The sequence below is a fragment of the Nonomuraea sp. NPDC049269 genome, from assembly GCF_043197155.1.
In the GTDB taxonomy this organism is placed as follows: Bacteria; Actinomycetota; Actinomycetes; order Streptosporangiales; family Streptosporangiaceae; genus Nonomuraea.
This window is the reverse complement of the sequence record NZ_JBICSO010000013.1, coordinates 111,276-222,480: the sequence shown is the minus strand read 5'-3', so window position 1 is coordinate 222,480 and position 111,205 is coordinate 111,276. Positions and strand designations below refer to the sequence as shown.

Genomic DNA, 111,205 nt, shown 5'->3' with positions numbered 1-111,205 from the left:
AGCGAGCCGGTGATCCCGTGCACCGCGATGATCAGGCGCGATCCCGTGCCGAACGTGGCGACCCGCATGCCGTCGACCTCGTCGAGTCTCATAGCCGGATCTTATGGACAAACCTTCTGGTACGGCACTCCTGGCACGAAGCTTCGCCACTCCCCGGGGCTCAGCGACCGGCCGGCGCGGGCGCAGATCGCGGCCACCACCTTGCCCGGCTCGACCGGCTGCTCGCGCACGGTCCCCTCGTCGTCCAGGATGTTCACCCCCGAGCCGTCGGCGGTGAACGCCGGGCCGTACAGGTCGCCGTGGTCGGCGCCGTCGCCGAGCGTGCCCAGGTCCGCGCCGGCGGCCAGGTCGACGAGCCGTACCCGATGGTCGTGCGTGACCAGCGCGACCACGTCCTCGCGGGGTGACCTGGCCGCGACGTCCCCGCCCGCGAGCGGGCCGAGCGCGGCCTGGCGTACCCGCTGCCTGGTGGCGGTGTCGTAGATGCTCATCCGACCGCGGGAGTCCACGACCGCCAGCGACCTGCCGTCGTGGGTGAAGACCACGTCGGTGACGGTCGTGCCCTGGCCGGTGCCCCCGAACGGCTTGCCCAGCCGCCGGCCCGACGCCGCGTCGAACAGGTGCTGCTCGCCGGACCCCACCGCCAGCACCTTGCCGTCGGGAGAGAAGTCGGCGTCGTGCACCTCGCCCACCGTGGCCGACCACAGCTGGCGCTTCGACTTCCAGTCCCAGACGCTCACCGCGTAGCGGGTGGACACGCCCCCGTCGACGTAGCGCAGCCCGGTGGCCACTTTCGTGCCGTCGGGGCTGAAGGCCAGGAAGGAGGTCTCGTATTCCGCCAGGTCACCGCGGGGCGCCGCCTTCGCGAGCGTGCGCCGCGTGCCGGTGTCGAGGACCGTGAACCCGCTGATGCCGCCCACCGCGGCCAGCCGCCCGTCGGGGCTGATCGCCGCGGCCTCCGCCGGGTCGGAATCGGGCCTCTTCAGCACCGGGGCGCCGAGTGGCCCGCGCGGATCGGCGAGGGAGACCTGGTAGCCGTCCGCGGAGCTCAGGACCTGCCGCCCGCCGGGACCGAACTTCGCCCACGACCACGAGGGCGCCTGTTTCGGCGCGCGCGCCGCGAGGTCGCTCAGGTCCACGGTGAAGACGCGGTCCTCGCTGAGATAGCGCAGCGTGTGGCCGTCGAAGCCGACCTGAGGCAGTGGCACGGAATCGTCCTCCGTGCCACCGGGCAGCGTCAGCGTGGTGAGCAGCCGGTCGTACGCCCGCCAGACCTGGATGTTCTGCCCGCTCGCCGAGGCGAGCAGCCGCCCGTCGGCGCTGAAGGTCACCTCGCCGCCGTTCCAGCTGTCCGTCTCGTTCCCGAGGGTCGCCGCCGGTCCGCCCGCGCGGTCCGTGATCCGCAGTTTTCCGCCCACCCGCCGCACCGTCGACCTGCCGTCGGGTGAGACGACCGGGTGCGCGGTGAGTGGGTCCTTCGTCCGGGTGCCGGTCCGCAGGTCCCAGGTGTATTCGTGCTGGTCGAGGCGGATCAGCGCGTAGCGGTCGGTCGTCCCGTACCGGACGCCGACCGGTGTGCCCGTGTCGTCGCCCACGTCATGGCCGAACGTCCACATCCCGATGGTCTTGCCGGTACGCAGGTCCCAGACCCGCACCCGCTTGCCGGTGGCGACCAGCAGGTTCTGGCCGGTGGGGGAGAGGGCGGCGGCCAGGGGCCGCTCGCCCGCCATGCCCAGCCGGGCGATGCCGCCGGTCCGTCCGCCGGTGCGTACGTCCCACAGCCGCACCGCGCCGTCGCTCACGCTGGCCAGCGTCCTGCCGCCGCCGCTCAGCAGCCGCAGCGCGTCACCGGAGGCGACGGGATCCTTGAACACGGCGACCTCGCGCTGCGCCAGTGAAGCGGTCAGCGCGGCCCTGGTCTGCGGGGTCCGGTCCAGCCGCCAGGCGGCCACGCTCAGCAGCATCGCCGCCCTCGGGTCGCTCTTGCGCAGCGTGCCCGCGAACTGCGCCAGCCGCGCCGCCTCCGCCTGGTCGCGCTGCGCGGCGATCCGGTCGGCCCGCTCATCGGCGACCGCGCTCTGCTGGACGGCCACGCCGGTCGCCACCAGCGAGATCAGCAGCAGGGCCGCCAGGCTGACGGAGACGAGCCTGGTCCGCCTGCTCCTGCGCCTGGACAGATCGGCGCCCGCGTCGAGGAAGTCGCGTTCGGCGGTGGACAGGGTGATGTTCCGGCGGGCCGTGGCCGCCCACCGCAGCGCGTTCTCCAGGCTGCTGCCCTGGAACAGGTCGCCGTCCCGGCGCCCGGCCCGGTTCCACCGCTGCGCGGCGCTCAGGATCTCCCTGTGGACGGCCAGGCCGTCCCGGTTGGCGTCGACCCAGCGGCGAAAGCGCGGCCAGGCGAGTGGCAGGGCGGGGCGGGCCAGCCAGACCTCCTCGCCTTCCTTGGACAGCAGGTAGCCGAACACCTCCAGGATCCGGGTGACCGACGAGACCTCGGGCAGCGGCCGGCCCTCGACGAGCTCGGCCAGCTGGGCCCGCCGTACCACGAGGCCACCCTGTTCGCTCAGCGTGACCAGCCGGAGGAAGACCTCGGGCGCGAGTTCGCGCTCGTCCGGGGCGAGCAGCGCGAACGCCTCCTCGGCCAGGGTGCCCAGCGCGGGATCGTGGGCGGGGACGCCCGCCCGCGCGGCCTCCTTGCCGCCTGCGGCGAGCAACAGGCCGGTGTCGAGGCCGCCTTCCGCGCTCACCAGGGCCAGCAGCAGCTCGCGAGCGGACGGGCGCTCCAGCGGGTCCTTGCTGAGCGCCGCGGCCACCAGCGGCCGCAGCGTCGCGGGCAGCGCGCTCAGGTCGGGACGGGCCGACAGCACCCGGTGCATGACCGCGCCCAGGTTCTCGGCCTCGAACGGGTCGGCGCCGGTGGCCGCGTACACCATGATCGCGCCCCAGGCGAACACGTCGGCGGGCGTCCCGGCCCGCTGCCCGCCGAACACCTCGGGCGCCATGTACGTGGGCGTGCCCGTCACCATGCCCGTCGCGGTGAGCGACATCTCCGCGGTCCGCGCGATGCCGAAGTCGATCACTCGCGGGCCGTCCGGGCCGAGCAGCACGTTGTCGGGTTTCAGATCGCGGTGGATCACGCCGGCGTCGTGGATGGCGGTCAGCGCGGTGGCCACGGCCGTGGCGAGCCGGTGCAGGTCGCCGCCGCCGAAGCGGCGTCCCTCCATGACGGCCTTGCGCAGGCTGGGGCCCTGGACGTACTCGCTGACGATGTACGGCCTGGGCCCCTCCAGCTCGGCCTCCAGGACGCTGGCGGTGCAGAACCCGGCCACCCGCCGTGCCGCGGCCGCCTCCCTGGCCAGTTGCGCCGGCTGGTCGCCGTACAGCACCTTGATCGCCACGCGGCGGCCGTCCTCGGCGTAGCCCTCGTAGACCACGCCCTGGCCGCCCGTGCCGAGACGTCCGGCCAGCCAGTAACCGCCCAGCCGCTGAGGGTCTCCGTCGATCAGTTCGCTCACGGGCTGTTTGATGCGAATGGTGTGGTGAAAGTTTTGGGCGGATAAATTACTCCTTATGCGCATCACGGTTATCGAGCATGAGGCGGACGCGCCGCTCGGCTACTTGGGCGGCTGGCTGGGGCCGGTCTGCGACGTCGTCCGTCCGTACTTGGGCGAGGAGGTTCCCGAGCGGGCCGCCGGCGGGCTGATCGTGCTCGGCGGGGAGTCGGCCGCGTGGGAGGACGAGCGCTGCCCGTGGCTGCCCGCCACCCGTGACCTGCTGGCCCGCTCCGTCGAGGAGGGGACGCCCACGCTGGCCATCTGCCTCGGCGCGCAGCTGATGACCCTGGCCTGCGGCGGCACGGTGGAGCGGGGCGGCGCCGGGCTGGAGGTGGGCCTCTGCGAGGTGGCCGCGCTGCCCGCCGCGGCCGCCGATCCGCTGCTGTCGGGTGCCGGCACGGCCGTGGCCGTCCAGTACCACCAGGACGTGATGGCCCGGCTGCCTGAGGGGGCGGTGCCGCTGATGACCGGTGAGCGGTACCCGAACCAGGCGTACCGGCTCGGCGAGGCGGCCTGGGCGGTGCAGTTCCACCCGGAGGCCACGCCGGAGATCTTCGCCTCGTGGACCACGGCCTCGGGCCTCGACTCGGCCCGCGAGCTCAACGCGGCGGTCGCCGCGGCCGAGGAGGCGCTGGTCGCCACCTGGCGGCCGATGGCGGAGGCGTTCGGGCGCGTGGTCCTGGATCGTGATCGGGAGCCGATTCAGGGGATGCACTAGGTCCTTCCCTGACGCGATCGGCTCCCGGGCCGTCCTACGCTGCCTCATCGATCGAGGGGGGTAGGACGGTCATGAAACGACGCACGGCAGTGCGCGCGGCCCTGGCGGTGTGCGCGACGATCGGTCTGACCTTGGCGGGGCCGGTGGCGGACGCGGCGGCGCGTTCGGCCCCGCAGGTCGTCAGGGTCTCGGCGCAGACCGGCAAGGACTCCGCGAAAGCGAAATCGGCCCGCGCCCGCTGCCCGCACGGAACGCGGGTGATCAGCGGCGGCGCCTCCATCGAGGGGGGTACGGCGGGGCAGGCGCCGAACGCCACCGCGCAGGTGGTGCTCACCCGGCTGGAGCCGGTGGCCCACGGCTCCGGGCATTACTTCGAGGCCGCCGCGCACGAGGACTTCAACGGCTTCGGCGGACAGTGGCGGCTGAAGGTGTACGCGGTGTGCGGGAAACTTCCCGGGCTCGTCTATCTCAGGCAGCCAGGAACGCCGGGCTCGCCGCCCAGCGACGCGCAGACCGTCAACTGCCCGGCGGGCAAGGTCGCGCTGGGCACCGGTGGCCGGATCGACGGCGGCGACGGGAAGGTCTTCCTGACGGAGATCGGCCTCCAGGACGCCTTCACCTTCGCCAACGCCTACGAGGCCGAGGGCGGGTTCGCGGGAAGGTGGCGGGTGACGGCCTTCGCCGTGTGCGGTGACCAGCCGCCGGGCTACGCGGTGGAGATGCCCGCCCAGCTCCAGGGCAACTCCGCCAGCCCCAAGAGCTCCCTCGTCGCCTGCCCGAACCCCGCCCAGCGCATCGTCGGAACGGGCGTCGGCAACGGCGGCCAGCAGAACCAGGTCATCCCGACGGCCGTCTTCCCGTCGGCCGCGCTGAACGAGGCGACCACGCGGGCGGCCGAGGACGAGACCGGCCTGGCCGGCCCCTGGGACACGGACCAGTTCCTGGTCTGCGTCGACTGACACGCCGGGCGCCGGGCGCGCTTCCGGCGGCCGCGCGGCACGCGGTGCTCGGCGGGTTACCGGCGGCGGGCGCGGGGCGGGGTGAGTGATCGGACGCGCTGTTCGGTGAGCGCGTGGGCGAGTGCGTGGACGCCGCCCAGGACGAGCGGCAGGGCGGCCAGCCCGGCCAGGGCCGACCGGCCGCTCGCCGCCGGCACGCCGGCCGCCCTGAGCCGCCGCCACGCCCACACCGTGAACGGGATCACCACCACCGGCGCCGTCACCACGCCAGGCGTGTAGCCACGCGCGACCGCCGACTGCGCCAGATGGCCCACCCCATGCAGGCCGAACCCGGCCAGCACCGCCTGGAACACCGGGCTACGCCCTCCGGTGCGCGCCCCCGCGGCCGACGCCCCGGCCATGACGCCGCCCATCAGCCCGATCGCCACGGTGACCTGCCGCTGCGACAGCTCCAGCCGCCGCCACGGAACACGCGGGTAGCGCCGCTCCAGCTCCGGCCGGGCCTCGCGGGTCCAGCGGGCCATCGTGGCCAGCTCCTCCGCGTCGTGCACCGCCCAGGCCGCGAGCAGACCCCACGTCACCGCCGCCGGCACGCCGTCCATCCAGGAACCTCCCTGCCCAAAATGCAACGCAACGTTGCGTTTAACTTTAGGCTCTGGAACCAGAGGGCTGTCAAGATGGGGGTGTGCCAAGGATCGAGTCCACCGCCGCCCGCCTGGCAAAGCTCGGCTTCGCCGACGGCGCACGGGCCGCGACCCTGGTACGACAGTCGGGGACCGAGCTGGACGACCTGCTCAAAGGACTGGTAGCCGTGGCCGACCCCGATCTGGCGCTCGCCTCCCTGACCCGGCTCGCCGAGCGCGAGCCCACCGTGCTCGACACCCTGCGCGCGGACGAAGACCTCCAGGCCCGGGTGCTCGCGGTGCTCGGGGTGAGCGCCGCGTTGGGGGAGCATCTCGTACGCCATCCCGAGCAGCTCGGGCTGATGGCCGTGCCCGAGCTCGGAGACGCGCGGACGGAGCTGCTGCGCGCGGTCGGCGCCGAGCCGGAGGAGGACGAGCCGCGCGCGTCGGATCCCGACGCGCTGGTGACGCTGCGGGTCGCCTACCGCGGGCGGCTGCTGCATCTGGCCGCCCGGGACCTCACCGGGCAGATCGGGCTGCCCGACGTCACCGCCGAGCTGTCCGACCTCGCGGGCGCGGCGCTGGAGGCCGCGCTGGCCATCGCGCGGGCCGAGGTCGACGCGAGTGACGTACGGCTGGCGGTGGTCGGCATGGGCAAGCAGGGCGCCAGGGAGCTCAACTACATCAGCGACGTTGACGTGATCTTCGTGGCCGAGCCGCGCGAGGGCGCCGACGAGACGGCGGCCCTGCGCGGCGCCACCCGGCTGGCCCAGGCCATGATGCGGGCCTGCACCACGACCACCCCGGAGGGCTCGCTGTGGGAGGTCGACGCCGGGCTGCGGCCGGAAGGCCGGGCGGGACCGCTGGTACGCACGCTGGGCAGCCATCTGGCCTACTACCGGCGCTGGGCCAAGACCTGGGAGTTCCAGGCGCTGCTCAAGGCGCGGCCGGTGGCGGGCGACCTCGCGCTGGGCGCGGCCTACGTCGAGGCGGTCAACGAGTTCGTCTGGTCGGCGGCGACCCGGGAGCACTTCGTCGAGGACGTGCAGGCCATGCGCCGCCGCGTCGAGTCCCACGTACGGGCCGAGGGCGAGCGCCAGATCAAGCTGGGCCCCGGCGGGCTGCGTGACATCGAGTTCGCGGTGCAGTTGCTGCAGCTCGTGCACGGGCGGCTCGATCCGCTGCTGCGGCGCAAGGCCACGCTGCCCGCCCTGGCCGCGCTCTCCCGCGGCGGCTACGTGGGGCGCGAGGACTCGCGCGGGCTGGCCGAGGCGTACACGTTCCTGCGCCAGGTGGAGCACCTGCTGCAACTGCACCGGCTGCGCCGTACGCACATCCTGCCGTCGGACCCCGACGACCTGCGCAGGCTGGGCCGCGCGCTCGGCATGCACGCCGACCCGGTGGGGGAGTTCACCGCCAGGTGGCGGCGCCACGCGCGGGAGGCGCGGCGGCTGCACGAGAAGCTGTTCTACCGGCCGCTGCTGCAGGCGGTGGCCCGGCTGCCCGAGTCGGAGGCCCGGCTGTCCACCACGGCGGCGGCCGCCCGGCTGGAGGCGCTCGGCTACGTCGACCCCAACGGCGCCCTGCGCCACATCGCCGCCCTGACCACGGGCGTCTCGCGGCGGGCGGCGATCCAGCGGACGCTGCTGCCGGTCATGCTCGGCTGGTTCGCCGACGCGCCCGACCCGGACGCGGGGCTGCTCGGGTTCCGCCAGGTGAGCGACAAGCTCGGTGCCACGCCGTGGTACCTACGGCTGCTGCGCGATGAGACGGCCGTGGCGGCGCGGATGGCGCGGATGCTCGGCACCAGCCGCTACGCGACCGGCCTGCTCCTGAACGCGCCCGACGCCGTCGGGCTGCTGGGCTCCGACGAGGGCCTGTCCCCGCGCCCGCCGGACGCGCTGCTGAAGGAGGCGTCGGCCGCCGTGTCGAGACACGGGACCGACATGGAGTCGGCGGTGGCGGCGGTGCGCGCGCTGCGGCGGCGGGAGCTGTTCCGTACGGCCGTAGCCGACATTTCCGGACTTATGAGCATTGAGCACGTCGGGGTGGCGCTGTCGTCGCTGAACGACGTGACCATTCAGGCCGCGCTGGACGTGGCGATCGGCAAGGTCGAGGTAGAGCGGCGGGCGGAGCTGCCGACCAGGTTCGCGGTGATCGCCATGGGACGGCTCGGCGGCATGGAGTCCTCCTACGCCAGCGACGCCGACGTGATGTTCGTGCACTCGCCCGTGCCCGGCGCCACCGAACGCGACGCCACCGACGCCGCGTACGCGGTCGCCAACGAGCTGCGCCGGCTGCTCGCCCTGCCCGCCCCCGACCCGCCGCTGCTCATCGACCCCGACCTGCGCCCCGAGGGCAGGCAGGGCCCGCTCGTCCGTACGCTGGCCTCCTACCGCGCCTACTACGCGCGCTGGTCGTCTCCGTGGGAGGCGCAGGCGCTGCTGCGGGCCCGCTTCTCCGCCGGTGACGCCGCGCTCGGCGCCGAGTTCATCTCCATGATCGACGAGCTGCGTTATCCGCCTGACGGCCTGCCCGACGACGTCGTACGCGAGATCAGGCGGATCAAGGCCCGCATGGAGGCCGAACGGCTGCCGCGCGGCGCCGACCCCGCCCTGCACACCAAACTGGGCCCCGGCGGCCTGTCGGACGTCGAGTGGGTGGCGCAACTGCTGCAGCTCCGCTTCGCGGCCGGGCACCCCGCGCTGCGGACCACCCGTACCTTGGAGGCGCTGCGGGCGGCCGAGGCGGAGGATCTGCTCGCGCGCGCCGATGAGGCGGTGCTGGCGGAGGCCTGGCGCTTCGCCTCCCGCATCAGGGACGCGGTCATGCTGGTCAAGGGCCGACCCGGCGACAGCGTCCCGGCCGACGTCAGGGAGCGCAGGCTCATCGCTCGCATGCTCGGCTACGCTCCCGACGGCTCGGAGGACTTCCTCGACGACTACCGCCGGGTGACCCGCCGCGCCCGCCAGGTGGTCCACCGGGTCTTCTACGACTCCTGACCCCGGCTGTCACAGCTTGGCTACAAGCCGTGCGGACGGTGCCTCGCGGGTGTATCAAGGCGCGGGGTGATCGATTGTGCTTTCCATCTACGTTGACCTGGCCTTAGGTCTGGTGCTCGCGTTCCTCATGCTTTCGCTGCTGGTGAGCGGGCTGAACGAGGCTTTCGTACGGCTGCTCGGCATCCGCAGCAAGTTCCTGTGGGCCTACCTCCGTGACACCATGGACGGCAGCGACGCGCAGGGAAAGTCCTGGCTGCCCGCCAAGGTGGCGGACGTGTTCGCGTCGTTGCCGTTCGTCCGCGATCCACGGCCGGTCCACAGCGACCAGCCGGCCCCGGTCGAGGCGGCGCAGGCGCCCGAGCACGAGACCAAGGCCGAAGACGCCATGACGAAACTCCTCTACCAGCGGGTCCAGGAGATCGACCACCCGAAGAGGGGCCGCACCAGCATCGCCAACATCCCGCCGGAACGCTTCGCGGTGGCGCTGATGGAGATGGCGGCCGTCGAGAAGGACGGCGTCGAGGGGCTGCTGGCCAAGCTCAAGGCGATGGGCAGCCCGCTGCACGGCCATCTCAAGGGCGTGTGGGACTCCGCGCAGCGCGACATGGACCGCTTCCGGCAGGGCGTGGAGACCTGGTTCGACGGCGAGATGCAGCGGCTGTCGATGCTCTACAAGCGCTACGTCAAGTGGGTCGTCGCCCTGCTCGGCGTCGTGGTGGTGCTGCTGTTCACGATGGACGGGCTCGAATACGGCAAGACCCTGCTGCGCGACAACGCCTTCCGCGCCTCGGTCACGGCCGTGTCCGAGGCGGGGCCCGACGCCTACAGCGAGCTCAAGGCGCAGTGCGCGCAGTCGAACCCGGTGCCCTGCATCACCGACACGCTGAGCCAGCCCGCGCTGGTCAAGGTGTTCGACCACGCGATCGTCAACGTCGTGATCCCGGCCGAGGGCGAGCCGAGCGTCAACTGGAACGGCCGCATGTGGTGGGACCGCCTCACCACGCTCAGCCACTGGCCCGGTTATCTGCTGACGTTCGTGGCGCTGCTGTTCGGCGCGTCGTTCTGGTGGGACCTGCTCCGCCGCCTCACCGGCATCCGCGGCCGGCGTTAGATCTGGGTTAGTGTTCATCGGATGGAGACAGAACGGCTCATCATGCGCAGATGGCGCGACGAAGACCGGGATCCATTCGCGGCGATGAACGCCGACGCCGAGGTGATGGAGCACTTCCCAGCCCTGTTGAGCAGGGAGCAGAGCGACACCTTCGTCGACCGGATCGAGGAGGGCTTCGAGGCTCACGGCTACGGGCTCTGGGCGCTGGAGGTGCGCGAGAGCGGCGCGTTCATCGGGTTCACCGGGCTGGTCCTGCAGACGTTCGAGGCGCCGTTCACGCCGGCCGTCGAGGTCGGCTGGCGGCTGGCGAAGGTGGCCTGGGGGCACGGGTACGCGATCGAGGCGGCCAGGCGGGCCGTACGGTACGGGTTCGAAGAGGCGGGGCTGGACGAGATCGTCTCCATGACGACCGTGCGGAACACCCGCTCACGCAAGGTCATGGAACGCCTGGGCATGACCCGCGACATAGCCGACGACTTCTACTTCCCGGGCATCGCGGAGGACAACCCGCTCCGCCCGCACGTCCTGTACCGGCTCAAGCGAGGTCAGGCGCTCGGCCCTCGTTAGTGTTCAGTGCGCCCTCGATGCTTGCCACCTTCGGTGGCGTAGCCGGCGGCGTTCACGATGTTATTTAGGAATGGTCGTTCTTGACCATTCGTTCCTTAACGCGTATGGTCGGCACATGGGACGGCCGAGAGGGTTCGACGAAACCGAGGTGATCCGGGCGGCGGCGGCGCTGTTCGCGGACCGGGCCTACGACGGGGTCTCCGTCGACGACCTGGTCACCCACCTCGGCGTACACCGCAACAGCCTGTATAAGACCTTCGGCAGCAAGCGGGGGCTGTACCTGGCCGCACTGCGATGGCACGTGGAGCACCAGGTGCGCCCGCTGGTCTCCGCGGTCGGCGCGGCCGGCGACCTCGCCGAGGCGGTGCGCGGCACGCTGGCCGTACACGACGACGGAGGCGCACTGGACCTCCTGCTGATGGCGGCGGCCGAACGAGCACCCGTGGATCAGGAGGTCCGCACCGAGGTCAGCGCCGCCTTGGACGCTCTCGACCAGGCCATCGGCACCGTCCTGACCGGCGCCGCACCCGGCCGCGCCGCCGAGCCGTCGCCGGCGCTGGCCGAGGCGCTCACCGCGGCGCTGATCGGGCTCCGGCTACGCGCCAGAGCCACCACCGCCGCCACCGAATCCGACCGTGCGGCGGCGGCTCTGGTGCGACGCCTCGCCCCGGATGACCTCGACAGTTCACCCACCATCTAAGGAGTACTGACATGGCGTACTTGCACGTCGACGGCGACACGCTGGTCGTGGAGATCGAAGGACTCGACAAGCTCTGGGCGCTGAAGAGCCGCCTGACGATCCCGCTGGCCAACATCCGCGGCGCGACCGCCGACCCCGGCATGATCAAAAGTCCCAAGGGCATCCGCGCACCCGGCGCCCACATCCCCGGAGTGATCACCGCGGGCACCTTCCATCTCGACGGCGAGCGCGTCTTCTGGGACGTCCACGACGCGGCCAAAGCCGTCGTCATCGAACTGGCCGACGAACGCTACACCCGCCTGGTCGTCGAGGTCGACGACCCCCGCGCCACCGTCGACCTCGTGGAGAGGCACATCACCCGCGCATGAGCGGCCCGCCGCCATGACCCCGACCCTGTATCGCGCAGCTCAGCGGCCGGTTCCTCGCCCGCTCATAGGGCTCGGGAGCTGTCCTGCGCGGCTACTGGGCGGTCGTGCCATCGCGCGCCTCGATCACGGCGGCCATGAACTCCTGGAAACGCGCGAAGTGCTGCTGATCCATCTTCAGCGGCACCCCGTTGACGATCCGGCCGTCGTACCTGGTGCCGATCGTGACCTTGAAGCCGTCCCGGTGTGGTTTCGCGTCCACTCCGAGGAACGCCACGTGGTATCGCTTGGCCTCCGCCAGACAGTGGAAGACATCTAAGGTCCTGCCGTCGTGCACCAGGATGTACTCGCCGATCGCGAACTCCGCTGCCATGGCTTCCCGTTCATGCCGCTTGATGTGCCGGGTGTCAGCGTCATCCCGGGGCACACGTCATGAAGGGAGACTCCTCCCCATTACACCGCAGGAACCAGTCGGCGGCGCACGTCCACTTGTTCGCCTCCGCCGTGCTGCACGGTCATGGCCAGCGCCTCTGGCAAAACATTTGCTAGAATCGGTGGATGGATGAAGTCGCTGAGATGCCCGAGGCGGATCCCACGGTCTCGGTTTCGGTCTCGTTCCACTCCAGCGTGATCGAGTCGGTGCGCCAGCGTGTCGGCAAGCGTGGTGTATCTCCGTATGTGGAGGCGGCAGTCCGGCGGCAGATCGAGCGCGACAACCTGGCCGCTCTCATCAGAGCCAGTGAAGAGATCCATGGCCCGCTCACCGGGGCGGAGATCCAGGCAGCTCGGGAGGAGATGCTTGGACTCAGTACCCGCGGTGGGGTGGCGTGAGCGGCACCTGGGTTCTGGACAGCGAAGCCCTCTCGCGGTATTTGCGAGCCGATCGCAAGATGACCGCCCGGCTTGCCGTCGCTCTCGAGGACGACATCCGTGTCGTCATCAGCGCCGTCACGATCGTCGAGGCCGATCATGACAGAGTCCATCCCGCGCGGCTGGCCTGGACGCTGTCCCGGCTCACGGTGGAACCGCTCACCAAGGACCTCGCCCAGAGGGCGTCAGACCTGCTCAAATCCGCAGGGCTGCACGGTCACAAGTACGCCATTGACGCGATGGTCGCCGCGACGGCGATCACCACCGCCGAGAAGCCCGCCCGGATTCTCACCTCCGACCCGGACGACCTGGAAAAGCTCCTCGGGGAGCGTCTGGACCGCTCGAGTCAGCCGTGCGGCGCCGGAAACTTCACGGTCAAGGTCGTTCCAGTCTGACCCGCTGCGCTCCCGGCCGCCACCCAGGACGCCGCCCTGAACGCCAACGCTGACGTCGCCGCGCGGATCGGTGAGCGTCGGGGAGTTGGTGGTCGTGCTCTGTTCCAGCGCCCTGGACCACCCAGGACGCCTCCGTTGATCAGCGGCTCATTGCTCAGCGGGGGCGTCCGGCCTGATGTGACCGCGATCCCGTCCTCTACCGTCCCAAGCGCGGTCAGGCGCTCATCGCGTAGAGCACGTCGCGCAGGGCGGCCTCGCGGCTGCGCAGCCAGACCAGCCGCAGGGCCAGCGTCGGCGCCTCGTAGCCGAGCGGAACCGGTACGCCGGAGTCCGGTCCCACCGGTAGGCCGGAGTCCGGCCCCGTCTCCAGGGGGACGTCGCGCGGGACCGGCGCGCCGTCCTTCTCGGGCGTGAAGTCGGGCGGGACCGGCGCACCATCGGTCTCGGGGGCGAAGTCGAGCGGGATCAGCGCGCCGGAGGCGAGGTCCGCTTCCAGGACGAAGTCGGGGAGCAGCGCTCTCCCGAAGCCCTGCCTGGTCCACTCGCGAGCCGTGGCGATGCTGGTCAGCTCCCTGCGCGGCACCCGGGCGCCGAACAACTGGTCGGCCGCCAGCCGGATCGAGCAACCCGGCGTGCTGACCAGCAGCGGCTCCCGGTCACCGTCCGGAGCCGCGACCAGCAGCAGCCTGACCTCGCCCACGTCCAGGAAGTCCAGGTCGGCCGGAGGGGTGAAGCCCAGGCCGCCGATCCGGGGACCGGAGTCGAGCAGGAGCGCCGCGTCCAGGCCGCCGCCGGCCACCTCGGACAGCAACGCCTGCCTGGTCAGCGAGCGTACATCCACCTCCAGGTCGGGGCGGCGTTCGGACAGGTGGCGGACGATGGCGGGCAGTTTGGCCGCGGCCAGCATCTCCAGCGCCCCGATCCGAACACGGTGACGCTCGCCGGTCACCGCACGCCGTACCTCGTCCGCGTGGTCGAGCAGGCCCTGCGCCCGCGTGAGCAGGGTGGTGCCGGGTTCGGTCAGGCGCATGCCCTGGGGTGTGCGCTCGAAGAGGGTGACGCCGAGGCTGTCCTCCAGCCTGCGTACCTGTTCGGAGACCGAGGCCGGGGCGAGGCCGAGGGTGTTCGCGGCTCCGGTGACGGTGCCCGCCCCTGCCACCGCCACGAACCCCCGCAACTGACGCAAATCCACAGATGTCAGCATACGGTTTTCCCGAATGCCCCCTGCGGTCGCGCCTGTTGAGGGGAAATATCGTCTTTTAGCAGGCTGAGGGGCATGAAGATGTTCGGTTTCTCCCTGGCCTACTTCTTGGTGATCCTCGACACGACCGTGCTCACCATCGCGCTGCCCGATCTGCGTGCCTCCCTGGGTGGCTCGCTGGCCGGGCAGCAGTGGGCGGTGAACGCCTACACCGTCGCGTTCGCCGCGTCGCTGCTCACCGGGGGAGCGATCGCCGACCGGTACGGCGCCGCGCGGATCTTCAAGATCGGCGTGCTGGCTTTCGGGGTGATCTCGCTGCTGAGCGCCGCGGCGCCCCATCTCGGCGCACTGATCGCGTTGCGCGCCCTGCTCGGCGTGGCGGGCGCGCTCTGCACGGGCGGCTCGCTCGGCCTCCTGCCCGAGCTCTTCCCCGACCCGGCCGCCCGCGCCCGCGCCACCGGCCTCTGGGCCGCCATCACCGGCACCGCCCTGGTCACAGGCCCGCTGCTCGGCGGCCTGCTGGTCGACGTGTACGGCTGGCGGGCCGTCTTCCTCCTCAACCCGCCCCTCGCCCTGATCAGCCTGCTGGCCATGCGAAAGGTCCGTTCAGGCCGGGGGCACCGCCTCATCGACTGGGGCGTGCAGGCGCTGGCCTGCGTACTCCTCGGCCTGCTCGCCGAAGCCCTGATCGACTCGTCGTTGATCGCCGGGCTGTCGGCCTTGGCGGCCCTGGGCGCGCTGGTGTTCGTGGAGCGCCGTAGCCACGCCCCTGCCCTGCCCGGCGGCCTGCTCGCGGTGACCTGGCCGGAACTGCTGGCGGGCGCGGTGGCGAACTTCGCCTTCTCCGGCGCCCTGTTCGTCCTGACCCTGCTCCTGCAGGACAGCCGCCACCTGACCCCGCTGGCCACCGGGCTGGCCTTCCTGCCGCTCACCCTCCCGATGACGGTGAACCCGCTGCTCACCGGCCGCCTGGTGGCCCGCTACGGCCCCCGCCCACCGATCCTCGGCGGCCTCGCCCTGCTCGCGATCGGCCTGGCGGGCGTCTCGTTCACCGATGTTCTGGCGCCATGGCTGGTCGTGATGGGCTTCGGGCTGTCGTTCGTGCTGCCCGCGCTGATGGCGGGCGTGGTCACCAGCGCGCCGCCCGGTACGGCGGGTACGGCGGGCGGCGTCCTCAACGCCTCCCGCCAGGTCGGCGCCACCCTCGGTGTGGCCGTACTCGGCGGCCTGTCCCACCCCCTGCCGGTGGCCGCCTCTCTGACCGCACTGACGTGCGCCTGCTACGGCCTCGCGGCCCGCGCCCGACGGACGGTGCCGACCGTGGACGTCGGACTTCCCGCCGGGAAGTAATCGCGGAGTCCTCCGTGATACCCCGGAGCCGCCAAAGGCCACTCCGGGGGCTGGCCGCGTGTCTCGCTAACCGTCCGAGCGATTTCTAGTGCCAGACAGGAAAGCCTCTTCCCACTCGCTCAGCAGGGGGTGAAGAAGATTTTCTGTGTGCCCTCCAGAATCCCCCACTGGCCCGAAGGCTGACTGCACCCGGACCAGCGCTGTCCGACGATCTGGTCTCCGCTGTAGTAGCTGATGACGAGGAGGTTGTCGCCCCCTGGCGGGGGAGGAGGAATAGCAAGTGCCGGGGTCGAGCCGAGAGCGAGCGCGCCGGCAGCCAATACCGCCGCTAAAACCCCTCGCTTGATGTTCATGGACGTTCCTCCAGATCCACCGGGCTTTTCAGGCCAGAGCGAATGCCAAGGCCAATTGCGTGATCTGAGATCACGGTAACCGCCATCGATCAACGCTGCCAGCAGCAGTCGATCATTAATGTCGGCGTGAGGGCATCGCGTCGGTCACGGTAGGTCCGCCCAGGTGATGAGTCCGTGGCGGTGGGCGTAGACGGCGGCCTGAACGCGGGTGCGTAGTCCGAGCTTGGCGAGGATCCGCTCGATGTGGATCTTGACCGTGCCGGGTGAGATGACCAGGGCCTGGGCGATCTCGGCGTTGCTGTTTCCGGCGGCCAGGTGGCGCAGTACGTCGGTCTCGCGTGGCGTCAGCGCGCCCATCTCGTCGGTGGCCGGGCGCGGGGAGGTGGCCGCGAAGCGGTGCAGCAGACGCGGGGTCACCTGAGGATCCACCAGCCCCTGTCCCTCGTGGGCGGCCCGTACCGCATCGATGATCAGGCCAGGGTCGCTCTCCTTCAGTAAGAACCCGACCGCGCCCGCCTGCAGCGCGCCGAAAAGGTAGTCGTCCAGGTCGAACGTGGTCAGCGCGACCACGGCCGGTGCGGAGGCGAGGGCCAGAAGATCACGAATCGCGGTCAGTCCGTCCATGCGCGGCATGCGGATGTCGGTGAGCACCACGTCAGGCCGGTGCCGCCGGGCCATCTCGACCACCTGTAGCCCGTCCGCAGCCATTGCCACGACCTCCAGATCCGGTTCGGAGGACAGGAGCAGGCGCAGGCCCTCCCGGGTTGGCGCCTGGTCATCGGCGACGATCACCCGAATGCTCACCGGCGGGCCCGTCGCGTGCCGTGGCCGTCCGCGGTCTCCGGCTGGAGGCGGCCCGCGACTGCGCGCGTGCCGTCGATCGCGTTCGGCTGGTTTCCCGTCTCGCGGGGCGCGTCCAGGGGCAGACGGGCAGTGACTCGCCAGCCGCGCGGAGCGCGTGGCCCCACCGTCAGCGTGCCGCCGAGCATCGCCGCCCGCTCTCGCATGCCGCGCACTCCGCTCCCCTCCCATGCGGCCGATCGGCCGGGCACCGCCTGCCCATCGTCCTCTACGACGACGGCCACAACCTGGCCGTCTCTGCCGATCCGTACCGCGGCCTGCGAGACTCCGGCGTGCCGCATCACGTTGGTCAGTGACTCCTGCACGATCCGGTAGGCGGCGTGCCGTACTCGCAACGGCACGCCCTCGCGCAGGGAGTCACCGTCCAGCCGCACACGCAGTCCCTGACGCGACAGGCGCGCGGCCAGCGAACCGAGATCGGTGCCCGCGTCTTCGTCGCGAAGCAAACCGAGCAGCCGCCGGGTTTCCCCGAGCGCGGTGCCGGAGATCTCGGCGATCGTCTCCAGGGCCCGCTCGGCGTCCGCGGGAGTGCCCCGCCGTGCTCCCACGGCCTGGAGCCGGATCGCGCTGAGATGATGGCCCACCACGTCGTGCACCTCCCGGGCGATCCGGGCGCGCTCCTGGACCTGCTCGACCAGGGCGAGTTGCCGGGACCGGTCGTGCTGCAGGCGCAGGGCGTGGCCGAGCGCGACTGGGCCGAGCCCGGCGGCCACCGCCATGACCAACTGGGAGGGGTATGTCGGAGTACCGACCAGCATGAGGTCGAGCACGACGAGCCAGCAGGTCGCAGCGATCGTGGGCAGCAGCCGTCCTCCGTCACGGTGGTAGGCGGCCGAGCTGAACGCCGCGACCGTCACCCAGGCGCCGACCTGCGGCTGGCTCAGAATGATCGCGAGCAGGACGGCCGCACCCGAGGTCAGGGCCGCGGTGAGCGGCAGTCGGCGGCGTACGGTCAGCGGCGCGCACACCGCGCAGACCAGCATTCCCCACAGGGGCGTGAAGCCGTTCAGGCTGGACATGGTGGCGTCCAGCAGGGGGACCCCCAACGTCAGCAGCGCCGTCGCGGCCGCCAGCACGGCGTCCTGGGCGAGCGCGGGCAGCGCCCGCCAGGCTCCGATCACGGTCAGTTCACCCCCGAGGGATCCTAGCCACCAGGTCGCCGGGGCAACGCGCCCCGGACGGAGGCAGTGCCCCGGCGGTCAGGTAGTCGTGGACGTACTGGCGCAGGCAGGTGGCGCCCAGCCCAGAGGCACTCTGCATGAGGTACGCGGCGTGCCCGTCACCGTGCCTGACCACGCGTGCCCCGGGGAGCTGCGCGGCCATGTGCTCGGCGGCGAGGTTCGGAGTGTTGTCGTCGGCGTCGCCGATGGAGATCAGCACCGGTGGCACACCTCGCGTCAGCAGCGGATGCGGCGGATAAGAGGAGGCGTTGCCCATGCCGAGACAGCGGGCGAGCTGGTAGCGGCCCTGGATCCAGCCGATCCGCGGCGCGGCCACGCGCAGGCGCGACTCGACCGCCAGGAAACCGCGGTAGCCGGGCACCTTCGGCATGAAGTCGCGGCACAGCAGGGCACCATGGGGGTATCCGGGGCCTTCGACGGCAGGAGGCAGCAAGTTCGCCAGGTCTGTGGCGTCGCCGTCGGAGGCCTTGCGCAGTGCTGCGGCCAGCCTCGGCCAGGCGGGCGGGGTGAGTCCCTCCCGCACCGCGACGAGGAACTCCCGCTCGTTCAACGTCCGTGCTCCCGCGGGCAGAGGGGTATGGCGGGCGCGGGCGAGCAGGCCGTCGAACACCTCGATCGCGTCGTCGTCGCCCAGCGCGCACCCGGCCCGGCACCAGTCGCGGAAGCGGCTGAGCTGTCGCTCCTCGGTGAGCGCGTTGTCCAACAGCCATCTCTCTAGTGACGCCTGGGTGTGGTCGGCGACGCCGTCCAGCACCATCCGGCCGACCTTCTCGGGGAACGACTCCAGGTAGGCCTGCCCGAACACGGTGCCGTAGGAGTTGCCGAGATAACGCAGCTTCGGCTCGCCGAGCGCGGCACGCAGCGCCTCCAGATCATGGGCCACCTGCCAGGAGGTCAGTCCCGCGTAGGCGGCGCCCATGGATTTGCGGCAAGAGGCGTCGTAAGCGGTGTTCGCCCGGGCGTGTGCGCGCCAGCTCTTCTCGTCGGGCCGCAGGATCAGCCCGGTGAGGCCGGGCGGCGGCGTCGCGCACTCCACGATCGAGGTGCTGCCCCGGCTGACCGCGCTCCTCGCATTGATCAGGACGACGTCGAACCAGGCGGTCAGCTCCGACACCACCGCGGGCATGGACCGCACGTCCTGAATGGTCGCCCCGCCACCGCCGGTGTTGACCACCAGTGAGCCGAGGCTTCGTGCGGGGTCACGTGCGGGCATCCTCGCGAGGTCCACCTGGGTCTTCGGGCCGCCGGGCCGCTTCCAGTCGATCGGTACGCCCAGCTTGGCGCATTCCATACCGTCCCCGCACTCAGCCCATCTCAGGACCTGGACCGGAACGGGGGGCTCAGCCCTCAGAGCCTGGGCCGGAGCTTGCGGGGCGGCGGCCATGGTCGTGCCGAAGAGAAGACCGGCCAGCGCTCTACGCAACTTCTTCACCGCTCGAGCATTGCCTTGACCGGCATGCGCGGGCATCTGCCATCCGGCATATCCTCCGGCGGCGAACGCGATGTGCGCGGCTGGCCCACGCGGAGCCAGAACAGAAACGGCCCGGAATCGACGGTGTGGTCGGTTCCGGGCCGTTCTGGTCGGACTAGATGTCGTAGTAGAGCTCGAACTCGTGCGGGTGCGGACGCAGCCGGATCGGGTCGACCTCGTTCTCGCGCTTGTAGGCCACCCACGTCTCGATCAGGTCGGGCGTGAAGACGCCGCCTTCGAGCAGGTAGTCGTGGTCGGCCTCCAGGGCGGCGAGGACCTCGGGGAGGGAGCCGGGCACCTGCGGCACCTGGCGGGCCTCCTCCGGAGGTAGCTCGTAGAGGTCCTTGTCGACGGGCTCCGGGGGCTCGATCTTGTTGCGGATGCCGTCGAGGCCCGCCATGAGCATGGCCGAGAAGGCGAAGTACGGGTTGCACGACGGGTCCGGCACGCGGAACTCGATGCGCTTGGCCTTCGGGTTGGACCCCGTGATCGGGATGCGGACGCAGGCCGAGCGGTTGCGCTGCGAGTAGACCAGGTTGACCGGGGCCTCGTAGCCGGGGACCAGGCGGTGGTAGGAGTTGACCGTCGGGTTCGTGAACGCCAGCAGCGACGGAGCGTGCCTGAGCAGGCCGCCGATGTAGTAGCGGGCCGTGTCGGACAGGCCCGCGTAGCCGACCTCGTCGTAGAAGAGGGGCGAGCCGTCCTTCCACAGCGACTGGTGGCAGTGCATGCCGGAGCCGTTGTCGCCGAAGATCGGCTTGGGCATGAACGTGACCGTGTGGCCGTACTCCAGGGCCGTGCTCTTGATGACGTACTTGTAGAGCATCAGGTTGTCGGCCGTCTTGAGCAGCGTGCCGAACCTGAAGTCGATCTCCGCCTGACCGGCCGTGCCGACCTCGTGGTGCTGCATCTCGACGTCGATGCCGGCCTCGATGAGGTTGCGCACCATTTCCGAGCGCAGGTCCGTGAAGTGGTCCATCGGCGGGACCGGGAAGTATCCGCCCTTGTAACGGGGCTTGTAGCCGAGGTTGCCGCCTTCGGTGGCCTTTCCGGTGTTCCAGGCGCCCTCGATGGAGTCGATGTAGTAATAGCCGGCGTTCTGCCGCGTCTCGAAGCGGACGTCGTCGAAGATGTAGAACTCCGCCTCGGGACCGAAATAGACGGTGTCGGCGATGCCGGTGCCCTTGAGGTATTCCTCCGCCTTGCGGGCGACGTTGCGCGGGTCGCGGCTGTAGGCCTCGCCGGTCAGCGGGTCGTGTACGAAGAAGTTGATGTTGAGCGTCTTGTGCTGGCGGAACGGGTCGATCACGGCGCTGGACGGGTCGGGCAGCAGCAGCATGTCCGACTCGTGAATGGCCTGGAAGCCGCGGATCGACGAGCCGTCGAACATGAGGCCATCGGTGAAGACGCTGGCGCCGAAGTTCTCGACCGGGAAGGTGAAGTGGTGCGTCGTCCCCGGCAGGTCGGTGAACCTGACATCGACGAACTGCACCCCTTCGTCACTGATGTACTTCAGGACGTCGTCGGCGGAGTTGAACACTCTCGAACCTCCCTGGGGACATGGCTATCAGGCCGACGTTAAGTCGTGGCCGTTTCCGAACGGTGTCTCGGTTGTTTCACACATGTTAAGCGGGCTCAGGTCGGGTTCGAAGCGCGACACCCATCCTTACGGTCTTCTTCGCCACCCTTCTCCTTGCCCAGATCGTAGGGGTCCGACGGCGGGCCGGTCGGTTCCACCGCGTCCGGAGCCGAGTCCGGGTAGTCGGGGTGGATGAAGGCGTCGTCCACGTCGCAGCGCGCGGGAGTGCTGCTGTAACCCCAGTTCGCCAGCCACAGGACGAGCTCTCCCGCCTCCCGGAAGACGAACACGCTGCCGGTGGGGTGAGCGACGAGACGGATCGTCGTGGCGGGCGCTCCTGGGCGGTGCACGGCATAGGTGATGATGTAGTTCAGCTTCACCAGGGCGCCGTTGCGTCCGTATTTCCGGGCCTTGGTCAGTGTGGTCCTGCCGTTGACCTTGATGACGTCGGTGGAGAGCTGGGCGGTCTTCGGGGCGAAGCTGATCACCCAGCCGCGGCTGTCGGGGTCGTCCTTGCCCTTCTTCCGCGGATCCAGGTTCTTCCGGAACCAGACGCGCTGCTCGCGGTCGAGCAGCTTGACGAAGGCGGTCGGCTTGCCGCCCATGAGCGTCTTGTGGTCGAGATAGGCCGCGGCCATGAGCTCGCGGGTACGGTCCAGAGCCTTCGCGACGTCCTTCTTCGACACGCCGCCGATCGCCTTCGCCTTCGGCATCACGAAGCCCGCCGCGCCGTCGGCGTACTTCTCGGCGGGGGAGCCCTCGAAGGGATCCGCGGCGGCCTCCCCTCCCGGAGCCGCCGTCCCCGTCGTGCCGGTCGCCTCCGGAATGGCGGTGCCGGTCGTCTCCAGGGTCGCGGTCGCCGCGCCGGCCCCCTCCGGGGCCGCGATCACCGGCTGGGTCTCCTCGGGGACCGGGCCCGCCGGCCGACCTGAAGGAATCAGCAGGTCGGGGCGGAAGGCGACGACCGCGCCCGCGGCGGCGATCACCGTGATCACCGCGGCGGTGGCCAGCAGCCCGCGGCCGGCCCGCCCCAGAGGCCGCATGGCCTTGTCCGAGCGCGGCGGCCGGCTCCCCCGGGTGGCCGCCGCGCGCATCCTGCGCTGCTCGTCCGCGTCGATCTGCGCGACGAGCTCGTTGAAGCGCGCGTCTAAGTCATCCCCGTTCGTCATGGCGAACATGATGGGGGAGAAAAGTGATCTTTGTGCCGCGAATGGGTCACGATCCCGACCGGCCCCCCTGCCGGATACCGTGGAGGGCATGAGCAGGAACGAACCGCGCTGGACCCAGACCTGGCTGGGGGGCGTCAGGGCGGCCGGGGTCGATCTCGGGTACCCGGGCGAACGCCTGGGCCTGCCCGAGCAGGGGAGCGGTGCGATCGCCGGGTGGGGGCGGCGCATCGCCGCGCTGGTCATCGACTGGATGATCTGCACCTGGGTGGTCGTGCAGTTGGTGCTGAGGATGAACCCGGCCGAGTCGCCGTGGGCGGTCGTGGCGGTGTTCGCGCTGCAGTACGCGCTGCTCGTCGGGTTCATGGGGCAGACGTTCGGGCACCGGCTCGCGGGCATCAGGGTCGCCGCGCTGGACGGTGGCAACCCGCGGCTGCTGCCCGTCCTGGTACGCACGTTGCTGCTCTGCCTGACCGTGCCCGCGCTCATCTGGGATCGCGACCACAGGGGAGTCCACGACCGCGCCTCCAACACGATGGTCGTTCGTATGTGAGCCTCATTGACAACGTTGTCTGCGCGGGATCTGCTGTTGACAACGTTGTCAGGAGGCGACATGCGGAGAGCACATCTTGCGGTCGTGGCGGCCGTGGCCTCACTGGGATTCGCCGGGTTATCGGGGGTGGCGGTCGCCGATCCGCCTCCGTCACCCCTGCCGTCGGACGCGCCGTCGGCGGCACCCACGCAGCCGACGCCCATCGAGGAGGTGACGCCGTCCCCGAACGCGAGACGGGGGGCGGTGCGCACCGCCCCGCCGGGGGCGCTCTTCTACTCCTCCCTCGAAACCGGCGACCCGCAGCCGGCCTGGCTCAACACGGTGGACGAGGGCAGGAAGGCCGAGGGGATCACCGGCAGCACCACGGGCGGCATCCCGGGCAACATCACCGACGAGGTCGTCGACATCGCGGCCAGCGGCGAGAACACCCCCTCGGGCGAGGTGAAGGAGAACCTGCTCGACGGCGACGTCAACACCAAGTGGCTGGCGTTCACCAGTACGGGCTGGGTGTCGGTGAAGCTGTCCAAGCCCATCGCGGTCACCCGGTACGCCATGGCCTCCGCCAACGACGCGCCCCAGCGCGACCCGGGCGACTGGGCCCTCGAAGGGTCGGCGGACGGGCAGAGCTGGACGGCCGTGGACACGCGGGCCGGAGAGGTGTTCGACGCCCGGCTCAAGACCCGCGAGTTCGACGTGGCGAACCCGGGCTCCTACCTCTACTACCGCCTCAACGTCACGCGGATCGGCTCGGGCACGATCGTCCAGCTCGCCGAGCTCCAGCTCTCGGACGGCGACTCCGCCCCGAAACCGCCCTCCGACATGCGCAGCCTGATCGGCCCCGGCCCCGGCAGCGGCTACACCGCCAAGCCCCGCGCCGGCTACACCGGCCTCAAGGCGCTGCGCTATTCGGGCAGCACGACCACCAGCGGCGGCGGCCACTCGGCCAACAAGGTGTTCGAGACGGACATCGAGGTCACGGCCGACACCGAACTGTCGTATGTGCTGTTCCCCGAGTTCACCGGCGCCTCGCTGAGCTACCCCAGCACGTACGCGAGCGTGGACCTGGCCTTCGCCGACGGCACCTACCTGAGCGACCTGAACGCCAAGGACCAGCACGGCATCACGCTGACACCACGGGCGCAGGGCGAGTCCAAGACCCTCTACGCCGACCAGTGGAACTTCCAGCGCTCCCGCATCGGCGACGTGGCCAAGGGCAAGCGGATCAAGCGCATCCTGGTCGCCTTCGACGCGCCGGCCGGGCCCCTGCCGTTCAAGGGCTGGGTCGATGACATCACGCTCGTCAACGCCAAGCCGCGGCAGGTCGAGAGCCTGGCCGACCACGTGGTGACGACGCGTGGCACCCAGTCGACCGGCGGCTTCTCGCGGGGCAACAACTTCCCGGCCACGGCCGTGCCGCACGGGTTCAACTTCTGGACGCCGATGACCGGCTCCGGGTCGAACTCGTGGCTGTACGAGTACCACCGCAACGGAAACGCCGACAACGTCCCGACCATCCAGGCGTTCGCCGCCAGCCACGAGCCGAGCCCCTGGATGGGCGACCGGCAGTCCTTCCAGGTCATGCCGTCGCTGCTGGCCACACCGAACCCTGACCGGGTCGCCAGGGCCACCCCGTTCCTGCACTCGGGCGAGACCGCCAAGCCGTACTACTACGGCGTCGACCTGCTCAACGGCATCCGTACGGAGATCGCGCCCGCGGACCACGCGGCGGTGTTCCGCTTCACCTTCCCCGGCGACAGCGGCAGCCTGATCTTCGACAACTACAACAACAACGGCGGGCTGAGCATCGACCAGGGCGTCGTCACCGGCTTCACCGACACGCGGAGCGGCCTGTCAGCGGGCGCCACCCGGATGTACGTCTACGCGGTCTTCGACCAGCAGCCCACCGCCGGCGGCAAGCTGACCGGGGCGGGCCGCGACAACGTGACGGGTTACCTCGCCTTCTCCGCCAAGCAGGTCACGATGCGCATCGCCACCTCCTTCCTCGGCGTGGCGCAGGCCAAGCGCAGCCTGGAGCTGGAGAACGGCACGTTCGACGAGGTCAAGGCACGGGCCCAGCGCGCCTGGGAGGACACGCTGGGCACCGTCGAGGTCGAGGGCGCCACGCCCGACCAGCTCACCACCCTCTACTCGAACCTGTACCGGCTGTTCCTCTATCCGAACTCGGGCTTCGAGAACACCGGCACAGCCGCCACACCCGCCTACAAGTACGCCAGCCCGGTCTCGGCCAGGACCGGACCCGACACCCCCACCCAGACCGGGGCCAAGATCGTGGACGGCAAGATCTACGTCAACAACGGCTTCTGGGACACCTACCGGACGACCTGGCCCGCCTACTCGCTGCTCGCGCCCGAGGCGGGCGAGCTGATCGACGGGTTCGTCCAGCAGTACCGTGACGGGGGCTGGATCGCCCGGTGGTCCTCGCCCGGCTACGCCGACCTCATGGTCGGCACCAGCTCGGACGTGGCCTTCGCCGACGCCTACAGCAAGGGCGTGCGCGGCTTCGACGCGAAGTCGGCGTACGCGGCGGCGGTGAAGAACGCCACCGTCGTGCCGACGAACCCGGCCGTCGGCCGCAAGGGACTGCAGACCTCGATCTTCCGCGGGTACACCGCGCTGAACGAGGTAGGCGAGGGCCTGTCCTGGGCCATGGACGGATATATCAACGACTTCGGCATCTCGACCATGGCCGCGTCCCTGGCGAAGACCGCCACCGGTCCGGAGAAAACCCGCTACCTGGAGGAGTCCGAATATTTCCGTAACAGGGCCCTGAACTACGTCAACATGTTCGACCCGGAGGTCGGCTTCTTCCAGGGCCGCGACTCCACGGGCAAGTGGCGGCACACCAAGGCCGACTACGACCCCCGCGTCTGGGGTTACGACTACACCGAGACCGACGGCTGGAACATGGCCTTCCACGCGCCTCAGGACGGCACCGGACTCGCCGCCCTCTACGGTGGGCGCGCGGGCCTGGCCAAGAAGCTCGACGCGTTCTTCGCCGACCAGGAGACGGCCACCTTCCCCGGCTCGTACAACGGCGTGATCCACGAGATGCGCGAGGCCAGGGACGTCCGCATGGGCCAGTACGGCCACAGCAACCAGCCCTCGCACCACATCATCTACATGTACGACCACGCGGGGCAGCCGTGGAAGGCGCAGGCCAAGGTCAGGGAGGCGCTGTCGCGGCTGTACCTGGGCAGCGAGATCGGCCAGGGCTATCCGGGCGACGAGGACAACGGCGAGATGTCCGCCTGGTACGTCTTCAGCGCCCTCGGCTTCTACCCGCTGCAGGCCGGCAGCCAGGACTACGCGATCGGCTCGCCGCTGTTCACCAAGGCAACCGTGCACCTGCCCGGCGGGAAGGACCTGGTGATCAACGCCCCGGCCAACAGCGCCAAGAACGTCTACGTCCAGGGCCTCAAGGTGAACGGCAGCGCGTGGAAGTCCACCGCGCTGCCGCACGACGTACTGGCTCGCGGGGCCGTTCTGGACTTCGCGATGGGGTCCACGCCGTCCACGTGGGGCGAGCCGCCGGAGTCGATCACGCCTGACGGCGAGACGCCCCGGCCGATGCGCGACATCCCGGTCACCGGTGGCCCGGCGGCGCTGTCGGATGACACCTCGCTGACCCAAGCCACCATTTCCGGAAATATCACCCTCCAGGCGGGAGTGCGGGAGAAGGTGGACTTCTACACCCTCACCTCGGCGGCCCCCGGCCCGCTGTCGTGGCGGCTCGAAGGCTCCTACGACGGCACGACCTGGACGGTCATCGACCAGCGTGACGGCCAGGCGTTCGACCAGGCGAAGCAGACCCGGCCCTTCAAGGTCGCCCGCCCCGGCCGGTACGCCCAGTACCGCCTCACCACCTCCGGCACGCTGGCCGAGCTGGAACTGCTGGCAGTACCGGATCCGGCCTGCACGCAGACCGTCACCGGCACCCACAGCGGACCGCTCACGGCCGGCTCCGGCGTGACCTGTCTGACGGCCGGCGCGAACGTGACCGGCCCCGTCGTCGTACGCAAGGGCGCCTCGCTGATCGCGCGGGGCGCCACCATCGGCGGGCCGGTCACGGCGGTGAACGCCGCCCGGCTGGTCCTGGTGGACACCTCCGTGGGCGGACCGCTCACGGCGACCTCGGTGAAGGAGCTGTCGCTGGAGAAGTCGACGGTTGGCGGGCCGGTCACGCTGATCGGCGACAGCGGGCCACTGATCGCCGCCAGCACGGTCAAGGGGCCGCTGACCTGCACGGGCAACTCCCCGGCCCCGACCGGGAACGGCCTGCCCAACACGGTCTCCGGGCCGTCGGCCGGGCAGTGCAAGGGTCTCTAGCCGGACTGAAAAACCGTACCGGGTTAGATTTCTAACCCGGTACGGTTTATGCTTGCCCTCATGATGGCGGGACTGCGGGAGAAGAAGAAGGAGCAGACGCGGCGGCGGATCGCCGAAGTGGCGCTGCGGATGTTCGCCGAGCGGGGTTACGAGGCCGTGACGGTCAACGAGATCGCCGAGGCGGCCGAGGTCGCGAAGGTGACGCTGTTCACCTACTTCCCGACCAAGGAGTGCCTGGTCCTCGACGTGGTCAAGGACGACACGGCGAAGATCGTCACCGAGCGGAGGCCGGGGCAGACGCCGCTCGGGGCGCTGCGCGAGCACTACCGGGCGTTCGCCGCCGAGGGGATGGGGGAGGTCGACGTCGACGGCCTGCTCACCCGGATCCGGGTGATCTCGGCCAGCCCGGCGCTGATGGCGGGGCTGCACCAGACCCAGGCGGGGCAGCGCTACGAGCTGGCCGCCGCGCTGGCGGGCGCGCGGGGCGTGCCGGACGGGGCGTGCGAGCTGCGGGACCAGCTCATGGCCGCGCAGATCACCGCCGTGATCACGACGCTGCAGGAGGGGTTCTTCCAGCGGCTCGTCGCCGGGACGCCCATCGCGGAGGCGGGCGGTCGGCTGGCGGGCGAGGTCGAGCTCGCCTTCGACCTCATCGAGCACGGCTTTAAGGGAGATATTTCGTGAAAAAAGGTATCAACTATGACACCGGGTTCCTGCCGGGGGAGAGCCTGTCCCGCGCGGTGTTCGACGCCGAGACGGTCGGGCGCGAGATGCGGGTGATAGCCGATGAGCTGCACTGCGCGGTCGTACGCGTCTCCGGCGGCGACCCGGAGCGGCTGAGTGTGGCGGCCGAGCAGGCCGCCGCGGCCGGGCTGGAGGTCTGGTTCGCGCCCTTCCCCGTCGACCTGCCGCCGGAACGGATCCTCCCTCTCTACGCCGACTGCGCCGAACGAGCCGAGGCCGTACGGCGGAGCGGCGCCGAGGTGGTGCTGGTCACCGGCTGCGAGACCAGCGCCTTCTGCGACGGGTTCATGCCCGGCGCCGACTACCACGAGCGGATGCGGGCGATGATGTCGGCCGACATGGAGTGGTGGCAGTCGCTGGGCACGATCATGGGCCGCTTCAACGGCTTCCTCGGACAGGCCGCCGAGACGGTCAGGCCGCTGTTCGGCGGCCGGGTCACCTATGCCTCCGGGCCGTGGGAGTTCGTCGACTGGACGCCGTTCGACCTGGTCGGCGTGGACGCCTACCGTGCCGCGTACAACGCCGGCGGCTTCGTGGAGGAGCTGCGCGGCCACTTCGAGCACGGTAAGCCCGTCGTGGTGACCGAGTTCGGCACCTGCGCCTACAAGGGGGCGGGGGAGCGCGGGGGGATGGCGTGGGTCGTGCCCGACGGCTCGGAGCGCGACGAGGGCGAGCAGGTCCGCTACCTGAACGAGCTGCTCGACGTCTTCGAACGGGAGGGCGTCGACACGGCGCTGTGGTTCACCTTCGCCTCCTACAACCGGCCCGGCGACGCCGACCTCGGCGCGTACGGCGTGGTCAGGATGCTCGACCGGACCCGCTGGGAGCCCAAGGCGGCCTTCCACGCGATGGCGGCCAGGTACGGGCACGGCTGACGTCGGCTGGTCAGGCGCGTGCGCAGCTGAAGATGGCGGTGCCCGGTATGTGCTTGCCGCGTAGCGGGCTCCAGCCGCCCCACACCCGGTCATGGCCCGCCGGCCACTCGGGCTCCAGCAGCCCCGTCACGGTCAGCCCCGAGGCGACGATCAGGCCGATCCAGTCGCCCATCGTCCGATGGTGCTCGACATAGGTCGGCGTACCGTACTCGTCCATCTCGACATAGGGCGAACGGTCGAAGTAGGACCGGTCGGACGTCAGCCCGCGCGGCCCCGGATCGTCGGGGAACGCCCACCGGATCGGATGGCTGACCGAGAACACGAACCGGCCGCCCGGCCTGAGCACCCGGCCCACCTCCCGGAACACGGCCAGCGGATCGGCCACGAACGGCAGCGCCCCGAACGCCGAGCACGCCAGATCGAACGACCCGCCGGCGAACGGGAGCGCCTCGGCGTCGGCCTGCACCACAGGGACGTGCACGCCGGTGTCGAGGTCGATCCGCTGCGAGTGGCGCAATTGCCGGTGCGACAGGTCGAACGCGGCCACCTCGGCCCCCTGCCCGACCAGCCACCGCCCGCACTGTGCCGCGCCGCAGCCCATCTCCAGCACCCGCCGCCCGCGCACCTCGCCCAGCAGGCGCGCCTCGGCCTCGTCGACGCCCTCCGGGCACCAGACGAAGCCGGAGTCACGCAGGAACTCGCCGTGTTCGACCTGGTAGTCGTCGGCGTTGCCGTCCCACCAGCCGCGGTTGGCCCGCGACGAGTCCGACAGCATCGGCGCACTCCTCAACGGCACTAGCGCATCTTGGGGCCGCGCGGCACGCGGGCGCCCCTGGGCATCGGGCCCTTGGGCATCGGCATGTTCTTGGGGAGGGAGCGCAGGCGGTCCTTCACCTCGTTGACCGCGGGCTTCTTCAGGTTGCGCGGCAGCTTCATGATGTGGCGCTGGAGCTTGCCCAGCGGGATCTGCCCCTCGCCGTCGCCGCACTGGATGTCGTAGATCTCGACGCCCAGCACCACCCGCGCGACGCGCTTCTTCTCGGCCGCGAGCATCTTCGCCACCCGGTTGCCGGGCCCCTCGGACACCAGCACGACACCCGGGAACCCGACCACGAGGTGGATCAGGTCCTGGTCACGGTTGACCGCGATGGCCGGGGTGACCTGCCAGTTGCCCCGCATCCCCTGCAGCACCGCGGCGGCGGCGCCGGTCTGGCCGTGCAGAATCGAATACTGGGCTTTCTGAGCCAGTTGCCCGAACACCACGAGGCCGACGGTAGCCGCGGCGAGCACGCCGAGGAACACCGAGTACCACAGATAGTCCGTGACCAGCCCGATCACGACGACCACAGCCAGCGTGCCGACCGCCGAAAGGAAGACGATCGGCAACCCCTTGGGGTTGGCCTGCTTGATGATCTGCGCGATCATGCGGAACTGCTTGATGCGTCCCGGCTTCTCTGGATCCTCGGACTTTGCCATGCTTCGAAGAATACAAACCAACCGACCGGGATACGAAAACGCCCGTGGTCAATCGGGCAATTTTCTTTTACGGCAGAGCACGGTGAGCCCCAGTCGCCGTCCGGGGCCGGGCTCCGTCCAGGGGGACGCTCCTCCGGTGATGCGGGGCCGGGCGCCGTGACGAGACGGTGAGACCCCGGCCTACGTGAGCGTGACCAGGTGCGGGGGCTGAGGAGAAGCAGGTGGCCCGCACCGCGTCGAAGGCCGCGAGCCTGGAGTCAGGGCCCCGTGCCGGTCACCGCCACCGTGACCGAAGTGTCATCGGCCGTTATCGAATCGTAGGACGAGCGGACGCCCCGGTCATGACGTACGGCGCGCGATACGAAGAAGACCGCCTCCTGGCGGAGACGGTCTTGAACGTGGCCCGGAGCGTCAGGCGCTCTGGCGAGCCTCGATGGCCTGCTTGTAGAGCCGGCCGGCGCGGTAGGAGGAGCGGACGAGCGGGCCCGACAGCACCCCGGCGAAGCCGATCGCCTCGGCCTCTGCCTGGAGCTCGACGAACTCCTCCGGCTTGACCCAGCGCTCCACCGGGTGGTGGCGGGGCGTCGGGCGCAGGTATTGGGTGATCGTCAGCAGGTCGGTGCCGGCGGCGTGCAGGTCGCGCATCGCCTCCACGATCTCCTCACGCGTCTCGCCCATGCCCAGGATCAGGTTGGACTTGGTGACCAGCCCGGCCTCGCGGGCCATCGTGATCACACCCAGCGAGCGGTCGTAGCGGAACGCGGGCCGGATCCGCTTGAAGATCCGCGGCACGGTCTCGACATTGTGCGCGAACACCTCGGGCTTGGCCGAGAACACCTCTTCAAGCTGCTCGCGGTTGCCGTTGAAGTCGGGCACCAGCAGCTCGACCCCGCAGCCGGGCAGCAGCGCGTGGATCTGCCGCGCGGTCTCGGCGTAGAGCCAGGCGCCGCCGTCGGGCAGGTCGTCGCGGGCCACGCCGGTCACCGTGGCGTAGCGCAGGCCCATCTGCTCGACCGACTCGGCCACGCGGCGCGGCTCGTCCCGGTCGTACTCCTTGGGCTTGCCGGTGTCGATCTGGCAGAAGTCGCAGCGGCGCGTGCACTGGTCGCCGCCGATGAGGAACGTCGCCTCGCGGTCTTCCCAGCACTCGTAGATATTGGGGCAGCCCGCCTCTTCACAGACCGTGTGCAGGCCCTCCCGGCGCACGAGCGATTTCAGCTCGGTGTATTCGGGGCCCGTCCTCAGCTTGGTCTTGATCCACGGGGGCTTGCGCTCGATAGGGGTTTCGGCGTTGCGCACCTCCAGGCGGAGGAGCTTTCGGCCTTCAGGAGCAACGGTCACCGCCCCAGCTTACGTCGCGCCGCACCCTGCCCTACTCCCAGGGCGGCTTGTGGGCGGATGCCTCAGATGATGAGGCCGAAGCCTCGGATCGCGCGGGTGTAGTGGCGGAGCAGTTCGTCGTCGATCCGGTCCGACTCCGCCGAGCCGAGCAGCTCGGAGCCGGGCGCGGCGATGAGGACGCGGTCGGGGGTCAGCGGCGCGGGAGAGCCGTCGAGGGCCGGCGGCGCGGGGGACAGGGCGGCCTGCCTGATCGACGCCACGCTCTCGCCGCGCAGCGCGGCCGCCTGCATCGGGGCGACGTAGCTGCCGCTGGCCAGCAGTCCGTCGATCTCGGCCAGTTCCCCGGCCGTGATGACACGCAGGGCCCTCGCCTGGCGCTGTTCGCGCCTGTGGGCATCGCCGGAGCGGGCCAGCCGTTTCAGGCAGTACTCGGTGAGCAGCACCGGGCCACCGAGCACCCGCCCGACGATCCGGCCCAGGAAGCCGGCCACCTCGTAGCCGGTGCTCACGGTGTCCAGGGCGCCGAGCGATGAGGCGATCTTCGTCTGGGCCTCCTCGCGCACCCGCAGCGGTGCCGCTCCGAGGAGGGCCTCCCGCCATTCGCCCAGCGTCGATAGCGCGCCGTTCACGATGAGCTCGTCGCCGGTCGGCAGCTCCGCGTACGCGGCGGCCAGCAGCGCGACCCGCCGCCTCGGCGACAGGGCCAGCCACGAGGGCAGCCCGATGACCAGCACCGGCGTCCTGAGCAGGCCGTTGCGCGAATAGCCGGCGCCCAGGACCAGATCCCTGACCGCCACCTTCTTGGGACGCCGGACGCCGATCCGGTCGGCCACCCGGTCGGCCATGCCGTACAGCTGCCTGGCCGAGGCGGGATCGAGAACCTCGGCGTCGGCGGGCAGGCGGCCGAGCCGCGGCCGCAGCATCCATCCGATGGCGATCAGCAGGCCGCCGAGCGCCCACGCCGCGGCGAACTGGGTGTTGACCACGATCGTCCACCCGCCCAGCACGACGAACGCCAGCGTCAGTGTGTGCACGACGAGAGCGAGGACCAGAGCCGCGAGCCGCTTCACAACCTGATCGTAAACAGGCAAATGCCAGATTTCACGGTGATTCCCGCACCGCTTCGGTCACCGGCCGGCTAGCCGCGGCCGGTCATCCGCATGAGGTCTTCTTCGTGGAGGTCGTACGGCTCCAGGCCCAGCGCCTCGGCCAGCCGTTTCTCGGCGATCGGCAGGACCTCCTCGACCACGATCCGCCTGCCCGTCTCGGCGGACAGCGAGGAGACGCCCACGTCCGGGATGCCGCAGGGAACGATCCGGCTGAACCAGCGCGGGTCGTTGGCGCAGTTGAGCGCGAAGCCGTGCATCGTGACGCCGCGCGAGACGCGGATGGCGACCGCGCCGAGCTGACGGTCGGGCAGTCCGAGGCTGGGGTCGCCCGCGGCCCAGACCCCGGCCCACCCCGGCACCCGCCTGGCCGTGACGCCGAAGTCGGCGCAGATCTGGATCATCGTGTCTTCGAGCCGGCAGATGTAGCGGGTCACGTCGCCGACCTCGATGATCGGGTAGGCGACGAGCTGGCCGGGGCCGTGCCAGGTGATGCGGCCCCCGCGGTCGACGTCGATCACGGGGGTGCCATCAGAGGGACGTTCGTGCGGAGCGGTGCGCTTGCCGGCTGTGTAGACGGGCGCGTGCTCCAGAAGCAGGACCGTGTCGGTCAGCTCACGGGCGACTCGCTTGCCGTGCACCCAGCGTTGCAGCTGCCAAGCCTGCTCGTAGGGGACGTCGACACCGAGGCGAACGATGGCCAATGCGTGGGGGTCGACCCCGTGCTTGGGGCGCATGCGTCCATTGTGCCGTTCCCTCACGCATCAAGGGTAATTCAGGAGGTCAGCAGCCGGGGCTCGATCCGGAACTCCTTCGCCCCTTCGGCCCCGTCATGCTCGATCCTGTACGCATATCCAGCCGGATCGGTGGTTACGGCCTGGATGAACTCGGTGCCCACGTAGTGCAGCGCCACGCCCTCGTCGGCCGCGTAGCCCTCGGGCAACTCCCCGCTGGCCACCGACTGGTGCAGCAGCGGCCGGCGTTGCGGCTCGGAGTTGTAGTGGACGCCGCACGAGTAGGGCAGGAAGGCAAGGCCGTCGGCCCACACGTTCAGCTCGGGGCCGAAGGAGTCGGTGTTGCCGCCGACGTGCCAGCACAGCGCGCCCGCGCTCTGCCCGGACAGCACCACACCGGACCGCCACGCTTCCTCGAAGGCCTCGTCGAGCCCGTGCAACCGCCAGAGAACCGCCAGGTTGGCCACGCTGCCACCGCTGACATAGATCATGTCCTGCTCGAGCATCCACGCACGGGGATCCCTGACATTGGGCATCGGGAACACGGTCAGATGGCTCAGCTCAACGTCCCATCCGGCGAAGGCGCCGTACATCTTCAGCAGCCAGTCGGCGCTGTCCCCCGTCGCGGTGGCGACCAGCCCCAGCTTCGGCCGGTCCTGGCCGGTCAGGTCGAGGCCGTAGCGCAGCAGCGGGCTCGCCTCCAGAAAGCCGTGACGATCGGTCGGGCGGAACGATCCACCGCCGATGGCAAGAATGTGTGACTGGCCGGACCTGGTCATGTTGATGTCTCCCATGTGGTAAAGGACGAACGCACTTTAGATTATGGCGTCGAACGCCGCGTCGAGGTGGCTATGGGTGAATCTGTAGCCGGTATCGGACAGTTTCCCGGGCAGAATCCGGTGGCTGGGCAACAGCCCTTCCCGCGCGAACTCGCCGAGGCCGATGCCCAGCGCGAAGGCCGGGACCGGCATCGGCACAGTGCCCTTGTGCAGGGCTTTCCCGAGCGTGGTGGTGAACTCGGCATTGGTGACGGGATTCGGCGCGGTCAAATTAACCGCCCCCACCAAATCCCGATTTTTCAGGATATGCAGTACGGCCTGCACCCAATCATCCTCGGATATCCACGACCAGTACTGCTTCCCACTTCCCAGGGGCGCGCCGAGCCCCATCTTGAAGATGGGCAGCATTCGCCCGAGCGCCCCACCCCGCCCGCTCAATACGAGCCCGGTACGCACCTGCGCGGTCCTGACCCCGAGCTCCCCGGCGGCCCTGGCCTCACCTTCCCAGAGCTCGCACAGGTCGGCCAGAAACCCGGTGCCCTTCCCCTGGGACTCGTCGATGACCCGATCTCCGGTGTCACCGTAGAAGTCCACCCCGGAGGCCGACACCAGCACCTCGGGCGGCCGCGAGAGCTGCCGCAGCGCGTTGACGAGCACACGGGTCCCGTCGACCCGGCTCCGTACGAGCTCGCGCTTGTACGCCTCACTCCAGCGGCGGTCGGCGATGGGCGCTCCGGCCAGATGGACGACCCCCTCGGCCTCTTCGAGCGCCGAAAGATCGATCACATCCTCCCGAGGCTCCCAGTAGGCCTCCTCATCACCCTCCGGAGGCCGCCGGACCATCCGGACAACCCGCTGCCCCTGACCCCGAAGCGCCTCGACCAACAGCCCGCCGAGCAGCCCCGACGCCCCCGTAACGATGATCGTCATACTCCCACACTACGCCGGGGCCTCCCCGCGACCCACCGGCCGGCCGTCTGGAGTGTCGACCCTCTGGCGCCCACCCGCTTCGGCGGCCCGGCGCGGCCCCGCGTGCGGAAGTTGAACGCCGTACCACCGAAAGGACCTGGGGAAATTTCGGCGGCCCGATAATTCACCTTTTGGAGGTCTTGACGGACGATTGCCCCGCTGCTTGACTCCGTGGTGATCAAGAGCCCGCCGCGTTCGGAAAGGAGTGATGGGGCCGCTCGCTTGCCACGCTCTGGCCCGGAACGAGGTGCAGCGCGGGGTAGCGGACCAGCGCATATAGCGCTCTGGATTCATGCCTACATGTCGCCAAAACGCATTTCAGGCATTCCCGGGTCTCATCATAGAAAAATGCGAAATTCACTGCTGTCGCCGCGCCCGGAGTCTCCGCTGGGACCGCGGCATGCCGTGACATCAGCGATGTGTTCGTGATGAGGAGATCGTGATGGTTTTCGCTCTGTGGGCGGCAGTGCTGGTCCTCACTCTGTTGACCGTGCTCAACCTGGTGCTGATGCTCGGCGTCATCCGGAGGCTGCGCGATCACACGCAGCGGCTCGACGGCCTGTACGAGCGGTCCGGCAACCCGGGGCTCGGGCTGGAGGCCGGCGAGGTGGCGGCCGAGTTCGAGACCACGACCAGCGAGGGCGAGACGCTGACGGCCGCCTCTCTGGGTGAGCGGACCCTCATCGGCTTCTTCTCTCCCTCGTGCGCGCCCTGCAAGGAGCTCGCGCCCAAGTTCGCCGAGCTGGCCGCCGGGCGGGACGGGGTGATCGCCGTGGTCGCGGGGTTGCCCGATCAGATGGGCGACCTGCTCGACCTGCTCTCCCCGGTGGCCAAGATCGTCAACGGTGAGGTGGACGGCGGGCCGCTCGCCAAGGCGTTCGGGGTGAAGGCCTTCCCCCGGGTGTTCCTGGTCGACGAGACCCGCACGGTGCTGGCCGCCGGTCACTCGCTCGACGCGCTGGACGGTGTCCTCACCCCCGCCACTGGCTGATCGCTCCTGCCCGCGCGAGCTGGTCGCGGTCGCGGGGCCGACCTGGCGCAGCGCACCGGAGATGGTGGTGATCCACGCGGCCGCGACCATCGTTCAGGCGGTCCTTCCCGTGGCCACCACCTGGCTCACCTATGTTCAGGGGGAAGATCGGTAGCTCGCACAAAGCCGCCCGGCCCAGGGTGCGGTTGGTGTAGATCGCCGTGGTGATAGGAGCGGCATCCTGCGCTGGCCGAGCCTCCAGGCTCAGGCGGATGCGTCAATGCGCCGGGCTAGCGCAAGGTAGCCGTCGATGGCGCCCGGCAGCACATCAAGCCTGCGCAGCCGCACGCCGTCGTCGTCGCGTAACGCCAGCTCACCAAGAAGCGCGATCCGCACGCCGTCAGCGTCTCACGAAGCCCGGATTCCGGGCCGCCCCTGAGTGCCGCGCGTCCACGAGAGGATCCGCGCCGCCAGGTCGGCGACGTCCTCGTCCCCGCTGTGGAACACCGTCGGGATCAGCGCGCGGCCTTCCGCGGCGTCCGCCAGCGCCTCCTCGGTCCACTCCCGCGGTGAGCCGCGATCTCGCAGCCGGTCCTGCCGCACCTCGTCGGGGCAGTCCAGCAGGGCCCAATGAGCCGGTTCGTGCCACCGTCCCGCCGGGGCGACCTCCCCGGGATCGGGGATCGGGGACAGCAGCAGCACCGGATGCCCGGCCCGCCGCACCATGGTCACGATGCGCGTCCACATCCGGTCGTACGCGGGCCACACGGGCGCGGCTTCCGGCACCGCGATGGGCACCCCGAGCAGCGCGCCGTCCTCCAGCAGCTCATCGGAGTCCATCACCACCAACCCGTCCGCCGCCCGCAGCAGATACGGCAGCAAGGTCGTCTTCCCGGCGCCCGGAGCGCCCGCGAGCAGATACAGGGGCGCAGGCGCGCCGCTGAGTTGATCTCCCACCCACGTGATCGTAGAGGGCGGGACGGCCACCGCATCAACCGATCGGTGGATTCCGGCGGCGACGCGCACCGGTGATCCTCGGAGCATGACAACGAGCGAGCGGGCTGAGAGATGATCGCGCTTGAGGGGCTGACCAAGCGTTATGGCGGCAAGACCGCCGTGGACGGGCTGACGTTCACCGTCGAGCCGGGCCGGGTCACCGGCTTTCTCGGGCCCAACGGAGCAGGCAAATCCACGACCATGCGGATGATCCTCGGCCTTGACCGGCCGGACGGGGGCAGCGTGACGGTCAACGGCGGCGACTATGTGAACGCACCGCTGCCGATGCGCGAAGTGGGCGCTCTCCTGGACGCCCGCGCGGTGCACGGCACGCGTACGGCGCGCAACCACCTGCGCTGGCTCGCCCACACCAACGCGATCCCGGAGAAACGGGTGGACGAGGTGCTGCGCCTGGTCGGGTTGGAATCGGTGGCGCGCAAGCGGTCCGGCACGTTCTCCCTGGGCATGGGCCAGCGGCTCGGCATCGCGGCGGCGCTGCTCGGTGATCCGCGGGTGCTGCTGTTCGACGAGCCGGTCAACGGGCTGGATCCCGAAGGCATCAAGTGGATCCGCGAGCTGATGCGCGGGCTGGCCGACGAGGGCCGTACGGTCCTGGTCTCCAGCCATCTGATGAGCGAGATGGCGCTCACCGCGGATCACCTCGTCGTCATCGGCAGGGGCAGGCTGATCGCGGACGTCGGGATGCGGGAGTTCGTCCGGCACAGCTCCGGCGTGCTGGTCCGCGCGGATGACCAGGACCTGCTCACCCGCCGCCTGGTCGGCGCGGGTGCCTCCGTCGAGCCGGGCCCCGAGGCCGCGCTCGTCGTCACCGGGCTGGAGGCCGGAGAGATCGGCAAGGTCGCGATGGAGGCCGGGGTGGCGCTTTCGGAGCTGACACCTCAACGGCTCTCCCTTGAGGAGGCGTACATGAACCTGACCCGTGACAGCATCGAGTACCAGGCGGTCGTGGCATGAGGGCGAGCATCGCGGACACGTTCCACTCGGAGTGGACCAAGTTCCGCACGATCCCGTCGAACCTGTCCACCCTGCTGATCGCCGTGGTGCTCATGGCGGGTCTCGGCAGCCTCACCGCCTACCGCGCGGGCGAGGGATACCGGGCGTCGGGGGCGAGTGGCGTGTTCGACGCGACGAACATCAGCATGTACGGCGGGTTCCTGTTCGCCGAGACGGTGGTGGGTGCGCTGGGTGTGCTGGTGGTGACCTCGGAGTACGTCACCGGGATGATCCGGACGAGCCTGAGCGTGGTGCCGCGGCGAGGACGGTTGCTGGCCGCCAAGGCCGGGTTGTTCGGCGGCATCGCCCTGATCGCGGGAGAGGTCGCGAGCTTCGCCGCGTTCCTTCTCGGGCAGGCGGCCATCGCCGCCTCCGGTGCCCCCAGCGCGACGCTCGGCCAGCCCGGGGTGCTGCGGGCCGTCGCCGGGATGGGGCTGATCTGGGGGCTGGTCGGGTTGGTGGGCGTGGCGCTGGGCTGTCTGCTGCGGGGCACGATGATCGCGGTAACGGTGCTGGTGGCGGTCAACTTCCTCATCCCGATCATCGGTCCCAGGCTCCTGCCCGAGGAGGCCGGAGAGGTGCTGATGACGTACTGGCCCATCTCGGCCGGTCTCCAGGTCGCCACCACCGTGCAGAACCCCGACCGGCTGACTCCCTGGGTGGGGTTGGGGCTGATGGCCGCCTGCACCGCACTGCTGCTGGCCGTGGCGTTCGCCGTGTTTCGCTCACGGGATGCCTGAAGGCAGGCGGCTACCGGTAGGAGCCGCGCAGACGGTGTTCCGCGTCGGCGCTCGCGCCGAGCTTGTCCAGGCCCAGCAGCGCGGCGCCCACGGCCGGGGGCACCTCCACCACCCGGACCGTCGCCTTCGGTGCCGCCCGGTCGCAACCGGCGTGGATGCGGTCGAGCAGGTACCGATCGCCACCTGCGAGCACGCCGCCCCCCAGCACGATGTCCACCGGAACGTGCAGCAGATCCAACCGGCGCAGCGTCGCCGACGCGAGCAGGACCACCTCCTTGGCCAGCCGGTCGACCACCTCCCTGGCCACGGCGTCGCCGGCGCTCGCGGTCGCCAGCAGCAGCGGATTGAGCTCCTGGAGCCGGACGCGGCCGACCTCCCCGAAGTGGAGTCGCTCGACGAGGTCGGCCACCGAGGACACGGCGAAGTGCTCGGCCACCGCCCCCCGCAACGCGGTGTCGGGGCCGCGACCGTCCTCGGCCCGTACCGCCCGCCACAACGTCTCGTCGCCCAGGAACGAACCGCCGCCCCAGTCGCCCGACAGCCGGCCGATCGCGGGGAACCGCAAGGTCCGGCCGTCCGGCGCCACACCGACGCAGTTGATGCCCGCCCCGCAGACCACGGCGACCCCATGCCCGGGGGTGCCGGCGCGCAGCAGCGCGAAGATGTCGTTGTCGACGGTGATCTCCTCGGACCAGCCCAGCACGGCCAGCTCCCGCGTCAGCGCCTCCTGCTCCCGGCGGAAGTCGACTCCGGCGAGGTAGGCCGCGGTGTGCCGGGCGTACGGGGCACGAGCCGCCGGATCGAACCGCCGCGCCGCCTGCCGGACCAGCGCGTCGAGGGTGGCGGCACTGGCGGCGACCCCTACCTGCTGCGCCGACGCCCCGGGACCGCGCACCCGTGACAGCACCGTGCCGTCGGCCGCGACGAGCAGGACGTCCGTCTTCGAGTTGCCGCCGTCGATCGCCAGCACTCCGTCGATCACGCCGCCGCCCAGGGCAGGAAGTCACGGTTGACGGCGACCAGCCGGTCGGCCAGGGTCTCCGCCTGGTCGATCTGGCCGATGAGCGGGTGCGCCAGCAGCGCGTCGAACACCCGGTCACGGCCGCCGTGCAGCGCCGCCTCCAGGGCGAGGCTCTCGTACGCGGTGACGTGCGCGACCAGCCCCGAGATGGCCGGCGGCAGCGGAGCCACCGGCAGGGGGACCGGGCCGGCGCCGGTGATCCGGGCGGGGACCTCGACCACGGCGTCGGTGGGCAGGAACGGCAGGGTGGAGCCGTTGCGGACGTTCACCACCTGCACATCTCCCTTGTCGCCCAGCAGGGACGCCACCAGCCGCACCGCCGCCTCCGAGTAGTAGGCGCCACCCCGTTGCTCCAGCAACGCCGGTTTGGCGACCAGGCTCGGATCGCGGTACAGCTCAAGAAGCTGATGCTCGATCTCGCTCACGGCCTCGGCTCGCGACGGGCCGCGCCGGTCGGCCACGATCGCGTCGTGACGGTAGTAGTACTTCAGGTAGTAAGACGGCACGGCGCCGAGCCGGCGCATCACCTCGGCGGGGAGCCCGACGTGCTCGGCGAGTTCGTCGGCATGCTCGGACAGCAGCCGGGGGAGTACGTCCACGCCGTCGACGCGCACGGCCCGCACCCACGTCAGATGGTTGAGCCCGGCGTGGTCCAGCGCGATCGTCTCCGGCGCGACACCCAGTTTCCCGGCCACCCAGCGCTCGAAGGTGATGGCGACGTTGCAGAGCCCCACCGCACGGTGACCGGCGTCGAGCAGCGCCCGGGTGACGATGCCGACCGGGTTGGTGAAGTCGACGATCCAGGCTTTCTCGCCGGCGATCCGCCGCACCCGTTCGGCGAGGTCGAGGACCACCGGCACCGTGCGCAGCGCCTTGGCCAGGCCCCCCGCACCCGTGGTCTCCTGACCGACGCAGCCGCACTCCAGCGGCACGGTCTCGTCCGTCACGCGGGCGGCCTGGCCGCCGACGCGTAGCTGGAGCAGCACGGCGGCGGCCCCGTCGGCACCGGCCTCGAGATCGGCGGTGAGGCGCACCTTGGCCGGATGACCCGCGTGATCGAGGAGGCGGCGCGCGAACCCGCCCACCACCTCCAGCCGCTCGGTGTCCGGGTCGACCAGCGCGATCTCCTCGACATCGAGATCGGCGTACTGATGGGCGATCCCGCTGACCAGTTCCGGGGTGTAGGTGGAGCCGCCTCCGACGATGGTGAGTTTCAACCCTTGACTCCTGTGAAGGTGATGCCGCGGACGAAGGACTTCTGAGCGAGGACGAAGAGGAGGATGACCGGGAGCATGACCACGACCGTCGCGGCCATGGTGAGGTTCCACTGCACCTGGTGCGCGCCCCGGAACGAGGCCAGGGCCAGCGACAGGGTCCACTGGTCCGGGTTCTCCCCGGCGTACAGCAGCGGCCCGAAATAGTCGTTCCAGGTGTACATGAAGCAGAACAGGGAGATCGCCGCGATGCCGGGCCGGGTCATCGGGAGCAGCACCCGCAGCAGCGTCCGCAGGTCGCCGCAGCCGTCCACGCGGGCGGCGTCGAGGTAGGACTGCGGGACCGTGAGGAAGAACTGCCGCAGCAGGAAGATGCTGAACGCGTCGATCAGGAAGTACGGCAGGATCAGCGGCCACAGGGTGCCCGTGAGGTGGAAACGGGCCCACAGCAGGTAGAGCGGGACCGACAGGACCTGCGGCGGTATCATCATGGCGGCGATGATCACCAGGAACACCGCCTGGCGGCCCCGCCAGCGCATCCGGGCCAGCGCGTAGGCGGCCGGGACGCTGGACAGCAGCATCCCGGCGGTGGCGAGCAGCGAGTACATCATGCTGTTGCCCAGGTACTTCAGCAGCGGCGCGGTGTTGAACACCGCCGCGAAGTTCGCCGGATGCCAGGACCGCGGCCACAGATCGGCCGTCAGCGCCTGCCGGTCCGACATGAACGCGGTGAGCGCGACGAAGACCAGCGGCAGGACGAACATCAGCCCGATGGCCAGCGCGACGCTGTGCACCGCGATCCAGCGCATGAGGCCACGCCGGTTCGACCGGCGGCGGCGCGCCGGTCCGCGCCGGGACGCCGGGCCGGTGGCGAGGTCTGTGGTGGTGGTGAGCGTGGCCATCACGCCATCTCCTCGGCATGGGAAGCACGGCGTAGACGGTGCACGAAGAACACGGTGAACACCGTCGAGACCACGAACAGGGCGATGGACATGGCTGACGCGTAGCCCATGTTGTAGTAGTGGAACCCCTGCTGGTACAGCCAGACGGGGAAGGTCAGCGTCGAGTTGTCCGGGTAGCCGATGACCCGCCGGCTGCCGGCGATGTCGGCCGACCCGGAGGCCACCGAGGCCGCGACCACCGCCTGGGTGAAGTACTGCAGCCCGAGGATGATGGAGTTGATCACCCCGAAGACGAGCACCGGCGCGATCGCCGGAAGCGTGACGTGCCAGAACCGCCGCATCGAGCCCGCGCCGTCCAGGGACGCCGCTTCGTAGAGCTCGCCGGGCACGTCCAGCATCCCCGCCATGATGATGATGATCAGCTCGCCCGAGGCCCACAGGGTGAGCAGGGTCAGCGCGGGTTTGGCCCACGCCGGGTCGCTGAACCACAGCGGCCCGGAGACGCCGAACCAGCTCAGCACCGTGTTGACCGGCCCGGTGCCGGGATTGAAGAGGAAGGTGAAGGCCAGGGTGGCCGCCACCGGCGGAGCCAGCGCGGGCAGGTAGATCAGCGTCCGGAACAGCCCCGCGCCGTTTCTCACCCGGACCAGCACGGCCGCGACTCCGGTGGCGAAGACCAGGCGGAGCACGGTGATGACGACGACCAGCCACACGGTGTTGTAGGCCGCCTTGCGGGCCAGCGGATCGCCCCAGAGCAGGAAGACGTAGTTGCGCAGCCCGACCCACACCGGAGCGTTGAGCAGGTCGTAGCGGGTGAAGGAGTAGTAGACCAGCGCGGCGAGCGGGTAGACGACGAACAGCGCCAACCCGGCCAGCGCCGGTGCCATGAAGGCCAGCGGCCGTATCCAGTGTCCCGGCCGCGGCCGGATCCACCTGGTGAAGGGGGATCCGGCCACGTGCGTGGTGTGCGGTGCGGCGGTCATCAGCGGTCAGCTGCCGAGTTGCGCGTCGGCGTCGATCTGTGTGCCCGTCTTGGCCAGTCCCGCCTTCAGGTCGGGGACGCCACCGCTCTGGTAGGAGATGGCGAAGTCCTCGGCGGACTTGAGGTAGGCGCCGCCGTTCGCGCTGGCCGGGTTCGTGGCCAGGTTCGGGTTGGCGAAGATGTCGAGGAAGGTCTTGAAGTGGACGTCCTTCTGCAACGTCGGATCCTGCAGCGCGGGGACCGTGGACGGAACGTTCTTGAGGCCATGGGCCAGTTCCTGCAGGGCGCCGGGGTCGGTCGACAGATACTTGACCAGCTCCCAGCCGGCACCGGCGTTCTTGGCGCCCTTGGGGATCCCGATGATCGTTCCGGTGGTGTAGCCACCGCCGTACAGGTCGGGCTTGTTGTCCGCGACCGGGAACGGAGCCGTGGCGTAGTCCAGCTTGGGCGCTTCCGCCTCGATGAAGGCGGTGCGGAACTCGCCGTCCATCGCCATGGCGATCTGCCCCTTTTCAAAGGCATGGTCCGGGGAGTACTCCTGGCCGAGACCGGCCGTGAACTTCGCCAGCTTGTCGCGCCCGTAGAAGTCAGTGAACTTCTTCGCCCACTCCAGCATCGCCTGCCACTGGGGGTCGGTGCCGAGGGCGGACTTTCCGTCCTGGCCCGCCCACTGGGCGCCCCAGCTGGCCGCCCACATCTGCACGTGGTTGGCGTAGAAGCCGATCGTGGGCACGAACCCGGCGACCTTGATGGACCCGTCGGGGTTACGCACCGTCAGCTTCTTGGCGGCTTCGAACAGCTCCGACATCGTCTTCGGGGGCGCGCTGATGCCGGCCTTGGCGAACATCGCCTTGTTGTAGTAGAGGCCGTAGACGTCGGCGAGCAGCGGCATCGCGCAGCGCGTGCCCTTGAACTCGGTGTACGCGCGGGTGGCGGCGGGAAGCTGGTTCAGGTCCACCTTGTCGCGGGCGATGTAGTCCTTGAGGTCCTGCCAGGCGCCGCCGGAGCAGAACTGGCCGATGTTGTCGGTGGAGAAGGAGATGGCGACGTCTGGAGGGTTTCCTCCTCTGATCGCCTGGGCGACCTTGTCGTCGTCCTGGCTTCCCTGGTTCTTGACCGTGATGTTCGGGTGCTTGGCCTGGAAACCGTCCAGCACCTTCTGGAGCACTCCCAGCTCGCGACCGCTGAACTTGCTCCAGACGCTCAGGGAGACCTTCTCGCCGGCGCTCGGCGCATTGGCCGTACCCGATGAGCTCGTCTCCGGGGCGCACGCGCTCGCCAGGAGCGCGAATGCCGCACACGCCGCCGCGACACCGATTCGTCGCATTGATACCCTCCAAGGGGGGTGAACTGCTGACCCGCCGCCATGGTCAGGTCAAGGGGTCGGGGTTACTGTGAACACCTCTTCGCGGGCCGCGGCCAATGCCAGCCGCAGCGCGCCTGAGCGAACCGGGTTACCGGTCAGCAGGCTCGGTTGAATCTTTGGGCGGGGAAGGACGAGTTCGCCCAGTTCCTCGGTGACCAGGCCGCACAGGACGCTGCCGCCGGCCCGGCCGATGTCGCCGGTGAGGACCACCAGCGCGGGATCGACCACGGACACCACACCCGCCACGGCCAGCGCCACCCGGCGGGCCAGGTCCCGGAGGAAGGCCGACCGGGCGACAGGGTCCGTGCCGAGGTCCTCCGCGAGCAGCTTCTCCAGATCGTCTCCGGCGAGCCCGTGCGCGTGGGCCAGCTCCAGGACCGCCCTGGTGCCGAGCACGTCACCGATGCGCCGGCCGCCGGTCACGCCGGTGGGCGGGCAGGGCATCCAGTCGATCTCGCCGGCGCCGCCGGAGGAGCCCCGTAACAAACGCCCGCCCGAGACCACCGCGGCACCGATCCCGCGCCCCATCCAGATCAGTACGAAGTCGTCGACTCCGACGGCTTGGCCGACCGCCATCTCGTCGAGGGCGACCAGGTTGACGTCGTTCTCGACGGCCACCGACGTGGCGAGCCCTCCTGACAGCCGATCCAGGACGTCGAAGCCCTGCCACGGCGGCAGGTGCGGGGCGAAGTGCAGGTGCCCGGTGCGCGCGTCCACGGAGCCGGGCACTCCCACGACGACCCGGTGGAGTTGCCCGGTGGTCAGGCCCACCTCGCCGGCGGCGACGGAGACCGCGCGGCACAGATCATCGACGTCGAGGTCCGCCTCATCGACGGGACGGTATCGATGCTCGGCGACGATCTCCCCGCAGATGTCGGACACCGCTATGTCCAGCGTGCGCGGGGTGAGGTCGACCGCCGCCACGTGGGCCAGCGCGCCGTTGACCGCCCAGCGTTGCGCGCGCGGCCCCTTGCCGCCCTCCCGGAGCCCCGCGCGCCGTACGTGACCGCTCTCCTCCAGCCGGAGCAGGAGGTCGGCTGTCGCCGGTTTCGACAGGCCGATGTGTGATTCCAGCTCCAATCGGGTCAGCGGCCCTCGATCGAGCAGAGCCAGCAGCGCCGCGCGGTCATTGATCCGGCGCAGCAGCTGGGGGCTTCCCCCGCGCTGTTCCACTTGGGACACTCCCTTACTAGTCTGGGAACTTCCCAGACTATTTCCGAGGAATGTACCTCATGCACATCGGCCCACGTCAAGAGGCCACCACGTGATTTTTGGTCACGTGATGGCCTCACCGGAAGTGCTAGTTGGAGTTGTCCGGCCACGACGACGGCACGTTGTTCAGGAACAAGGACTTGCCGCTCAAGGGCTCGCACCAAACCCCGCGGTCGCCCGTGCAGAAGTCGTCCCGCTCGTAGCCGGACCAGTTGGCGATCGGTCCGGCGCCGGCCGGTCCGGCGAGATGCTTCCACGTCGGCAGCGTGCCGTCGATGAGCGTGCTGCCGAAGGAGTACATCCTCGTGCGGTCGGGGTAGTAGGTGATGGATGCGTTATTGCTCGAATCGAGCTGTTTTTTCATGATGTTGTTGAAGAAGATGTTGTTGTAGCCGGACGATCCCGACCACTTCACCGCCTTCTTGCCGGCGGCCCACCAGATCGGGTACCACTGCGAGTCGTCCGGTGGGCTCCCGCCCTCGTCGCCGCAGTTGCTGTAACAACTGCCCGGCCGGTGCCCGTAGGGCGTGTTGACCCGGTTGAGCTCGAAGATGTTGTTGCGCTCCCAGCCGCCGTGCAGGTTGAGGTCGGAGTCGAAGTCGTTGCCGATGGCCACGTTGCCGGACGAGGACCACTGGAAGGTGAAGTGCCGCAGGTTACGGGTGGCGTTGCCGGCGTACACCGAGTCCCAGACGCGGGAGCCGCGGAAGTAGCCGTTGCCGCCCTTGCCCTTGTTCCAGGCGCCTTCCAGGTAGTTGTTGATCACCGAAAGGTTCTTGGCCTCTTCGGTCACGATGGCGTGGGAACCGGTCATGTACGACCGGACCCCCTTGATCCACCCGTTGATCGCCCACTTCAGCACGATGCCATGCATCTCCCCGGCCGGATCCATGTTGCCGTAGTTGTGGCTGGCCGAGGCGGGCTCCTCGGAGGGCAGGTCCTGGGTGAAGTACAGGTTCTCGATCCCCACCCCCAGGACCGGATCGACGATCGGCGACGCCTTGGAGTCGAAGGGCTTGTCGAGCCCGGGAATGGGCTTCGAACCATCGGAGGTGGAGTTGACCGGCACGTCGAACTCCAGCGGCTTGTCCAGCGTGATGGTCTTGCCGTTGACCGCCGTGATCTTGAAGATCTGCTGCCGCATGTGCAGGTTCTGCAGTGGGTGCTCGGTCGGGACGGCCTCCATCTGCTGGTAGAACTTCATCGTGTTGGCGGCGCGGATGTTCACGTACGCGCCGGCCTTGAAGTTCGCCATGATCTTGCTGTTGGTGTTGTCGTCCAGGGCGATCTCCATGTCGCCTGTCCGCGCGGCGAGTCCCTCCCCCCACTTCGCGCTCTTCTTCAGCTTCGCGCCGACCTTCCAGTGCACGTTCACGGTGCCTTCGAAGATGTCCTTGCGATTCTGCGGCGCCGCCTTCCAGCCGTTGTCGTAGTCGGGATGGTGCTCCCTGGCCTGCACCCGGAACAGGCCGCGCCCCGGCCAGATCCATCCGCCGGGGGCGGGGTCCGCGTTGCCGTCTCCGCGATCGACGGTCATCGCGTCCTCGTCCCAGTCCGATCCGTCCGGGGTGAGCTTGTCGTAGCGGGTGTTGGCGTCGGGGGTGTAGACGATGCGGGTGCCGGTGGCGGGATCGGAGCCTTCGCCGCGCAGCACGGTGTAGTCGGCGTCCACGTAGATCTGGTGGGTCACGTTGAGTGTGCCCGCCGGAAGGGTGATCTGGCTGAGTGTGTGATAGCCGGCTGTCGGTGAGCACGTGCTCTTGATGTGGTCGATGGCGTTCTGGATGCCGCCGGTGTCGTCCTGCCCGTCGTTCGGCCGCACACCGTACTGGCTCTGCATGGCGGCGGAGGTGACGGCGCACGCGCCGTTCGGGTTGAAGTCCCCGGCGCCGGGCAGGTCGCCGCCCTCCAGGTAGCCGGCCTGGGACCAGTCGCGCAGGCCGATCTGGAGGCCGCGGCGGTTCCCCGCGGACAGGTCCAGGTCCTTCAGCGGCGTGGGCGGGGAGATGTACAGGTCGGGGTAGCCGCACGTGTGGTCGGCGTTGGGGGACCAGGCACGGGGCGACACCGCGTTGTACTTACCGGTGATCTGAATGTAGAACGGGTCGCCCTTCTCCGTGGGATCAGCCGGATTGTCGATCTTCAGGACGTGGTGGTTCTGGTAGAAGAGATTCAGGTTGGTACCGCCCTTGCCGTTCTGGTCGTCGTTGATCATCCGGCACGAGTACCCCTTCTCCGAGGCCGCGCCCTCTCCCGTGGAGTTGAAGGGATATTCGTCGCAGCTGTCCAGGTCACCCGGCGGACGCGGCAGGCTGCCTGGGCAGGCCTTGTTCCGGTTGGCGTCGTCTTTGGAGCCACGCGTTAGCGGGACGCCGCCCGGCTCACCGGGGACAGGGCCGCCGTCCTTCATGCCGGGCACGCCGCGCCGTCGCTTCCGTCGTCGAGCACCCTCGGGCAGGAGGGCTTGATGCCGCGCTTCTCGCAGTAGAGCGCCTTGGCCGCGACGCCGGCGCCGTCCACCTCCCCCCAACTGCCCAGCGGGATCGCGACGACCTCGACCTGGTACGTCCAGGTGCCCAGGGCGCGGCCGTCGGCGTTCGTGTCGGCGTGCCAGTACTGCGTGACGAAGTAGTTGAGCTGGCCCACCTGACGGGTGCGGTCGGGGTTGTAGACCTTGGCCGCCTGCAGCGGGCTTCGCGCGCACACCTCGACGCGGCTGATGTACTGCCAGGCGCCCTCCGGCGGGGCCGCGCACCCGGCGGGAAACGTGCTCGTGGCCATGCGCGCCGCCTTCGTGGCGGCGGTCTTCGGCCTCGTACAGCCGTCTTCGGGCTCCCCGAACAGCTTCGCGGCCGCGGCGGAGCAGCCGTCGCGCACCTTGAGCCGGGAACCGGCCCGCGGCGTGTCCCAGTCCTTGTCGGCCGGGGGAACGCGGTCGGTGGTCTTGGCGGGAGTGGTGGTGGGAGGTGGTGTGGGCTCGGCCGCTGACACGCCGGTCAGCAGGGAGAGGATGACAAGTAATACCGCGAAAACGGCTGATAAGCGGTGTAACACCCTGTCAGCTCCTTAGGGGATGACGGTGAGGAAGAGCGACGACCGCGTGTCGGTCCCGGTGGCGTCCACGCCGTGGCCGCCGGTGTAGTCGCGCCGCTCGTTGCCGGCCCAGTCGGTGATCGTGACGCCGCCGACGTCGAGGTGCTGCCAGCCGCTCCCGTTCCAGCCGAAGCGGTAGATCGTCGTGGGGCTCGGGTAGTAGTCCTCGTACGCCGCGGCCGGCCCGTCGGCCTGCTTCTTCAGCACGTTGTTGAACAGCACGTTGTTCGGCCCCGACGCGCCGGACCACTTGACCGCCTTGGGACCGGCCGACCAGTAGACGGGGAACCACGTGCCGTCGTCCGTTCCGCCGCCCTCGCCTCCGCAGCGCGCGGAGCAGCTGCCGGACCTGTGGTCGTAAGGCACCGTGCTCCGGTTGAGCTCGAAGAGGTTGTTGCGCTCCCAGCCGCCGTGCAGGTTGAGGTCGGAGTCGAACTTGTTGCCGATGGCCACGTTGCCGGAGGCCGACCACTGGAAGGTGAAGTGCCGCAGGCCGGTGGTGGTGTTGCCGGCGTAGACCGAGTCCCAGACGCGCGATCCGCGCAGGTAGCCGTTGCCGCCCTTGCCCTTGTTCCACGCGCCGTCGAGCGTGTTGTCGACCACCGACAGGTTCTTGGCCTCCTCGGTGACGATCGGGTGCGACCCGGTCATGTGCATGCGGACGCCCTTGATCCAGGCGTCGGCCGCGTGCTTGACGACGATGCCGTGCATCTCGGCGGCCGGCGCCATGTTGCCGTAGTTGTGCACGGCGGCCTGCTCGTCCAGGCCGGGCAGGTCCTGGGTGAGGAAGAAGTTCGTGAAGCCGACACCCACCACCGGGTCGATCAGCGGCGCGACCTTGGAGGCGTACACCGTGTTGCCGATGGCCGCGGAGCCGTCCGAGGTCGAGTCGACCGGCACATCGAATTCGAGGGGCTTGTCGAGTCGCACGGTCTTCGCGGTGGTGTCGAGCGCCTTGACCTTGAAGATCTGCTGCCGCATGTGCAGGTTCTCCAGGTCGCCGCTGCCGGCGGACACGGTCATCTGCGCGTAGAAATCGCGGGTGTTGGCCGCGCGCACGTTGACGTAGCCGCCCACCTTGATGCCCGCCATCAGGGCCGCCGAGGTGCTCGTGCTCAGGTAGACCGTGTCCTGGCCGGTCTTGCCGGCGAATCCCGGCACACCGGGCATGGCGCGCAGCTTGACCCCCGAGACCCAGTGCGCGTTGACCGTGCCCTCGAACAGGTCCTTGCGGTTGGCCGGGGCGTCGTCGTAGGTCTCGTCGTCCTCGTCGGCGGTTCCCGCGCCGGGGCATCCGGCCTGCGCGCCGACCCGGTACTGGGCCGCAACGCACCGCGACTCGACCCGGAACAGCCCGCGACCCGGCCACAGCCAGCCGCCGTTGGCCTTGCCCCACTCCATCGCGGACTGGTCCCAGTCGGAGCCGTCGGAGGTCAGCGTGTCGTACAGGGTGGCGGGGCCGGGCCGGTAGACGATCTTGGTTCCGGTGGCCGGGTCGGCGCCGGCACCGGAGATCACCAGGTAGTCGGCGTCGACCTTGATCTCGCCGGTCACCAGTAGCTCGCCCTGGGGGAGCTGAATGGAGCTGAGCCGGTCCGGGGCCGCGGTGGGCGAGCACTGTGTCCGTACGAAGTCGATCGCCGCCTGCAGTCCCGCGGTGTCGTCGCCGCCGTCGCCGGGGATCACGCCGTACGTGGTGGCCAGCACCGCTGGGGTCAGGCGACAGGCGGTGCCGGTGGTGTAGTCCTCAGAGCCGGGGAGGGGCGCGCCTTCCCGGTAGCCCGCCTTGGACCAGTCGTACAGCCCTGCCACGGGAGCACGGCGGTTCGCGGCCGTCAGATCAAGGCCGGTGCGCGCCTCACCCTCTGCGGGCGGTGTGGGCGTGACGGTCGGGGTCGGGGTCGGGGTCGGAGTGGGGGTGGGGGTCGGGGTGGGTGGCTGTGTGGTGACCGTGAACGTGGCCTCGGTGGAGACCGTGGTCCCGGCAGCGCTCCATCTCGCCTTGAGCTCATGGCCGCCGGTCGAGGTGTTCACCGTCCACTGGTACGGGGCGGTCGTGTCCTTGCCGAGGTAGGCGTTGTCCAGCAGGAACTTCACGCCGTCGGTCACCACGCCCGGATCGGCCAGATCCGCGGTGAAGGGTGCGGTCACGCTGCCGCCGGCCAGCGGAACCCCGTTCACCGCGAGGTACGGGCCCTCGGCCCATGCGATCGGCACCATGCCTAAGCCGAAGACGGCCACCAAGACGGCCACCGGCCGCCAGCGAAACCTGGACACGTGGGAAGTCCTTCCTGTCGGGAGTCGCGGTTCACGAGCGTGTGAATCGTCGCCGCCCCGGCGAGGGAAGTACATCGATCACCCAGTACGCGGGACACCGCAGGACGGCCCCACCTCCGACCTGCGGGGACGCCCGGAGAACCGGGAAATCCTGGAACGCTTCAGCGACCCGCGCCCACGCACTTCCTGGCGCCGCTGGTGAGTTCGGCGCAGGCGTAGCCCACCTCCGGGCCGGCCGCGGCGACCATGGGCGTGGCGGCGGCGGAGCCGGTACGGTCCTTGCCCTTGGCCTCCGCGCCGCCGTCACCGGTGATGTTGACCCGGTCGTAGCGGCGCGCGCCGGCCAGCACGCCCCACGCGGCCCGGCACACCGGGCTGTAGCGCAGTTCGAGCCGCGCGTAGTCCACCTGGACCGACGCGGTGACGACCGCGTCGCGATCACAGCCCAAGGGCTCCGCCGCCCGCCCGGTGCAGTCGCGCGCCTGGCAGCTTCCCACAGGGGTGGGCGTACGCGGCTCGGCCGGCGAGGCCACGGGCCGGGAGATCGCACCGGTCACCACCGCGACCACCAACCCGATGGCCACCACCGTGATCCCTATGGCGAATATCGCGAGCCACCGCCGCATCGGCGAAGGGCCCCTGACCACCCCAAGGGGCCTGGTCGGCTCCGCGTCATGCTCTTCGTCCACCCGAGAGCCGTCGCCGCTCGCCGCGTACGACCCCTCGCCGGCCCGGCCGCCCGCCTCGGCGGCCAACTCCCACAGCGCCCGCAGCCGGGCCTGATCGGCGTCGGCCAACGCGCCCAGCGCGGCGACCACCGCGTACGGGGCGAGGGCCTGGCCGTTGAGGTACCGGCTCCACGCCGACTTGCTGCACGCGGTCTTCTTCGCCAGCTGCCCCAGGCTCAGCCCGGTCCGGTCCTTCATGACCCGCAACTCGACGGTGAGATGCCGCATCTCCGGGCTCAGCGAATCCGCCAGCGGTCGCCAGGCGCTCACGCATCCCCCCGTCCCCCGCGCGCGAACTCGTGGGCGTCGTGGACTGATGTCGAGCCGATGATATTCGGAGAATTCACTCGGTATCGGGCAGCAAGCCGACACATCCAGAGCTGACCAACTCCCTGTTAGGGCAGAGTTTTATGCCCTGTTTGCTGCCTATATCCGGTTTAGCGGAAAGGGTTAAATCGCATGGCGCATGGTCCGGGGGTCGCCTCCGCAGGGGAGACCGGCGCATCAAACCATTGAGGAGAATCACATGTCCGACCAGCCTGTTCAGCCGGTCCTGGAGCCGGCGGCAGCCGCCTTCGCGAAGGCCACCGCCAATCCGCCGTACCTGTTCGACCTGCCGCCATCCGAGGGCCGCAAGGCGGTCGACGAGGTACAGTCCGGCGAGATCGACAAGCCGGACATCGACGAGGAGTGGATCACCGTCGCGGGCGGTCCGACGGGCAGCGTCCGGGCCCGCATCGTCAAACCGGCCGGGGCCGAGGGCACGCTGCCGGTGATCCTCTACATCCACGGCGCGGGCTGGGTGTTCGGCAACGCCCACACTCACGACCGGCTCGTACGCGAGCTCGCCGTCGGCGCCGACGCCGCCGTGGTCTTCCCCGAGTACGACCTTTCCCCCGAGGCCCGCTACCCGGTCGCCATCGAGCAGAACTACGCCGTCGCCCAGTGGATCGTCCAGCAGGGCGCGGCCAAGGGACTGGACGCCTCCCGCCTGGCTGTGGCCGGAGACTCGGTCGGCGGCAACATGACCGCCGCGCTGACCCTGATGGCCAAGGAACGCGGCGACGTCCCGCTGCGCCAGCAGGTCATGTTCTACCCGGTCACCGACGCGAACTTCGACACCGGCTCCTACCACCAGTTCGCCACGGGCTACTTCCTCCGCCGCGACGGCATGCAGTGGTTCTGGGACCAGTACACGACCGACGAGGCCCAGCGCGCCGAGATCACCGCCTCCCCGCTGCGGGCCACCGTCGAGCAGCTCGCCGGCCTGCCCCCGGCCCTGGTCATCACCGGCGAGGCCGACGTCCTGCGCGACGAGGGCGAGGCCTACGCCGCCAAGCTCCGTCAGGCGGGCGTCCCGGTCACCGCCGTACGCTTCCAGGGCATCATCCACGACTTCGCCATGCTCAACGCCCTGCGCCAGACCCACGCCGCCGAGGGCGCCATCACCATGGCCATAGCCACCCTGCGCTCCGCGCTCCGCTAGCGTTTGGCGTGCAACCCTAGAGGAAACTATCAGTAATGACTCGGTAACTCTATGCAATGGGAGTCCACATGCGTCGTCTGGTAGTCAGCCTCGTCTCCGTAGCCGCCGCGGGCGCGCTGACACTCGGCTTTGCCGCGACAGCTCAGGCCGCCGCCCGCGAGTACATCACCGTCGCCGCGTGCGTGTTCGCCGGTGGCGTGGTCGTTCCTGACTGGCTGAGCCCGACCGGACGCACCTGCGTCGGCGGCGGCTATCACGGGTCCCCGGTCTTCCCCTACTGACACTCCGCCATGCGAACGGGCCCGCCTCCCGCTACTCCGGGGGGCGGGCCCGCTTTGCGGGTCGTGGCCTCAGGCGGGGCTGAACCAGCGGGTGAGGGCTGTCTTCAGACTGTCGGGGTCCGCGCCCGCCCAGGCGACGTAGCCGTCGGGCCGGATGAGCAACGCGGGTGCCGGAGCGTCGTCGGCGGTCGCGGTCACGCGGTGCACCTGATCGTTCCAGGGCTCCGCGGTGGCGGCGAGATCGTCCCCGCCGGTGAGGTCGAGAAGCAGGGGGCGGGCATCGCGCAGGAGCTCGGCGAGGCGCCGTTCGCGTCCGTCGTCGGTGGTCAGGTCGATGGGCGGGACGAACCAGCCGGTGGGTGCGGCGGGGTGTTCCTCACCCATGTCGTAGCGGACATCGGCGCCCGCCACCAGGGCGGCGACCAGGTGCACGTTCTCGGTGCGGTCGAGGAGTTCGGCGAAGAGCCGGCGTAGTGCGGTGACGTCGCCTCCGGGCGCCGTCAGAGCGGTCGCGGCCTGGGTATGCATGAGCACGCGTTCGCCGCTCGCGTGGCGTTCTGACTCGTAGGTGTCCAGTAGGCCTTCCGGGGCCCATCCCCGCAGCGTGGCGGCGATTTTCCAGGCCAGGTTGGCCGCGTCTTGCAGCGCCAGGTTCAGGGTCGGCCCGTGCTCTACCGGCGCTGGCCGCAGCGCGATGACCTGCTGCTGGTCACTCTCGCCAAGTTCTGGCAGCCGATCGCGGTGCCCGACACCGGCGGCCTCCGCGATGACGCGGTCGGCTTCCTGCGCAACGCCGACGCTGACCGGGCAAGCATGATCACGTTGATGAGCGTGCAGTTGGTGGACTACTTCCGCGACACCGGAACCAGCCTCGAAGAGCTACGCGACACCCTCATCACGCCGGGCCAGGCGACCGCCTTCGAGATGATCGTCGCCCGCGCGGTCGAGCGCGGCGAGCTGCCCGATGTGCCGCGTTCGTCCCGCGTGGTGAACCTGCCGTTGGACCTGTTGCGCCACGAGATGTTCATGACGATGCGCGCGGTGCCGGAGGAGTCGATCGTCGAGATCGTGGACGAGGTGTGGCTGCCGCTGCTGCTGGGGCTGCCTGGGACCTCGCCGACGACCTCGGTGTGATCGACCCCGTCTGCTTGATGCTTGGCTATGCCGAACCTTCCGCGGGGGAGTAGCGAGCGGCCAGACCTTGGAGGACACATGCGAGTCCGCCGGCGAACTCGTCGTCGCGGGCGGCGCTCACGTTCTGGTTTCGCTGGGCGGCGTACAGCTTCCGCAGCCGCGGGTAATCCTGTACGGCCTGTTCGGCGGCCGGCCACAGGCTCGCGGCCCATTCCTGCTCGCTTCGGCCGCTGCGGGCGAGTGTGGTCAACCAGGCGGCCTCGCCGGTCGACACCCCGATGACGTAGGCCACGACCGTGTTCAGGGCCCGATCGGCCGCTTCCAGGGTGAAGCCCCCTTGCTCGAACGCGGCGAGGACGGCCTCGTTCTGCCGCATCACGTTCGGCCCCAGATAGGCCACGCCCGTCTCGCCGAGCACGGAGACGATCCAGGGGTGGCGCAGGACTGTGGCCCGCAGGCTGTGGGCGTAGCGGGTGATGGCCGCCCGCCAGCCCGCGGGGTCGTCGGCGGCCGGTGCCTCGACCTCGCCGTAGACCTGGTCGACGAGCAGTTCGAGCAGCTCGTCCTTGTTGGCCACGTGCGTGTACATCGACGTGGCCCCGGCGTTCAGGCGGGTGCCGAGCTTGCGCATGCTCAGGGCGTTGATGCCTTCGGTGTCCAGCAGTTCTAGCGCCGCGGACACGATCTGCTCCCGGCTCAGCGGCTGCTGCTGCTCGAGTCGTCGCCGCTGCGGACGAGCCCACACCGACGGGTACGGCTGTTTGTCGGCCGGCATGCGTTCTCCCTCACGACGATCCCTCCGAACAGTGTACGGCTTGCCCAACGATGTTCGACCTCCGTACAGTGTGCGAAGCGCCGCACACTGTACGGTGCTTCAGGGGAAAAGGAGCCGTCTTCATGTCGTCATCGCCATTCGACACCGACCGCTGGCAGGCGAGGCTTGATGAGCTGCGCGCCGCCCACCACGTGCCGGGGGCCGCCCTGGCGGTGCTGGCCGGCGGGAGAATCCATGAGCTGGCCGGCGGCGTGCTGCACCGGGGGACCGGCGTGGAGGTGACCACGGACTCGGTATTCCAGTCCGGTTCGATCGCCAAGGTGTACACGGCGACGCTGGTGATGCAGCTCGTCGACTCCGGTGAGCTGCGGCTTGACAGCAGGGTCGCCGACGTTCTGCCGGGCTTCAGGGTCGCCGATGACGAGGTCACGAAGAGCGTGACGATCGGGCGGTTGCTCAGCCATACCAGCGGGATCGCCGGGGACTTCCCCCACGACAGCGGTCGCGGGGACGACTGCCTCGCCCGCTACGTGGCGGCGTGCGCGAGTGTGGGTCAGGACTGCCCGCCGGGGACCGTTATCTCCTACAGCAGCACCGGGTACGCGATTCTCGGCCGAATCGTGGAGGTGATCACTGGTCAGACCTGGGACGACGCGTTGCGCGACCGGTTGCTGACGCCGCTCGGCCTCGAACATTCGATGACCTTGCCGGAGGAGGCGCTGCGGTTCCGGGTGGCGATGAGCCATCTCGGCGAACTGGGACGGGATCCGGAGCCGGCGCCTGTGTGGGACATGTTGCCGCGCTCGGCCGGGCCGTACGGGCGCGTCCTCATCACCGCCGCCGACGTCGTCCGCTTCGCGCGGATGCATCTCGACGGCGGTACCGCGCCCGACGGCAGGCGCGTGCTGTCCGCCGAGTCGGCGGCGGCGATGCGGCGGCGCGTGGCCGACTGCCTGGACGGATGGTCGTTCATGGCGGACGGATGGGGTCACGGGTGGGCGCTGTACGACTGGGACGGTGTCGCCGGCTACGGTCACGACGGCGCAGCGGGCGGGCAGTTCTCGTACCTGCGTGTCGTGCCTGGCAGTGGCGTCGTCGCCGCGCTGCTGACCAATGGCGGCGGCGCGACCGGTCTGTTCGTCGACCTGTTCCAGGAGCTGCTCGGTGAGCTGGCCGGGGTGCGGATGCCCGACGTCTTCGCTCCCGCCGAGGAAGGGCGGCCGGTCGATGTCGCCGCGCTCGCGGGCACGTATGAACGCGAAGGTATGCGCATCATGATCGGCGAGCGGGACGGTGTGCCGCGCCTGCGAGTGGAGCTGACCGGCGCGATGGCCGGCTACTCACCGCCGATGGAGGCCGACCTGGTGGCGGTGTCCGACACGGTGCTCGCGATGCCGGGCATCGGTCCCGTGAGCGCGCCATGGCTGCCACTGGTGTTCGGGACGCTTCCGGATGGCACGCCTTACGTGTATTTCGGCATGCGGGCGGCCCCGAAGATCGCCTGACGAGCGCACGGATTGCCGCGATCGGCGGGCAGCCGCCCGCTTGCCCAAGGCCCCGGGCGAGTGGCTGAGCATAGGCGGGGTCATGTCCGCATGACGGACGCGAGGAGCGCCAGCTTGTCGGCACTGTCGGTGCCCGGGTCCGGGTGGAGGACGACGAGCGTCTGGCCTGTCGCGCCGCTGACGCCCAATCTCTCCCGGTTCAGCCACAGGCTACCGACCTGGGGGTGGTCGATGTGCTTGGGTGTGCCTTCGCACGTGTTCACGTCGTGGCGGGCCCAGAGCCTGCTGAAGCGAGGGCTGGCGAGGGAGAGCTCGCCGACGAGTTCGATGAACCGGGGGTCGTCCGTGTCGGTGCCGACGGACTTGCGGAAGCCGGCGACCATGCCCTGCGCGGCGTCCTCCCAGTCCGGGTAGAGGGCCTGCTCGGCGGGGTCGAGGAACACCTCCCGCAGGCGGTTGCCCCCAGCCACGAGTCGCGGCGACAGAGCGGTCGCCGCCGTGTTGGCGGCGAGGACGTCGAAGTAGCGGCCCTCCACGTACGCGGGGAGCGGAAGCGTGACGACGAGCTTGGCGACGCCCGGAGGGACGGTCTCCTTCCGGGGGCGCCGTCGCCGCCGCCGCGGTTTTCCCACCCCGAGGCGTAGCAGGTAGGCCGTCGCGTCGTCGTCGAGCAGCAGCACGCGGGCGAGGGACTCGAGGACCTGCGCGGAGGGGTTGCGGTCCCGGCCCTGCTCCAGGCGCAGGTAGTAGTCGGCGCTGATGCCGGCGAGCATCGCGACCTCCTCCCGGCGCAGGCCCGACACGCGCCGTACGCCCACGGAGGGGATGCCGGCCTGTTCAGGAGTAACGAGCTCCCGGCGCGCGCGTACGTAATCGCCCAGAAGGTTGAATGCGTCGCTCATGTCCCCACCGTAATTCGCGCACCTTCGTGCGTGCCTGGTCCTGTCACCCCCAGGATCGCGGGGGCTCTGGCTCCGTCAGCGGGTGAACGGAAACCTCACCTCCGGGATGAACATCGGCGAAATCGGCCGGTGGTCCCTTTCGCGAGCAAGGAGCTACACCATGTCAACATATTTGCTGGTACACGGGGCCTGGCATAGCGGGCAATGCTGGGAGCGGGTGGTCCCGTTGCTGGCATCGGCCGGGCATCGGGTGGTCGCGCCGTCGCTGACCGGCTTCGGCGACAAGGCGCATCTGCTCGGCCCCGAGGTAGGGCTGGACACGCACGTCGACGACATCGTCAGGCTGATCACCGAGGAGGACTTCACCGATGTGATCCTGGTGGGCCACAGCTACGCCGGGCTGGTCATCTCGTCCGCTGCCAACCGGATCCCGGATCGGATGGCCCATCTGGTCTATCTCGACGCGATGGTCCCGGAGGACGGCGAGAGCGCGGTGGATGTGCATCCCGTGACCCAGGCCCTCATCGACCGCGCCGCGGAGTCCGAGGTCGGCTGGCGGATCCCGCCGATGCCCGAGTTGCCACCGCCCCTAGGCCTGTTCGGGGTCACCGACCCGGCGGACGTGGCGTGGCTGCGGACGATGTTGTCGGATCAGCCGGTGCTCTGCCTCCGGCAACCGGTCCGGCTGGACAACCCGGCCGTGCGCACGATTCCGCGAACGCACATTCACTGCGTCGCCGGCGTACCGGAGGGCATCAAGCGGCGGGCCGTCCCAGCGATACAGCCCAACGGCAGCCCGGCACAGGTGTGGGAACTTGACACGGGCCACGACTGCATGATCACCATGCCGGCCGAGCTCACCGAACTACTGCTCAAGCTCGGCTGACCAGCCCACCCGAGCCGCGCGGGCCGCTTCGTGGCTGAGAGCTCGGGATGGGCGACCTGAACCGGCGAGTGCAGCGCGTCGCCGAAGGCGATCAGCCGCCGCCCGCCGGAGCTGAGCACGTAGGCGGCGTGGCCGGGGGTGTGCCCGGGAACCAGGCCGACGTGCACGCCGGGGAAGATCTCCTCCCCATCGGCAACGGTACGGACCTGAGGAGCCAGTTCCGAGTGCCGTCGGCCGCCCATTCCGGCCCGGTCAGTAGGACCTCGGCGCCGCGGAAGGGCCTCGAGTCGTGCAGCAGCCAGCCGGTGTGATCGAGGTGCAGGTGAGTGATGGCCACCGCCTCGATCTCCTCGGGGCCGCGGCCGAGCTCGGCCAGGTTGTCGAGCAGGTCGCCGCCGCGGAGCGCTACGCGAGCTGACCGGCCCGATGACCCTCCGCGAGCTCTCCGACCGGATGAGCTGCGAGCCGTCCAACGCGACGTTCATCGCCGACAAGCTGGAGCAGCGCAGCCTGATCGAGCGCCACGCCCACCCCCAGGACCGGACTCGCGTACGTCCCCTGCTTCCTGACAAGCGGCTGTTCCGGAAGAGCGGGCCAGGGCGGCGGAGGCGGTTGCCAGAATGACGGTGTCTGCTCGCTGCCACGCTTGTAGAGGGGCATCGAGTGCGGGGCCCGATGGGACGGTTTCTGGCGCGGCTGGGCTCAGGCGGTTTTCCGAACGTGCGACGCTTCGGCGGAGAGCGGTGCGCCGTCTTGGCCGAGCGGGTGGAGTTCGGAAAGCTCCCGCCCTTGGTCGTCGACGAGAATGGAGTGCGGCTCGTCCGGGGCGAAGGCGTGGCGCTCGCCCCATTGGCGGAGGGCGACGACGGCCGTGAAGAGGTCCTGCCCGGCTTCGGTGAGCCGGTACGTGTGTCTTCTGCCGTCGGTGGCGGCGCTCTTGTCAAGGATGCCGTGCTCCACGAGTTTGCGGAGCCGGTCGGTGAGGATGTTGCGTGCGATCCCCAGTCGCTGATGGAACTCGGTGAAGGTCGTCGCCCCGTCCATCGCGTCGCGGATGATCAGCAGGCTCCACCGGTCGCCTATCAGGTCGACGGTTCGTGCGACCGGGCAGGCCGGGTCGGTCCAAGCGCTTCCTGCGGCGAGTGTGACGTTCACTGGCCCCCTCCGTGATGAGTTGCAATATGAAACCAGTATGTCCTAGCTTCAGATAAGTTGCATTTTGAAACTTATCGGAAGGCGATATGTCATCAGGGTTGACCAGGAGGCAGCGGGCCGTGCTCGCGCTGGTGTGCGCGGTGGCGGTGTCGACCGTTTACGGCATCCAGCCGGTCCTCGAGGCCGCGGGCGAGGACCTCGGGCTGAGGGAAGGAGCACTGGGATGGCTGGTCGCCGCCGGTCAGATCGGCTATCTCGCGGGGGTGGTGCTGCTGGTCCCGCTCGGTGACCTGTTCGACCGCCGCAGACTCATCACGGTGCACTTGCTGCTCACAGCAGTGGGTGCGGGGGTGGCCGCCGCCGCACCCAGCGGTGGCATCGCGATCGCGGGCCTGGCCCTGGCGGGGCTGTTCGCCGTGGTCGTCCAGGTCACGGTGGCCTACGTCGCCGCCGTCTCACCGACCGGCGAGAGGGGCCGCAACATCGGAGTGGTCACCTCGGGCGTGGTCATCGGGATCCTCGGAGTGCGGGTGGTCGCGGGCACACTGGGCGAGCTGACCGACTGGCGCATGGTCTACCTGGTAATCGCTGGGCTTTGCGCGATGCTCGCGCTCGCCGCCCGATTCACCCTCGAGGCCGACATCCGCCGCCCCCGAGCCCGATACGGGCAGCTGCTGTCATCGCTGGGTCGTCTGGTCGTCGGCGACCGGCTCTTTCTCAGTCGTGGTCTGGTCGCGTTCTTCCTCTTCGCCTCCTTTGGCACGCTGTGGAGCGGACTGGCGCTCCCGCTCGGTGACGCGCCGTGGCACTTCGGCACTACCGAGATCGGATTGTTCGGACTCGCCGGTCTCACCGGGGCGCTGGGCGCGGCCCGGGCCGGCCGATGGGCCGACCGGGGCCTAGCGCCCTCGGTCACCGGCTGGTCGCTGGCCCTGCTCATAGCCGCGTGGCTGCTGATCGCTCAAGCGGGGTCATCGCTGTGGCTGTTGATCGTCGGCGTCATCGTCCTGGACTTCGCCGTGCAAGCCGTTCACGTCAGCAGCCAGCACCTGCTCACCACCGCCCGCCCCGACCAGAGCAGCAGCGTCATCGGCGTCTACATGGCCTTCTACTCCCTCGGCTCCGCGCTCGGTGCGATCACCACCACCTGGGCCTACAGCGCCATGGGATGGTCGGCCGCCAGCCTGCTCGGCGCAGCCTACGCCGCACTCGGACTCCTCGTCGCCACCTCGACCCGACGTTTCACCGCCCTACCGCGGGCGCACCGACCAAGTGCGTCCGTATCGGATACCTCCCGCTGACACTCGCCGGCGCGAGCGCACAGCACAGAGCAAGCACCGTTGACCGGCCTTGCAGCCGTTTCCCATGCCCGCTACTCCAGAAGGGCTTCCATCACTTTCGGGCTGACCGTCACCCCAACCTGGCAGTTCGTGTGGCTGGGACGTGGACGGGCCGTCGTGGGATCTGCCTGCCTGAGCGACGGGAGCCTGCTGCGAGGTGCCTATCGTCAAGAGGCTGCTGGCGGGGTCCATCGAATGGCAGAAGGCCGCCGGGAAGGGCTGCGTAGCGAGTTCAGCGGGCGCCTGATCTCGAGCCTTCCTCAAGAAGTGTGGGACAGGGTCGCCGCTTCTCACGTCATTGCGTCTGGGCAAACGATCGAGGGTTTGGGCGAAGCGCGCGGCGGAGCCGCGTTTCAGAGGGCGTCCGAGCGGAGCGAGGCCCTTCAGGGGTCGGGCCTTTAGCCCGGCTGGGGGCAGCGTCTGAGCTTCCAAAGCGCGAAGCGCCAAGCGAAGCCCGTTGTGGCGGGGTGGGCATCAGACGGTCAATCACGTGGGCCAGGGCCGAGGAAGGCGATCAATCCTCGGCCCTGGCGCGCATGAACTACGCGAGACCCAGCTGGGCCTCGAAGCGCCCCTCTTCCAGGCGACGCTTCACGGTCGTCAGGAAGCGGGCCGCGTCCGCGCCGTCGACGAGGCGGTGGTCGTACGTCAGCGCCAAGTACACCATCGAGCGCACCGCGATGACCTCACCCTCAGCGGTGTCGATCACGACGGGACGCTTCACGACCGCGCCGGTGCCGAGCATGCCGACCTGCGGCTGGTTCAGGATCGGCGTGTCGAACAGGGCGCCGCGGCTGCCGGTGTTGGTCAGCGTGAAGGTGCCGCCGGTGATCTCGTCGGGCGTCACCTTGTTGGCGCGGGTGCGCTCAGCCAGGTCGGCGGTCTTGCGGGCGAGGCCGGCCAGGTTGAGGTCGCCGGCGTTCTTGATGACCGCCGCGATCAGGCCGCGCTCGGTGTCGACCGCGATGCCCAGGTGCTCGACGTCGAAGTAGGTGACCTCCATGGTCTCGTTGTTGATGGTGGCGTTGAGCTTCGGGTGCTGCTTGAGCGCCTCGATGGCCGCCATCTCGAAGAACGGCATGAACGACAGCTTGACGCCCTCGCGGCGCAGGAAGTCGGCCTTGGCCTGGTCACGCAGCCGGGAGATCTTGGTGACGTCGACCTCGACGACCGTGGTGAGCTGGGCCGCGGTCTGCAGCGACTCGACCAGTCGCTTGGACATGGTCTGACGCAGCCGCGACATCTTCTCCGTACGGCCGCGCAGCGTGGTGTCGACCTCGACGGGCTCGGGGGCGGCGGCCGGGGCCGGCGCGGTCTGAGCGGGTGCGGCGGCGGGAGCCTGGGCAGCGGCGGCGGGCGCCGGGGCGGCGGCCTGCTCGCGCTGCGACTTGGCGGCCTCCAGGACGTCCTGCTTGCGGATGCGACCGCCCACACCGGTGCCACTGATCGAGTCGAGGTCGACCCCGTGCTCGTTGGCGAGCTTGCGCACCAGCGGTGTCACGTAGGGGCTGTCGCCCGAGGACGGCAGCGGGGTCGGCTCGGAGACGGCCGGCACCTGCTGGGCGGGCGCCGGAGCGGCCGGGGCCTGCTGCGCCGGAGCCGGCGCGGGGGCCGGTGCCGGAGCCGGGGCCTGAGCCTGGACGGGGGCGGGCTGCGGGATCGAGGAGACCGGGGCGGGAGCCGGGGCGGGCTCGGGCTCCGGCTGCGGCTCGGGCTGCGCGGCGGGGGCCGGGGCGGCCTGCTGCGCCGAGGCGCCGCCGGCCTGGCCGTTCTCGTCGATGACGGCGAGCTCCGCGCCGACCTCGACGGTTTCGTCCTCAGCCACGACGATCTTGGTGAGGACGCCGGCGGACGGCGACGGGATCTCGGTGTCGACCTTGTCGGTCGATACTTCGAGGAGCGGCTCGTCGGCCTCGACGCGCTCGCCTTCCTTCTTCAGCCAACGGGTTACCGTGCCCTCGGTGACGCTCTCGCCGAGCTGGGGCATCTGTACAGAGACCGGCATCGTTATCTTCTCTCGCGTTCTGATCTCGAGGGCTTGGACTAGTTGTGTACGTGCAACGGCTTGCCGGCCAGGGCCAGCATCGCCTCACCGACTGCCTCGGACTGGGTCGGGTGCGCGTGGATGAGCTGGGCGACCTCTGCGGGCAGAGCCTCCCAGTTGTAGATGAGCTGACCCTCGGTCACGAGCTCGCCGATGCGGCGGCCCACCATGTGAACGCCCACGACGGGTCCGTCCTTCTGGGCGATGACCTTGACGGCGCCCGCGGTGCCGAGGATCTGGCTCTTGGGGTTGCCCGCGAGGTCGTAGACCTGTTCGACGATCTCGATGCCGCGCTCGGCGGCCTGCGCGGACGTGATGCCGACCGAGGCGACCTCGGGGTCGGAGTAGGTGATCCGCGGCACGCCCGCGTAGTCGATGGCGGGCGGGTTGAGCCCGGCGATGTGCTCGGCCACCATGATGCCCTCGGCGAACCCGGCGTGGGCCAGCTGGAGGGTCGGGATCAGGTCACCGATCGCGTAGACGCCGGCGACCGAGGTCTGGCAGTGCTCGTCGACCACGACCGCGCCGCGCTCGACCCTGATGCCCTGCTCCTCGAAGCCCATCCCGGCCGAGACGGCGCCGCGGCCGACCGCGACCAGCAGCAGCTCGGCGTCGAGGGTCTTGCCGTTGGCGAGCGTGACGACCACGCCGGTGTCGGTGGTCTTGACGCCCTCGAAGAAGACGCCCAGCTCGTACTTGATGCCGCGGCGGCGGAAGGCGCGCTCCAGCAGCTTGGAGCTCGACTCCTCCTCGGTCGGCAGCAGGTGGGGCAGCGCCTCGACGATCGTGACCTCAGCGCCGAAGGAGCGGTAGACGCTGGCCAGCTCGACGCCGATGACGCCGCCGCCCAGCACGATCACCGAGGCGGGCACGCGGTCCATCTTCAGGGTGTGCTCGCTGGTGATCACGCGCTCACCGTCGATCTCCAGCCCGGGCAGCGTCTTGGGCGCGGAACCGGTGGCCAGGACGATGTTGCGGCCCTCGTACACCTCGGAGCCCACCTGGATCCGGTGTGATCCGACCAGGTGGCCCTCGCCTTCGACGATCGTCACGCCGGCGCCCTTGAGCAGGCCCTGCACGCCCTTCCAGGCACGGGTGACGATCTTGTCCTTGAACGCGTGGACGCCCGGCACGTCGATGCCGTCGAAACGCGCCTTGACGCCGAACGCCTCGCTCTCGCGGGTCTCGTCGGCGACCTCGGCCGAGTGCAGCAAGGCCTTGGTGGGGATGCATCCCCTGTGCAGGCAGGTGCCGCCGATCTTGTCCTTCTCGATCAGGGCGACCGTCTTGCCCAGCTCAGCCGCCCGTAGCGCGCAGGCGTATCCGCCGCTGCCGCCTCCCAGGACGACGATGTCGTAGGCCACAGTCAGGCTCCTTGTCGGGGTGTTCGTGATGCCGTCATCTTTTCATTTGTTTCAGATGCTCGCGTGCCGCTCGGCCAGTCCGATGAGCGTGCGGGTGATGGCCCCCGTGCCGCCCTTCGGCGTGTAGCCGTGTGGCTCGCCCTTGTTGAACGCGGGTCCGGCCATGTCGATGTGCGCCCAGCGCACCCCGTCCGGCACGAACTCCTTGAGGAAAATGCCCGCGGCCAGCATGCTGCCCCAGCGCTCGGGCTGGAGGTTGGCGATGTCCGCGATCGGGGAGTCGAGGCCCTTACGCAGTTCCTCCGGCAGTGGCATGCCCCAGGCGCCCTCGCCCGCGGCGCCCGCCACCTCGACGACCAGCTCGCGCACCGCGTCGTCGTTGGCCATCACGCCGGCCGTGCGCCAGCCGAGCGCGACGATCTGCGCGCCGGTGAGGGTGGCCACGTCGACGATCAGGTCGGGGGAGTCCTCGGCGGCGCGCGCGATGCCGTCCATGAGGACCAGGCGGCCTTCGGCGTCGGTGTCGAGCACCTCGACCGTCTTGCCGCTGTAGCTGTGGATGACGTCGGAGGGGCGCTGCGCGGTGCCGCTGGGGAGGTTCTCGGCCAGGCAGAGGTAGCCGACGACGTTCACCTGCGGGGCGAGCCGGGCGATGCCGATCAGGGCGCCCAGGACCGCGCCCGCGCCGCCCATGTCGGACTTCATCCAGTCCATGGAGGCCGACGGCTTGAGCGACAGGCCTCCGGAGTCGAACGTGATGCCCTTGCCCACGAACGCCAGCGTCTTGGTGGCCTCGGGGTGGCTGTAGGAGAGGCGGACCAGGCGTGGCGGGTTGGCCGAGCCCTGGCCGACGCCGATGAGGCCGCCGTAGCCGCCGTCCTTGAGCTGCTTGTCGTCTAGCACCTCGACGGTCAGCCCGGCCTCGCCGCCACGCTGCTCGGCGATCTCGGCGAACTTGGCCGGCCACAGGTCGGAGGGCGGCGTGTTGACCAGGTCGCGGACGAGTGTGACCGACTCTGCCAGCACGGTGGCGCGTCCGGCGATCTCGTCGGACCCGTCGCTCGAGAGCACGGTGAGGTCGCCCACGGGCTCCTTCGACTCGCCGTTCGTGCGGTAGCGGGAGAAACCGTACGCGCCCAGCAGCGCGCCCAGAGCCACGGCCTCGGCCTCTTCGGCCGATTCGGTGGGCAGGACCAGGGCGGCGCGGGCCGTACCGGCGAGGGAGCGTACGGCGGCACCCGCGGCGCGGCGCAGTGCCTCGGCGTCGGCGGAGTCACCGAGACCCACCGCGACCAGCAGCGGAGCGGCGAGAGCGCCGAACACGGGCACCTTGGCGAGCTCTCCGGGCTTGCCGGAGAAGCCGATGGCGGTGAGCGAGGCGGCGAGCCTGCCGCCGAAGGCCGCGTCGAGAGACTCGGCGCCCTTAGCAGGGCGAGGGCCTTCGGGGCCGGACCGGAACCCGACGATCAGCGCGTCGGTGTCGAAAGAGACTGGATCTGCTGAGTTCAGCCGCACAGTGGTCACGTAAACCGATGCTATCCAGGGTTTCGAGGTACTCACAAACAGGGGTTCATCCCACCAATCTCCGATGCCCAAACATGAAGCCTTGGTGCTAGTGTCATTAGCACCATGTTGCTGACTCTGGACCTCAATGATGCGCGTCCCCTGCACGAGCAGGTGGCCGGCGCGATCCGCCGTGCCATCGGCGAGGGCTCGTACGCGCCGGGCGACCGGCTGCCACCCGCCCGCGACCTGGCCGAGGCGCTCGGCATCAATCCCAATACGGTGCTGCGCGCCCTGCGTGACCTGCGCGACGAGGGGCTGCTGGAGTTCCGGCGGGGGCGCGGCGTCAGTGTCGCGGGCCGCGCCGACGGGCGGGCACTGCTCCTGCAGCGGGCCCGCGAACTCCTGGAAGAGGCCATGAGGCTCGGCTACCGCCGCGAAGACCTCATCACGATGCTGGAGGAACTGCCATGATCCCCCGATTCGCCGTCGCCGCGTGGGGGCTGATCGTCAGCGCCGCGCTGGTCGCGGCTCCGCTGGCGCTGCGCGACCGGCTGCCCGAACCGCTGGCCACGCACTGGCGGCGGGGCCTCATGTCCGACGGCGAGATGTCGTTCACCTCCTATCTCCTCATGAGCGTGGGCGTGTGGTGCGTGACCTGGGCGGCGTGGTCCGAGGTGCGGTATCCGAGCCAGGTCGGGGGCTGGGGCATACGCGGGCTGCCGGGCAGCGCCACCATCATGCTCCGGGGTGGCGAGTGCCTGATCATCCGCTACCGCTCCGGCGGACAGCTCGCCGTGAGCGTCGACGACGCCGAGCGGGGTGCGGCCCTGATCAACGCGCTGATCGCCGAGCGGCCTCCCGTGGGGGCGTGAGGTTCTTCGGTACGACAGGCGGCGCCGGTCAGCCGAACAGGGCGCAGACGGTGAGTGTGGCGGCCGTGGCGGTCTCGACGAGCGCGCCCAGCACGTCACCCGTGACGCCGCCCAGACGCCGTCTGGCATGGCGGAGCAGGAGCAGCGCCGCCCCGAGCCCGGCGACCACACCGAGAGGGAGCACATAGACCAGCCGGTGCCCCGCCACCGAGCCGAGTCCGTGGTCGGCCGCCGACCCCAGGGCCGCGGCCGCCGCCAGGGCCGTGGCGGTGGCCGCCCAGGCGGCGCCTGGGCGTACCGTGCCCGCGACCAGCGCCCCGAGCCCGTCGGGACGGGCGGCGGGGACGGCTGACCGGCAGGCCCAGGTGAGCGCCAACCGGCCGGTCACGCAGGCGGTCACCAGGGCGGCCGGCCCGAGCCCGGACAAGGCGGCCACCTGGACGACCAGCACCAGCACCAGCGCCATCACACCAAACGGCCCAATATCCGACTTTTTCATGATGTCGAGCGCCTGAGGGGCAGGTTTCCCACTGCCCAGCCCGTCCGCGAGATCCGCCAGCCCGTCCAGATGCAGTCCACGCGTCAGCACGGCCAGCAGCCCCACCGCGAGCGCAGCACCCAGCAACGGCGGCCCCGGCAGCAGCAACAGCGAACCGCTCACCAGCCCCAGCACCAGTCCAAGGACCGGAGCCAGCACCATCGCCCGCCCCGCGACCACACGATCGACGCGTGTCACCCGGACCGGAAAGACACTCAGCGTCCCGATCGCGAACCGCATCCCGTCCATCACTCCAATTCCCCCCACGGTTGTCGGCATGCCCACGGACCGGGGCCAAGAAGACGCACGTTACGGGGCCCAGCCCCGTAAACCGGAGGAGCGTGCCCCTGGACAGACGCCGGCCCCGTATGGCGGGTGGGGCTCACCGGGCTGGCCGTAAAAAATAGAAATGCACCTCACCAGCGGAGGCTGATCGCGGTCGGGGGCGGCCACTAGGGTGGCCGGATGCACGTTGTTGAACTCGAAGGCGTAGGAGTCCGGGTCGCCGGCAAGTCGCTGCTGAGTGCGGTCGACTGGCGAGTGGAGTACGGCGAGCACTGGGCCGTGCTCGGGCCCAACGGTGCGGGCAAGACGACGCTGCTCTCGCTGGCCGCCGCGATACGGCACCCCACAGAGGGTACGGCCAGCATCCTCGGCCACCGGCTCGGCCGGGCCGACGTGCGTTCGCTGCGGCGCCACATCGGCCTGGTGGCCTCCAGCCAGCGGCTGATCGACGAGGAACTCCTGGAGGAGGAAGGCGCCACCGCCCTCACCGTGGTGCTCACCGGCCACACGGGCACCAGCGCCCCCCTCTGGGACCGCTACGGCGAGGCCGAGCGGGATCGCGCGCTGCGACTGCTGGGGGACGTGGGCTGTAAGGACCTGGCCGACCGCCTGTTCCGGGTGTGCTCCCAGGGCGAGCGGGCCAGGATCAGGGTGGCCAGGTCGCTCATGTCGGACCCGGCGGTGCTGTTGCTCGACGAGCCGTTCGCCGGCCTCGACCTGCCGGCCCGTGAGGACCTCATCGAGACGGTGGAGGACCTGGCGATGACCAGGCCGGTGCTCACCACGGTGACGGTGACCCACCGCCTGGAGGAGGTGCCCGCCACGACCACGCACGCCATGCTCATGCGTGAAGCGCGCGTCCTGGCGGCCGGCCCGGTCACGGACGTCCTCACACCGGCGAACCTGTCCGACTGCTTCGGCCGCTCCCTGCACGTCGACCGCATGGACGGCCGCTGGTACGCCAGAGCCATCCGCCACTAGGCCCAGCGGGGCGCAGGGGGCGTCACAGGCGCAGGAGGCGTCCGGCGACGACGAGGGCGACGTCTTCTGACTCGGCGGCGAGGCGTTCGTTGAGCCGCCCCAGCGCGTCCCTGAACGCCCGCCCGCTGGCCGTCGCGGGCACCACCCCCATGCCCACCTCGTCCGACACGGCCACGAGGCGCCGGCTCGTTCCCCGCCACGCCGCCACCAGCTCCTCGCAGCGCTCATCCACCGGCGCCCGGTCGCCGTCCCAGGCGCCGTGCTCGTCGAACACTGCCGCCAGCCACGTACCCAGCCCGTCGATCAGCAGCGGCGTCGTGGCCGCGCGGATCGTCCCCGCCAGGTCGGTGGTCTCCACCGTCGCCCAGTGGGCGGGCCGCCGCTCCCGGTGGGCCCGTACCCGCGCCGCCCACTCGCCGTCGCCTTCGCCACGCGAGCCGGTGGCGACATAGGTGACGTACGGGTCGGCGGCCAGCCGCAGCTCGGCCTCGGCCGACTTGCCCGATCGGGAACCGCCCAGCAGCAGGGCCCGCCTCGGCTGTTCCGGAGCGGGGGACGCGGGGAGGGTGGTGTCGAGCGTCGTTCCGTCCGGTACGGCCCGCACGCGCCACAAGGCGAGCCGCCGTGCCAGCTCCTCCTGGGACCTGACCCGGTGATCCAGCCCGACGGCCACCACCTGGGTACGGTCGCCTGCCAGCCCCGCCCGCCGGAGGAGCCCGATCCGCTCGGGCCGATCGAGCGGCTCGACCAGCACGACGTCGTACGGCGCGTCCGGGGCCGCCGTCGTGTCCTGGGCCGCGTACAGCAGGCGGGTGCCGTCGGGACCCTCCAGGCCGTGACCGCCGGCGAGGATCCGGTAGCCGCGCGGCACGTCGTCGAACGGGAAGCGCACCACACCGTCGACCACGAGCTCGAACGGCCGGCGATGGCCGGAGGGGAGACCGGCGCACGAGGCGCACGGGCAGCCCGGCTCCGGCCAGCCGGTGCCGGCCGCTGTACCGGCGAGAAAGAGTTTCACCGGGTTGAGCGTACAAAGACGACGCCCGCCACCACACGACATGCGCGCGGCATCGATCGACCTCCAAGCTCGGGAGTAGGGTTCCAGTGCCGTCGGAGGGTGCGTCGGCGAACCCGCGGAGAAGGAGCGTATGGCATGACATGGCGGTGGCGTTATGAAAATGCAAACGGTGGTGAGGTGACGGATCGCCCTTTGCCGCGCGAAGTTTTTCCGAGCCAGGCGGACGCGGAGTCCTGGCTTGGCGAGAACTGGGGTGAGCTGCTGGAATCCGGCGTCGAGCAGGTGGCGCTGCTCGACGAGGACCGGGTCGAATACACGGGATTGTCATTGCGTCCGGAGTGAGTCCAGGAGAAATGAAAAACCCCTTGAGCGTCATTGTCGCTCAAGGGGTTTTTGCCGCCCGGGGTGTTATGGGCGCTTCGGCGGGCTTGCCGTCTTGGCGGGGTCACGCTCGATCACCGGGCCGAGAACGGTGTCGATCCGCTCCAGCACGCCGGAGTCGAGCTTGACGCCGACCGCCTTGACGTTGTCGCGCACCTGCTCGGGGCGGGAGGCGCCGACGATGGCGCTGGCGACGTTCGGGTTCTGCAGCACCCAGGCGACCGCCAGCTGCGCCATGGTCAGGCCCAGGTCGGCGGCGATCGGCTTGAGCTCCTGTACGCGGCCGAGCACGTCGTCGTTCATGAAGCGGGAGATCATGTCGGCGCCGCCGGCGGTGTCGGTCGCCCTGGAGCCCTCCGGCGGGGCCTGGCCGGGCAGGTACTTGCCGGTCAGTACGCCCTGCGCGATGGGCGACCAGACGATCTGGCTGACGCCCTCGCGCTCACTGAGCGGCACGATCTCCGGCTCGATGACCCGCCAGAGCGCCGAGTATTGCGGCTGGTTCGACACGATCCGGTCGAAGCCCATGTCGTCGGCGATCTTCAGCGCCTGGGCGATCTGGTCGGCCGTCCACTCGCTGACGCCGAGGTAGAGGACTTTGCCCTGCCGTACGAGATCGTCGAAGGTCTTGAGCGTCTCCTCCAGCGGCGTCTCGTAGTCGAAGCGGTGCGCCTGGTACAGATCGACGTAGTCGGTCTGCAGCCGCCGCAGCGACCCGTGGATGGACTCGGTGATGTGCTTGCGGGACAGGCCGCGGTCGTTCCGTCCGGGGCCGGTCGGCCAGTAGACCTTGGTGAAGATCTCCAGCGACTCCCTGCGTACGCCCTTCAGCGCCCTGCCGAGCACCGATTCGGCCTTGGTGCCGGCATAGACATCGGCAGTGTCGAACGTGGTGATGCCTTCGTCGAGCGCCGCCTGCACACACTGCTTGGCGGCGTCCTCCTCGACTTGGGAGCCATGGGTGAGCCAGTTGCCGTAGCTGATCTCGCTGACCTTGAGACCGCTGCGACCAAGGGTACGGAATTCCATAGATCCGACCTTAGGCGGTCTCATGGGGTGATCTATTTCGGGATAGGGTGCGCGACGTGCTGAAGCTCGTACGGTTGGCGCTGACCGCGGCCATACTGACCGCGATAGCGGTACGGCTGCGCCGCAGAGCCCATAGGACGGAGACGGAACCGGAGCCGACCGGCCCCGAGCCCATCCTGGGCCGCCCGACCAGGGCGGATCTGGCCCGTTACGCGGTACGCGGGAAGGGGCGGCCGACGGCGGCGCTGTTCGGAGTGGGCGCGCTGACCGCGGTCGTCTTCGGGGTGTTCGCCCTCATGGGCATGCCGATCCATGACCGGGAGGAGGACGCTCTCGGACAGCTGGCTCGCGACTCTGTGAGGCAGTCGGCCATGGCCGCCGACCCCGAGGCCACTCCCGACTACGTGTCCTGGACGCCTCCGCCCGCCGTACCCGATCCGGCCTGTCACCCCGAGCGGCGCCCGGTCACCGTCCGGCCGCTGGACCCGCAGGTGAGACGGTCGGTCGACCGGCAGTGGCGGCGCATCGAACGGTGGCTCAAGGCCGAGGCGCCCAAGACGTACGCGACGCTGGGCCGTCCGGGCCGGGCCGGGACGATCGCCGTCGCCGAGTCGCAGATGGGTGTGGACTTCCCCGACAGCCTGCGCGCCTCACTCCTGCGCCACAACGGTGCGAAGGGCTTCGGCCTCGGGTACGGTGCGCAGCTGTCGACCAGGCAGATCCGCGACGCCTGGCGGCAGATGTGCCAGGAGGATCCCACCAATCTGGGGCCCGAGCCCGGGGCGGAGTTCTCCGGCGTGCTGATCCCGTTCCAGGACCGCTATGACGAGGGCTACGGCCTGATCGACTCGGAAGGGGGATCCCTGTCGTGGGACGTGGCGCAGGAGGGCATGTTGAGCACGTCGGCCCTGCCCTCCTATGACGCGCTGCTGCGCGCCACCGCCGACGCCCTGGAGCAGGGCGGGACGGTCGACGGCACGCGGCCGCGCGTGGTGCGCGGGAAACTGCGCTGGGAGAGGGCCGGCTGAGACGGCGTCACTTCTTCGGCGGCACCGGCTTGCCGCCCGGCAGCACCGTGGGCGGCGGGAAGCGCAGCTTGCGGATCTGCAGGGCCCGCATCGCGGCGTAGAAGCCGACGCCACGCAGGCTCTCCTTGGGATACTTCTCCGCCACCAGCTTCTTGACCCGCCAGGCCACGAAGATCGAGGTGAAGAGCACGCCGATCATCATGATCGGCCAGCCGATCGTGATCACATAGCTCAGCACCAGCGGCCTGATGTCGGCCGGCCACGGGATCCAGGTCGCCAGCAGGATCACCAGCGAGAACGGCAGGAAGTACTGGCTCGGCAGCCGCCGCGAGTCGACCCACTCGCGCGCGAACTTACGCGCCGGGCCCTTGTCGCGGGCCGGGAAATAGCGCTCGTCGCCCGCGAGCATGCCCTGCCGGGCCCGCTCACGCTCGGAGTTCTGCTTGGCCCGGGCCTGCTTATAGGCCTCTTTGCGGTCCTTGGGCGCGGTGACCGGCTGGCGCCGTCTACCTTCCGCGTCCCGGCGCTTGGGTGTGGGACGACCCTTGCCCTGGGGCTTAGGATCGTCAATGGGGACGGGGGTGTCGTCCACGGAGGTTTGGGAACGGCGTCGCAACACAACGTCAACCCTACCTGGACGGCAACTTAGTGACGCCCCCGTGCGTTATGCGTAGGGTAATCCCAAGGCGGCTGCGCTGCACTGGGTGAACACCAGCACGACCTAAGAAGGGGACGGCCGACGCGCATGAGCGTGATGAAGAGACTTTCGATGATCTTCAAGTCCAAGGCCAACAAGGCCCTGGACAAAATGGAGGATCCGCGCGAGACCCTCGACTACTCCTATCAGCGGCAACTTGAGTTGCTGCAGAAGGTGCGCCGAGGCGTGGCGGACGTCGCCACTTCGCGCAAGCGGGTGGAGTTGCAGGTCAACGGTCTTGAACAGCAGGCCAGGCGTTACGAGGAGCAGGGCCGCAAGGCGCTGTCCGTCGGGCGCGAGGACCTGGCCCGTGAGGCCCTGCAGCGTCGGTCCAATCTGCAGTCGCAGATGGCCGACCTGAAGATCCAGCATGACAACCTGCAGGCCGAGGAGGAGAAGCTCACCACGGCTTCCCAGCGGCTGCAGGCCAAGGTCGACTCCTTCCGTACGAAGAAGGAGACGATCAAGGCGACCTATACCGCGGCCGAGGCGCAGACGCGCATCAACGAGGCCTTCTCCGGCATCTCCGAGGAGATGGGCGACGTCGGTCTCGCGATCCAGCGGGCCGAGGACAAGACCGCGCAGATGCAGGCCCGCGCCGGCGCCATCGACGAGCTGCTCGCCAGCGGCGCGCTCGACGACTACAGCGGCTCCCGCACCGACGACATCCAGGCCGAGCTCGACCGCATGGGCGGCGGCATGGACGTGGAGCTGGAGCTGGCCCGGATGAAGGCCGAGCTCGGCCAGGGTCCCGCGCCCAAGAGCGCCATCGAGCCGGGTCAGGGTGGTCAGCAGGCCGCGCCGCAGCAGCAGCCTCAGTCGCAGACGCAGCAGTTGCGCCAGCCTGGGGAGGGCGCATGATCGTCAGAATCATGGGCGAGGGGCAGGTCGAGATCTCGGCCGAGGACATCTCGGTGCTGAACGAGCTCGACAGCGAGCTCGAGTCGGCCATCGAGTCCGGCGACGAGGCGAGCTTCCGGGTCAAGCTGCACGCCCTGCTCGACAAGGTCCGCCACGTGGGCAAGTCGCTTCCCGACGACAGCCTTGAGCCGTCAGAGCTGATCCTTCCCCCCGCGGACGCCTCGATCGAGGAGGTCCGGGAGATGCTGGGCGACCAGGGTCTCATTCCGGGCTAGCCGTGAGCAGCACGCGGTTCGCGCCCGACCGCGGCCTGACCAGCCGTATGGTCGTGACGATGTTCCTGCTCGGGCTGCTCTACGTGGCCTTCGTGGGCGTCCTGATCGCCGTGGGCGTACAGGCTCTGGTCGTGCTGGTGTTCGCCGGGGGCCTGCTGCTCGTGCAGTACTTCCTGTCCGATCGCATCGCGCTGTTCGCGATGCACGGCCGCGAGGTCTCACCGCAAGAGGCTCCCGAGCTGCACGGCATGGTCGACCGGCTGTGCGCCATGGCCGACATGCCCAAGCCGCGGGTGGCGATAGCGGATTCCGATGTCCCCAACGCCTTCGCCACCGGCCGCAACCAGCGCAATTCCGTCCTCTGCGTGACGACGGGCATCCTGCGCCGCCTGGAGCCCCAGGAGCTGGAAGGCGTGCTGGCACATGAGCTGTCGCACGTCGCCCACCGCGACGTCGCGGTCATGACGATCGCCTCGTTCCTCGGCATCGTCGCCGGGCTGATGACCAGATTCGCCCTGTACACCGGGCTGGGCCGCAGCCGCGACAACAACGGCGGGGTGCCGATCGGGCTGATCATCATGCTCGTCTCGATCGTCGTGTACGCGATCAGCTTCCTGCTCACCCGCGCCCTGTCGCGCTACCGCGAACTGGCCGCGGACCGGGCGGGCGCGCTGCTCACCCAGCGACCCTCGGCCCTGGCCAGCGCGCTGACCAAGGTCACCGGCGACATGGCCAGGATCCCCAGCCGCGACCTGCGCGAGGCGGAGCCGTTCAACGCCTTCTACTTCGCCCCCGCGCTGGCCAAGGGCACCTCCATCGCCAACTTGTTCTCCACCCACCCACCGCTGGAGCGCCGCCTGGAGCAACTGGCCAGGATCTCCGCCCAGCTCGGAAGGGGCTAAACCGCATGGGCTGGCTCGACACCCTGCTAGGCCGGTCGAAGCCGGTACAACCCAACCTCGACGCGCTGTTCGCGCTGCCGTCCGCGGCGGTGACGCTGCAGGCCGCCACCGGTCTCGGCCCCACCGGTCTCGGCTCGGTGTGCTTCCGCGCGGCGGAGGGCGGCGCGTTCGCCACGCTCGAACGCGACGTACACGAACTGCTCGGCGACCGCGTCGACAAGTCCTCCGACAGTTACGGCTACACCTGGCTCCTGGTGCGCCGTTCGCCCGACGACATCAGTGACCTGGTCACCGAGCTCCACGCGGTCAATTCCACCATGGAGGGCGCCGGGTTCGGCCCCTCGCTGCTCTGCTCGCTGGTGTCGTTCGCCGACCGTGACGGCCGGCGGCTGGCGGTCGTCTACCTGTACAAACGAGGCACGTTCTACCCCTTCGCACCACTGTCCGGCCAGCACCGCGACAACGCGCTGGAACTCCAGGCCAGGGGCGCGCTGGAGGGCGAGCTGCCGCTGGAGCAGGATCTCAGCCGGTGGTTCCCGGTATGGAGCGCCCCCGGGCTCTGATCGCACCGGGTGATCTAATGATCACGTGGAGCGAAGACTGCTGGTGCTCGCGGCCACCGCGTTCGTCGTGGCGGCCGTGCTGTACAGCGCGTGGATGCCCGGCCAGTTCACCAGCCCGCTGGTCGACAGGACCGACGGCCTTGTCGGCGAGCTGGCGGCCCGCGACCAGCCGTCGACGCGCCTGTTCAGGACCAGCGACGTGCTGTCGGGCCTGGCGATCGTGCTCGGCGTGGCGGTGACGTACCGGGTGCGGCGCGAGTGGTCCGGCTGGCTCGCGCTGGCGGCCTTCGGCGTCCTCGTGATCGCCGGCGGGCTGTTCCCGCTCGACTGCGCCGCGCTCGGCGATCCGGTCTGCGAACTCATCCCGCTGTCCCTCTCCCACCACGTCCACGTCGTGACCGGCGTCCTGGCCACGGTCGCCGTGCTGGCCGCGATGGCCCTGCTGAGCCGGTGCTGGAACGCGTACGGCGCCTGGCTCATCACCGGCGCCGCCCTGGGCGCCACCGCGCTGACGCTGGCGGCCATCGCGGGCGGCTACCTGGCGGGGGTGGCGCAGCGCGCGCAGGCGACGCTCACGGCGATGTGGCTCGTGTACGTCGCACTCCGGCTGCTGGTGGCCGATGACCCGGTCGACGGCGGCCCGGGTTCGGGTGGTTTGCTCTTCGGCGGTTCGGGGGCGCACGTGGTCGTTCAGGGGGAGGGGCCGGTGGTGCTCATCAGCGCGGGGCTGGGCGGTGCGTGGTTCCACTGGGATCGGGTGGCCGCCGAGCTGGCGCGGAGCCATCGGGTGGTCCGCTTCGACCGGCCCGGTCTCGGCCGCAGCTCCGCCTCGCCGGCCCCGCCCACCCTGTACGGCGAGGCCGCCCGCCTGGCCGCCCTGGCCCCCGCCCATCCCGGACAGGTCATCGTGGTCGCCCATTCGGTGGCCGCCTGGCACGCGGAGGCGTTCGTCCGGCTGCATCCGATGTGCGTGTCCCGGCTGGTGCTCGTCGACCCGAGCCGCGCCGACCGCCGCCGGCGCGCCGCGTCGTTCGGCCGGGCGGTCGGTCCGTGGCTGCCCGCGCTGGGCGGCGCGTGGGGGGCCACCGCGCTCGCCCTGCTGGCCGGTCCGGTCGTCCATCGGCTGGTCAGGGGCTTGCCTGACCATGGGCGCGCGTACCGCACCGGGCGGGTGCTCGCCGCGGCGGCGGGGGAGTGGTTCGCCCGGCACGACATGGCCGCCGACCTGCACCGCGTCAGAGTCCGGCACGCCTTCCCCGACGTGCCTGTGACGGTGATCAGCTCGCGCGGGAGAGCGCGCGGCCAGAAGCGGCTGGCCGCCGAGCTGAACGCCGACCTCGTCCACCTGACCGCCTCGGCCCGCCGCATCCACCTCGCCGCCTCCGCCCCGATCGCCGACGCCGTCCGCCGCGATCGTGAACCCGGCTCCGCCGGCTGACCGCCCTCGGCCATCGCCCGCTCGACCGACCCTCTCGCCGCCGCCCCGACCACCAGTCGCCCTTCCCGAGCCGCTGGTCCGGTCCGGGCGGTCGGGTGGCCGGGGGAGGTGTTTCAGGAGGTGCGTGCCCTGATGGGCTGACGGGGGGCGGCGCAACCCACCAGAATGGCGGAAAAGACGCCATATATGGGGGTTGCACAATGCCGGACCTCGCGGCCCTTCGGCCAGGGGATCCCGCGTCGGTGGGGGAGTACACCTTGTCGGGGCGGCTGGGCGAGGGCGGCCAGGGGACCGTCTACCTTGCGACCGCCGCCAACGGCGCCCGGGTCGCGGTGAAGTTACTCCGCGCGGACCTGGCGGGGGACCACGAGGCGTCGGAGCGGTTCGTCCGCGAGGTGGCGATGGCGCGGCGGGTCGCACCCTTCTGCACCGCCCAGGTCATCGAGACGGGGCTGTTCGGCCGCCTGCCGTATATCGTCAGCGAGTACATCGACGGGCCGACGCTCGACGAGGTGGTGCGCACGGACGGGCCGCGCTCGGGGACGTCGCTGCACCGGCTGGCCATCGGTACGGTCACCGCGCTCGTCGCCATCCACCAGGCGGGCATCGTGCACCGCGACTTCAAGCCGTCGAACGTGGTGCTGGCCTCCGACGGGCCCCGGGTGATCGACTTCGGCATCGCCAGGGCGCTCGACCTGACCTCGTCGTTGACGGCCGCTGCCATCGGGACGCCGTCGTTCATGGCGCCCGAACAGCTCACGGAGGCGGCTCCCGGGCCTCAGTCGGACATGTTCGCGTGGGCGTGCACGCTGCTGTTCGCCGCTTCGGGGCAGCCGCCGTTCGGGCAGGACAGTCTGGCCGCGGTGGTCAATCGGATCATTCACCACGATGCCGACGTGACGCCGATCGAGGATCCGGCGCTGCGCTCGCTGGTGACGGACTGCCTGGCCAAGGATCCGGCGCGGCGGCCGACGGCGAGCCAGGCGCTGATGCGGCTGCTCGGCCACGGGCCCGGCGGCGCCTCGCCCGGCCTCCTGCACCAGGGCACGGCCGTGGCCGCCTCGGGTCCGGTCCCGCCGGTGATCTCGGGCCACGTCCCCTCGGGGCCGGAAATGGGCTCGATTCCTCGGTACGGCTCCGCACCTCCGCCGGGCTGGACGCCTCCACAGGCGTACGCTCCGGGGAGCTCGGGGCCGATGCGGCAGACGTACCAGCAGCCTCCTCCACCCCCGTTCTACCAGCAGCGACTCCCACTGCCGCCCACCCGGACAGGCGGCAGGCGGGGCACCGGGTGGATCGTCGCCACGGCGGTCGCCTGCACGCTCGTGCTGGCCACGGTGGGCACCATCGTCGCGGTACGGCTCGCCTCCCTGCCCGACCCGATCGCCACCCCCTCGTCGACGCCCGACAACACGAACAAAACGGATAACTCGCCGACACCGACACCGACACCAAGCCCGACCCCGACGCCAAGCTCCACCCCCACGTCCAGCACGAACCAGACCACCCGGACGATCGCGCTGCCCGGCAGTTCCGTCGAGATCCGCGAGAACGGCTCCGACCCCATCAAACTGGCCGCCTACAGCCTGGACAGCGGCAAGCGCGTCTACGTCAGGCGGGCCGCGTCCGACGACTTCACGCTCAACAGCCGCTACTTCGAGTACGCGCTGGCCGCCGACGGCACCCGGGCGCTCGCCACCGACGTCGACTACAGCAGCGACGGCTACGCCCTCGTGTCGATCATCGACCACCGGACCGGCGCCAGGCGCACGGTGAAGCTCAGCGTCAAGCCGGTGTTCCCGACGACGCCGCGCTGGTCACCGGACGGCAAGCTCGGCCTGGTGACGCTTTTCAAGGACACGGGTGGCAAGAGCGTCGAGTACGGCTACGGCGTCATCGACGTCGAGCGGGGCACCGGCAAGGTCTACGAGGTCAAGGAGAAGGGCGCGGGCGAGTGGCGCTTCTTCTGGGACGCCGACGGGCAGGCCGTCGGCACGTGGGTGGGCGGCCGGATGAAGTTCTACGACCTGGACGGCAACGTGCTGCGCACGCTGACCGGCGCGGGCTCGCCCGTCTGGGTGGAGGGCGACGACGTCTCCCCGTCGGGCGGGCTGTTCCTGTCGCACTGCGGCCCGGCGGGTGACACCCTCTGCGCCAGGCCCACGACGGGCGGCGGCACGCCCGTCACCATCCCCTTCGCCTCCAACCGGCTCATCGGCTGGTGGGATGACCAGCACCTGGCCGTGTGGCGGACCAAGGGCGCCGGTTACGAGGCGGTTGTCATCGATCTGAAGGGGCAGATCAGCAGAGTGCTGGCCACCGCGGCGAAGCGGGCCGAGTTCGACAACATGGGCCTGCGCTACAGCCGCGGGACGCCCTGACGAACCCGCCGATCCTACGGACCCAAGGGGGTACGCGTGGAAACGGAGCACGAGCGGATCGCCGTCGCCGGCGAGGGCGCGGTCTCGGCCGCGCCCGACGTCATGCGACTGAACACGGGTGTCGAGGTACGCAGGACCTCGGCCGCCGAAGCCTTCGCGACCGTCCGGGCCGCCGCCGCCCGGCTCACGGAGGCGCTGAAAGGGGCCGGTATCGCCCCTGAGGACCTGCGCACCAGCGAGCTGTCCCTCGGCCCCGAGTACGAGGTCTACCCCAAGGTGGCCGCCTACAGGGCCGCGCAGGGCGTCGAGGCGCTGGTCCGCGACCTGGCGCGGGCCGACCGGGTGATCGACACCGTGGCGGCGGTGGGTGAGGAGGCGCGGCTGAACGGCGTCTCGTTCGAGCTGTCCGACCCCGCCGGGGCGCTGGCGGAGGCGAGGGTACGGGCGTTCCGCGACGCCGCCGCCAAGGCCGCCCAGTACGCCGAACTGGCCGGGCGCCCGCTGGGCCGGGTCGTCTCGGTGACCGAGGAGCTGAGGAGCGGGCCGAAGCCGCTGGCGTTCGCCACGCTCGCGGCGGACGAGAACGCGTCGATCAGCCCCGGACACCAGACCTTGTCGATCGGTGTCCGGGTCGTCTACGCCTTCGGCGACCAGCCGCGCTAGGGGAGGGCCAGCATGCGGTCGAGGGCGACCCTGGCCCAGTGGGTGGTGTCGTCGTCGACCGTGATCTGGTTGACGACCTCCCCGAGCGCCAGCGACTCCAGCGCCCACACCAGGTGCGGCAGGTCGATCCGGTTCATGGTCGAGCAGTAGCAGACCGTCTTGTCGAGGAACGAGACGTTCTTGTCGGGGAACATCACGGCGAGCCGCTTGACCAGGTTCAGCTCGGTGCCGATCGCCCAGCTCGAACCCGCCGGGGCCGCCTCCAGCGTCTTGATGATGTGCTCGGTCGAGCCGACGTGGTCCGCCTTGAGCACCACCTCGTGCTTGCACTCCGGGTGGACGAGCACGTTGACGCCCGGGATGCGGCGCCGTACGTCATCGACGGACTCGGCCGTGAAGCGGCCGTGCACCGAGCAGTGGCCCTTCCACAGGATCATCCGCGCGCGGTCGAGCTGCTCCTGCGTGAGGCCGCCGTTCGGGCGGTGGGGGTTCCAGACGACGCAGTCGTCCAGGGACATGCCCATCTCCAGCACCGCGGTGTTGCGGCCGAGGTGCTGGTCGGGCAGGAACAGCACCTTCTCACCCTGCTCGAAGGCCCAGTCGAGGGCCCGCCTGGCGTTGGAGGAGGTGCAGACCGCGCCGCCGTTCCGGCCGCAGAACGCCTTGATGTCGGCGCTGGAGTTCATGTACGTGACGGGAATCACCTGATCGGCGAGACCGGCGTCCTCCAGGGCCTCCCAGCACTCCTCGACCTGGTCGAAGGTGGCCATGTCCGCCATCGAGCAGCCCGCCGCCAGGTCGGGCAGGATCACCTTCTGCGTCTCACCGGTCAGGATGTCGGCGGACTCGGCCATGAAGTGCACGCCGCAGAAGACGATGAACTCCGCCTCCGGCCTGGCCGCGGCCTGCCGCGCCAGTTTGAAGGAGTCGCCGGTGACGTCGGCGAACTGGATGACCTCGTCACGCTGGTAATGGTGGCCCAGCACGAACAGCCGGTCACCGAGCGCCTCCTTCGCCTTGCGCGCCCGCTCCACCAGGTCCGGATCGGAGGCGGGCGGCAGCTCACCAGGACAGTCGACCCCCTTCTCGCTGTGTGGATCGGCGTCCCGGCCGAGAACGAAGAGCGGCAGCCCAGTCTGGATGGCCATGGCCATACCCCCTTATCGTCGAACTGACGATACTCATCATGACATATGGGGCGTCGCGCTTATTCCGGGGGTCCGGGGGGCTGGGAATGTGTAGCACCGGGGATGTGTTGGTAGCGTCTTAGTAGGACGTCGTAAACAGACAGCCGGGTTAGGGAGTCAGCAGATGACGGTTGAGAGCAACGAGACCACGACGCAGGGCCTGATCCTGACTGACGCGGCCGCCGCCAAGGTCAAGGCTCTGCTCGAGCAGCAGGGCGAAGAGGGCTTGCAGCTGCGCGTGGCCGTGCAGCCGGGTGGTTGCTCCGGTCTCCGTTACCAGCTCTTCTTCGATGACCGTTCGATGGACGGCGACGTGGTTACCGACTTCGGCGGCGTCAGCGTGGTCACCGACCGGATGAGCGCCCCCTACCTGCTGGGCGCCTCCATCGACTTCGTCGACACGATCGAGAAGCAGGGCTTCACCATCGACAACCCCAACGCCACCGGCTCCTGTGCCTGTGGCGACTCCTTCAACTAGTCATCAACTAGTTCGGAGTGGGTGAGGTCCCGCTCGCATTCGTGCGTGCGGGACCTTCGCGTCCGTCCTCGCGTATCCTCGTTTGGGCTTATTGGCTTGCTGACAACGAGGAAGAAGAATCCCGTGCGCATCGCCGTCACCGGCTCCATCGCGACCGACCATCTGATGACCTTCCCAGGAAGCTTCGGCGAACAGCTCATCGCCGAGCAGCTTGATCGGGTGTCACTCTCGTTCTTGGTCGACGACCTGCAGATCCGCCGCGGTGGGTGCGCGGCGAACATCGCCTTCGGCATGGGGTGCCTGGGGCTCACCCCGATCCTCGTGGGCGCGGTCGGCTCCGACTTCGCCGACTACCGCTCGTGGCTGGAGCGCCACGGCGTGGACTGCGACTCCGTGCACGTCTCCGAGAACCACCACACGGCTCGCTTCCTGTGCACCACGGACGAGCACCACAACCAGATCGCCTCGTTCTACACCGGCGCGATGGCAGAGGCGCGGCTCATCGAGCTGCGGCCCGTCTCCGACCGCGTGGGCGGGCTCGACCTGGTGCTGATCAGCCCGAACGACCCCGACGCCATGCTGCGTCACACCGACGAGTGCCGCCAGCGCGGCATCCCGTTCGCCGCCGACCCCTCGCAGCAGCTCGCGCGCATGGGCGACGAGCAGATCCGCGACCTCGTCGACGGGGCCGCCTACCTGTTCTCGAACGACTACGAGAAGGGGCTCATCGAGCAGAAGACCGGCTGGTCCGACGCCGAGATCCTGGACCGGGTGGGCGTCCGCGTCACCACGCTCGGCCCCAAGGGCGCCGTCATCGACCGCGCGGGCGAGCCGTCCATCCAGGTCGCGCCCGCGCCGGAGGTGGGCAAGGCCGACCCGACCGGCGTCGGCGACGCCTTCCGGGCCGGCTTCCTGTCCGGTCTGGCCTGGGACCTGTCGCTGGAGCGCTGCGGCCAGCTCGGCAACCTGACCGCCACGCACGTCCTGGAGCGGGTCGGCGGCCAGGAGTACGAGCTGGGGCAGAAGGCATTCGTGGAGCGGTTCGCCGCCGCCTACGGGGCCGGCGCCGCCGAGGAGATCGCGGGCCTCGTGCACTGCCACCACGCCTGACCCGCACCACCGCGACCGAACGCGAGCCGCCCCGCCGCACGATCAGTGTGGCGGGGCGGTGGTCTCCCCGGCCAGGCGGTCAGGCGCCCCCGTAGACGCGGTGCACGAACTCGGCCAGCTGGTCGTCGGGCAGGTGCTTGGCCAGGTCGGCCTCGGAGATCATGCCCACGATCCGGTTGCCCTCCATCACCGGCAGCCGCTTGATCTGGTGCTGCTCCATGCGCTGCAGCGCCTCCTCGACCGTGGCGTCGACCGGTACCCAGACCAGCCCGACCACCAGGTCGCCGGCCCGCATGTGGGCCGGGTCACGCCCTTCGGCCACGCACTTGACCACGATGTCGCGGTCGGTGATGATCCCGGTCACGCGGTCTTCGACGCAGACCGGCAGCGCTCCCACGTGGCTGTCACGCATCATCTGCGCGGCCCGGTCGAGCGTCTCGTGCGCGGGGATGCACTCCGCGCCCTCGCTCATCAGGTCACGGGCGGTCTTGTGCGGGTGTCCATCCGTCATGTCTCTTCCCCCCCGGAAGTCGACGATCTGACTCCGAGGGGTTATTGCCCGTTTGATGGGGTTTACGCAGATCTTTTAACGTACGTGCCAGATGTCAGTAATTGCGGCGTACGTGAATGGACCAGCCGCCCTGCGGCAGCTCGTAGGAGCCCACGTGGCGGTGGGACTTCAGGCGGCACCACGCCGGTACGTCCGTGAACGCGGCCGGATCGTCGGCCAGGACGGCGATCACGGCGTTGAGCGGGACATAGTTGATCTGCTCGGCGAGCATGATGATCGGAATCGGGCACTTCTTCCCGAGCGCGTCGATCGTCAATGACGGCTGAATGACCTCGGTCATGCGACTCCTGCGTCCTGCCGGATTCGGTGCACCACATCGGGCAGCACGGCCAGGAATCTGTCGACCTCGGCCGCGGAAGCGCCCCTGGGCAGTGACACCCGGACATTCCCATGCGTGAGCACGCCCATCGCTTCCAGAACGTGCGATGGACGAAGCGTACTAGCGGTGCATGAACTCCCGGACGATACCGCGAATCCGGCTTTGTCCAGTTCGGTGAGCAGCACCTCCCCGTCGACGTAGAGGCAGGAGAAGGTCACGATGTGGGGCGCCCGCTCGACGGGGTCGCCGATCACCTCCACGTCGGGCACGATCTCCGGCACGGTCCGCCTGATCTTGTCGACGAGCGCGGAGAGCCGGGCACCTTCCCGCGCCGCCTCGGCGGTCATCGCCCGCAGGGCGGCCGCGGCGGCGACGATGGCCGGCACGTTCTCGAACCCGGGGACCCGGCGCCGCTCGCGCTCGTCCTCCGGCAGGAACGACCGGAACCGCGTGCCCTTGCGCACCGCCAGCACGCCCACCCCGGCGGGACCGCCCCACTTGTGGGCGCTCGCGGTCAGGACCGACCAGCCCTGCGGGGTCGGCAGCCGCCCGGCCGTCTGGGCGGCGTCGACCAGCAGCGGGACGCCGTGCTCCCGGCAGGCGGCGGCCACCTCGTCCACCGGCTGGAGCGTGCCGACCTCGTGGTTGGCCGTCTGCAGGCAGGCCAGGCCCGTATCGGGCCTGGACACGGCGGCCTTGAAGGCGGCCGGGTCGACGCGTCCGCGCAGATCCACCCCCACGATCTCCACCGTACCGCCGCCGCGTTCGTGCAGGCTGGCGGCGTGCAGCACGCTGGAGTGCTCGACCGCGCTCGTCACCAGGTGCCGTCCGGCGCGCCGTCTGCCGTGTAGGGTGCCGAGCACGCCGAGATGCACCGCCTGCGTGCCCGAAGAGGTGAACGACACCTCGTCGGGACGCGCGCCGAGCGCCTCGGCCACCTCCGTACGGGCCTGTTCCAGCAGCAGGTGCGCGCGGCGGGCCTGGCCGTACAACCTCGCGGGGTCGGCCCAGCCGACATCGATCGCCGCCAGGAGCGCTTCGCGGGCCTGGGGGTGGAGCGGCTCGGTCGAGGCCGCGTCAAAGTACGCCACGAGACCCATCGTCCCACTCGCGGTGCACCATCGAGGGGGTGCGCGGGAGGGCGGGGCTCTTGCACGCTAATGTGTCTCCAATCAGCTGTGCTTTTAGACATACGACCGCCCAGGAGGACTCCTGGGCTTCATCTGTGGGGTAGGCGATCCGTGAGTCCGACCCGCCGTTCGCCACGGCGTTCGTTGACCCGGCGCAGAGTGCCGCGAGCCGCCGCTTTGGCGTTGCTGCTGGCCTCCGCTACGGCATGTGCTAACGACATTCCCAAGGCCAATTGGTCCGACGGTCTGCTTCCCGAGCACATCACCAGCCAGGGCGACATCGTCCAGAATCTTTGGAACGGGGCCTGGGTCGCCGCACTCGCCACGGGCGCCGTGGTCATCGTCCTGATCATCTGGGCTTGCGTGTTCCATGTGAAGCGCAAGGCCAAGGCCGAGCTCCCGCCGCAGGTCCGTTACAACCTGCCGATCGAGATGCTCTACACCTTGATCCCGCTGGTCATGGTCTCGGTGTTCTTCTTCTTCACCGCGCGCGACAGCCGGGATCTGCAGGTGCTGTCCGGCCACCCTGACGTCAAGGTCAAGGTGGAGGCGTTCCAGTGGAGCTGGCGCTTCACCACGACGGTCAACGGCAAGACGCTGAAGCCGGTCGTGGGCCAGCCCGTGAGCGACTACAAGTCGGGCCCGCAGCTCGTGCTGCCCGTGGGTAAGAAGGTGGAGTTCGAGCTGGAGTCGCCCGACGTCATCCACTCCTTCTGGGTGCCGGCGTTCCTGTTCAAGCGTGACGTCATCCCGGGGCTGGCCAAGGACAACAAGGGCCGCTTCTTCGAGATCACCACGCTCAACAAGCCCAACGTCTACGCGGGCCGCTGTGCCGAGCTGTGCGGCGTCGACCACAGCCGCATGCTCTTCTCGGTGAAGCTCGTCCCCGACGCTGAGTGGAACCAGTACATCGCGACCCAGGCTGGGAGTGCCCAGTGACCGCCATCCAAGAGCCACTCTCGACGACCGCCCGGCCCGTTACCAAGGGCCAGGTGATCGTGAAGTGGCTGTCCAGCACCGACCACAAGATCATCGGTCACCTCTATCTGATCACGTCGTTCGCCTTCTTCCTGATCGGCGGCGTCATGGCGCTGATCATGCGGGCCGAGCTGGCGCAGCCGGGGCTGCAGATCACCAGCAACGAGCAGTTCAACCAGCTGTTCACCATGCACGGCACGATCATGCTGCTGATGTTCGCGACGCCGCTGTTCGCCGGCTTCGCCAACGAGCTGATGCCGCTGCAGATCGGCGCGCCCGACGTGGCCTTCCCGCGGCTGAACATGGTGAGCTACTGGCTCTACCTGTTCGGCAGCATCATCGCGGTGTCGGGCTTCTTCACCCCCAACGGCGCCGCCTCCTTCGGCTGGTTCGCCTACACGCCGCTGTCGACCGCGATCAGCTCGCCGGGCATGGGCGGTGACCTGTGGATCATGGGTCTGGCGCTGTCGGGCCTGGGCACGATCCTCGGCTCGGTGAACTTCATCACCACGATCATCACCATGCGCGCGCCAGGCATGACCATGTTCCGGATGCCGATCTTCACCTGGAACATCCTGCTGACCAGCATGCTCGTGCTGATGGCCTTCCCGGTGCTGGCCGCCGCGCTGCTGGCCCTGGAGGCCGACCGCAAGCTCGGCACCCACGTCTTCGACGCGGCCAACGGAGGGGCGCTGCTGTGGCAGCACCTGTTCTGGTTCTTCGGCCATCCGGAGGTCTACATCATCGCGCTGCCGTTCTTCGGCATCGTGAGTGAGATCTTCCCGGTCTTCAGCCGCAAGCCGATCTTCGGTTACATCAGCCTCGTGGCCGCGACGATCTCGATCGCCGGCCTGTCGATCACGGTCTGGGCGCACCACATGTTCCCGACCGGGCAGGTGTTGCTGCCGTTCTTCTCGTTCATGACGTTCCTCATCGCGGTGCCGACGGGCGTGAAGTTCTTCAACTGGATCGGCACGATGTGGCGAGGGCATCTCTCGTTCGAGTCGCCGATGCTGTTCTCGGTCGGCTTCCTGATCACCTTCCTGCTGGGTGGTCTGACGGGCGTCATCCTGGCCTCGCCGCCGCTCGACTTCCAGATCAGCGACACCTACTTCGTCGTGGCCCACTTCCACTACGTGGTCTTCGGCACCGTGGTGTTCGCGATGTTCGCGGGCTTCTACTTCTGGTGGCCCAAGTTCACCGGCAAGATGCTCGACGACAAGCTCGGCAAGCTGCAGTTCTGGCTGCTGTTCATCGGGTTCCACACCACGTTCCTGATCCAGCACTGGCTCGGCGTCGTCGGCTTCCCGCGCCGCTACGCCGACTACAGCCCCGACGACGGCTTCACCGACCTGAACATGATCTCGTCGGTCGGCGCGTTCGTGCTCGGCCTGTCGGTGCTGCCGTTCTTCTACAACGTCTGGAAGACCGCGCGCAGCGGGCAGAAGGTCACGGTCGACGACCCGTGGGGCTACGGCAACTCGCTGGAGTGGGCGACCTCCTGCCCGCCGCCGCGGCACAACTTCACCTCGCTGCCGCGGATCCGGTCTGAGCGTCCCGCGTTCGACCTGCACTATCCGCACGTGTCCGCCAAGAGGCCCCAGGAGGTCGAGGCCTGATGAAGGTTCAGGGTTGGCTGTTCCTGCTGTGCGGCCTGTTCTTCGCCGGTGTCGACGTCGCCTACTGGTTCTGGACCAAGGCGGATACGGGTCACGGAGAGCCGGTCGGCACCACGGCCATGGCCATCTCGGTCGGCTTCGCGTTCATGATCGGCTACTACCTGATGTTCACGGCGCGGCGCATCGGCGCCCAGCCGGAGGACAACAAGCAGGCCGAGATCAGCGACGGCGCCGGTGAGATCGGCTTCTTCAGCCCGAGCAGCTGGTGGCCGCTGTTCCTGTGCCTGGCGGCGGCGTTCGCGTTCGCTGGGTTCGTGATCGGCTTCTGGATGTTCCTGATCGGCGTATTCCTGATCATCATGGCCATGATCGGATTTGTCTTCCAGTACTACCGGGGTAACTTCTCGCACTGACGGCGAGGCTTACGGCGGGTGTCCTCTTCTGGGAGGGGGCGCCCGCTTTTTGCTGTTCTTTGCCGGGGGGCGGATGTGACGAATCGATCACTCAGGGTAATAAGTGAGGGGAATGGAGCGATCTCGGACGGGGGAGTGCACGTGGGGCGCTTGGCTCATAGATCGGCCGGACTGCTGGCCCTGGCTCTGCTGGCGTCGTGCTCGGGGTCCGAGACCGGCACTACTGGAAACGCCGCCCCGGTGGGCGCCACCGGCGGGGCGAGCGCGGTCGCCAGTACGGCCACGACCGGGGCGGGGAAGCCGGCTGCGGGTGCCACGGTCGTGGTGAACCCGCTCGACAAATCCGCAAATATCCCTACAGACCACACCGTCCTCGTCGCCGCCCAGTCCGGCACGCTCAAGAGCGTCCGCATCCAGGGGGGCAAGGCGGGTCAGTTGCCGGGCGTGCTCAGCGCCGACGGCACCAGCTGGCGCAGCACCCGGATCGCCAAGCCGGGCACCACGTACACGGTCACCACGGTCGCCGCCGGCCCCGACGGCAAGACGAGCGAGACCACCAGCACGTTCTCGACGGTCAAGGCGGAGAAGTTCTTCGACCTCGAGACGGTGACGCCCAACCGGTACGACACCGGCCTGACGGTCGGGGTCGGCATGCCGGTCATGATCACGTTCGACCAGCCGATCACCGACCGGGTGGCGGTCGAGCGCAACCTCACCATCCGCAGCTCGAAGCCGGTCGAGGGCGCCTGGCACTGGTTCGACGACCGGCACGTGGACTTCCGGCCGGCGAAGTACTGGCCCGCCCACACCAACGTCCGGCTGGAAGCCCACCTGGCCGGCGTACGGGGTGCGGAAGGCGTGTACGGCAAGCGCGACTTCGCCTTCAACTTCAAGATCGGCCGTGAGCAGATCACCAAGGGCAGCACCGACGTCCACATGCTGACGGTCCGCCGTGACGGCAAGAAGATCCGCACCATGCCGATGAGCGCCGGCCAGGGCGGGGCCTGGAAGTACTACACGACCTCCGGCGTCCACCTGGCCATGTCCAGGGAGCCGGTGACCGTCATGACCTCACCCGGCATCGGGCCCGGGTCGCCGGGCTACTACCAGCTGACCGTCTACAACACCGTACGCATCTCGAACAGCGGCGAGTACATTCACAGCGCGCCGTGGTCGGTCGGCTCGCAGGGCTACTCGAACGTGAGCCACGGCTGCGTGAACGTCAGCCCGGAGAACGCGGCCTGGTTCATCAAGAACACGCTGATCGGGGATCCGATCATCATCACGGGCTCACCCCGCCCGCTGGAGCCGACCAACGGGTGGGGGCACTGGCAGGAGAGCTGGAAGGAGTGGCTCAAGTGGAGCTCACTCAAGGCGGCACCGACGATGCTCATCCACTGACGGCTCCCGTAGGCCCCTGTGGCGGCCTCCTGGGCGAGCCAGCGCCGTCAGCGGCCTGTTGAGCGTGACAGCCTGTCAGGCGGCCTGTTGAGCATACTGGCCTCTCCAGGCGGCCTGCTGAGCGAGCCGACCTGTCAGGCGGTCTCTGAGCGAGCCAGCCTGTCAGGCGGCCTGCTGCGAGCCGGTGTCGGCGGTCTCCTGAAGCGGGCCGGCGTGTCAGGCGGGGCGGAGGGCGCGGCTGGTCGCTATCCAGCGGTCCAGGGTGGCCGAGCCGTTTCCGGAGTCGACGGCCTGGGCGGCGCGCGCGTAGCCGTCGATCATGGCCGCGTCGAGGTCGTCGCCGGGCCCGTCCAGCGCCACCAGGGCCGCCGCCGCGTTGAGGAGCACGGCGTCGCGCACCGGGCCTGGCTTGCCGCGCAGGAGGTCGTGGACCGCCTGGGCGTTGAAGGCGACGTCGCCGCCCCTGAGGGCGTCCGCGTCGGCCCGGGGGATGCCCAGGACGGCGGGGTCGAAGACGGTCTGGGTGGCGGCGCCGTCCTTGACGATCCAGACCGTGGAGGTCGTCGCGATCGTCAGCTCGTCGAGGCCGTCGTCGCCGCGGAAGACCAGGGCGGAGACGCCGCGCTCGGCGAAGACACCCGCCAGGATCGGCAGCATGCGCTTGTCGAAGACGCCGATGGCCTGGGCCGCGGGGCGGGCCGGGTTGGTGAGCGGGCCGAGGAAGTTGAAGACCGTCGGGACGCCGATCTCCTTGCGCGGCGGCCCGGCGAAGCGCAGCGCGGGGTGGTAGACGGGGGCGAAGCAGAAGGCGATGCCCGCCTCGCGGGCGACGTGGGCCGTCTGCTCGGGCGTCAGGTCGAGGTGGATGCCGAGGTGCTCCAGGACGTCGGCGGCGCCGCACGAGGAGGAGGCGGCGCGGTTGCCGTGCTTGACCACGCGGGCGCCCGCGGCGGCGGCCACGATGGCGGCCATCGTCGAGACGTTGACCGTGTGGGCGCGGTCGCCGCCGGTGCCGACCACGTCGACGACCGGGCCCTCGATGTGGAGGGGGGTGGCCAGCTCCAGCATGGTGCGGGCCAGGCCCGCGACCTCGGCCACCGTCTCGCCCTTGGCCCGCAGCGCGATCGCGAACCCGGCGATCTGGGCCGACGTCGCGGAGCCGGACATGATCTCCCGCATCGCCCAGGACGTCTCGTCGGCGGTCAGATGCTCACCTGACAGGAGAGCGGAAAGCAGGGCGGGCCAGGTCGTCCGGGCATCCACGGAAGGCACCTACTTCGCGTTGAGTCGGGTCGAGGCGCGGCGGCGCATCAGGTCGGCGACGGTGTCGGCCAGCACCATGGGCTCCAGCGGCTGCGGGACCACGGCGTCGGCCTTGGACCATTCGGCCAGCCAGCGGTCGTCGCGCCTGGCGATGATCAGGCAGACGGGAGGGCAGTCGTAGACCTCGTCCTTGGCCTGGCGCGAGACGCCCATGCCGCCCGCCGGCTGGGTCTCGCCGTCGAGGACGGCCACGTCGATCTCACCGGAACCCAGCCATTGGTGCACTTTGGGCTCGGTGGCGCACTCCACGATCTCCACGAAGGGGACATCGGCGGCGGGTCGCCGGCCGATCGCCAGCCGTACCTCTTCACGGGTGGCGGCGTCGTCGCTGTAGACGAGGACCCTCATCGTGTCGTCGGTGCTCACGGTCGCGCTCACTATCGGTCGAAGCGGTATGGTCACCTGGAATCGTACCGGTGCCCCGGCCCCCAAACCCAGGCCGCCGTCTCTAGCGGTCGTTTTGTCCCTATTTTCTTGGGTTGTAGGCATGTTTGTTCCTGCTACGGGGGGGTCGTGCGTCGGACCGGCTACAGAAGCCGCAATAATGCTGCCCGTGGCGACAGCATCCGCAATAACTTCGACGACGACAGCACAGCCGTACCGCAGACCCAATCTGGTCAGCGTCGGTACGATCGTCTGGCTGTCCTCCGAGCTCATGTTCTTCGCGGCGCTGTTCGCGATGTACTTCACCATCCGGTCGGTGAGCGAGGGCAAGGGCCTCGAGTGGGGCCCCGCGCTCGTCATGCAGGGCGTGGAAGCCGAAGGCGCTCACCTGAACATCCCGTTCGCGACGGCCAACACGATCATTCTGGTTCTGTCGAGTGTGACGTGCCAGATGGGCGTGTGGGCCGCGGAGAAGGGGCAGGTCGGCAAGCTCCGTTTCTGGTACCTCGTCAGCTTCCTGATGGGCGCGGTCTTCGTCGCCGGTCAGCTGTACGAGTACGGCGAGCTGGCGAAAGAGGGCGCGACCCTGTCCGCGAACGCCTTCACCTCGGTGTTCTACCTGACGACGGGCTTCCACGGCCTGCACGTGACGGGTGGCCTGATCGCGTTCCTGTTCATGCTGGGACGCACGTACGCCGCGAAGCGCTTCACGCATGAGCAGGCCACCAGCGCGATCGTCGTGTCCTACTACTGGCACTTCGTCGACGTCGTCTGGATCGGCCTTTTCGCGACCATCTACATTATTCGTTAAGGAACGGGATCTCTGTGACTAGGATCACCGCTTGGCGGCGGCATCCCCTCGCGAGATACGCCGTCCTGATTTTCGCCCTGGCGCTGGTCGGGATGGCATACACCGCCTTTGTCCAGGTGGGCAAGCCTGCCGACGCGGCACTCGCGTCAGGCAGGGTCGACGACGTGGCCGAGGGTAAGGCCTTGTTCGAGGCACACTGCTCCAGCTGCCACGGGCTCAACGCGCAGGGCATCACCGGCAAGGGCCCCACGCTCATCGGCGTCGGTGCCGCGGCCGTGGACTTCCAGGTGAGCACGGGCCGCATGCCCGCGGCCGACTCCGGCGCCCAGGCGCCGCGCAAGCCGCTGTCGGACTGGGTCAACCCGGACGCGATCAGCAAGCTCGGCGCCTACGTGCAGTCGCTCGGCGGCGGCCCGCAGGTGCCCGGCAAGGAGCAGGTCGACGCCAAGCTCGGCGACGCCGGCAAGGGTGGCGAGCTCTTCCGCGCCAACTGCATCCAGTGCCACAACTGGGTCGGCGCGGGCGGTGCGCTGACCCGAGGGAAGTACGCGCCCAACCTGAACCAGGCGTCTCCCACGCAGATCTACGAGGCGATGGTCACCGGCCCGCAGGCGATGCCGGTCTTCAACGACTCGACGATCACGCCTGAAGAGAAGCGCAGCATGATCGCCTACATCACCGAGGTTCGCGCGCAGAAGGACCCGGGAGGTTTCGGCCTCGGACGTATTGGACCGGTCACCGAAGGTCTCGTAGCGTGGATAGCGGGCCTCAGTGCCCTCGCCCTCGCAGCCATCTGGATCACCGCGAAGAAGCGACAGAAGTCATGACAGACAACGAGCACGAGATCGAGCAGCCGGACGAGCGCGTTCCCAAGCGCGTCATCGGCACTCCCGTGCCGGGCACCTCGATGCTCGGCGCCCCCGAAACCGAGGAAGCCGAGGTCGACGTCCCGGGCGTCACGCTGCAGGACGAGACGAAGGCGCGCAAGGCCGAGAGGATCGCGACGCTCTGCTTCGCGGTCACGTTCCTCGCGGGCATCGCGTTCATCATCTCCTACGTCTACTTCCAGGTCGGCAGCCCGGAGAGCACAGGCGTCTCCAACCTCGCACTCGGCAGCACGCTGACGCTGGCGCTGCTGGGGCTGGCCTGCGGCATCGTGGTGTGGGTCCGCATGATCATGCCCAAGTACTCCCTGGTCCAGGAGCGCCACCCCATGGTCTCCGCCGAGGACGACCGTGAGTACGTCGCCGAGACGTTCGTGCAGGGCGCCAACGAGAGCGGCTTCGTCAAGCGCAAGATGATGCGCCGCACGCTGCTGCTCGCGGCCGCGCCGCTGGGCCTGCTCCCGGTGGTGCTGCTGCGCGACCTGGACAACTCCAAGATGCCCGGCGCCGCCTTCAACAAGACGCTGCGGCACACGGTCTGGGGCGAGAAGACCAAGGAGGGCAAGCCGCTCAGGCTCGTCGTCGAGGGCACCGGCCAGCCGATCCGCGCGGCGGACTTCAACTCGCCGGGCGGCATCCTGTCGGTGGTGCCCGAGGGCTACGAGCACGACCTGAACGCCCTGGCCAAGGCCACGCTGATCTTGATCAAGTTCCGCCCGGAAGAGATCAAGTCCGGGACCAACCAGAACTGGACGCACGACGGCATCGTCGCCTACTCCAAGATCTGCACGCACGTGGGCTGCCCGGCGGCCCTCTACGAGCAGACCACCCACCACATCCTCTGCCCCTGCCACCAGTCGACCTTCGACGCCGCCGACGGCGCCAAGGTCATCTTCGGCCCGGCCGCCCGGCCGCTGCCGCAGCTGCCGATCACGGTCGACGGCGAGGGCTTCCTCATCGCCAAGGGGGACTTCAACGTGCCGCCCGGTCCCAGCTACTGGGAGCGCGGCGACGCCGAAGCCGAGGCCAGGTCCAAGGGAGGCCAGGCATGAGCGAGCTGACCACCGTTCCGAAGGGCATCGCGGGCCCGTCGAACTTCCTCGACGAGCGCCTCGGCGCGGCCAACTTCCTCAAGCGCAATTTCCGCAAGGTCTTCCCCGACCACTGGTCGTTCCTGCTGGGGGAGATCGCGCTCTACTCCTTCGTCATCCTGCTGCTGACCGGGACGTTCCTGACGTTCTGGTTCAAGCCCAGCATGGCGGAGATCGCCTACGACGGGTCGTACGCCCCGCTCAAGGGCGTCATGATGTCCCAGGCCTACGCGTCGTCGCTGGAGCTCAGCTTCGACGTCCGCGGTGGACTGCTCATGCGGCAGATGCACCACTGGGCGGCCCTGATGTTCGTGGCCGGCATGACGGTGCACGCGCTGCGCGTGTTCTTCACCGGCGCCTACCGCAAGCCGCGCGAGCTCAACTGGCTGATCGGCGTCGGGCTGCTGACGCTGGCGCTCGCCGAGGGTCTGACCGGCTACTCCCTGCCTGACGACCTGCTGTCCGGCGCCGGTCTGCGGATCACCGAGGGCGTGGCGATCTCGCTGCCGCTGGTCGGCACCTACATCACGTTCTTCCTGTTCGGCGGTGAATATCCGGGTGATGATGTCATCTCCCGGTTCTACTCGCTGCACATCCTGCTCATCCCGGGCATCATCCTGGCGCTCGTCTCCGCCCACATGGTGCTCATGTGGACGCAGAAGCACACCCAGATGCCCGGCAAGAACCGCAACAACCACAACGTGGTGGGAGCGCCCTTCTACCCGGCCTTCATGGCCAAGGCGGGCGCGTACTTCCTGTTCACGTTCGCGGTGGTGGCGGGGCTCGCGACGTTCGCCCAGATCAACCCGATCTGGCTGTTTGGGCCCTACACGCCGGCCGACGTGTCGGCGGGTTCGCAGCCCGACTTCTACATGGGCTTCCTCGAAGGCGCGCTGCGCATCATGGTGCCGTGGGAGATCAACCTGTTCGGCACGGCCCACGCGGGCACACTGCCGCTCAACGTGATCATCCCGGCGCTGGTGCCGATGGGCATCATCATGACGGGCCTGGCGCTCTATCCGTTCCTCGAACGCTGGGTGACGGGCGACCACCGCGAGCACCACATCGCCGACCGCCCGCGCAACAACCCGCACCGCACCGCGATCGGCATGACGGCCATCACGTTCTACGGTGTGCTCTGGCTGCTCGGCGCCAACGACGAGATCTCGGCGAACTTCCAGATCAGCCTCAACGTCACCACGATCGTGGGGCGGTGGCTGATCTTCCTGGGGCCCGCGCTGGCGTACCTGATCACGTATCGCACGTGTCTCGGCCTGCAGCGCTACGACGCGGCCGTCGTCTCGCACGGCGTCGAGTCCGGCGTGATCAAGCGGCTGCCGCACGGCGAGTACATCGAGCTCCACACGCCGCCGGACGACGACATCGAGGCGCACGTGCGGGGCAAGGAGCCGGTGCTGATGCTGCCGGTCGCGCCCGACAGTTCGGGCATCCCGCCGAAGGGGATGCGCGGCCCGCTCGGCAAGCTGCGCGCCCTCATGTCCAAGGCGTACGGCGGGGAGAAGATCCCGCTCGACGACGGGCACGGGCATGGGCATGAGCATGAAGACGAGCACGCGGCTGTCGGCGCCGGCGATGACCATACGCTGACGCGGTAGTTCTTCCTCTTCATCTCCGGGCCCGGACGGATCTTCCGTCCGGGCCCGCTCTTTTGCCGTGCCGGGTTTCTATGGGGCCGGGGTTACGGAGGCGAGTAGCGTGCTGAGCATCTCTCGCCGATCGGGCCATGGGAACAGCGGGACGCTCGCGGTCAACGCCGCGTACCCGTGCAGAGCCACCCACAGGGCGGTGGCCGCGACCTGCGGCGACCGGCTCGCCGCGTAGCCGTTCTTCGCGCGGCCGTTCCGCGCTGGGACGTCGTTCGCGCGACGGTCCTGCGCGGGGCCATTCTGCGTGGTGCCGGCGTCGGCGCTACCGTCTTTCGCGTCGCCGTCGTTTGCGCGCTCGCTCTTCGCGTAGTCGGCGACCGCCTCGATCAGGCGGGTGAATGCCCGGCCGCCCGACAGATCCTCCAGCCGCGTGGCCGAGCCGGTGGTGGTCGGGTCGGCGGTGCTGTGCCTGCCGAACGCCACCCGATAGCGGTGCGGCCTGCTCTCGGCGAAGTCCAGATAAGCCTCGCACAGCTTCCACAACCGCCGCGCGGGATCGGTCTCGCCTTCGACGGTCGTGCCGAGCGCCTCATCGAGCTCGGCGAACGCCCGCGCCACCACCGCGCCGATGATCTCCTCGCGGTCGGCGAAGTGGGCGTAGATCGACGGGGCGGACACCCCTGCCTGGCGGGCCACCCCCCGGAGCGTGATCGCGTCCTCGCTGCCCGCCTGCTCCAGGAGCGCGGTCGCCGCCGCGATGATCTCGCCGCGTAGCCGGGAACCCTCGCCGCGCCTGTTCCGTGTGCGGTGCGTTTCACTGCTCATGCCATGACTTTACATCCGTTAGCTCAGCGATGTAACCTTACACTCGTTAACTTATGAGGGGATCGAGCATGAGCCAGGTAGTCGACCAGATCGAACGGGCCGCCGACATGACGGCCGGCATAGTCGCCGGCATCGCCGCCGATCAGTGGGACCGGCCCACGCCGTGCGCGGGCTGGGACGTCCGTACGCTGCTCAACCACGTCGTGGGCGGCATGCGGATCTTCGCCGCCAAGCTCGACGGGACCGACCCGGGCGCCGACCACGAGGCGGACTGGCTGGGCGCGGACCCCGTGGGCGCGTACGAGAAGGCCGCGGCGGCCGACCGCGCCGCGTGGCGCCGTCCAGATGCGCTGGAGCAGACCGTGCACATCTCCCTCGGCGTCCTCCCCGGGCCGCTGGCCGCCGTGGTCCACCTGACGGAGATCCTCGTACACGGCCTCGACCTGGCGATCGCCACCGGTCAGGAGTCCCTGGTCGACGAGGAACTGTGCGGGGACCTCCTGGTGACGATGCGCTCCATGGGCATCGACGCCTACCGGATCCCCGGCGTGTTCGGCCCCGAGACCCAGACCGCCGAGGACGCACCCCTGCACCGGCAACTCCTCGCCTTCCTGGGCCGAGCCGTCTGACCACTCACGACGCTTTGCCGGTTATCCCGGGTAATGCGGCGTGCCGCCGATCCGCGTGCTCAGTCAAGGCAGAATCTCGACGTACCCGTCGCTTCCGTGCACGCGGATCCGCTGCCCATCGGGAATCAGCCGGGTGGCATCGACCACGCTGACGACAGCCGGCAGGCCGTACTCCCGTGCGATCACCGCGCCGTGTGTCATCAATCCTCCGACCTCCGTCACCAGGCCTGCGATGGCGACGAAGAGGGGCGTCCAGCTCGGGTCCGTGTGGGTCGTGACGAGGATGTCACCCGGTTCGAGATCGGCCTGGGCCATGTCGAGGATGACGCGGGCGCGCCCTTCGATGGTCCCGGCGGAGACCGGTAGGCCGATCAGGGCGCCGGCCGGCACGTCGTCGCGTCGGTACGCCCCGGAGAGGGCCTCGCCGTCAGAGGTGAGCACCCGGGGCGGCGTGAGCGCATGGTACGACCGGAACGCGTCCTTGCGCTCCTGGATGAGCTTGTCATCCACCTGGTTCGAGCGCACGACGTCGTGGAACTCCTGGAACGTGAGGTAGAAGACGTCCTCCTTCTCGAAGAGCACGTTGGCCTGCACGAGGCGCTCGGCCTCTTCCAGTAAGGCCTGCTTGTAGACGAAGTAGCGGCTGATGATGCCGTACTTCGGGTACTCCCGGTAGCCGATGAAGGTCCGGACCCGGTCGATCATCCGCTTGGTCTCGTCGGCCTTGTGCTCCCCGTCCGGCAGGGCCCGCAGGTGTTCGAGCACCTCCTGCGCCTTCTTCTGCGCCGCCTGCCGTCCTTGCTCGAAGCGCCGCTCGGCGGCGCCCGGCTCGAAGTTCCTGACGTGGTCGAGGATCACGGGCACGAGCGTGGTGGGGCGTTCGCGCCAACGCGGCCTCGTGATGTCGATCTCGCCGACGCAGCGCATGCCGTAGCGGTCGAGGTAGGCCTCGATGGCGTGGCGCGCTTCCGTCCCGCCCGCGAGCTTCGGCAGCTCGTCCAGGAAACCGTCGTCCTCGACGTCCCGCAGGAACGCCACCACCTGCGGATGCGGGCGGATCACGTCGGCGACGTCCAGCAGCGCCAGTCCCATCTCCGACGTGATGTTGTCGGGGGCGGACAGCGTGAGGGTGTCGGCCGCGTTCTTCTCGCCCAGCCATTCCCGCAGTTGGTCGTTGAGCCACCAGGTGGCCTCCATCCCCGCCATGATCGCCTGCATGCTCAAGGGATCACCGAGGACTCGCCTGTGCTCCTGGAAGGCCTCCAGCAGGAAGTCGAACAGCGCCGGTCCGGTCTTCGTCCGGATGTCGCGCCGCAGGGCGGTGATGGAGGCCTGGGTGCGCTCGATCAGCTCGGTGACGATGGCCGGATCCGTCTCGATCGGGGCGGCCGGCCCGCCGGCCGGCGGGCCGCCGGGACCAGCCTCCGGGAGCGTCGGGACGAAGTCGCGGCGGTCGAGGACGGTCTCCAGCGCGTCCCTGGTCAGCGGATCGGACCTCCCCACCATCTCCAGGAAGCCGGCGCGGCTCGCGGGCGAGGCCAGACGCCGGGTGGCGTCGACGAACAGCCTCCCGCCGGCCTCGTGCATCGGCGCCATGGCCGTCAGCTGCCACATGGAGAGCCCCAGTGGCTTCATGGGGTCGGTCATCATCTGCTGATGACCAACGGAGAGGTAGACGTGGTTCTCCTGGTCGCGGGCCGCGGGGATGGGGAACAGCGTGGTGATCGGCCGGCTCTGCACGATCTGGAAGTCATCGTCGGCCAGGCACCATTCGATGTCCTGCGGGCGGCCGAAATGCGCTTCGATCCGCCGCCCGAGCCGCACGAGCCGTACGACCTGCTCATCCGTCAGCGCCGGCTGCTCCTGCCGCTGCCGGTCGATCGCCACTTCCCGCGTCCCGCCGGCCGGCAGGGCGTGAACGGCGCGCTGTTTGGCGGCGACCGTCCTGGCGACGACCTCGTCGTCGCGCACCTTGAAGACGTCCGGGTTCACCAGGCCGGAGACCAGGGCCTCGCCGAGGCCGAAGCCGGCGTCCACGGTGGCGACCTTCCGGCTGCCCGTGACGGGGTCGGCCGTGAACAGGATGCCGGACGCATCCGGGAAGACCATCTGCTGCACGACCACGGCCATGTGGACCGTACGGTGGTCGATGCCGTTCCGCAGGCGGTAAGTCACGGCCCGCTCGGTGAACAGCGACGCCCAGCACCGGCTGACATGCTGGAGGATCGCCGCCGGCCCCACGACGTTCAGGTACGTGTCCTGCTGGCCGGCGAAGGATGCCGTCGGCAGGTCCTCTGCCGTCGCGCTGGATCGCACGGCGTAGGCGGCCTGCTCGCCGAGCTGGGCGAGCGCGCGGGTGATCGCCGCCGCCAGGTCGCCCGGGATGGCGATCCCGTCGATGGTCCGGCGGATCTCCGCGCTGAGCGTGCGGATCGCCTCCCGGTCATCCGGGTTCAGGCGCGACAGCTGATCGAGCCGTTCGTCGATCGACGGCGCTTCCGTCATGATCCGCCGGAAGGCGTACGTCGTCACGCAGAACCCGGCCGGCACGCGGATGCCGTCGATCCGCGACAGCCAGCCCAGGTGCGAGGCCTTGCCGCCAACGACCGCGACCTGCGTCTGGTCAACCTCTTGAAGATCCAACACGTACTGCTCGATCATCGCGACACCTCCGAGGCGGCCATGCTCCGTCGCACCGCGTCAAGCGCCCGCAACCGCACCGCCGATCTCATCCGCGGTCCGAGGTCGTCGTGTCCCCCGTACATCGACAACACACCCACGTCGTGCCTCCCGTTTCCTCGTCGGTGCTGTGTCCGGCCGCCGATTCTGCGGCAAGACCCGGGTCTTGCCGCAAGCCCCCCTGTGCGCTATACGTTGGAAGTGGCAAGGAGATCTTCTTGCCTTTGCTCTGTCGTCCGCCGCGGGCTGAGATCCTTCGACCGCCTGGAGCGTGCCGGACACCCGCGACCGCCGCAGCGCCGTTCCGATTGACCCGGCAGTGGCAAAGATCACCGGCGGTGGGTTGCGAGTCACACCTGTGTCTGGTGTCCGGCGGTCAGGTCGTCCGGTGAGTTCGCCGTCGTAGAAAAGCGGTGCCGGTGCCGTGGCGCAGGAACGCCGGGAACAGCGGGGTGACGAGCAGGCGACGTACGGCGAGAAGCCGCCGGGAGCCACGGTCTCACCGTCTCGTCACGGCGCCCAGCCCCGGACACCTCAGGACCGTATCCCTGGACAGAGCCCAGCCCTGCCCCCGCATTGGGGCCCACCGTGCCAGCCGTAAAACAGCAAAAAGGGGTTTTTGGGTGGGGCGGGTTTAGTCGCTTTCTCCGAAACCGATGGAGAACGCCGCATCAAGGTCATGCTTGGAATAGGTGCGGAAGGCGATGTGGGTTTCGGTGTGGAGCACGCCGGCCACCTTGTTGAGGCGCCCCGGGATCACCTCGGCGATCTGCTCGTAGGCGGCCACCCGCACCATCGCCAGCAGGTCGTATTCGCCGGTGATGGAGTAGACCTCGCTGACCCCGTCGATCTCGGCGATCGTCTGGGCGACCTCCGGGATGCGGTCTACCTCGGCATTGATGTGGACGATAGCCGTGACCATGGGCCCAACTCTAGCGGCCCTGATCGAGGCCGCGGTAGGCGAGGTCGATGCGGGCTTTGTGGCGGGCGGCGCCGTGGGCGGGCAGGCTCCACTCGCCCTCGACCTCCACCAGGCGGACGCCCGGCGACTCCAGCCAGCGCAGGATGCACTCGGTCTCCTCGGCGCTGGCCGCGTGGACGGGCCCGGGGCCGGGGATGACGCTCTCGGCCGTGGCCACGAGGGACTCCACGTAGGGGACGGGGTGGGCGCCGCGCGGCATGACGCCGGCCGCGCTGAGCCGGCCGTAGCGGACGACGTGGATGTCCCAGCCGCCGTCGAAGGCCGGGCTCGCGGCCACCAACTGCGGGATGCGGGTGATGGCCGTCAAGCGCTGCATGCGGGCCGCGGCGCGGACGAAGGCCGCGAGACGGTCGCGGTCGATGGACGCCTCCTCATAGCGCTGCTCGACCGAGAGGCGTTCCATGCGGGCCGAGACCGCGGAGAAGACGGTCGAGGCGTCGAGGGTCATGGCCCGGCGGGCGGCCTGGGCGTGGAGCGCGTAGTCGGTCTGGCTCTCCCTGCCCTCGCACGGCGCCCCGCAGCGGCCCATCTCATACAGGACGCAGGCCGCGCGGTGGGTGCGCAGGCTGATCGGCTGGGTGCACTGGCGCAGCGGCACCGCCTCGTGCAGGGCGATGCGGGCGTCGTCGGCCGAGCGGCTGCTGGAGAACGGGCCGAGGTAGGCGGCGCCGTCGTCCTTGAGCTCGCGGACGATCGACAGGCGGGGGAACGGCTCGTCGGTCAGCTTGAGCCAGACGACCTTCTCCGGGAAGCGGGACCGGCGGTTGTAGCGGGGCTTGGCGCCGCCGATCAGGCGTAGCTCGCGTACCTCGGCTTCGAGGGCGGTGGTGCAGACGATGTGGCGGACGCGTTCGGCGATGCCGATCATCTCGCGGATGCGCGGGCGGGTCTCGCTGGCGGTGAAGTAGGAACGGACGCGGTTGCGCAGATTGGTGCTCTTGCCGATGTAGAGGACCTCGCCGCGTTCGTCCTCGAAGAGGTAGACGCCGGGGGAGTGCGGCACCGACTCGGCCAGGTGGCGCTTGGCCTGCTGCTCGGGGGTGGGGGCGCGGACGAAGGACTTGAGCTCTTCGAGCGTGTGGACCTGGAAGGAGCCGGCCCGCTCGATCAGGCCGTGGAGCACGTGGACGGTGGCCCGGGCGTCCTGCAGGGCGCGGTGGCAGGGATCGGTCGGGCTGCGGAAGAACCTGGCCAGCGTGGCGAGCTTGGCGTTGGGCGTCTCGTCACGGGTCAGCACGCGGCGGGCCAGGTCGACGGTGTCGACGACCGGGTTGGCCGGCGGGGGATAGCCGTGGGCGGCGCAGGCCGCCTTGACGAAGCGGGTGTCGAAGCTCGCGTTGTGGGCGACCAGGGTAGTGCCGCGGATGAACTCGAGGAAGGCCGGCAGCACCGACTCGATGCGCGGCGCGGCCACCACCATGGCGTCGGTGATGCCGGTCAGCACGGAGATGAACGGCGGGATCGGCCCACCGGGATCGACCAGCGTGGAGAACTCGCCGAGGACCTCGCCTGCCCGCACCTTGACCGCGCCGATCTCGGTGATCATGTGATCGGCCGGGGAGCCCCCGGTCGTCTCGAGGTCGAACACGACGAACGTGACGTCGCTCAGCGGCGTGCCGAGCTCGTCGAGAGTGCCTTGAACCGGATCCACGAACCAAGACCATAGAGAGGAAGACCGACAGTTAGCTGTTGCGGACGAATAACTGTTCGGCTTGATCCTTAGTTACCCTTCCGTTTATGTCCGGGGGAAGACTCGCCAGCCGCTATTCACTGCTGCGGCCGCTCGGCAGCGGCGGCATGGGCAGGGTGTGGCTGGCCAGGGACGAGATGCTTGACCGCGAGGTGGCGGTCAAGGAGCTCACGCTGCCCGACGGACTGCCCGCCAAGGAGCGCGGCGACCTCGTCACCAGGGCCGTCCGTGAGGCCCAGGCCACCGCCCGGCTGCGGCATCCGGGCATCGTCGCGCTGCACGACGTCATCGTCGAGCACGAGCGGCCGTGGCTGGTCATGGAGCTGCTGCGGGGCCGTACGCTCGCCGACGCGGTCCGGGAGCGCGGGGCGATGCCGCAGGAGCAGGCCGCCCGGATCGGCGCGGCGGTCCTGGACGCCCTGGCCACCGCGCACGCGCTGGGGTTGCAGCATCGCGACGTCAAGCCGGGCAACGTGTTCCTCACCGACAGCGGCCGGGTGGTGCTCACCGACTTCGGCATCGCCCGGCAGGAGGGGCAGGCGACGCTGACGGAGCAGGGGCTGATGATCGGCTCGCCGGGGTTCATCGCGCCCGAGCGGCTGGAGGGCGAGCCGGGCGGGCCGGCCAGCGACATCTGGTCGCTGGGGGCCACGCTGTTCGCGGCCGCCGAGGGCAGGCCGGCCTACGACGGCTCGCCGGCCGAGCGGATCAAGGCCACGCTGACGCAGCCGCCTCCGCTCGCGCGCGGCCCGATCGGGCCGCTGCTCGCCGCCATGATGGCGCGCCACCCCGCGGCCCGTCCTGACGCGCGGGCCGCGATCCACGCGCTGGAGGAGGTCGCGGCGGGCCGGACGGCCCGGCTCGCGGCGCAGCACGACATCACCGCGCCCGCCCGGGTGAAGCGCCGCGGCAGGGCGATCGTCTGGATCGCCGCCGCGGCGGCCGCGGTGCTCGTGGTCGGTGCGGGCGGTACGTACGCGGTGCTGAATGTCCTGAAAAATCAGGATGAGGTGCCGGAGGCCTTCACCGTCCCCATGAACGTGTGCTCGCTGATCGCCCAGGCGGAGATCGGCGAGCTGCTGCACACCCAGCAGCCGCCCAAGCCGCAGCCCGGCTCCGACGACATCGGCCCCAAGTGCGGCTGGCCGGTCCAGGGCACCGGCGTCGGACTGCAGCTCCAGAAGGACTCCGACACCGCCGACCCCTGGTCGATGACCCCGGTGACGGCCCACACGCTGCTGGGCAACCAGCAGCGCTACTGGGCCAAGTACAACGAGGTCGACTGGACCTGGCCGGAGATCGGGGTGAAGGGCTCGCTCAAGGCCAAGCGCACTCCGGTCCGCACGCTCACCGGCGTCGGTGAGGAGGCGTTCACCTTCGAGCTGACCGGGCCCTCGGGCCGGGTGCACTCCGCTCACATCTACTATCGCCTGGCGAACCTGGTGGTGAGCGTCGAATACACCACCCTCACCACCAAGCCCACCGACGAGGACATCAAGCAGTCCGCGCTGAAGGCCGCGCGGGCCAGCGAGCGGGCGTTGCGCAGTGCAGGCTGACTTCTACCTGCTGGCCGGCCGCTACCGCCTGGTGGAGCGGCTCGGCGAAGGCGGCGCGGGCACCGTGTGGCGGGCGCTCGACCAGACGCTCGACCGGCAGGTCGCGGTCAAGCAGATGCGGCTGCCGGCCGAGCTGACGCCGCGCCAGCGGGCCGAGTTCGCCGACCGGGCGATTCACGAGGCCAGGTCCGCGGGACGGCTGCGCGACCCCGCCATCGTGCTCGTCCACGACGTGGTGCTCGACGGCGACCAGCCGTGGATCGTCATGGACCTGGTCGCCGGCCGCTCACTCGACAAGGTCATCAAGGAACGGGGCCCGCTGCCGCCGGAGGCCGTGGCCCGGATCGGGCTCCAGGTGCTGTCGGCGCTGCGGGTGGCGCACGCGCACGGCATGCTGCACCAGGACGTCAAGCCGGCCAACATCATGCTCGACGCCGACGGCTCGGCCATGCTCACCGACTTCGGCATCGCCACTCCGATGGGCGGCCGGGCCGACGGGCAGGGCACCGCGGGCTCACCCGGTTACATGGCGCCCGAACGGCTGAACGAGCATGCCGCCGGCCCCGCCTCCGACCTGTGGTCACTCGGCGCGAGCCTTTACACCGCGGTGGAGGGCCGGCCGCCGTTCGAGCGCGCCCTGCCCGCCGCCGTGGCCGCCGCGGTGCTGCTGCACGAACCGCCGTTCCCGGCCAGGGCGGGGCGTGAGCTCGGCGGGCTGCTGATGGCCATGCTGGCCAAGGACCCCGCGGCCCGGCCGACGGCCGAGCAGGTCCGCGAGCGGTTGAGCGGCGCGCCCGCCCGCCGGCGCCGATGGTGGCTCGTGCCCGCGGCGCTGGCCGCCGTCGCCGTGGTGGGCGCGGGCGGCTGGTACGGCCTGACCGTACTGAACGGGCCGAAGGAGACGGGCAGGTTCGCCTCCGCCCCGGACCCGTGCGGGCTGATCGGTGACGCGCGGGCCGGGCAGTTGCTGAAGGGCACGGTGCAGCGGCTGCGCACCAGGGCGGGCGAGTGCGTGTGGCAGGTGCGCGACGGCTCCCAGATCACCCGCTCGATCATCGTGCGGACCAGGGCCGAGCAGCCCGACCGTGACTACAGCGGCCCCGCCGTGGCCCGGCTGCGGTTCGACAGCGAGCACGGCAGCCGCGCCGCGGCGAAGGGCACGGTGTTCCGCAAGACCACCGGTCCCCTGGCCGACGTGTCCGGCGTGGGTGAGGCGGCGTTCGTCCAGGACACCTTCGAGTTCTACTTGAGCAGCACCGAATCCGGCCGAACGGACAGCACCCTGCTCTTCCGCACGAGTAATCTCGTGGGCGAGGTCATCCTGCACCGCGAGGACGTTCCGCCGAACACTCCGGCCGACAGGAAGACGGCGATCGAGTCCGCGCGTGTGGTCTCCGCGGCGCTGAACAACTGAGCCCTTGCAAGTGTCTTGCAAGTGGTGTGACTAGCATGTTTCCCCCTAAGTCAGGGCAACCCCAGGAGTCCCTCGTGCAACCCGGTAGCGCGTTCGAGCCGCCGACCAACCCCTATCGGATCCCGGGCAGGCAGTTCGAGCAGCCGACCATGCCACCGGGCCCGTCCGGGCCGCCGCCGCGCCCGCCGCGCAGGTCGTGGATCCTGCCGGTGGTGGCCGTCGCCGTGGTCGTGCTGATCGCGGGCGGCGCGGGTGCCTACCTCGTGTACGGGAAGGTCTCCCGCTCCACGCCCTCGACGGGGACCAAGCCGGTCAAGCCGCCCGCGTCCGCGACGGCCGCGGCGCTCGACGTGTGCTCGATGCTGCCCAAGAGCGAGGCCGAGCGCCTCGTGCCGGAGGCGACGGTGGCCAAGGGCTCCCGGGACTCCGACTACACGCTCAACTTCACCTGCAACTGGGTCAACCGCCGCATCTCGTTCGGCGAATACTGGCGCAGCCGGGAGGTCGACGTACGCGTCGAACAGCACCGCGGCGACGGCGCCAAGACCGGCCGGACCATGGCCCAGAACTCCTACGACATCGACTACGGCAGCGGCAAGTACGCCGAGACGGCCAAGCCCACACCGAAGAAGGGGGAGAAGGAGTACATCTCCCCGATCAAGGACGTGCCGGGCATCGGTGACGCCGCGTACGCCCAGTACACCTGGCGCCGTTCCGGCAAGCTGCTCTGGTACTCCTTCGGCGAGGCCCACGCCCGCGTCGACGACATGACGATCAAGGTCAAGTACCAGGCCGACCAGCAGCGCAAGGACGCGCAGATCCTCAGCAACGCGACCACCCAGTCGGTCACGGAGGACAACGCGATCCGCGAGGCCAGCGGCGTGCTCGGGCACATCGCCAAGGGCATCGCCGCGTGGAAGGCGCAGCACCCGAACGTGCTGGCTCAGCCGGACCAGACCGCGGTCACCACCACGCCCAAGCCCGAGGCGACGCCCTCGCCCACCGTCCTGGCCGTCTTCCCGGCCGCCTGCCAGGGCGTGACCGAACTGGCCACCCGTCTGGTCCCCTCGCCCACGCCACGGGCTCGCGGCACCGAGGCGGGCGGCGACGCGCAGACCGAGTGCCGGTGGCTGAACGTGGACATCCCCGTGGGCGACGACGTCAAGCGGATCCGCAGCGCGCTGATCACCACGCACCGCTTCACCAACCGCGCCGGCGTCGAGGACGCGCCCGCCGCCCGCGCCTTCTACACGGGCCAGCGCGGCAGCCGCGGTACCACCGCGGGCTCTTCCATGGGCGGCATCACGTGGAGCAAGCTGTCCGAGGTCAAGGGCCTGGGTGAGGCCGCCTTCAGCCAGTACGCGCAGCTCATGCACGGCGACACGTACGCCGCCACGGGCACGGTGCTGCTGCGGCAGGGGGCGACGGTGATCGTGGTCGACTACTCGGGCGCCGAACGGCCCAAGGACGAGCCCGCCAACTCGCCCAAGGTCAAGCTGATGGCCGACAAGGAAGCCCGCGACGGCGCGCTCTCCCTGGCCAAGACGTATCTGGCCGAGCTGGCCAGGAAGCCGATCGGCAGCTGACCGCCCGTCCGGGCGTCCAGTGGCCTCTGTGGCGGACGGCGAGGCCGGTCGCGGTCACTGGGATGGACGGCGTCGTGCCGGACGTCTGGGGGCCGCTCAGCTCCCTGTGGCCGGTACGTCGTTCACCAGGCACGATGTTGACGACAACGGTTAACAAGGCTGCAAGTGGCTTGCAAGTGCGGCACATAACGTTGTCCCCGAACAGCAAATGAGCCGCGTGGTCTCGCTTGTCCAAGACAGGGGCATGGGCAAGCCGGGGGAGATCCGCGGCTCACTGTTCTTCCCCGGCGAGGAAGGGCTCCAGCAGACCGGGCACGGCTCGCGCCGCGAGGTCGAGCCCGTCGCCCGTGCCGACGTCGACCACGTCATAGTGCCCGTCTCCCGCCGCGGTCGTCGCCGAGAGCGTGAGCAGACCGGCGCGGCGCTGGAAGAACGACTGCTCGATCGTCCAGCCGACGATGCCGCTCCTGTCGAGCGCGACCGTACGCCGCACGGCCGAGCCCCTCCTGGTCACCAGATGGCGCGGACCGAGCGCGTGGCCGAGTCCCCGGTAGGCGTCGCCGGCCAGCCACAGGCCGGCCGGGAACCCGATCGCGAGCACGGTCGCGGGCCAGATCCAGCCGCCCGGCCACGCCCAGAGGAGCGGTGGCAGCCCGGCCAGAGACGCCAGCGCCGCGACGGTGACGAGCGCGCGCACAACGCGCCGGCGCCCGGCCGCCGCCGGATGCGCCACCAGCCCGGCCCGCCATGGACCAGCCGCTCCGGCCTGCCATGGGTCCGTGGCGGGCGTCGCCGCATCGGACCGGCCCAGGTTCGCGACGCGTTCGGCGATCTGCTCGGCCAGCGCGCGGGGGAGCGGTGGGGTGAGCGCGGCCACGTCCTCCGTCTCGTTCTCCGCGGCCTTGCCCAGCCCGGTGGCGACGGCCTTGACCCGCGCTCCGCCGCCCAGCCGCAACAGCAGCGGCTCGCTGAGCTCCACCCCGCGCAGCCGCCGCTCCTCCAGCGTCAGCGACCGGCTGGTCAGCAGCCCCCTGCGCAGCCGGAGCCGGCCAGGCTCGCGCTCCAGCCGGTAACGCCCCCACGACTCGGCGAACAGCAGCATCGCGCCCGCCACCCCGACCACCACGTTGACCGCCACGAGCAGCGGCACCGCCGACCACGGCCGCTCCATGACCCAGCCCCAGGCGTCCGAGGCCGTCCCCGTGGTGAACAGGTTCACGCCGAACGCGTCGAGCAGCTTGTACAACGCTCCCAGCACCAGCGCGCCGCCCGCGAACGACCACACCGTCAGCGGCGCGTACCTGATCCAGGCCCACCGCAGCTCCGCCACCGCGCCGCCCTCGTCCCCGAGCGGGACCGCGCCGGCTCGCAGCAGGGTACGGCGCAGCGCCTCGGCCTCCTGCCTGGGCAGCGGGTCCAGGGTGAGCTCGGTCCCCTCGCCCGCGTGCTCTCCGGTGCCGACCTTGACGACGGTCAGCCCGAACACCCGTCGTACCGGATCCGCCCTGAGGTCGACGCTGCGCACACGGTCGCGCGGGATCGAGCGGTGCTGCCGTACGGCGATGCCCGAGCGCAGCTCCAGCCGCTCCGCGGTGAGCCGCCACCGCGTCGAGCGGAGCCGCGCGACGTCGTAGGCCAGCACACCGGCCACGATCAGCGCCGCGGCGCCCGCGCCCGCCGCGACCGTCGCGCCGGCCGGCCAGTCGAGCCCGATCAGCGTACGCGCCAGGACGGTCACCACGGGCGCCACGATCGCCAGGGACAGGACCGACGACGCGCCCAGACTCCGTGAGGAGAGCTTGCGCCAGCTCACGTCGCATCACCCGGCGTCGCCTGAGTGATGGCGGTGAGCCGCCGCGCCAGCTCGGCGGCGAGCTCATGGTCCAGCGCCTCGATCTTGATCGCGCCCGCGGCCGAGGCCGTCGTGACCGTGACGTCGGCCAGCCCGAACAGTCGCTGCACCGGCCCCCGCGCGGTGTCGACCGTCTGGATGCGCGACATCGGCGCGACCCGCCAGGTGTGGGTCAGCCAGCCCTTCCGCGTGTAGACGGCCTCGCCGGTGACCTCCCAGCGCTCCACCCGGTAGTACGCGCGCGGCGCGGCCACCGCCAGCACCAGGCAGCTCGTCGCGAACGCGGCCGTCAGGATCCCCAGCCACACCGACCGGTCGGTGAACAGCCAGTAGGCCGCCATCGCGGCGACGGCTACCGGCACGGCCAGGATCATCGCCTGGGCCGTCCACCAGGAGATCGCCCGCCGGTCCGCCTGGTTGCGCGGCGGACGCAGTGTCGTGCTCACGTCCGGTCCGCCTTCCCGCTCATCGACGCCGAGGCCGACAGCAGCACCAGCCCGAGCACGCCGATGACGATGGCGGCGAAGATCTCGCGGCCTTGGAGGAACGGCAGGCGGTTGACCAGCAGCAGGTCGTGGGCCCAGCGCCACCAGCCCAGCAGGGTGTTGACCACGCCGCCGACGCCTTGCAGCACCAGCAGCCAGCCGAACACGTCGAGTATCGCCTTCATGTCACCCAGGCTTCCGTGCGCGGCATCTCCGGCGCGTCCGCCGTAGGTCTCGGCGGGTATCGACTTTGGTCGCTGTCCCTCGGCCGGGGGAAGGGCCTAACCTCGGGGAACGTGACGGAATACCGCTGGCTGCTGCCCTCGGTCCTGCTGGGGGACGGCGACGAGCGGCGTCCGGTGCGGCGCTCGACCCGGGACTGGATCGTCGACGTCCTGATGTTCCTGGCCGCCTGCGGGCTGGCCCTGCTGAGTCTGCCGGACCTGGAGGGTCAGCCGACGCCCGTGATGGCGATCGAGCAGGTGGTCGGCGCGCTGGCGTGCGCGGCGGTGTGGCTGCGCCGCAGGTGGCCGGTCGCGCTGGCGCTGGTGACGTCGGTGCTGTCGGTGTACCTGGCGCTGGTGGGCGGGGCCGCGGTCGTCGCCCTGTTCACCGTGGCGGTGCACCGGCCGTTCAAGATCTCCGGCCCGCTCGTGCTGCTCAGCCTCCTGACGCTGATCCCGTTCTCCTTCCTCAGGCCCGACGCGGAGCTGGGCGTGCTGGGGCCGGCCATCATCGGGACGGCCATCGCGCTGACGGTGTTCGCCTGGGGCATCGTGATCCGGGCCAGGCGGCAGCTCGTCTGGTCGCTCAGGCAGCGCGCCGACATCGCGGCGGAGGAGGCCAAGCGGCTCGAACGCGAGCGGATCGCCAGGGAGATGCACGACGTGCTCGCGCACCGCATCTCCATGCTCAGCCTGCACGCGGGCGCGCTGGAGTTCCGGCCCGACGCGCCCGCCGAGGAGATCGCCAGGGCCGCCGGGGCGATCAGGAACAGCGCCCACCACGCGCTGCAGGACCTGCGCGAGGTGATCGGCGTGCTGCGCCACTCGGCGCCCTCGGCCGGCGACCCCGTCCCCGACCGGCCGCAGCCCACGCTGGCCGACCTGCACCCGCTGATCGAGGAGTGCCACGAGGCGGGCATGGAGGTGGACCTCGCCCTGGACGCCGGTGACGCGCCCGAGGGGCTGGGCCGCAACGTCTACCGCATCGTCCAGGAGGCGCTCACGAACGCGCGCAAGCACGCGAGCGGCGCTCCCGTGACGGTCACCGTCGCCGGCGGTCCGGGCACGGGCCTGACGGCTGAGGTGCGCAACCCGCTCCGAGTACGGCAGATCACCCGCATCCCCGGAGCCGGCGCCGGGCTCATCGGCCTGACCGAGCGGGCCCAGCTCGCGGGCGGGCGACTCGAGCACGGCGCGACCCGGGAAGGCGACTTCCTGGTGCGCGCCTGGTTACCGTGGCCGGTGGAGACTTCCCGGGAGGACACATGACCGCGCCGATCCGCGTACTGATCGTCGACGACGACGCCCTGGTGCGGGCCGGGCTGTCGATGATTCTGGGCGGGACCGGCGACATCCGGATCGTGGCCGAGGCGGGTGACGGCTCCGAGGTGCCGCCGCTGGTCGCCGAGCACCGGCCCGACGTGGTGCTGATGGACATCCGGATGCCCGACGTCGACGGGCTCACCGCGACCGAGACCCTGCGTACGGCCAAGTCGCCGCCCGAGGTGGTGGTGCTGACCACCTTCCACGCCGACGCCCAGGTGGTGCGGGCGCTGCGGGCGGGGGCGGCGGGTTTCCTGCTCAAGGACATCCCGCCGCGCGAGCTGGTCGAGGCGATCAGGAAGGTGGCGGCGGGTGAGCCGATCCTGTCGCCCGCCGTGACCCGCCAGCTCATCGCGCACGTCTCCGACGGCGGCGCGGACCGGCGTACGGACCGGGCCCGCGGGCTGCTCGACCGGCTCAGCGAGCGCGAGCGGGAGGTGGCGCTGGCTGTCGGCCAAGGCAAGTCGAACGCCGCCATCGGCGGCGAGCTCTACATGAGCGTGGCCACGGTCAAGGCGCACGTCTCGCGGATCCTCACCAAACTGGACCTCAACAACCGGGTGCAGATCGCGCTCATGGTGTACGACGCCAGCCTTTGAGCATCCGCTCGATCGTGGCCCGGTGCAGCACCAGGTCGTCGGGGTCGTCCGGTCTGGGCTGCTCGCCGAAGTGGATCCGGCGCTGCCACACCCTGGCCATGATGACGCCGTGCCGCAGCGCCGCGTACATCTCGTAGAACTCCATGTCCCGCGCCTGATAACCCGTCAGCTCCCGATATTTCCCGCAAACGTCGGCGCGTCGCATGAAGTCCGGAATCCCGGGCATACCCACGGACTCCGTGAGGTCCTGGAAGAAACGGTGCAGGAAGATCATCCACCCCAGATCGAGCTCGCGCGGCC

The 111,205-nt window shown here is 70.0% G+C and carries 108 protein-coding genes and 2 pseudogenes (2 of these 110 only partly in view); 53 read left to right on the top strand and 57 right to left on the bottom strand.

The window, feature by feature from the left end; all coding sequences use genetic code 11:
* Positions 1-92, bottom strand: partial view of an alpha/beta fold hydrolase gene (locus tag ACGFNP_RS55050; protein ID WP_358318282.1) — the 5' portion only. 763 nt of this gene lie to the left of the window's left edge; the window shows 92 of its 855 coding nt (coding positions 1-92); the start codon lies at positions 90-92; the stop codon falls past the left edge of the window.
* 9 nt (positions 93-101) lie between these two features.
* Positions 102-3,515 (bottom strand): protein kinase, encoded by a 3,414-nt coding sequence (locus ACGFNP_RS55045; protein ID WP_393332269.1) that lies wholly within the window; start codon positions 3,513-3,515, stop codon positions 102-104.
* Positions 3,516-3,570: 55 nt separating this feature from the next.
* Between ACGFNP_RS55045 and ACGFNP_RS55040 the strand changes: the two genes are divergently transcribed.
* A complete protein-coding gene (locus tag ACGFNP_RS55040) occupies positions 3,571-4,272 on the top strand; it encodes a type 1 glutamine amidotransferase (RefSeq protein ID WP_358318284.1) in 702 nt (233 codons plus the stop codon).
* 71 nt (positions 4,273-4,343) lie between these two features.
* On the top strand, positions 4,344-5,231 hold the full coding sequence (locus ACGFNP_RS55035; RefSeq protein WP_358318285.1) for a hypothetical protein: 888 nt from the start codon (positions 4,344-4,346) through the stop codon (positions 5,229-5,231).
* Positions 5,232-5,287: 56 nt separating this feature from the next.
* Here the strand turns inward: ACGFNP_RS55035 and ACGFNP_RS55030 are convergent, their stop codons facing one another.
* Positions 5,288-5,833: an HXXEE domain-containing protein gene (locus tag ACGFNP_RS55030; RefSeq protein ID WP_358318286.1), complete on the bottom strand. Its 546-nt coding sequence runs from the start codon at positions 5,831-5,833 to the stop codon at positions 5,288-5,290.
* Positions 5,834-5,916: 83 nt separating this feature from the next.
* On the opposite strand from ACGFNP_RS55030, the gene ACGFNP_RS55025 reads away from it, so the two are divergent.
* From ACGFNP_RS55025 to ACGFNP_RS55005, 5 genes are all read left to right on the top strand, one after another.
* Positions 5,917-8,856 carry a bifunctional [glutamine synthetase] adenylyltransferase/[glutamine synthetase]-adenylyl-L-tyrosine phosphorylase gene (locus ACGFNP_RS55025; protein ID WP_393332264.1) on the top strand — a complete coding sequence of 980 codons (2,940 nt, stop codon included), beginning with the start codon at positions 5,917-5,919 and terminating at the stop codon, positions 8,854-8,856.
* Positions 8,857-8,932: 76 nt separating this feature from the next.
* Positions 8,933-9,967: a hypothetical protein gene (locus ACGFNP_RS55020; protein ID WP_393332261.1), complete on the top strand. Its 1,035-nt coding sequence runs from the start codon at positions 8,933-8,935 to the stop codon at positions 9,965-9,967.
* A 21-nt stretch (positions 9,968-9,988) separates the two neighbouring features.
* Complete coding sequence (locus ACGFNP_RS55015) at positions 9,989-10,534, top strand: GNAT family N-acetyltransferase (protein ID WP_393332258.1); 546 nt, start codon at positions 9,989-9,991, stop codon at positions 10,532-10,534.
* Between the two features lie 115 nt (positions 10,535-10,649).
* A complete protein-coding gene (locus ACGFNP_RS55010) occupies positions 10,650-11,234 on the top strand; it encodes a TetR/AcrR family transcriptional regulator (RefSeq protein WP_358318290.1) in 585 nt (194 codons plus the stop codon).
* Positions 11,235-11,245: 11 nt separating this feature from the next.
* The gene (locus ACGFNP_RS55005) at positions 11,246-11,602 is read left to right on the top strand and encodes a hypothetical protein (RefSeq protein WP_393332254.1); all 357 of its coding nucleotides are present in this window, start codon (positions 11,246-11,248) and stop codon (positions 11,600-11,602) included.
* Positions 11,603-11,693: 91 nt separating this feature from the next.
* Here the strand turns inward: ACGFNP_RS55005 and ACGFNP_RS55000 are convergent, their stop codons facing one another.
* Complete coding sequence (locus tag ACGFNP_RS55000; RefSeq protein WP_358318293.1) at positions 11,694-11,972, bottom strand: hypothetical protein; 279 nt, start codon at positions 11,970-11,972, stop codon at positions 11,694-11,696.
* A gap of 185 nt (positions 11,973-12,157) precedes the next feature.
* Here ACGFNP_RS55000 and ACGFNP_RS54995 point away from each other — a divergent pair, with 185 nt between their 5' ends.
* Both ACGFNP_RS54995 and ACGFNP_RS54990 read left to right on the top strand, forming a co-directional pair.
* Positions 12,158-12,430, top strand: a complete 273-nt coding sequence (locus ACGFNP_RS54995; protein ID WP_393332251.1) for a CopG family transcriptional regulator — start codon at positions 12,158-12,160, stop codon at positions 12,428-12,430.
* Positions 12,427-12,864, top strand: a complete 438-nt coding sequence (locus ACGFNP_RS54990) for a type II toxin-antitoxin system VapC family toxin (RefSeq protein ID WP_393332248.1) — start codon at positions 12,427-12,429, stop codon at positions 12,862-12,864. The genes ACGFNP_RS54995 and ACGFNP_RS54990 overlap by 4 nt, the downstream gene beginning before the upstream one ends.
* A gap of 214 nt (positions 12,865-13,078) precedes the next feature.
* Here ACGFNP_RS54990 and ACGFNP_RS54985 read toward each other — a convergent pair whose 3' ends face one another.
* The gene (locus tag ACGFNP_RS54985; protein ID WP_393332245.1) at positions 13,079-14,056 is read right to left on the bottom strand and encodes a LysR family transcriptional regulator; all 978 of its coding nucleotides are present in this window, start codon (positions 14,054-14,056) and stop codon (positions 13,079-13,081) included.
* Between the two features lie 84 nt (positions 14,057-14,140).
* On the opposite strand from ACGFNP_RS54985, the gene ACGFNP_RS54980 reads away from it, so the two are divergent.
* Positions 14,141-15,415: an MFS transporter gene (locus ACGFNP_RS54980; protein WP_358318297.1), complete on the top strand. Its 1,275-nt coding sequence runs from the start codon at positions 14,141-14,143 to the stop codon at positions 15,413-15,415.
* 119 nt (positions 15,416-15,534) lie between these two features.
* Here the strand turns inward: ACGFNP_RS54980 and ACGFNP_RS54975 are convergent, their stop codons facing one another.
* The 6 genes from ACGFNP_RS54975 to ACGFNP_RS54950 form a co-directional block, all read right to left on the bottom strand.
* On the bottom strand, positions 15,535-15,768 hold the full coding sequence (locus ACGFNP_RS54975) for a hypothetical protein (RefSeq protein ID WP_358318298.1): 234 nt from the start codon (positions 15,766-15,768) through the stop codon (positions 15,535-15,537).
* 144 nt (positions 15,769-15,912) lie between these two features.
* Entirely contained in the window at positions 15,913-16,572 is a 660-nt protein-coding gene (locus ACGFNP_RS54970; RefSeq protein ID WP_393332240.1) for a response regulator, read from the bottom strand.
* On the bottom strand, positions 16,569-17,750 hold the full coding sequence (locus ACGFNP_RS54965) for a sensor histidine kinase (RefSeq protein WP_393332237.1): 1,182 nt from the start codon (positions 17,748-17,750) through the stop codon (positions 16,569-16,571). Before ACGFNP_RS54965 ends, ACGFNP_RS54970 begins: the two co-directional genes overlap by 4 nt.
* Positions 17,751-17,757: 7 nt before the next feature.
* Positions 17,758-19,101, bottom strand: a complete 1,344-nt coding sequence (locus ACGFNP_RS54960; protein WP_393332234.1) for an alpha/beta fold hydrolase — start codon at positions 19,099-19,101, stop codon at positions 17,758-17,760.
* A gap of 295 nt (positions 19,102-19,396) precedes the next feature.
* Positions 19,397-20,821: a type I glutamate--ammonia ligase gene (gene glnA, locus ACGFNP_RS54955; protein WP_358318304.1), complete on the bottom strand. Its 1,425-nt coding sequence runs from the start codon at positions 20,819-20,821 to the stop codon at positions 19,397-19,399.
* A gap of 95 nt (positions 20,822-20,916) precedes the next feature.
* Positions 20,917-22,029 (bottom strand): hypothetical protein, encoded by a 1,113-nt coding sequence (locus ACGFNP_RS54950; protein WP_358318305.1) that lies wholly within the window; start codon positions 22,027-22,029, stop codon positions 20,917-20,919.
* An 88-nt stretch (positions 22,030-22,117) separates the two neighbouring features.
* Here ACGFNP_RS54950 and ACGFNP_RS54945 point away from each other — a divergent pair, with 88 nt between their 5' ends.
* Genes ACGFNP_RS54945 through ACGFNP_RS54930 form a run of 4 tightly spaced genes read left to right on the top strand, consistent with a single transcriptional unit; the run spans position 22,118 to position 28,545 of the window.
* Positions 22,118-22,579 (top strand): RDD family protein, encoded by a 462-nt coding sequence (locus ACGFNP_RS54945; RefSeq protein ID WP_358318306.1) that lies wholly within the window; start codon positions 22,118-22,120, stop codon positions 22,577-22,579.
* Positions 22,580-22,639: 60 nt separating this feature from the next.
* Positions 22,640-26,926, top strand: a complete 4,287-nt coding sequence (locus ACGFNP_RS54940) for a GH92 family glycosyl hydrolase (RefSeq protein WP_393332229.1) — start codon at positions 22,640-22,642, stop codon at positions 26,924-26,926.
* A gap of 60 nt (positions 26,927-26,986) precedes the next feature.
* Entirely contained in the window at positions 26,987-27,610 is a 624-nt protein-coding gene (locus ACGFNP_RS54935; protein WP_358318308.1) for a helix-turn-helix domain-containing protein, read from the top strand.
* The gene (locus ACGFNP_RS54930; protein ID WP_393332225.1) at positions 27,607-28,545 is read left to right on the top strand and encodes a hypothetical protein; all 939 of its coding nucleotides are present in this window, start codon (positions 27,607-27,609) and stop codon (positions 28,543-28,545) included. Before ACGFNP_RS54935 ends, ACGFNP_RS54930 begins: the two co-directional genes overlap by 4 nt.
* Before the next feature lie 10 nt (positions 28,546-28,555).
* On the opposite strand, the gene ACGFNP_RS54925 is transcribed toward ACGFNP_RS54930, so the two are convergent.
* From ACGFNP_RS54925 to ACGFNP_RS54895, 7 genes are all read right to left on the bottom strand, one after another.
* The gene (locus ACGFNP_RS54925; RefSeq protein ID WP_358318310.1) at positions 28,556-29,320 is read right to left on the bottom strand and encodes a methyltransferase domain-containing protein; all 765 of its coding nucleotides are present in this window, start codon (positions 29,318-29,320) and stop codon (positions 28,556-28,558) included.
* A gap of 20 nt (positions 29,321-29,340) precedes the next feature.
* On the bottom strand, positions 29,341-30,021 hold the full coding sequence (locus ACGFNP_RS54920) for a DUF4191 domain-containing protein (RefSeq protein ID WP_358318311.1): 681 nt from the start codon (positions 30,019-30,021) through the stop codon (positions 29,341-29,343).
* A 411-nt stretch (positions 30,022-30,432) separates the two neighbouring features.
* Positions 30,433-31,362: a lipoyl synthase gene (gene lipA / locus ACGFNP_RS54915; RefSeq protein WP_219532704.1), complete on the bottom strand. Its 930-nt coding sequence runs from the start codon at positions 31,360-31,362 to the stop codon at positions 30,433-30,435.
* 62 nt (positions 31,363-31,424) lie between these two features.
* A complete protein-coding gene (locus ACGFNP_RS54910; protein WP_393332219.1) occupies positions 31,425-32,432 on the bottom strand; it encodes a hypothetical protein in 1,008 nt (335 codons plus the stop codon).
* A gap of 68 nt (positions 32,433-32,500) precedes the next feature.
* A complete protein-coding gene (lipB, locus tag ACGFNP_RS54905; protein ID WP_358318313.1) occupies positions 32,501-33,205 on the bottom strand; it encodes a lipoyl(octanoyl) transferase LipB in 705 nt (234 codons plus the stop codon).
* A gap of 38 nt (positions 33,206-33,243) precedes the next feature.
* Entirely contained in the window at positions 33,244-33,981 is a 738-nt protein-coding gene (locus tag ACGFNP_RS54900; RefSeq protein ID WP_358318344.1) for a peptidase E, read from the bottom strand.
* Between the two features lie 36 nt (positions 33,982-34,017).
* The gene (locus tag ACGFNP_RS54895; RefSeq protein ID WP_393332216.1) at positions 34,018-34,911 is read right to left on the bottom strand and encodes a TIGR01777 family oxidoreductase; all 894 of its coding nucleotides are present in this window, start codon (positions 34,909-34,911) and stop codon (positions 34,018-34,020) included.
* A gap of 481 nt (positions 34,912-35,392) precedes the next feature.
* On the opposite strand from ACGFNP_RS54895, the gene ACGFNP_RS54890 reads away from it, so the two are divergent.
* A complete protein-coding gene (locus tag ACGFNP_RS54890) occupies positions 35,393-35,941 on the top strand; it encodes a TlpA family protein disulfide reductase (RefSeq protein WP_393332213.1) in 549 nt (182 codons plus the stop codon).
* Entirely contained in the window at positions 35,916-36,095 is a 180-nt protein-coding gene (locus ACGFNP_RS54885; RefSeq protein ID WP_393332210.1) for a hypothetical protein, read from the top strand. The genes ACGFNP_RS54890 and ACGFNP_RS54885 overlap by 26 nt, the downstream gene beginning before the upstream one ends.
* Positions 36,096-36,184: 89 nt before the next feature.
* On the opposite strand, the gene ACGFNP_RS54880 is transcribed toward ACGFNP_RS54885, so the two are convergent.
* Both ACGFNP_RS54880 and ACGFNP_RS54875 read right to left on the bottom strand, forming a co-directional pair.
* Positions 36,185-36,316 carry a hypothetical protein gene (locus ACGFNP_RS54880; RefSeq protein ID WP_358318316.1) on the bottom strand — a complete coding sequence of 44 codons (132 nt, stop codon included), beginning with the start codon at positions 36,314-36,316 and terminating at the stop codon, positions 36,185-36,187.
* 12 nt (positions 36,317-36,328) lie between these two features.
* Complete coding sequence (locus ACGFNP_RS54875; protein WP_393332207.1) at positions 36,329-36,877, bottom strand: AAA family ATPase; 549 nt, start codon at positions 36,875-36,877, stop codon at positions 36,329-36,331.
* Between the two features lie 111 nt (positions 36,878-36,988).
* Here ACGFNP_RS54875 and ACGFNP_RS54870 point away from each other — a divergent pair, with 111 nt between their 5' ends.
* Positions 36,989-37,891, top strand: a complete 903-nt coding sequence (locus ACGFNP_RS54870; protein WP_393332204.1) for an ABC transporter ATP-binding protein — start codon at positions 36,989-36,991, stop codon at positions 37,889-37,891.
* On the top strand, positions 37,888-38,670 hold the full coding sequence (locus tag ACGFNP_RS54865; RefSeq protein ID WP_358318319.1) for an ABC transporter permease: 783 nt from the start codon (positions 37,888-37,890) through the stop codon (positions 38,668-38,670). Before ACGFNP_RS54870 ends, ACGFNP_RS54865 begins: the two co-directional genes overlap by 4 nt.
* A gap of 10 nt (positions 38,671-38,680) precedes the next feature.
* Here ACGFNP_RS54865 and ACGFNP_RS54860 read toward each other — a convergent pair whose 3' ends face one another.
* From ACGFNP_RS54860 to ACGFNP_RS54815, 10 genes are all read right to left on the bottom strand, one after another.
* Positions 38,681-39,652 carry an N-acetylglucosamine kinase gene (locus ACGFNP_RS54860; protein WP_393332200.1) on the bottom strand — a complete coding sequence of 324 codons (972 nt, stop codon included), beginning with the start codon at positions 39,650-39,652 and terminating at the stop codon, positions 38,681-38,683.
* Positions 39,649-40,908 (bottom strand): 6-phospho-beta-glucosidase, encoded by a 1,260-nt coding sequence (locus ACGFNP_RS54855; RefSeq protein WP_358318321.1) that lies wholly within the window; start codon positions 40,906-40,908, stop codon positions 39,649-39,651. Before ACGFNP_RS54855 ends, ACGFNP_RS54860 begins: the two co-directional genes overlap by 4 nt.
* Positions 40,905-41,807, bottom strand: a complete 903-nt coding sequence (locus ACGFNP_RS54850; protein ID WP_358318322.1) for a carbohydrate ABC transporter permease — start codon at positions 41,805-41,807, stop codon at positions 40,905-40,907. Before ACGFNP_RS54850 ends, ACGFNP_RS54855 begins: the two co-directional genes overlap by 4 nt.
* Positions 41,807-42,790 carry a carbohydrate ABC transporter permease gene (locus ACGFNP_RS54845; protein WP_393332197.1) on the bottom strand — a complete coding sequence of 328 codons (984 nt, stop codon included), beginning with the start codon at positions 42,788-42,790 and terminating at the stop codon, positions 41,807-41,809. Before ACGFNP_RS54845 ends, ACGFNP_RS54850 begins: the two co-directional genes overlap by 1 nt.
* Positions 42,791-42,796: 6 nt before the next feature.
* Complete coding sequence (locus ACGFNP_RS54840) at positions 42,797-44,116, bottom strand: ABC transporter substrate-binding protein (RefSeq protein WP_393332194.1); 1,320 nt, start codon at positions 44,114-44,116, stop codon at positions 42,797-42,799.
* Positions 44,117-44,164: 48 nt separating this feature from the next.
* Positions 44,165-45,328, bottom strand: coding sequence for an ROK family protein (locus ACGFNP_RS54835; protein WP_393332191.1), 1,164 nt, complete (start codon positions 45,326-45,328; stop codon positions 44,165-44,167).
* Between the two features lie 127 nt (positions 45,329-45,455).
* Positions 45,456-47,777, bottom strand: a complete 2,322-nt coding sequence (locus ACGFNP_RS54830; protein WP_393332188.1) for a hypothetical protein — start codon at positions 47,775-47,777, stop codon at positions 45,456-45,458.
* Complete coding sequence (locus tag ACGFNP_RS54825) at positions 47,774-48,421, bottom strand: hypothetical protein (RefSeq protein WP_393332186.1); 648 nt, start codon at positions 48,419-48,421, stop codon at positions 47,774-47,776. Before ACGFNP_RS54825 ends, ACGFNP_RS54830 begins: the two co-directional genes overlap by 4 nt.
* 12 nt (positions 48,422-48,433) lie before the next feature.
* Complete coding sequence (locus tag ACGFNP_RS54820; protein WP_393332183.1) at positions 48,434-50,737, bottom strand: Ig-like domain-containing protein; 2,304 nt, start codon at positions 50,735-50,737, stop codon at positions 48,434-48,436.
* A gap of 161 nt (positions 50,738-50,898) precedes the next feature.
* Positions 50,899-51,735, bottom strand: a complete 837-nt coding sequence (locus tag ACGFNP_RS54815) for a helix-turn-helix domain-containing protein (RefSeq protein ID WP_393332180.1) — start codon at positions 51,733-51,735, stop codon at positions 50,899-50,901.
* Positions 51,736-51,991: 256 nt separating this feature from the next.
* Between ACGFNP_RS54815 and ACGFNP_RS54810 the strand changes: the two genes are divergently transcribed.
* Positions 51,992-52,951, top strand: a complete 960-nt coding sequence (locus ACGFNP_RS54810) for an alpha/beta hydrolase (protein ID WP_358318352.1) — start codon at positions 51,992-51,994, stop codon at positions 52,949-52,951.
* 68 nt (positions 52,952-53,019) lie between these two features.
* Positions 53,020-53,232, top strand: a complete 213-nt coding sequence (locus ACGFNP_RS54805; protein ID WP_393332178.1) for a hypothetical protein — start codon at positions 53,020-53,022, stop codon at positions 53,230-53,232.
* 69 nt (positions 53,233-53,301) lie between these two features.
* On the opposite strand, the gene ACGFNP_RS54800 is transcribed toward ACGFNP_RS54805, so the two are convergent.
* Positions 53,302-53,760, bottom strand: coding sequence for a hypothetical protein (locus ACGFNP_RS54800; RefSeq protein ID WP_393332569.1), 459 nt, complete (start codon positions 53,758-53,760; stop codon positions 53,302-53,304).
* Between the two features lie 54 nt (positions 53,761-53,814).
* Positions 53,815-53,859 (bottom strand): annotated as a pseudogene (locus ACGFNP_RS54795) (hypothetical protein); the annotation flags it as partial.
* Positions 53,860-53,898: 39 nt separating this feature from the next.
* Between ACGFNP_RS54795 and ACGFNP_RS54790 the strand changes: the two are divergent.
* A complete protein-coding gene (locus ACGFNP_RS54790; RefSeq protein WP_393332174.1) occupies positions 53,899-54,366 on the top strand; it encodes a TetR-like C-terminal domain-containing protein in 468 nt (155 codons plus the stop codon).
* 25 nt (positions 54,367-54,391) lie between these two features.
* Here the strand turns inward: ACGFNP_RS54790 and ACGFNP_RS54785 are convergent, their stop codons facing one another.
* On the bottom strand, positions 54,392-55,141 hold the full coding sequence (locus tag ACGFNP_RS54785; protein ID WP_393332170.1) for a TetR/AcrR family transcriptional regulator: 750 nt from the start codon (positions 55,139-55,141) through the stop codon (positions 54,392-54,394).
* Positions 55,142-55,263: 122 nt separating this feature from the next.
* Between ACGFNP_RS54785 and ACGFNP_RS54780 the strand changes: the two genes are divergently transcribed.
* Complete coding sequence (locus tag ACGFNP_RS54780) at positions 55,264-56,646, top strand: serine hydrolase domain-containing protein (protein ID WP_393332167.1); 1,383 nt, start codon at positions 55,264-55,266, stop codon at positions 56,644-56,646.
* An 80-nt stretch (positions 56,647-56,726) separates the two neighbouring features.
* On the opposite strand, the gene ACGFNP_RS54775 is transcribed toward ACGFNP_RS54780, so the two are convergent.
* Positions 56,727-57,548 (bottom strand): helix-turn-helix transcriptional regulator, encoded by an 822-nt coding sequence (locus ACGFNP_RS54775; protein ID WP_358318358.1) that lies wholly within the window; start codon positions 57,546-57,548, stop codon positions 56,727-56,729.
* Between the two features lie 160 nt (positions 57,549-57,708).
* On the opposite strand from ACGFNP_RS54775, the gene ACGFNP_RS54770 reads away from it, so the two are divergent.
* Positions 57,709-58,434, top strand: coding sequence for an alpha/beta fold hydrolase (locus ACGFNP_RS54770; RefSeq protein ID WP_393332163.1), 726 nt, complete (start codon positions 57,709-57,711; stop codon positions 58,432-58,434).
* A 20-nt stretch (positions 58,435-58,454) separates the two neighbouring features.
* On the opposite strand, the pseudogene ACGFNP_RS54765 reads toward ACGFNP_RS54770, so the two are convergent.
* A pseudogene (locus ACGFNP_RS54765) lies at positions 58,455-58,676 on the bottom strand (MBL fold metallo-hydrolase); the annotation flags it as partial.
* A gap of 184 nt (positions 58,677-58,860) precedes the next feature.
* On the opposite strand from ACGFNP_RS54765, the gene ACGFNP_RS54760 reads away from it, so the two are divergent.
* Positions 58,861-59,058, top strand: a complete 198-nt coding sequence (locus ACGFNP_RS54760; RefSeq protein ID WP_393332160.1) for a MarR family transcriptional regulator — start codon at positions 58,861-58,863, stop codon at positions 59,056-59,058.
* A 78-nt stretch (positions 59,059-59,136) separates the two neighbouring features.
* On the opposite strand, the gene ACGFNP_RS54755 is transcribed toward ACGFNP_RS54760, so the two are convergent.
* Positions 59,137-59,589, bottom strand: coding sequence for a winged helix-turn-helix transcriptional regulator (locus tag ACGFNP_RS54755; RefSeq protein WP_393332157.1), 453 nt, complete (start codon positions 59,587-59,589; stop codon positions 59,137-59,139).
* Positions 59,590-59,675: 86 nt separating this feature from the next.
* On the opposite strand from ACGFNP_RS54755, the gene ACGFNP_RS54750 reads away from it, so the two are divergent.
* Positions 59,676-60,890 (top strand): MFS transporter, encoded by a 1,215-nt coding sequence (locus ACGFNP_RS54750; protein WP_358318362.1) that lies wholly within the window; start codon positions 59,676-59,678, stop codon positions 60,888-60,890.
* A gap of 580 nt (positions 60,891-61,470) precedes the next feature.
* Here ACGFNP_RS54750 and sucB read toward each other — a convergent pair.
* Genes sucB through ACGFNP_RS54735 form a run of 3 tightly spaced genes read right to left on the bottom strand, consistent with a single transcriptional unit; the run spans position 61,471 to position 65,861 of the window.
* Positions 61,471-62,934: a 2-oxoglutarate dehydrogenase, E2 component, dihydrolipoamide succinyltransferase gene (gene sucB / locus ACGFNP_RS54745; RefSeq protein ID WP_393332153.1), complete on the bottom strand. Its 1,464-nt coding sequence runs from the start codon at positions 62,932-62,934 to the stop codon at positions 61,471-61,473.
* Between the two features lie 38 nt (positions 62,935-62,972).
* Positions 62,973-64,337 (bottom strand): dihydrolipoyl dehydrogenase, encoded by a 1,365-nt coding sequence (gene lpdA / locus ACGFNP_RS54740; RefSeq protein WP_358318364.1) that lies wholly within the window; start codon positions 64,335-64,337, stop codon positions 62,973-62,975.
* A 51-nt stretch (positions 64,338-64,388) separates the two neighbouring features.
* Positions 64,389-65,861, bottom strand: coding sequence for a leucyl aminopeptidase (locus tag ACGFNP_RS54735; protein WP_393332150.1), 1,473 nt, complete (start codon positions 65,859-65,861; stop codon positions 64,389-64,391).
* 105 nt (positions 65,862-65,966) lie between these two features.
* On the opposite strand from ACGFNP_RS54735, the gene ACGFNP_RS54730 reads away from it, so the two are divergent.
* Positions 65,967-66,314: a GntR family transcriptional regulator gene (locus ACGFNP_RS54730; RefSeq protein ID WP_214637855.1), complete on the top strand. Its 348-nt coding sequence runs from the start codon at positions 65,967-65,969 to the stop codon at positions 66,312-66,314.
* Positions 66,311-66,715, top strand: a complete 405-nt coding sequence (locus ACGFNP_RS54725; protein WP_358318366.1) for a hypothetical protein — start codon at positions 66,311-66,313, stop codon at positions 66,713-66,715. The genes ACGFNP_RS54730 and ACGFNP_RS54725 overlap by 4 nt, the downstream gene beginning before the upstream one ends.
* 28 nt (positions 66,716-66,743) lie before the next feature.
* On the opposite strand, the gene ACGFNP_RS54720 is transcribed toward ACGFNP_RS54725, so the two are convergent.
* Positions 66,744-67,502 carry an adenosylcobinamide-GDP ribazoletransferase gene (locus ACGFNP_RS54720; protein ID WP_393332147.1) on the bottom strand — a complete coding sequence of 253 codons (759 nt, stop codon included), beginning with the start codon at positions 67,500-67,502 and terminating at the stop codon, positions 66,744-66,746.
* Between the two features lie 216 nt (positions 67,503-67,718).
* On the opposite strand from ACGFNP_RS54720, the gene ACGFNP_RS54715 reads away from it, so the two are divergent.
* Entirely contained in the window at positions 67,719-68,519 is an 801-nt protein-coding gene (locus ACGFNP_RS54715; protein WP_358318368.1) for an ATP-binding cassette domain-containing protein, read from the top strand.
* A 22-nt stretch (positions 68,520-68,541) separates the two neighbouring features.
* Here ACGFNP_RS54715 and ACGFNP_RS54710 read toward each other — a convergent pair whose 3' ends face one another.
* A complete protein-coding gene (locus ACGFNP_RS54710; RefSeq protein WP_393332144.1) occupies positions 68,542-69,537 on the bottom strand; it encodes a bifunctional adenosylcobinamide kinase/adenosylcobinamide-phosphate guanylyltransferase in 996 nt (331 codons plus the stop codon).
* A 135-nt stretch (positions 69,538-69,672) separates the two neighbouring features.
* Here ACGFNP_RS54710 and ACGFNP_RS54705 point away from each other — a divergent pair, with 135 nt between their 5' ends.
* Positions 69,673-69,879 carry a hypothetical protein gene (locus ACGFNP_RS54705; protein ID WP_214637851.1) on the top strand — a complete coding sequence of 69 codons (207 nt, stop codon included), beginning with the start codon at positions 69,673-69,675 and terminating at the stop codon, positions 69,877-69,879.
* A gap of 66 nt (positions 69,880-69,945) precedes the next feature.
* Here ACGFNP_RS54705 and ACGFNP_RS54700 read toward each other — a convergent pair whose 3' ends face one another.
* Positions 69,946-70,947 (bottom strand): aldo/keto reductase family protein, encoded by a 1,002-nt coding sequence (locus ACGFNP_RS54700; RefSeq protein ID WP_393332140.1) that lies wholly within the window; start codon positions 70,945-70,947, stop codon positions 69,946-69,948.
* A gap of 56 nt (positions 70,948-71,003) precedes the next feature.
* Here ACGFNP_RS54700 and ACGFNP_RS54695 point away from each other — a divergent pair, with 56 nt between their 5' ends.
* Entirely contained in the window at positions 71,004-71,975 is a 972-nt protein-coding gene (locus ACGFNP_RS54695) for an SMI1/KNR4 family protein (protein WP_393332137.1), read from the top strand.
* Positions 71,976-71,982: 7 nt separating this feature from the next.
* On the opposite strand, the gene ACGFNP_RS54690 is transcribed toward ACGFNP_RS54695, so the two are convergent.
* A complete protein-coding gene (locus tag ACGFNP_RS54690; protein ID WP_358318372.1) occupies positions 71,983-72,567 on the bottom strand; it encodes a DUF3043 domain-containing protein in 585 nt (194 codons plus the stop codon).
* A gap of 153 nt (positions 72,568-72,720) precedes the next feature.
* Here ACGFNP_RS54690 and ACGFNP_RS54685 point away from each other — a divergent pair, with 153 nt between their 5' ends.
* The 7 genes from ACGFNP_RS54685 (at position 72,721) to ACGFNP_RS54655 (ending at position 79,755) form a co-directional block, all read left to right on the top strand.
* Entirely contained in the window at positions 72,721-73,533 is an 813-nt protein-coding gene (locus tag ACGFNP_RS54685; RefSeq protein WP_358318373.1) for a PspA/IM30 family protein, read from the top strand.
* The gene (locus tag ACGFNP_RS54680; RefSeq protein WP_358318374.1) at positions 73,530-73,808 is read left to right on the top strand and encodes a hypothetical protein; all 279 of its coding nucleotides are present in this window, start codon (positions 73,530-73,532) and stop codon (positions 73,806-73,808) included. Before ACGFNP_RS54685 ends, ACGFNP_RS54680 begins: the two co-directional genes overlap by 4 nt.
* A gap of 2 nt (positions 73,809-73,810) precedes the next feature.
* Positions 73,811-74,710 (top strand): zinc metalloprotease HtpX, encoded by a 900-nt coding sequence (gene htpX, locus ACGFNP_RS54675; protein WP_358318375.1) that lies wholly within the window; start codon positions 73,811-73,813, stop codon positions 74,708-74,710.
* Positions 74,711-74,715: 5 nt separating this feature from the next.
* Positions 74,716-75,273 carry a hypothetical protein gene (locus ACGFNP_RS54670; protein WP_358318376.1) on the top strand — a complete coding sequence of 186 codons (558 nt, stop codon included), beginning with the start codon at positions 74,716-74,718 and terminating at the stop codon, positions 75,271-75,273.
* A gap of 25 nt (positions 75,274-75,298) precedes the next feature.
* A complete protein-coding gene (locus ACGFNP_RS54665; RefSeq protein ID WP_393332132.1) occupies positions 75,299-76,711 on the top strand; it encodes an alpha/beta fold hydrolase in 1,413 nt (470 codons plus the stop codon).
* Between the two features lie 200 nt (positions 76,712-76,911).
* The gene (locus tag ACGFNP_RS54660) at positions 76,912-79,092 is read left to right on the top strand and encodes a serine/threonine-protein kinase (RefSeq protein ID WP_393332129.1); all 2,181 of its coding nucleotides are present in this window, start codon (positions 76,912-76,914) and stop codon (positions 79,090-79,092) included.
* A gap of 36 nt (positions 79,093-79,128) precedes the next feature.
* Positions 79,129-79,755, top strand: coding sequence for an SIMPL domain-containing protein (locus tag ACGFNP_RS54655; RefSeq protein WP_393332126.1), 627 nt, complete (start codon positions 79,129-79,131; stop codon positions 79,753-79,755).
* On the opposite strand, the gene nadA is transcribed toward ACGFNP_RS54655, so the two are convergent.
* Positions 79,752-80,909 (bottom strand): quinolinate synthase NadA, encoded by a 1,158-nt coding sequence (gene nadA / locus ACGFNP_RS54650; protein WP_393332124.1) that lies wholly within the window; start codon positions 80,907-80,909, stop codon positions 79,752-79,754. The genes ACGFNP_RS54655 and nadA overlap by 4 nt on opposite strands.
* Before the next feature lie 157 nt (positions 80,910-81,066).
* Here nadA and erpA point away from each other — a divergent pair, with 157 nt between their 5' ends.
* Together erpA and ACGFNP_RS54640 are read left to right on the top strand one after the other, a co-directional pair.
* Complete coding sequence (erpA, locus tag ACGFNP_RS54645) at positions 81,067-81,420, top strand: iron-sulfur cluster insertion protein ErpA (RefSeq protein WP_219532756.1); 354 nt, start codon at positions 81,067-81,069, stop codon at positions 81,418-81,420.
* Positions 81,421-81,543: 123 nt separating this feature from the next.
* Positions 81,544-82,530: a carbohydrate kinase family protein gene (locus tag ACGFNP_RS54640; protein ID WP_358318381.1), complete on the top strand. Its 987-nt coding sequence runs from the start codon at positions 81,544-81,546 to the stop codon at positions 82,528-82,530.
* Positions 82,531-82,609: 79 nt separating this feature from the next.
* Here ACGFNP_RS54640 and ACGFNP_RS54635 read toward each other — a convergent pair whose 3' ends face one another.
* The 3 genes from ACGFNP_RS54635 to ACGFNP_RS54625 all read right to left on the bottom strand — a co-directional run bounded on the left by ACGFNP_RS54635 (position 82,610) and on the right by ACGFNP_RS54625 (position 84,520).
* Positions 82,610-83,041 (bottom strand): CBS domain-containing protein, encoded by a 432-nt coding sequence (locus ACGFNP_RS54635; RefSeq protein WP_358318382.1) that lies wholly within the window; start codon positions 83,039-83,041, stop codon positions 82,610-82,612.
* Positions 83,042-83,135: 94 nt separating this feature from the next.
* Positions 83,136-83,381 carry a sulfurtransferase TusA family protein gene (locus ACGFNP_RS54630; RefSeq protein ID WP_214637838.1) on the bottom strand — a complete coding sequence of 82 codons (246 nt, stop codon included), beginning with the start codon at positions 83,379-83,381 and terminating at the stop codon, positions 83,136-83,138.
* Positions 83,378-84,520: a cysteine desulfurase family protein gene (locus ACGFNP_RS54625; protein ID WP_393332119.1), complete on the bottom strand. Its 1,143-nt coding sequence runs from the start codon at positions 84,518-84,520 to the stop codon at positions 83,378-83,380. Before ACGFNP_RS54625 ends, ACGFNP_RS54630 begins: the two co-directional genes overlap by 4 nt.
* A gap of 174 nt (positions 84,521-84,694) precedes the next feature.
* On the opposite strand from ACGFNP_RS54625, the gene ACGFNP_RS54620 reads away from it, so the two are divergent.
* The 4 genes from ACGFNP_RS54620 to ACGFNP_RS54605 all read left to right on the top strand — a co-directional run bounded on the left by ACGFNP_RS54620 (position 84,695) and on the right by ACGFNP_RS54605 (position 88,961).
* The gene (locus ACGFNP_RS54620) at positions 84,695-85,489 is read left to right on the top strand and encodes a cytochrome c oxidase subunit II (RefSeq protein ID WP_358318384.1); all 795 of its coding nucleotides are present in this window, start codon (positions 84,695-84,697) and stop codon (positions 85,487-85,489) included.
* Positions 85,486-87,147: a cytochrome c oxidase subunit I gene (ctaD, locus tag ACGFNP_RS54615; protein WP_393332115.1), complete on the top strand. Its 1,662-nt coding sequence runs from the start codon at positions 85,486-85,488 to the stop codon at positions 87,145-87,147. The genes ACGFNP_RS54620 and ctaD overlap by 4 nt, the downstream gene beginning before the upstream one ends.
* Entirely contained in the window at positions 87,147-87,560 is a 414-nt protein-coding gene (locus ACGFNP_RS54610; RefSeq protein WP_358318386.1) for a cytochrome c oxidase subunit 4, read from the top strand. The genes ctaD and ACGFNP_RS54610 overlap by 1 nt, the downstream gene beginning before the upstream one ends.
* Before the next feature lie 141 nt (positions 87,561-87,701).
* On the top strand, positions 87,702-88,961 hold the full coding sequence (locus tag ACGFNP_RS54605; protein ID WP_358318387.1) for an Ig-like domain-containing protein: 1,260 nt from the start codon (positions 87,702-87,704) through the stop codon (positions 88,959-88,961).
* A 216-nt stretch (positions 88,962-89,177) separates the two neighbouring features.
* Here the strand turns inward: ACGFNP_RS54605 and trpD are convergent, their stop codons facing one another.
* Complete coding sequence (gene trpD, locus ACGFNP_RS54600) at positions 89,178-90,224, bottom strand: anthranilate phosphoribosyltransferase (protein ID WP_358318388.1); 1,047 nt, start codon at positions 90,222-90,224, stop codon at positions 89,178-89,180.
* Between the two features lie 9 nt (positions 90,225-90,233).
* Positions 90,234-90,632, bottom strand: coding sequence for a hypothetical protein (locus ACGFNP_RS54595; RefSeq protein WP_393332566.1), 399 nt, complete (start codon positions 90,630-90,632; stop codon positions 90,234-90,236).
* A gap of 196 nt (positions 90,633-90,828) precedes the next feature.
* Between ACGFNP_RS54595 and ACGFNP_RS54590 the strand changes: the two genes are divergently transcribed.
* The 4 genes from ACGFNP_RS54590 to ACGFNP_RS54575 are packed head-to-tail and all read left to right on the top strand — an operon-like array spanning position 90,829 to position 95,070.
* Entirely contained in the window at positions 90,829-91,479 is a 651-nt protein-coding gene (locus ACGFNP_RS54590; RefSeq protein ID WP_358318389.1) for a heme-copper oxidase subunit III, read from the top strand.
* Between the two features lie 14 nt (positions 91,480-91,493).
* Complete coding sequence (locus tag ACGFNP_RS54585; protein WP_358318390.1) at positions 91,494-92,306, top strand: c-type cytochrome; 813 nt, start codon at positions 91,494-91,496, stop codon at positions 92,304-92,306.
* Positions 92,303-93,415: a Rieske 2Fe-2S domain-containing protein gene (locus tag ACGFNP_RS54580; protein WP_358318391.1), complete on the top strand. Its 1,113-nt coding sequence runs from the start codon at positions 92,303-92,305 to the stop codon at positions 93,413-93,415. The genes ACGFNP_RS54585 and ACGFNP_RS54580 overlap by 4 nt, the downstream gene beginning before the upstream one ends.
* Positions 93,412-95,070, top strand: a complete 1,659-nt coding sequence (locus ACGFNP_RS54575; RefSeq protein ID WP_358318392.1) for a ubiquinol-cytochrome c reductase cytochrome b subunit — start codon at positions 93,412-93,414, stop codon at positions 95,068-95,070. Before ACGFNP_RS54580 ends, ACGFNP_RS54575 begins: the two co-directional genes overlap by 4 nt.
* Positions 95,071-95,139: 69 nt before the next feature.
* Here ACGFNP_RS54575 and ACGFNP_RS54570 read toward each other — a convergent pair whose 3' ends face one another.
* On the bottom strand, positions 95,140-95,886 hold the full coding sequence (locus ACGFNP_RS54570; protein ID WP_358318393.1) for a TetR/AcrR family transcriptional regulator: 747 nt from the start codon (positions 95,884-95,886) through the stop codon (positions 95,140-95,142).
* A gap of 68 nt (positions 95,887-95,954) precedes the next feature.
* On the opposite strand from ACGFNP_RS54570, the gene ACGFNP_RS54565 reads away from it, so the two are divergent.
* On the top strand, positions 95,955-96,515 hold the full coding sequence (locus tag ACGFNP_RS54565) for a TIGR03086 family metal-binding protein (RefSeq protein ID WP_393332105.1): 561 nt from the start codon (positions 95,955-95,957) through the stop codon (positions 96,513-96,515).
* A 63-nt stretch (positions 96,516-96,578) separates the two neighbouring features.
* Here ACGFNP_RS54565 and rph read toward each other — a convergent pair whose 3' ends face one another.
* The 3 genes from rph to ACGFNP_RS54550 all read right to left on the bottom strand — a co-directional run bounded on the left by rph (position 96,579) and on the right by ACGFNP_RS54550 (position 101,827).
* Entirely contained in the window at positions 96,579-99,176 is a 2,598-nt protein-coding gene (gene rph, locus ACGFNP_RS54560; RefSeq protein ID WP_393332102.1) for a rifamycin-inactivating phosphotransferase, read from the bottom strand.
* A gap of 652 nt (positions 99,177-99,828) precedes the next feature.
* Complete coding sequence (locus ACGFNP_RS54555; protein ID WP_214637825.1) at positions 99,829-100,116, bottom strand: Lrp/AsnC family transcriptional regulator; 288 nt, start codon at positions 100,114-100,116, stop codon at positions 99,829-99,831.
* Positions 100,117-100,126: 10 nt separating this feature from the next.
* Positions 100,127-101,827, bottom strand: coding sequence for a DEDD exonuclease domain-containing protein (locus ACGFNP_RS54550; RefSeq protein ID WP_358318396.1), 1,701 nt, complete (start codon positions 101,825-101,827; stop codon positions 100,127-100,129).
* A gap of 86 nt (positions 101,828-101,913) precedes the next feature.
* Between ACGFNP_RS54550 and ACGFNP_RS54545 the strand changes: the two genes are divergently transcribed.
* The 3 genes from ACGFNP_RS54545 (at position 101,914) to ACGFNP_RS54535 (ending at position 106,422) form a co-directional block, all read left to right on the top strand.
* Positions 101,914-103,422: a serine/threonine-protein kinase gene (locus ACGFNP_RS54545; protein WP_393332098.1), complete on the top strand. Its 1,509-nt coding sequence runs from the start codon at positions 101,914-101,916 to the stop codon at positions 103,420-103,422.
* Positions 103,412-104,836 carry a serine/threonine-protein kinase gene (locus ACGFNP_RS54540; RefSeq protein ID WP_393332096.1) on the top strand — a complete coding sequence of 475 codons (1,425 nt, stop codon included), beginning with the start codon at positions 103,412-103,414 and terminating at the stop codon, positions 104,834-104,836. Before ACGFNP_RS54545 ends, ACGFNP_RS54540 begins: the two co-directional genes overlap by 11 nt.
* A gap of 74 nt (positions 104,837-104,910) precedes the next feature.
* Positions 104,911-106,422, top strand: a complete 1,512-nt coding sequence (locus tag ACGFNP_RS54535; protein WP_393332093.1) for a hypothetical protein — start codon at positions 104,911-104,913, stop codon at positions 106,420-106,422.
* Positions 106,423-106,693: 271 nt separating this feature from the next.
* On the opposite strand, the gene ACGFNP_RS54530 is transcribed toward ACGFNP_RS54535, so the two are convergent.
* Genes ACGFNP_RS54530 through ACGFNP_RS54520 form a run of 3 tightly spaced genes read right to left on the bottom strand, consistent with a single transcriptional unit; the run spans position 106,694 to position 108,944 of the window.
* Entirely contained in the window at positions 106,694-108,235 is a 1,542-nt protein-coding gene (locus ACGFNP_RS54530) for a PH domain-containing protein (protein ID WP_393332090.1), read from the bottom strand.
* Positions 108,232-108,720: a PH domain-containing protein gene (locus ACGFNP_RS54525; protein ID WP_358318401.1), complete on the bottom strand. Its 489-nt coding sequence runs from the start codon at positions 108,718-108,720 to the stop codon at positions 108,232-108,234. Before ACGFNP_RS54525 ends, ACGFNP_RS54530 begins: the two co-directional genes overlap by 4 nt.
* Positions 108,717-108,944, bottom strand: a complete 228-nt coding sequence (locus ACGFNP_RS54520) for a hypothetical protein (protein WP_358318402.1) — start codon at positions 108,942-108,944, stop codon at positions 108,717-108,719. Before ACGFNP_RS54520 ends, ACGFNP_RS54525 begins: the two co-directional genes overlap by 4 nt.
* Before the next feature lie 111 nt (positions 108,945-109,055).
* Between ACGFNP_RS54520 and ACGFNP_RS54515 the strand changes: the two genes are divergently transcribed.
* Positions 109,056-110,252: a sensor histidine kinase gene (locus tag ACGFNP_RS54515; RefSeq protein WP_393332085.1), complete on the top strand. Its 1,197-nt coding sequence runs from the start codon at positions 109,056-109,058 to the stop codon at positions 110,250-110,252.
* Positions 110,249-110,905: a response regulator transcription factor gene (locus ACGFNP_RS54510; RefSeq protein WP_219532781.1), complete on the top strand. Its 657-nt coding sequence runs from the start codon at positions 110,249-110,251 to the stop codon at positions 110,903-110,905. The genes ACGFNP_RS54515 and ACGFNP_RS54510 overlap by 4 nt, the downstream gene beginning before the upstream one ends.
* Here the strand turns inward: ACGFNP_RS54510 and ACGFNP_RS54505 are convergent.
* Positions 110,880-111,205 carry the end of a phosphotransferase family protein gene (locus tag ACGFNP_RS54505; protein WP_393332081.1) on the bottom strand. Its footprint extends 751 nt past the window's final position, so only the last 326 of its 1,077 coding nucleotides appear in the window; its start codon lies off the right edge, out of view; it ends in the stop codon at positions 110,880-110,882. The genes ACGFNP_RS54510 and ACGFNP_RS54505 overlap by 26 nt on opposite strands.

Excerpts from the sequence above, each read along its gene's own strand:
- ACGFNP_RS55040 (WP_358318284.1), top strand. The coding sequence starts at position 3,571 with ATGCGCATCACGGTTATCGAGCATGAGGCGGACGCGCCGCTCGGCTAC.
- ACGFNP_RS55035 (WP_358318285.1), top strand. The coding sequence starts at position 4,344 with ATGAAACGACGCACGGCAGTGCGCGCGGCCCTGGCGGTGTGCGCGACG.
- ACGFNP_RS55030 (WP_358318286.1), bottom strand. The coding sequence starts at position 5,833 with ATGGACGGCGTGCCGGCGGCGGTGACGTGGGGTCTGCTCGCGGCCTGG.
- ACGFNP_RS55015 (WP_393332258.1), top strand. The coding sequence starts at position 9,989 with ATGGAGACAGAACGGCTCATCATGCGCAGATGGCGCGACGAAGACCGG.
- ACGFNP_RS55010 (WP_358318290.1), top strand. The coding sequence starts at position 10,650 with ATGGGACGGCCGAGAGGGTTCGACGAAACCGAGGTGATCCGGGCGGCG.
- ACGFNP_RS55005 (WP_393332254.1), top strand. The coding sequence starts at position 11,246 with ATGGCGTACTTGCACGTCGACGGCGACACGCTGGTCGTGGAGATCGAA.
- ACGFNP_RS55000 (WP_358318293.1), bottom strand. The coding sequence starts at position 11,972 with ATGGCAGCGGAGTTCGCGATCGGCGAGTACATCCTGGTGCACGACGGC.
- ACGFNP_RS54995 (WP_393332251.1), top strand. The coding sequence starts at position 12,158 with ATGGATGAAGTCGCTGAGATGCCCGAGGCGGATCCCACGGTCTCGGTT.
- ACGFNP_RS54980 (WP_358318297.1), top strand. The coding sequence starts at position 14,141 with ATGAAGATGTTCGGTTTCTCCCTGGCCTACTTCTTGGTGATCCTCGAC.
- ACGFNP_RS54975 (WP_358318298.1), bottom strand. The coding sequence starts at position 15,768 with ATGAACATCAAGCGAGGGGTTTTAGCGGCGGTATTGGCTGCCGGCGCG.
- ACGFNP_RS54960 (WP_393332234.1), bottom strand. The coding sequence starts at position 19,101 with ATGGAATGCGCCAAGCTGGGCGTACCGATCGACTGGAAGCGGCCCGGC.
- ACGFNP_RS54950 (WP_358318305.1), bottom strand. The coding sequence starts at position 22,029 with ATGACGAACGGGGATGACTTAGACGCGCGCTTCAACGAGCTCGTCGCG.
- ACGFNP_RS54945 (WP_358318306.1), top strand. The coding sequence starts at position 22,118 with ATGAGCAGGAACGAACCGCGCTGGACCCAGACCTGGCTGGGGGGCGTC.
- ACGFNP_RS54940 (WP_393332229.1), top strand. The coding sequence starts at position 22,640 with ATGCGGAGAGCACATCTTGCGGTCGTGGCGGCCGTGGCCTCACTGGGA.
- ACGFNP_RS54935 (WP_358318308.1), top strand. The coding sequence starts at position 26,987 with ATGATGGCGGGACTGCGGGAGAAGAAGAAGGAGCAGACGCGGCGGCGG.
- ACGFNP_RS54925 (WP_358318310.1), bottom strand. The coding sequence starts at position 29,320 with ATGCTGTCGGACTCGTCGCGGGCCAACCGCGGCTGGTGGGACGGCAAC.
- ACGFNP_RS54920 (WP_358318311.1), bottom strand. The coding sequence starts at position 30,021 with ATGGCAAAGTCCGAGGATCCAGAGAAGCCGGGACGCATCAAGCAGTTC.
- lipB (WP_358318313.1), bottom strand. The coding sequence starts at position 33,205 with ATGCGCCCCAAGCACGGGGTCGACCCCCACGCATTGGCCATCGTTCGC.
- ACGFNP_RS54900 (WP_358318344.1), bottom strand. The coding sequence starts at position 33,981 with ATGACCAGGTCCGGCCAGTCACACATTCTTGCCATCGGCGGTGGATCG.
- ACGFNP_RS54895 (WP_393332216.1), bottom strand. The coding sequence starts at position 34,911 with ATGACGATCATCGTTACGGGGGCGTCGGGGCTGCTCGGCGGGCTGTTG.
- ACGFNP_RS54890 (WP_393332213.1), top strand. The coding sequence starts at position 35,393 with ATGGTTTTCGCTCTGTGGGCGGCAGTGCTGGTCCTCACTCTGTTGACC.
- ACGFNP_RS54870 (WP_393332204.1), top strand. The coding sequence starts at position 36,989 with ATGATCGCGCTTGAGGGGCTGACCAAGCGTTATGGCGGCAAGACCGCC.
- ACGFNP_RS54865 (WP_358318319.1), top strand. The coding sequence starts at position 37,888 with ATGAGGGCGAGCATCGCGGACACGTTCCACTCGGAGTGGACCAAGTTC.
- ACGFNP_RS54850 (WP_358318322.1), bottom strand. The coding sequence starts at position 41,807 with ATGGCCACGCTCACCACCACCACAGACCTCGCCACCGGCCCGGCGTCC.
- ACGFNP_RS54845 (WP_393332197.1), bottom strand. The coding sequence starts at position 42,790 with ATGACCGCCGCACCGCACACCACGCACGTGGCCGGATCCCCCTTCACC.
- ACGFNP_RS54840 (WP_393332194.1), bottom strand. The coding sequence starts at position 44,116 with ATGCGACGAATCGGTGTCGCGGCGGCGTGTGCGGCATTCGCGCTCCTG.
- ACGFNP_RS54830 (WP_393332188.1), bottom strand. The coding sequence starts at position 47,777 with ATGAAGGACGGCGGCCCTGTCCCCGGTGAGCCGGGCGGCGTCCCGCTA.
- ACGFNP_RS54810 (WP_358318352.1), top strand. The coding sequence starts at position 51,992 with ATGTCCGACCAGCCTGTTCAGCCGGTCCTGGAGCCGGCGGCAGCCGCC.
- ACGFNP_RS54805 (WP_393332178.1), top strand. The coding sequence starts at position 53,020 with ATGCGTCGTCTGGTAGTCAGCCTCGTCTCCGTAGCCGCCGCGGGCGCG.
- ACGFNP_RS54800 (WP_393332569.1), bottom strand. The coding sequence starts at position 53,760 with ATGCATACCCAGGCCGCGACCGCTCTGACGGCGCCCGGAGGCGACGTC.
- ACGFNP_RS54785 (WP_393332170.1), bottom strand. The coding sequence starts at position 55,141 with ATGCCGGCCGACAAACAGCCGTACCCGTCGGTGTGGGCTCGTCCGCAG.
- ACGFNP_RS54780 (WP_393332167.1), top strand. The coding sequence starts at position 55,264 with ATGTCGTCATCGCCATTCGACACCGACCGCTGGCAGGCGAGGCTTGAT.
- ACGFNP_RS54775 (WP_358318358.1), bottom strand. The coding sequence starts at position 57,548 with ATGAGCGACGCATTCAACCTTCTGGGCGATTACGTACGCGCGCGCCGG.
- ACGFNP_RS54770 (WP_393332163.1), top strand. The coding sequence starts at position 57,709 with ATGTCAACATATTTGCTGGTACACGGGGCCTGGCATAGCGGGCAATGC.
- ACGFNP_RS54760 (WP_393332160.1), top strand. The coding sequence starts at position 58,861 with ATGACCCTCCGCGAGCTCTCCGACCGGATGAGCTGCGAGCCGTCCAAC.
- ACGFNP_RS54750 (WP_358318362.1), top strand. The coding sequence starts at position 59,676 with ATGTCATCAGGGTTGACCAGGAGGCAGCGGGCCGTGCTCGCGCTGGTG.
- sucB (WP_393332153.1), bottom strand. The coding sequence starts at position 62,934 with ATGCCGGTCTCTGTACAGATGCCCCAGCTCGGCGAGAGCGTCACCGAG.
- ACGFNP_RS54730 (WP_214637855.1), top strand. The coding sequence starts at position 65,967 with ATGTTGCTGACTCTGGACCTCAATGATGCGCGTCCCCTGCACGAGCAG.
- ACGFNP_RS54725 (WP_358318366.1), top strand. The coding sequence starts at position 66,311 with ATGATCCCCCGATTCGCCGTCGCCGCGTGGGGGCTGATCGTCAGCGCC.
- ACGFNP_RS54720 (WP_393332147.1), bottom strand. The coding sequence starts at position 67,502 with ATGGACGGGATGCGGTTCGCGATCGGGACGCTGAGTGTCTTTCCGGTC.
- ACGFNP_RS54715 (WP_358318368.1), top strand. The coding sequence starts at position 67,719 with ATGCACGTTGTTGAACTCGAAGGCGTAGGAGTCCGGGTCGCCGGCAAG.
- ACGFNP_RS54705 (WP_214637851.1), top strand. The coding sequence starts at position 69,673 with ATGACATGGCGGTGGCGTTATGAAAATGCAAACGGTGGTGAGGTGACG.
- ACGFNP_RS54700 (WP_393332140.1), bottom strand. The coding sequence starts at position 70,947 with ATGGAATTCCGTACCCTTGGTCGCAGCGGTCTCAAGGTCAGCGAGATC.
- ACGFNP_RS54685 (WP_358318373.1), top strand. The coding sequence starts at position 72,721 with ATGAGCGTGATGAAGAGACTTTCGATGATCTTCAAGTCCAAGGCCAAC.
- ACGFNP_RS54680 (WP_358318374.1), top strand. The coding sequence starts at position 73,530 with ATGATCGTCAGAATCATGGGCGAGGGGCAGGTCGAGATCTCGGCCGAG.
- ACGFNP_RS54670 (WP_358318376.1), top strand. The coding sequence starts at position 74,716 with ATGGGCTGGCTCGACACCCTGCTAGGCCGGTCGAAGCCGGTACAACCC.
- ACGFNP_RS54660 (WP_393332129.1), top strand. The coding sequence starts at position 76,912 with ATGCCGGACCTCGCGGCCCTTCGGCCAGGGGATCCCGCGTCGGTGGGG.
- nadA (WP_393332124.1), bottom strand. The coding sequence starts at position 80,909 with ATGGCCATGGCCATCCAGACTGGGCTGCCGCTCTTCGTTCTCGGCCGG.
- erpA (WP_219532756.1), top strand. The coding sequence starts at position 81,067 with ATGACGGTTGAGAGCAACGAGACCACGACGCAGGGCCTGATCCTGACT.
- ACGFNP_RS54635 (WP_358318382.1), bottom strand. The coding sequence starts at position 83,041 with ATGACGGATGGACACCCGCACAAGACCGCCCGTGACCTGATGAGCGAG.
- ACGFNP_RS54630 (WP_214637838.1), bottom strand. The coding sequence starts at position 83,381 with ATGACCGAGGTCATTCAGCCGTCATTGACGATCGACGCGCTCGGGAAG.
- ACGFNP_RS54625 (WP_393332119.1), bottom strand. The coding sequence starts at position 84,520 with ATGGGTCTCGTGGCGTACTTTGACGCGGCCTCGACCGAGCCGCTCCAC.
- ACGFNP_RS54610 (WP_358318386.1), top strand. The coding sequence starts at position 87,147 with ATGAAGGTTCAGGGTTGGCTGTTCCTGCTGTGCGGCCTGTTCTTCGCC.
- ACGFNP_RS54595 (WP_393332566.1), bottom strand. The coding sequence starts at position 90,632 with ATGAGGGTCCTCGTCTACAGCGACGACGCCGCCACCCGTGAAGAGGTA.
- ACGFNP_RS54590 (WP_358318389.1), top strand. The coding sequence starts at position 90,829 with ATGCTGCCCGTGGCGACAGCATCCGCAATAACTTCGACGACGACAGCA.
- ACGFNP_RS54580 (WP_358318391.1), top strand. The coding sequence starts at position 92,303 with ATGACAGACAACGAGCACGAGATCGAGCAGCCGGACGAGCGCGTTCCC.
- ACGFNP_RS54575 (WP_358318392.1), top strand. The coding sequence starts at position 93,412 with ATGAGCGAGCTGACCACCGTTCCGAAGGGCATCGCGGGCCCGTCGAAC.
- ACGFNP_RS54570 (WP_358318393.1), bottom strand. The coding sequence starts at position 95,886 with ATGAGCAGTGAAACGCACCGCACACGGAACAGGCGCGGCGAGGGTTCC.
- ACGFNP_RS54565 (WP_393332105.1), top strand. The coding sequence starts at position 95,955 with ATGAGCCAGGTAGTCGACCAGATCGAACGGGCCGCCGACATGACGGCC.
- rph (WP_393332102.1), bottom strand. The coding sequence starts at position 99,176 with ATGATCGAGCAGTACGTGTTGGATCTTCAAGAGGTTGACCAGACGCAG.
- ACGFNP_RS54555 (WP_214637825.1), bottom strand. The coding sequence starts at position 100,116 with ATGGTCACGGCTATCGTCCACATCAATGCCGAGGTAGACCGCATCCCG.
- ACGFNP_RS54545 (WP_393332098.1), top strand. The coding sequence starts at position 101,914 with ATGTCCGGGGGAAGACTCGCCAGCCGCTATTCACTGCTGCGGCCGCTC.
- ACGFNP_RS54520 (WP_358318402.1), bottom strand. The coding sequence starts at position 108,944 with ATGAAGGCGATACTCGACGTGTTCGGCTGGCTGCTGGTGCTGCAAGGC.
- ACGFNP_RS54510 (WP_219532781.1), top strand. The coding sequence starts at position 110,249 with ATGACCGCGCCGATCCGCGTACTGATCGTCGACGACGACGCCCTGGTG.